At 50.2% G+C, this 115,343-nt stretch carries 101 protein-coding genes, 1 tRNA gene and 1 pseudogene (2 of these 103 cut by a window edge); 48 read left to right on the top strand and 55 right to left on the bottom strand.

What is annotated here, in order from left to right; all coding sequences use genetic code 11:
* The 5 genes from IE181_RS08380 to IE181_RS08360 all read right to left on the bottom strand — a co-directional run.
* Positions 1-646 carry the beginning of a carbohydrate binding family 9 domain-containing protein gene (locus IE181_RS08380; RefSeq protein ID WP_191251916.1) on the bottom strand. It extends 1,652 nt beyond the left edge of the window, so 646 of the gene's 2,298 nt are visible here — the first part of the coding sequence; it begins with the start codon at positions 644-646; its stop codon lies off the left edge, out of view.
* A 104-nt stretch (positions 647-750) separates the two neighbouring features.
* The gene (locus tag IE181_RS08375; protein ID WP_191251914.1) at positions 751-1,941 is read right to left on the bottom strand and encodes a hypothetical protein; all 1,191 of its coding nucleotides are present in this window, start codon (positions 1,939-1,941) and stop codon (positions 751-753) included.
* Between the two features lie 23 nt (positions 1,942-1,964).
* Complete coding sequence (locus IE181_RS08370; RefSeq protein WP_191251913.1) at positions 1,965-2,717, bottom strand: peptidoglycan recognition protein family protein; 753 nt, start codon at positions 2,715-2,717, stop codon at positions 1,965-1,967.
* Positions 2,717-3,625, bottom strand: a complete 909-nt coding sequence (locus tag IE181_RS08365; RefSeq protein WP_191251912.1) for a DMT family transporter — start codon at positions 3,623-3,625, stop codon at positions 2,717-2,719. The genes IE181_RS08370 and IE181_RS08365 overlap by 1 nt, the downstream gene beginning before the upstream one ends.
* The gene (locus tag IE181_RS08360) at positions 3,622-4,353 is read right to left on the bottom strand and encodes a TerB family tellurite resistance protein (protein ID WP_191251911.1); all 732 of its coding nucleotides are present in this window, start codon (positions 4,351-4,353) and stop codon (positions 3,622-3,624) included. Before IE181_RS08360 ends, IE181_RS08365 begins: the two co-directional genes overlap by 4 nt.
* Positions 4,354-4,549: 196 nt before the next feature.
* Here IE181_RS08360 and IE181_RS08355 point away from each other — a divergent pair, with 196 nt between their 5' ends.
* The 5 genes from IE181_RS08355 to IE181_RS08335 all read left to right on the top strand — a co-directional run bounded on the left by IE181_RS08355 (position 4,550) and on the right by IE181_RS08335 (position 9,969).
* On the top strand, positions 4,550-5,677 hold the full coding sequence (locus IE181_RS08355) for a beta-ketoacyl-ACP synthase III (protein ID WP_191251910.1): 1,128 nt from the start codon (positions 4,550-4,552) through the stop codon (positions 5,675-5,677).
* 22 nt (positions 5,678-5,699) lie between these two features.
* Entirely contained in the window at positions 5,700-6,830 is a 1,131-nt protein-coding gene (locus tag IE181_RS08350) for a beta-ketoacyl-ACP synthase III (RefSeq protein WP_191251909.1), read from the top strand.
* Positions 6,831-6,923: 93 nt separating this feature from the next.
* On the top strand, positions 6,924-7,301 hold the full coding sequence (locus tag IE181_RS08345) for a BlaI/MecI/CopY family transcriptional regulator (protein ID WP_191251908.1): 378 nt from the start codon (positions 6,924-6,926) through the stop codon (positions 7,299-7,301).
* Positions 7,298-9,802, top strand: a complete 2,505-nt coding sequence (locus IE181_RS08340; RefSeq protein WP_191251907.1) for a M56 family metallopeptidase — start codon at positions 7,298-7,300, stop codon at positions 9,800-9,802. Before IE181_RS08345 ends, IE181_RS08340 begins: the two co-directional genes overlap by 4 nt.
* Complete coding sequence (locus IE181_RS08335) at positions 9,787-9,969, top strand: hypothetical protein (protein ID WP_191251905.1); 183 nt, start codon at positions 9,787-9,789, stop codon at positions 9,967-9,969. Before IE181_RS08340 ends, IE181_RS08335 begins: the two co-directional genes overlap by 16 nt.
* A gap of 67 nt (positions 9,970-10,036) precedes the next feature.
* Here the strand turns inward: IE181_RS08335 and IE181_RS08330 are convergent, their stop codons facing one another.
* The gene (locus IE181_RS08330) at positions 10,037-10,690 is read right to left on the bottom strand and encodes a PAS domain-containing protein (RefSeq protein ID WP_268245747.1); all 654 of its coding nucleotides are present in this window, start codon (positions 10,688-10,690) and stop codon (positions 10,037-10,039) included.
* Positions 10,691-10,837: 147 nt separating this feature from the next.
* On the opposite strand from IE181_RS08330, the gene IE181_RS08325 reads away from it, so the two are divergent.
* The 6 genes from IE181_RS08325 (at position 10,838) to IE181_RS08300 (ending at position 15,838) form a co-directional block, all read left to right on the top strand.
* Positions 10,838-12,025 (top strand): dipeptidase, encoded by a 1,188-nt coding sequence (locus IE181_RS08325; protein ID WP_191251901.1) that lies wholly within the window; start codon positions 10,838-10,840, stop codon positions 12,023-12,025.
* Positions 12,026-12,066: 41 nt separating this feature from the next.
* Positions 12,067-13,149 (top strand): alanine racemase, encoded by a 1,083-nt coding sequence (locus IE181_RS08320; RefSeq protein WP_229819273.1) that lies wholly within the window; start codon positions 12,067-12,069, stop codon positions 13,147-13,149.
* Positions 13,150-13,216: 67 nt separating this feature from the next.
* On the top strand, positions 13,217-13,603 hold the full coding sequence (locus tag IE181_RS08315) for an MAPEG family protein (protein ID WP_191251896.1): 387 nt from the start codon (positions 13,217-13,219) through the stop codon (positions 13,601-13,603).
* Positions 13,604-13,879: 276 nt separating this feature from the next.
* On the top strand, positions 13,880-14,062 hold the full coding sequence (locus IE181_RS08310; protein WP_191251894.1) for a hypothetical protein: 183 nt from the start codon (positions 13,880-13,882) through the stop codon (positions 14,060-14,062).
* A 2-nt stretch (positions 14,063-14,064) separates the two neighbouring features.
* A complete protein-coding gene (locus tag IE181_RS08305; protein WP_191251892.1) occupies positions 14,065-14,289 on the top strand; it encodes a hypothetical protein in 225 nt (74 codons plus the stop codon).
* 175 nt (positions 14,290-14,464) lie between these two features.
* Complete coding sequence (locus IE181_RS08300) at positions 14,465-15,838, top strand: M24 family metallopeptidase (RefSeq protein WP_191251890.1); 1,374 nt, start codon at positions 14,465-14,467, stop codon at positions 15,836-15,838.
* Positions 15,839-15,902: 64 nt separating this feature from the next.
* On the opposite strand, the gene IE181_RS08295 is transcribed toward IE181_RS08300, so the two are convergent.
* Both IE181_RS08295 and IE181_RS08290 read right to left on the bottom strand, forming a co-directional pair.
* Positions 15,903-16,358, bottom strand: a complete 456-nt coding sequence (locus IE181_RS08295; protein ID WP_191251888.1) for a YaiI/YqxD family protein — start codon at positions 16,356-16,358, stop codon at positions 15,903-15,905.
* A 135-nt stretch (positions 16,359-16,493) separates the two neighbouring features.
* Positions 16,494-17,879 carry an amidohydrolase family protein gene (locus IE181_RS08290; protein WP_191251887.1) on the bottom strand — a complete coding sequence of 462 codons (1,386 nt, stop codon included), beginning with the start codon at positions 17,877-17,879 and terminating at the stop codon, positions 16,494-16,496.
* A gap of 175 nt (positions 17,880-18,054) precedes the next feature.
* Between IE181_RS08290 and IE181_RS08285 the strand changes: the two genes are divergently transcribed.
* A complete protein-coding gene (locus tag IE181_RS08285; RefSeq protein ID WP_191251884.1) occupies positions 18,055-18,594 on the top strand; it encodes a GNAT family N-acetyltransferase in 540 nt (179 codons plus the stop codon).
* On the top strand, positions 18,591-19,073 hold the full coding sequence (locus tag IE181_RS08280) for a GNAT family N-acetyltransferase (protein WP_191251882.1): 483 nt from the start codon (positions 18,591-18,593) through the stop codon (positions 19,071-19,073). Before IE181_RS08285 ends, IE181_RS08280 begins: the two co-directional genes overlap by 4 nt.
* Before the next feature lie 8 nt (positions 19,074-19,081).
* Here the strand turns inward: IE181_RS08280 and bioD are convergent, their stop codons facing one another.
* Together bioD and IE181_RS08270 are read right to left on the bottom strand one after the other, a co-directional pair.
* Entirely contained in the window at positions 19,082-19,759 is a 678-nt protein-coding gene (gene bioD, locus IE181_RS08275) for a dethiobiotin synthase (RefSeq protein ID WP_191251879.1), read from the bottom strand.
* Positions 19,759-20,946, bottom strand: coding sequence for an aminotransferase class I/II-fold pyridoxal phosphate-dependent enzyme (locus tag IE181_RS08270; protein WP_229819271.1), 1,188 nt, complete (start codon positions 20,944-20,946; stop codon positions 19,759-19,761). The genes bioD and IE181_RS08270 overlap by 1 nt, the downstream gene beginning before the upstream one ends.
* A 137-nt stretch (positions 20,947-21,083) precedes the next feature.
* Between IE181_RS08270 and bioB the strand changes: the two genes are divergently transcribed.
* Together bioB and IE181_RS08260 are read left to right on the top strand one after the other, a co-directional pair.
* Entirely contained in the window at positions 21,084-22,076 is a 993-nt protein-coding gene (bioB, locus tag IE181_RS08265; RefSeq protein ID WP_191251877.1) for a biotin synthase BioB, read from the top strand.
* 16 nt (positions 22,077-22,092) lie between these two features.
* On the top strand, positions 22,093-23,382 hold the full coding sequence (locus IE181_RS08260) for an adenosylmethionine--8-amino-7-oxononanoate transaminase (protein ID WP_191251875.1): 1,290 nt from the start codon (positions 22,093-22,095) through the stop codon (positions 23,380-23,382).
* 4 nt (positions 23,383-23,386) lie between these two features.
* Here IE181_RS08260 and IE181_RS08255 read toward each other — a convergent pair whose 3' ends face one another.
* The gene (locus IE181_RS08255) at positions 23,387-24,094 is read right to left on the bottom strand and encodes an aspartate/glutamate racemase family protein (protein ID WP_191251873.1); all 708 of its coding nucleotides are present in this window, start codon (positions 24,092-24,094) and stop codon (positions 23,387-23,389) included.
* A 238-nt stretch (positions 24,095-24,332) separates the two neighbouring features.
* Here IE181_RS08255 and IE181_RS08250 point away from each other — a divergent pair, with 238 nt between their 5' ends.
* Entirely contained in the window at positions 24,333-25,814 is a 1,482-nt protein-coding gene (locus IE181_RS08250; RefSeq protein ID WP_191251870.1) for an amidohydrolase family protein, read from the top strand.
* Between the two features lie 115 nt (positions 25,815-25,929).
* Here IE181_RS08250 and IE181_RS08245 read toward each other — a convergent pair whose 3' ends face one another.
* From IE181_RS08245 to IE181_RS14685, 3 genes are all read right to left on the bottom strand, one after another.
* Complete coding sequence (locus tag IE181_RS08245; RefSeq protein WP_191251860.1) at positions 25,930-29,505, bottom strand: cadherin-like domain-containing protein; 3,576 nt, start codon at positions 29,503-29,505, stop codon at positions 25,930-25,932.
* A gap of 388 nt (positions 29,506-29,893) precedes the next feature.
* Positions 29,894-31,948: a methyl-accepting chemotaxis protein gene (locus IE181_RS08240; RefSeq protein ID WP_191251858.1), complete on the bottom strand. Its 2,055-nt coding sequence runs from the start codon at positions 31,946-31,948 to the stop codon at positions 29,894-29,896.
* 112 nt (positions 31,949-32,060) lie between these two features.
* A complete protein-coding gene (locus IE181_RS14685; RefSeq protein ID WP_268245733.1) occupies positions 32,061-32,195 on the bottom strand; it encodes a hypothetical protein in 135 nt (44 codons plus the stop codon).
* Between the two features lie 594 nt (positions 32,196-32,789).
* Here IE181_RS14685 and IE181_RS14755 point away from each other — a divergent pair.
* Positions 32,790-32,888, top strand: a pseudogene (locus tag IE181_RS14755) (PEPxxWA-CTERM sorting domain-containing protein); the annotation flags it as partial.
* Between the two features lie 193 nt (positions 32,889-33,081).
* Positions 33,082-36,669 (top strand): hydantoinase B/oxoprolinase family protein, encoded by a 3,588-nt coding sequence (locus IE181_RS08230; RefSeq protein WP_191251854.1) that lies wholly within the window; start codon positions 33,082-33,084, stop codon positions 36,667-36,669.
* Here IE181_RS08230 and IE181_RS08225 read toward each other — a convergent pair whose 3' ends face one another.
* On the bottom strand, positions 36,670-37,317 hold the full coding sequence (locus tag IE181_RS08225; RefSeq protein WP_191251852.1) for a tetratricopeptide repeat protein: 648 nt from the start codon (positions 37,315-37,317) through the stop codon (positions 36,670-36,672). It lies immediately after the preceding gene.
* A gap of 83 nt (positions 37,318-37,400) precedes the next feature.
* Between IE181_RS08225 and IE181_RS08220 the strand changes: the two genes are divergently transcribed.
* From IE181_RS08220 to IE181_RS08200, 5 genes are all read left to right on the top strand, one after another.
* Positions 37,401-37,778 carry an antibiotic biosynthesis monooxygenase family protein gene (locus tag IE181_RS08220; RefSeq protein WP_191251850.1) on the top strand — a complete coding sequence of 126 codons (378 nt, stop codon included), beginning with the start codon at positions 37,401-37,403 and terminating at the stop codon, positions 37,776-37,778.
* Positions 37,779-37,787: 9 nt separating this feature from the next.
* Complete coding sequence (locus IE181_RS08215) at positions 37,788-38,654, top strand: TonB family protein (RefSeq protein WP_191251848.1); 867 nt, start codon at positions 37,788-37,790, stop codon at positions 38,652-38,654.
* Between the two features lie 105 nt (positions 38,655-38,759).
* Complete coding sequence (locus IE181_RS08210; protein WP_191251846.1) at positions 38,760-40,121, top strand: cytochrome P450; 1,362 nt, start codon at positions 38,760-38,762, stop codon at positions 40,119-40,121.
* Positions 40,122-40,124: 3 nt separating this feature from the next.
* The gene (locus IE181_RS08205; protein ID WP_191251844.1) at positions 40,125-41,732 is read left to right on the top strand and encodes a GMC family oxidoreductase; all 1,608 of its coding nucleotides are present in this window, start codon (positions 40,125-40,127) and stop codon (positions 41,730-41,732) included.
* A 246-nt stretch (positions 41,733-41,978) separates the two neighbouring features.
* On the top strand, positions 41,979-42,416 hold the full coding sequence (locus tag IE181_RS08200) for a universal stress protein (RefSeq protein WP_191251842.1): 438 nt from the start codon (positions 41,979-41,981) through the stop codon (positions 42,414-42,416).
* 145 nt (positions 42,417-42,561) lie between these two features.
* Here the strand turns inward: IE181_RS08200 and ggt are convergent, their stop codons facing one another.
* Complete coding sequence (gene ggt, locus IE181_RS08195; RefSeq protein ID WP_191254128.1) at positions 42,562-44,289, bottom strand: gamma-glutamyltransferase; 1,728 nt, start codon at positions 44,287-44,289, stop codon at positions 42,562-42,564.
* Positions 44,290-44,455: 166 nt separating this feature from the next.
* Between ggt and IE181_RS08190 the strand changes: the two genes are divergently transcribed.
* Positions 44,456-44,854 (top strand): DUF423 domain-containing protein, encoded by a 399-nt coding sequence (locus tag IE181_RS08190; RefSeq protein WP_191251840.1) that lies wholly within the window; start codon positions 44,456-44,458, stop codon positions 44,852-44,854.
* 50 nt (positions 44,855-44,904) lie between these two features.
* Here the strand turns inward: IE181_RS08190 and IE181_RS08185 are convergent, their stop codons facing one another.
* The 3 genes from IE181_RS08185 to IE181_RS08175 all read right to left on the bottom strand — a co-directional run bounded on the left by IE181_RS08185 (position 44,905) and on the right by IE181_RS08175 (position 47,341).
* Positions 44,905-46,284: a sensor histidine kinase gene (locus IE181_RS08185; RefSeq protein WP_191251838.1), complete on the bottom strand. Its 1,380-nt coding sequence runs from the start codon at positions 46,282-46,284 to the stop codon at positions 44,905-44,907.
* Positions 46,281-46,952: a response regulator transcription factor gene (locus tag IE181_RS08180; protein WP_191251837.1), complete on the bottom strand. Its 672-nt coding sequence runs from the start codon at positions 46,950-46,952 to the stop codon at positions 46,281-46,283. The genes IE181_RS08185 and IE181_RS08180 overlap by 4 nt, the downstream gene beginning before the upstream one ends.
* A 68-nt stretch (positions 46,953-47,020) precedes the next feature.
* Positions 47,021-47,341: a PepSY domain-containing protein gene (locus IE181_RS08175; RefSeq protein ID WP_191251834.1), complete on the bottom strand. Its 321-nt coding sequence runs from the start codon at positions 47,339-47,341 to the stop codon at positions 47,021-47,023.
* Between the two features lie 120 nt (positions 47,342-47,461).
* Here IE181_RS08175 and IE181_RS08170 point away from each other — a divergent pair, with 120 nt between their 5' ends.
* The gene (locus IE181_RS08170) at positions 47,462-48,322 is read left to right on the top strand and encodes a universal stress protein (RefSeq protein ID WP_191251832.1); all 861 of its coding nucleotides are present in this window, start codon (positions 47,462-47,464) and stop codon (positions 48,320-48,322) included.
* A gap of 1 nt (position 48,323) precedes the next feature.
* Here IE181_RS08170 and IE181_RS08165 read toward each other — a convergent pair whose 3' ends face one another.
* From IE181_RS08165 to IE181_RS08145, 5 genes are all read right to left on the bottom strand, one after another.
* Positions 48,324-49,382 (bottom strand): aminoglycoside phosphotransferase family protein, encoded by a 1,059-nt coding sequence (locus IE181_RS08165; RefSeq protein WP_191251830.1) that lies wholly within the window; start codon positions 49,380-49,382, stop codon positions 48,324-48,326.
* Between the two features lie 21 nt (positions 49,383-49,403).
* Complete coding sequence (locus IE181_RS08160) at positions 49,404-49,808, bottom strand: DUF6010 family protein (RefSeq protein ID WP_191251828.1); 405 nt, start codon at positions 49,806-49,808, stop codon at positions 49,404-49,406.
* Positions 49,808-50,572: an enoyl-CoA hydratase gene (locus IE181_RS08155; RefSeq protein ID WP_191251826.1), complete on the bottom strand. Its 765-nt coding sequence runs from the start codon at positions 50,570-50,572 to the stop codon at positions 49,808-49,810. The genes IE181_RS08160 and IE181_RS08155 overlap by 1 nt, the downstream gene beginning before the upstream one ends.
* 160 nt (positions 50,573-50,732) lie before the next feature.
* Positions 50,733-51,041 carry a hypothetical protein gene (locus IE181_RS08150; RefSeq protein WP_191251824.1) on the bottom strand — a complete coding sequence of 103 codons (309 nt, stop codon included), beginning with the start codon at positions 51,039-51,041 and terminating at the stop codon, positions 50,733-50,735.
* Between the two features lie 261 nt (positions 51,042-51,302).
* Positions 51,303-52,733: an NAD-dependent succinate-semialdehyde dehydrogenase gene (locus tag IE181_RS08145; protein WP_191251821.1), complete on the bottom strand. Its 1,431-nt coding sequence runs from the start codon at positions 52,731-52,733 to the stop codon at positions 51,303-51,305.
* Between the two features lie 179 nt (positions 52,734-52,912).
* Here IE181_RS08145 and IE181_RS08140 point away from each other — a divergent pair, with 179 nt between their 5' ends.
* Both IE181_RS08140 and IE181_RS08135 read left to right on the top strand, forming a co-directional pair.
* On the top strand, positions 52,913-53,374 hold the full coding sequence (locus tag IE181_RS08140) for a hypothetical protein (RefSeq protein ID WP_191251819.1): 462 nt from the start codon (positions 52,913-52,915) through the stop codon (positions 53,372-53,374).
* A gap of 11 nt (positions 53,375-53,385) precedes the next feature.
* Positions 53,386-55,206 carry a tetratricopeptide repeat protein gene (locus tag IE181_RS08135; protein ID WP_191251817.1) on the top strand — a complete coding sequence of 607 codons (1,821 nt, stop codon included), beginning with the start codon at positions 53,386-53,388 and terminating at the stop codon, positions 55,204-55,206.
* A gap of 146 nt (positions 55,207-55,352) precedes the next feature.
* Here the strand turns inward: IE181_RS08135 and IE181_RS08130 are convergent, their stop codons facing one another.
* The 4 genes from IE181_RS08130 to mnmA all read right to left on the bottom strand — a co-directional run bounded on the left by IE181_RS08130 (position 55,353) and on the right by mnmA (position 61,564).
* Positions 55,353-58,244, bottom strand: a complete 2,892-nt coding sequence (locus IE181_RS08130; protein ID WP_191251815.1) for a TonB-dependent receptor domain-containing protein — start codon at positions 58,242-58,244, stop codon at positions 55,353-55,355.
* A 560-nt stretch (positions 58,245-58,804) separates the two neighbouring features.
* Complete coding sequence (locus IE181_RS08125; RefSeq protein ID WP_191251813.1) at positions 58,805-60,013, bottom strand: M24 family metallopeptidase; 1,209 nt, start codon at positions 60,011-60,013, stop codon at positions 58,805-58,807.
* A gap of 186 nt (positions 60,014-60,199) precedes the next feature.
* Positions 60,200-60,276 (bottom strand) — tRNA-Met (locus IE181_RS08120).
* Between the two features lie 148 nt (positions 60,277-60,424).
* Positions 60,425-61,564, bottom strand: a complete 1,140-nt coding sequence (gene mnmA / locus IE181_RS08115) for a tRNA 2-thiouridine(34) synthase MnmA (protein WP_191251811.1) — start codon at positions 61,562-61,564, stop codon at positions 60,425-60,427.
* Positions 61,565-61,840: 276 nt separating this feature from the next.
* On the opposite strand from mnmA, the gene IE181_RS08110 reads away from it, so the two are divergent.
* From IE181_RS08110 to IE181_RS08040, 15 genes are all read left to right on the top strand, one after another.
* Complete coding sequence (locus IE181_RS08110) at positions 61,841-63,865, top strand: flagellar hook-length control protein FliK (RefSeq protein ID WP_191251809.1); 2,025 nt, start codon at positions 61,841-61,843, stop codon at positions 63,863-63,865.
* Positions 63,866-63,887: 22 nt separating this feature from the next.
* The gene (locus IE181_RS08105; RefSeq protein WP_191251807.1) at positions 63,888-64,649 is read left to right on the top strand and encodes a flagellar hook assembly protein FlgD; all 762 of its coding nucleotides are present in this window, start codon (positions 63,888-63,890) and stop codon (positions 64,647-64,649) included.
* A gap of 137 nt (positions 64,650-64,786) precedes the next feature.
* Entirely contained in the window at positions 64,787-66,184 is a 1,398-nt protein-coding gene (locus IE181_RS08100; RefSeq protein WP_191251805.1) for a flagellar hook protein FlgE, read from the top strand.
* Positions 66,185-66,431: 247 nt separating this feature from the next.
* The gene (gene sciP / locus IE181_RS08095; RefSeq protein ID WP_191251803.1) at positions 66,432-66,704 is read left to right on the top strand and encodes a CtrA inhibitor SciP; all 273 of its coding nucleotides are present in this window, start codon (positions 66,432-66,434) and stop codon (positions 66,702-66,704) included.
* Positions 66,705-66,864: 160 nt separating this feature from the next.
* Positions 66,865-68,577 carry a flagellar basal-body MS-ring/collar protein FliF gene (gene fliF, locus IE181_RS08090; RefSeq protein WP_191251801.1) on the top strand — a complete coding sequence of 571 codons (1,713 nt, stop codon included), beginning with the start codon at positions 66,865-66,867 and terminating at the stop codon, positions 68,575-68,577.
* Positions 68,578-68,593: 16 nt separating this feature from the next.
* Complete coding sequence (fliG, locus tag IE181_RS08085; RefSeq protein WP_191251799.1) at positions 68,594-69,616, top strand: flagellar motor switch protein FliG; 1,023 nt, start codon at positions 68,594-68,596, stop codon at positions 69,614-69,616.
* A gap of 27 nt (positions 69,617-69,643) precedes the next feature.
* The gene (locus IE181_RS08080; RefSeq protein ID WP_191251797.1) at positions 69,644-70,378 is read left to right on the top strand and encodes a FliH/SctL family protein; all 735 of its coding nucleotides are present in this window, start codon (positions 69,644-69,646) and stop codon (positions 70,376-70,378) included.
* Positions 70,379-70,411: 33 nt separating this feature from the next.
* Positions 70,412-70,768 carry a flagellar motor switch protein FliN gene (gene fliN / locus IE181_RS08075; RefSeq protein ID WP_191251795.1) on the top strand — a complete coding sequence of 119 codons (357 nt, stop codon included), beginning with the start codon at positions 70,412-70,414 and terminating at the stop codon, positions 70,766-70,768.
* 69 nt (positions 70,769-70,837) lie between these two features.
* The gene (locus IE181_RS08070; protein WP_191251794.1) at positions 70,838-71,605 is read left to right on the top strand and encodes a motility protein A; all 768 of its coding nucleotides are present in this window, start codon (positions 70,838-70,840) and stop codon (positions 71,603-71,605) included.
* A gap of 44 nt (positions 71,606-71,649) precedes the next feature.
* Positions 71,650-73,080 carry a sigma-54-dependent transcriptional regulator FlbD gene (gene flbD, locus IE181_RS08065; protein ID WP_191251786.1) on the top strand — a complete coding sequence of 477 codons (1,431 nt, stop codon included), beginning with the start codon at positions 71,650-71,652 and terminating at the stop codon, positions 73,078-73,080.
* Between the two features lie 34 nt (positions 73,081-73,114).
* Positions 73,115-75,229 carry a flagellar biosynthesis protein FlhA gene (gene flhA, locus IE181_RS08060; protein WP_191251785.1) on the top strand — a complete coding sequence of 705 codons (2,115 nt, stop codon included), beginning with the start codon at positions 73,115-73,117 and terminating at the stop codon, positions 75,227-75,229.
* Positions 75,230-75,280: 51 nt separating this feature from the next.
* Complete coding sequence (locus IE181_RS08055; protein WP_191251784.1) at positions 75,281-76,336, top strand: flagellar biosynthesis protein FlhF; 1,056 nt, start codon at positions 75,281-75,283, stop codon at positions 76,334-76,336.
* 1 nt (position 76,337) lies between these two features.
* Complete coding sequence (locus IE181_RS08050; protein ID WP_191251783.1) at positions 76,338-77,117, top strand: MinD/ParA family protein; 780 nt, start codon at positions 76,338-76,340, stop codon at positions 77,115-77,117.
* A 17-nt stretch (positions 77,118-77,134) separates the two neighbouring features.
* Entirely contained in the window at positions 77,135-80,821 is a 3,687-nt protein-coding gene (locus IE181_RS08045) for a hypothetical protein (RefSeq protein WP_191251782.1), read from the top strand.
* 64 nt (positions 80,822-80,885) lie between these two features.
* Complete coding sequence (locus IE181_RS08040) at positions 80,886-81,797, top strand: DMT family transporter (RefSeq protein WP_191251780.1); 912 nt, start codon at positions 80,886-80,888, stop codon at positions 81,795-81,797.
* Positions 81,798-81,843: 46 nt separating this feature from the next.
* Here the strand turns inward: IE181_RS08040 and IE181_RS08035 are convergent, their stop codons facing one another.
* Genes IE181_RS08035 through fliI form a run of 3 tightly spaced genes read right to left on the bottom strand, consistent with a single transcriptional unit; the run spans position 81,844 to position 85,077 of the window.
* Positions 81,844-83,223 carry an aminotransferase gene (locus IE181_RS08035; protein ID WP_191251779.1) on the bottom strand — a complete coding sequence of 460 codons (1,380 nt, stop codon included), beginning with the start codon at positions 83,221-83,223 and terminating at the stop codon, positions 81,844-81,846.
* A gap of 54 nt (positions 83,224-83,277) precedes the next feature.
* A complete protein-coding gene (locus IE181_RS08030) occupies positions 83,278-83,715 on the bottom strand; it encodes a flagellar FliJ family protein (protein WP_191251777.1) in 438 nt (145 codons plus the stop codon).
* A 3-nt stretch (positions 83,716-83,718) separates the two neighbouring features.
* On the bottom strand, positions 83,719-85,077 hold the full coding sequence (gene fliI / locus IE181_RS08025) for a flagellar protein export ATPase FliI (RefSeq protein ID WP_191251776.1): 1,359 nt from the start codon (positions 85,075-85,077) through the stop codon (positions 83,719-83,721).
* 392 nt (positions 85,078-85,469) lie between these two features.
* Here fliI and ctrA point away from each other — a divergent pair, with 392 nt between their 5' ends.
* A complete protein-coding gene (gene ctrA, locus IE181_RS08020; protein ID WP_191251775.1) occupies positions 85,470-86,171 on the top strand; it encodes a response regulator transcription factor CtrA in 702 nt (233 codons plus the stop codon).
* Positions 86,172-86,265: 94 nt separating this feature from the next.
* Here the strand turns inward: ctrA and IE181_RS08015 are convergent, their stop codons facing one another.
* The 6 genes from IE181_RS08015 to IE181_RS07985 all read right to left on the bottom strand — a co-directional run bounded on the left by IE181_RS08015 (position 86,266) and on the right by IE181_RS07985 (position 93,216).
* The gene (locus tag IE181_RS08015; RefSeq protein WP_191251774.1) at positions 86,266-87,102 is read right to left on the bottom strand and encodes a CheR family methyltransferase; all 837 of its coding nucleotides are present in this window, start codon (positions 87,100-87,102) and stop codon (positions 86,266-86,268) included.
* Positions 87,102-88,379, bottom strand: coding sequence for a protein-glutamate methylesterase/protein-glutamine glutaminase (locus tag IE181_RS08010; protein WP_229819267.1), 1,278 nt, complete (start codon positions 88,377-88,379; stop codon positions 87,102-87,104). The genes IE181_RS08015 and IE181_RS08010 overlap by 1 nt, the downstream gene beginning before the upstream one ends.
* A 16-nt stretch (positions 88,380-88,395) precedes the next feature.
* Positions 88,396-88,761 carry a response regulator gene (locus IE181_RS08005; RefSeq protein ID WP_191251771.1) on the bottom strand — a complete coding sequence of 122 codons (366 nt, stop codon included), beginning with the start codon at positions 88,759-88,761 and terminating at the stop codon, positions 88,396-88,398.
* A 74-nt stretch (positions 88,762-88,835) separates the two neighbouring features.
* Positions 88,836-89,324, bottom strand: a complete 489-nt coding sequence (locus tag IE181_RS08000) for a chemotaxis protein CheW (protein ID WP_191251770.1) — start codon at positions 89,322-89,324, stop codon at positions 88,836-88,838.
* Entirely contained in the window at positions 89,321-92,386 is a 3,066-nt protein-coding gene (locus tag IE181_RS07995; RefSeq protein ID WP_229819266.1) for a hybrid sensor histidine kinase/response regulator, read from the bottom strand. Before IE181_RS07995 ends, IE181_RS08000 begins: the two co-directional genes overlap by 4 nt.
* A 203-nt stretch (positions 92,387-92,589) precedes the next feature.
* Positions 92,590-93,216, bottom strand: coding sequence for a histidine phosphotransferase family protein (locus IE181_RS07985; RefSeq protein ID WP_191251768.1), 627 nt, complete (start codon positions 93,214-93,216; stop codon positions 92,590-92,592).
* A 134-nt stretch (positions 93,217-93,350) separates the two neighbouring features.
* Here IE181_RS07985 and cysQ point away from each other — a divergent pair, with 134 nt between their 5' ends.
* The gene (cysQ, locus tag IE181_RS07980) at positions 93,351-94,166 is read left to right on the top strand and encodes a 3'(2'),5'-bisphosphate nucleotidase CysQ (RefSeq protein ID WP_191251766.1); all 816 of its coding nucleotides are present in this window, start codon (positions 93,351-93,353) and stop codon (positions 94,164-94,166) included.
* Between the two features lie 36 nt (positions 94,167-94,202).
* Positions 94,203-94,796 carry an NnrU family protein gene (locus tag IE181_RS07975; RefSeq protein ID WP_191251765.1) on the top strand — a complete coding sequence of 198 codons (594 nt, stop codon included), beginning with the start codon at positions 94,203-94,205 and terminating at the stop codon, positions 94,794-94,796.
* Between the two features lie 81 nt (positions 94,797-94,877).
* Here IE181_RS07975 and tolB read toward each other — a convergent pair whose 3' ends face one another.
* The 13 genes from tolB to yaaA form a co-directional block, all read right to left on the bottom strand.
* Complete coding sequence (gene tolB, locus IE181_RS07970) at positions 94,878-96,230, bottom strand: Tol-Pal system beta propeller repeat protein TolB (protein WP_191251764.1); 1,353 nt, start codon at positions 96,228-96,230, stop codon at positions 94,878-94,880.
* A 36-nt stretch (positions 96,231-96,266) separates the two neighbouring features.
* The gene (gene tolA / locus IE181_RS07965; RefSeq protein WP_191251762.1) at positions 96,267-97,121 is read right to left on the bottom strand and encodes a cell envelope integrity protein TolA; all 855 of its coding nucleotides are present in this window, start codon (positions 97,119-97,121) and stop codon (positions 96,267-96,269) included.
* Positions 97,122-97,167: 46 nt separating this feature from the next.
* A complete protein-coding gene (tolR, locus tag IE181_RS07960; protein ID WP_191251761.1) occupies positions 97,168-97,602 on the bottom strand; it encodes a protein TolR in 435 nt (144 codons plus the stop codon).
* Positions 97,603-97,604: 2 nt separating this feature from the next.
* Positions 97,605-98,324 (bottom strand): protein TolQ, encoded by a 720-nt coding sequence (gene tolQ / locus IE181_RS07955; protein ID WP_191251760.1) that lies wholly within the window; start codon positions 98,322-98,324, stop codon positions 97,605-97,607.
* Positions 98,324-98,809: a thioesterase family protein gene (locus IE181_RS07950; RefSeq protein ID WP_191251759.1), complete on the bottom strand. Its 486-nt coding sequence runs from the start codon at positions 98,807-98,809 to the stop codon at positions 98,324-98,326. Before IE181_RS07950 ends, tolQ begins: the two co-directional genes overlap by 1 nt.
* Positions 98,806-99,852: a Holliday junction branch migration DNA helicase RuvB gene (gene ruvB, locus IE181_RS07945; RefSeq protein ID WP_191251758.1), complete on the bottom strand. Its 1,047-nt coding sequence runs from the start codon at positions 99,850-99,852 to the stop codon at positions 98,806-98,808. The genes IE181_RS07950 and ruvB overlap by 4 nt, the downstream gene beginning before the upstream one ends.
* Positions 99,849-100,478 carry a Holliday junction branch migration protein RuvA gene (ruvA, locus tag IE181_RS07940; protein WP_191251757.1) on the bottom strand — a complete coding sequence of 210 codons (630 nt, stop codon included), beginning with the start codon at positions 100,476-100,478 and terminating at the stop codon, positions 99,849-99,851. The genes ruvB and ruvA overlap by 4 nt, the downstream gene beginning before the upstream one ends.
* A gap of 30 nt (positions 100,479-100,508) precedes the next feature.
* Positions 100,509-101,003 (bottom strand): crossover junction endodeoxyribonuclease RuvC, encoded by a 495-nt coding sequence (gene ruvC / locus IE181_RS07935; RefSeq protein ID WP_191254123.1) that lies wholly within the window; start codon positions 101,001-101,003, stop codon positions 100,509-100,511.
* Positions 101,004-101,046: 43 nt separating this feature from the next.
* Positions 101,047-101,799, bottom strand: a complete 753-nt coding sequence (locus IE181_RS07930; protein WP_191251756.1) for a YebC/PmpR family DNA-binding transcriptional regulator — start codon at positions 101,797-101,799, stop codon at positions 101,047-101,049.
* Positions 101,800-102,006: 207 nt separating this feature from the next.
* Positions 102,007-103,818 (bottom strand): ATP-binding cassette domain-containing protein, encoded by a 1,812-nt coding sequence (locus IE181_RS07925; protein WP_191251753.1) that lies wholly within the window; start codon positions 103,816-103,818, stop codon positions 102,007-102,009.
* Between the two features lie 113 nt (positions 103,819-103,931).
* Complete coding sequence (locus tag IE181_RS07920) at positions 103,932-106,184, bottom strand: xanthine dehydrogenase family protein molybdopterin-binding subunit (RefSeq protein ID WP_191251752.1); 2,253 nt, start codon at positions 106,182-106,184, stop codon at positions 103,932-103,934.
* A complete protein-coding gene (locus IE181_RS07915; RefSeq protein WP_191251750.1) occupies positions 106,181-106,636 on the bottom strand; it encodes a (2Fe-2S)-binding protein in 456 nt (151 codons plus the stop codon). The genes IE181_RS07920 and IE181_RS07915 overlap by 4 nt, the downstream gene beginning before the upstream one ends.
* Positions 106,637-106,801: 165 nt before the next feature.
* Positions 106,802-107,569: a peroxide stress protein YaaA gene (yaaA, locus tag IE181_RS07910; RefSeq protein ID WP_191251748.1), complete on the bottom strand. Its 768-nt coding sequence runs from the start codon at positions 107,567-107,569 to the stop codon at positions 106,802-106,804.
* Between the two features lie 130 nt (positions 107,570-107,699).
* On the opposite strand from yaaA, the gene IE181_RS07905 reads away from it, so the two are divergent.
* The gene (locus IE181_RS07905; RefSeq protein ID WP_191251745.1) at positions 107,700-107,939 is read left to right on the top strand and encodes a SlyX family protein; all 240 of its coding nucleotides are present in this window, start codon (positions 107,700-107,702) and stop codon (positions 107,937-107,939) included.
* 61 nt (positions 107,940-108,000) lie between these two features.
* Here IE181_RS07905 and IE181_RS07900 read toward each other — a convergent pair whose 3' ends face one another.
* Positions 108,001-109,215: an MFS transporter gene (locus IE181_RS07900; RefSeq protein WP_191251743.1), complete on the bottom strand. Its 1,215-nt coding sequence runs from the start codon at positions 109,213-109,215 to the stop codon at positions 108,001-108,003.
* A gap of 151 nt (positions 109,216-109,366) precedes the next feature.
* On the opposite strand from IE181_RS07900, the gene IE181_RS07895 reads away from it, so the two are divergent.
* Positions 109,367-110,659 (top strand): cystathionine gamma-synthase family protein, encoded by a 1,293-nt coding sequence (locus tag IE181_RS07895; RefSeq protein ID WP_191251741.1) that lies wholly within the window; start codon positions 109,367-109,369, stop codon positions 110,657-110,659.
* 29 nt (positions 110,660-110,688) lie between these two features.
* Here the strand turns inward: IE181_RS07895 and IE181_RS07890 are convergent, their stop codons facing one another.
* Together IE181_RS07890 and IE181_RS07885 are read right to left on the bottom strand one after the other, a co-directional pair.
* On the bottom strand, positions 110,689-111,153 hold the full coding sequence (locus IE181_RS07890; protein ID WP_191251739.1) for a nuclear transport factor 2 family protein: 465 nt from the start codon (positions 111,151-111,153) through the stop codon (positions 110,689-110,691).
* Between the two features lie 36 nt (positions 111,154-111,189).
* On the bottom strand, positions 111,190-112,425 hold the full coding sequence (locus IE181_RS07885) for a polyhydroxyalkanoate depolymerase (protein WP_191251737.1): 1,236 nt from the start codon (positions 112,423-112,425) through the stop codon (positions 111,190-111,192).
* 192 nt (positions 112,426-112,617) lie between these two features.
* Here IE181_RS07885 and IE181_RS07880 point away from each other — a divergent pair, with 192 nt between their 5' ends.
* On the top strand, positions 112,618-113,409 hold the full coding sequence (locus tag IE181_RS07880; protein WP_191251735.1) for a 3-hydroxybutyrate dehydrogenase: 792 nt from the start codon (positions 112,618-112,620) through the stop codon (positions 113,407-113,409).
* A gap of 76 nt (positions 113,410-113,485) precedes the next feature.
* Here the strand turns inward: IE181_RS07880 and IE181_RS07875 are convergent, their stop codons facing one another.
* Both IE181_RS07875 and IE181_RS07870 read right to left on the bottom strand, forming a co-directional pair.
* Positions 113,486-115,057: a sensor histidine kinase gene (locus IE181_RS07875; RefSeq protein WP_191251733.1), complete on the bottom strand. Its 1,572-nt coding sequence runs from the start codon at positions 115,055-115,057 to the stop codon at positions 113,486-113,488.
* 106 nt (positions 115,058-115,163) lie between these two features.
* Positions 115,164-115,343: the final stretch of a VOC family protein gene (locus IE181_RS07870; protein WP_191251730.1), read on the bottom strand. The gene runs 240 nt beyond the window's last position; the window shows 180 of its 420 coding nt (coding positions 241-420); the start codon falls outside the window, past its right edge; its stop codon occupies positions 115,164-115,166.

Genomic DNA, 115,343 nt, shown 5'->3' with positions numbered 1-115,343 from the left:
CTTCGTCCGTATCTCCTGCTTTGGCATACCAGATAGTATCCCAATCAAAATTGAAATTTTCAAACCCGCCGGGTGCCTCGATCAAGGCATCATCACGAACACCGTTATAGTTTACCTTGAAGAAATATCCGGTTCGACGGTTATTAAAAGGACCTAAATAAAATTTAAAAGAGTCCTCAGAGCCAAGGAACTTACCCTGAATTAGTTCCCGTGCGATAATGTCTGCTTTGTTCGGCTCTGTCATTACGCCCGCGATATAGACAAAGTCCTTATCATAGCCGATGTAAGCAGTCGTCGGCTGTAAGGGTTTCCCATAATTAACCGGTGTTGTTGTATGCAGGTCGTCTGGTAAAATTATTGCAGCGCCTGCCCATTCCTCAGGCGAGAAATTACCATCGATCTTTGGCGCCTTTGCCAGTTTAACAGCGGGAACCGTTTTCCCCACACCGCCAACAATCGGAGTAACCTCTTCTGGTCTGGGCGCAGACAATGGCACAGGACTGGGCGCAGCTAAAGGACTGGGTGCAGCGACAGGGCTGGGCTCCAGCAGCGGAGATGGCTCTAATGCGCTGGCTGGGGCAATGCTAACACTTCCCCAAATCGCAGCCAGACAAACAGTACTAAATACAGATACCCCAAACTTCATATCTCGCCCCCCGAGAAATAATATTTTCTATAGACCAATGGCCAGCTCCACGATGGAAGCTGGCACTTTTTATGTATCTACCTACGCCCCTGCAGGCAGATACTTTATAAAATTCCTGCCGATACCGACAGGCCGTAAGCCTGATTATCGTCATCTTCCATGGTTGCGACGATATCCAGCGCCAGAGAACGCGCTTTATTAGCAATCGCATTCTCTAAAAGTATCAAACGGACTTGATCCCGGTCATATGCCCCATCAAGACCTGATAAGTCAGATAGTAACTCTTTGATATGCTCTGACGTTCCGTTCATGTGACCATTAAAGTCCAGTGACGCCAGATATTCTGCCTTCAGGCCAGGCTCGGAAAACAATCGCAAGCGTGAAAGGGCTGCTTCAGACTGTCCAAGTTTTGCCTCGAGCGGCCCCAACTGTAATGCGAGTTCTGCTGAACTGGTATTGCGTGCCAGACTGCTGGCACGTTCCAGCGCCTCATCAATATACTCCTGCGGCATACCGCCTTCTACATATGCCTTCAGTTGCATAGTAGCGGCAAACGCCTGTTGTTCCCCACCATACACAGAACCAAAAGCATCTGCTGCTTCGTCCGAATACTGTGTAAAGGCATCCATGTTGCCTTGCTTATAGGCAAGCACAGCAAGACTGACCAAACCACGATACCGATAATCAGCCCGCGCGATGGCTTTCACCTCATCATGCAGGGCATTCAGGTCCACACCCGCCAAAGCCGTGGAGCCAACGCGCACATACATGTTTAGGCGCTGCCAGAATGCGCGGGACTTGTTGGATATCTGATTAATTGCAACACGGGCTGCAGCCGGGTCTTGTTGCAGGATTGCCTCTTCTGAAATGGCAATCATTGTCCTGTCTTTCAGCATCGGAATTGTAATTTCCTCGGCAAGTGCAATTGCTGAAGAGAAATCGCCGGAGCGTGCAAATAAAGGCGCAATGGACTTTAAACGGTCCTGTGTCACCAGATCGAGTCTTGCCGACCGCGCCTCTGCCATTGCTAGCTCCAGGGTATCTTTACCCTTTTGAATGTCCCCAGCTTCAATCATGGCACGTGCGACACCGACCAGAACCTTGGACCGCTCTAACGGCAAGCTCTCTTCAATCACGGTCTGAAGCGCAGCGCTTATCGCACAGTCCCAGTCGGGACTAACCAGGCAAGCCTGTGTGTATTCATTTGGCTGGTGGTCGCTGGACACACCTACATCTTGTGCGGATATTCCTGTCGTTGCAATCAGGAGAACGCCCGCAAAAACACCAGATTTCATAAATTTACCCTCCTGACACACTCTTACTGTTGATGATTTGTATAATATTGTGCAATTTTTACAAGTACTTCGTAGGTTCCATAGTCGATATTTCCATTGACCACCGACTGACGCCACCGACGCTGAAACGCGGTGACTATACTACGCATATACGGAGAATATAGTCCGTCTGGATCAAGGGGGTAGCCTATCGCGGTGAATTGTTTCTGCACTGCGGTTATCTGTGCAGCATCCGACGCCTCTGTTACATACGGCTCTGTTGCATGCTCAGTCTCCGGCGGCAATTCCCCTTCTGACAGCGCAATACCTACGCCGTTAGCAGCAAGCCACTGCCAGGGAAACTTCTCCCCTGGGTCATCCTTGCGGTCTGGCGCTATATCACTGTGCCCAACAATCCCGGTATCCGGGATCACATGCCTGCGCCTAATATCATGTACTAAGTCAAGAACACGTTTCATTTGCTTGTCAGTAAAGTCTTGATATCCAAACTCATGCCCCGGGTTCACAATCTCTATGCCGATAGAATATTGGTTTATGCCAACACGGTCACCCCAACGCGAGATCCCTGCATGCCATGCCCGTTTGTCTTCATCGACCAGTGCATATAGCTGACCATCTTCATCAACCAGATAATGGGCAGAAACCTCGAAGGCAGGATCACATAACCGCTCAAGCGCTGCTTGTGCGCTTTCCATGCCAGTGTAATGCAACACCAACATATCGGGCGAAACACCGTCAGGGCGATCATCAAAGTTTGGCGATACCCACTGCGCCATTATTGCTCCCCAAACTTTTTGCCAACACGCTGCACGGTTTTCAGTTCCTTGCTGCCACGGCGTGAGTTTCGCAGTGTTACAATCGCCACTCCTACGATCGTCAGAGTTCCGCCAATCATCATACGGTCTGTCAACACTTCATCCAGAATGAATATCCCACCACCAATCGCGAAAAGAGGCGTTAAAACAAAGTAGGGGGCAATGTGGCTGACTTCATATTTTCTGAGTAAATAATTCAATCCACCATGCCCTACAATTGACGACATGATCGCACTATAAACAACCGCGCCCCACGCAAGCGATCCCGCAGTTGAAATGGCTTCAACCTGCCCCACCTCGAAAATCAGTGATAAAAACACAGAACCTACGCAACCAAACAGGCCAACCCATGCCTGCGTTGTCACTGCTTTCACATCTTTTAGCTGCCGCATCAAAATGGTCGACAAGGCATAGACGAAGGCCGCAGCAGCCATGAATACTACAGCGTCCACATATTCAAAAACGGCTGGGTCAAATCCCAGCACCAACACACCCAGGAAACTGACCGCAATGCCGGATACCCGTTTCCAGCCAACCTGCTCTTTCAAAATGACAATCGCCAGTATCGTGGCAAAGGGTACATTGAGCTGACTGACAATGGCCATCGCACTAACCCCCTCGGCAAAGCTCATGGCGATAAAAATCAAGCCAAAGTGCAGAACACCCAGAACAAAGGCAGCAATGAACAAGTCCTTCATCCGACCCCGAACAGGCTTCAGAAAGGGCAACAGTAAAACCGTGACAATCGCAAAACGGATAGCATTAACGACCATCGGCGGGAAATCAGCCACCGCCCATTTCGCAGCCAGAAAATTCATTCCCCAGACAAAGTTCACGATCACAAGGAATATTGTATCAATCAGGGTCATTGGCCCATTCCTCTTTGCTGGACAATCTGGTCATACGCTACATTTATTTCTGCAGCACGTCTTGTCGCCACCGCAATCAGATCACTTGGCACCCCTTGTGCCATCAGGCGGTCTGGATGATGCTCCCTCACAAGCGCCCGGTAATGCGCCTTAAGAGCCGTATTGCTAATATTTGGCTCTACGCCCAGCACGGTATAAGGGCTATTAACATCAGGCCCTGCCCTACGGTGTATCATGGTCTCAATATCTGCTGATGAAAATCCGAATATTGCGCCCACCGTACGAATGTAATCCAGCTCAGCCGGATGCAGGTGGCCGTCAGACTCTGCGATATAAAAAAGTGCATCGATGATGTCTGTTAAAATGGCGCGATTGTCAGCCATGATGCCCGCGATCTGGCGAGCGTAGGCTTCAAATCCTGCTGCCGACTGGCGCGCCATATCAAACACACGCCCAACATTTTTCATTTCTTCAGCGGGGACGCGGTACAATTGCTTGAATGCATCCACCTCTTCACGCGTAACCCGGCCGTCTACTTTGGCCATTTTGGCGGCAAGCGCTATAACACCGATTGTAAAGGTAATTTGCTTGGTTTGCGCAGGGTCGCCCGTAGCTTTATTGATACCAACATCAACCGCCGCACCGATCGAAACCCCAAGCAAAGCGCCAATCGGCCCGCCGATAGCGAAACCTGCTGTACCACCGATTATTTTACCCCAAATAGACATAGCCAGACCTCTAACACAGGTCGTGGTTTGCGCCTATCTAAAATAGTGCTGATACCATGTTCATCACCATTTTTTGGAAGTGGAGGATTCCGTAGGGTAACAAAGACCTTGGCGCACGCCTAATTAATGACTATATGTGAGCCCTTGTTTTACCGGTCTGGCGACTAGGTCACTGGACATAAACTAGGAATACTGCATGTTTGACGTCGTACTAACTGGAACGGGTCTTTTTGTTCCACCAGCCCGTGTCACCAATGAACAACTGGTCGAAGCCTTTAACGCCTATGCGGACAAGTTTAACGCAGAAAACAAGGCAGACATTGATGCCGGCCTCACACCTGCAATGCAGCATTCCTCAGCAGAATTTATTGAAAAAGCATCCGGCATCAAAGCCCGTCACCTGATCGAAGCCGAGGGTGTTTTAAACCCAGACACACTGCGTCAAGGCTTGCCGGAAGATGCACACGGCGATGATGACAAGCCCTGCATTCAGGCGCAGATGGCGATAAATGCCGCAAAGCAGGCGATTGATCAGGCTGGCATAAAGCCTGAAGATATTGATCTTGTTATCTGCGGCACTGCGGCGCTACAGCGCTCTTTCCCGGCAATTGCCATCGAAGTCCAGCACCACTTGGGAACCAAGGGTTCTGCCTACGATATGGTCATGGCCTGTTCGTCTGCAACATTTGCCCTGATCGCCGGCATCAATGCCATTAAAACAGGTGCTGCAAAACGTGTCCTGATGATCAACCCGGAAATATTCTCCACAATGGTTAATTTCCGTGACAGAGACAGCCACTTTATTTTTGGCGATGTAGCAACGGCCGTGGTGCTCGAACGCTCTGATCTTGCCACTGCACCTGACCAGTGGAAGGTTCTCGACTGTAAGTCAGAGACCTACTATTCAAATAACATCCGTTCCCAGCTTGGCCCCTTAACCCGTAACGAAGGGTCAGAACACCGCGACGATATGTATTTCGTTCAATATGGCCGCAAGGTGTTTAAGGAACTCTTGCCTTTGGTAACCAAGTTCATTTCTACACAACTGAAAGATGCTGGTATCACGGTGAATGATCTGAACCGCATGTGGCTACATCAGGCAAATATCAATATGAACATGTACGCCGCGAAGAAGCTTCTGGGTCGTGATCCAACGTTTGAAGAAGCCCCCACAGTGCTTGAGGAATATGGTAATACGGCCGCTGCTGGTTCCATCATTGCGTTCCACGAACATCGGGAAAATTTAAAGAGTGGCAGCAAAGGCTTGATTTGCTCCTTCGGTGCAGGCTATTCCATTGGAAGTTTACTTGTAGAAAAATTGTAACAAATCATAATTAGGTCCAGACATGAGCAATATAGTAATCAGCGGCACCGGCCTCTACACACCTCCCGATGCAGTCTCTAACGAAAAACTGGTTCAAAGCTATAACGCTCATGTAGACCAATATAATGCGCTCCATGCTGACGAAATTGAAGCTGGCAACATGGAAGCGAAACAACCTTCTACTGTAGAATTTATTGAAAAAGCTTCCGGCATTAAAAACCGGTACCTTATGGAAGGCGAAGGCCCAACAGACGTGAATAGAATGCGTCCAGGCCTTTCCAAACTGGCTGACGAAACAGCCATGGGAACGCCGGTTCAGGTTAAAATGGCGCTAGAAGCAGCCAAGGATGCCCTCAACGAAGCAGGCTTGACCGGCGAAGATATTGATCTTGTGATCATATCATCGTCACTTTGGGAACGTTTTGTTCCCAGCATGGCATGCGAACTGCAACAAATTCTTGGTGCAGGTGGTTTTGCATTCGACATGGCCATGGGCTGTTCGTCCGCAACGTTTGGCATGTCTACTGCCATGGACACTATTAATTCCGGCATGGCAAATAAAGCGCTGGTGATAACGGCTGAATATATCTCCCCTGCAATGAACTATGTAGAACGGGACAGCCACTTTATCTTTGGTGACGCTGCTGTGGCCATGGTGCTGGAGCGAGAGGAAGAAACCAAATCCCAAAACGCTTTCCGCATTAATAGCCGGAAACTATTCACCCAGTATTCCACAAATATTCGTGCCGCATTTGGTGCAAGAACACTTGTTGAAGATCACAAAATCACTGATGCTGACCAGCGTTTCCAACAGGAAGGCCGCGTGGTGTTCCGGGAATTATTGCCAATGGTGATCAATCTTGTGCAAGGCCATCTAGCCGAGGTTGGCAAGCAGGTGTCAGACTTTAAACGTTTCTGGCTGCACCAGGCGAACATTAATATGAATATGTTCGCAACCAAAAAGCTGTTGAATGAAGATCCAACCCAGGACAAAGCTCCTATCGTTCTTGACGAATATGCAAATACGGCTGGTGCTGGCTGCATGATTGCATTCCATAAATATAAAAATGACTTCCAGTCCGGTGATGAAGGCGTGATCTGTTCTTTTGGCGCAAGTTACTCCATCGGCTGTATGTGCGTAGAAAAAGTCTAGCCTCCTAAACCTGCGTTTACAGAACCAACTTATTTCTTGACTCGATCTACTACACATGTAGATATTCTACTACACCTGTAGTGGAGAAAGAGTGTGAGCGAAAAAGTTAAGCTAAGCGATCAGCAATATCAGATTGTAGAAACCCTGTGCCACCTTCAAGGAGGCTCAGCACGTGATGTTCTGAATAATCTGCCAGATCAGTCACTTGCATACACTACAGTTGCGACGATTCTGACCCGGTTAGAGAAGAAAGGCGTGCTGTCCTCTGAAACTGTGGGCAGAGAGCGTGTTTACACCCCTGAAATCAGCGTTTCAGAAATTAAAAGATCTATGGTTGGTGGCTTGATATCAACCTTATTCAAAGGCGATTCAAAAGCACTGCTGGCACATCTTGTACGGGAAGGAGATGTAGATCCAAACGAACTGGAGGATCTGCGGCAGCTTCTTGACAAAAAGGAGGAACAGGAATGATCGATTTCATCCTTGACACCCCTCTTATTGCAGGACTTTTTCGGTTCCTGATTGGTAGCACGATCTTTCTGGGCGGGGTTTACTTGCTGGAAAGAGCATCCATTCTAAAAACAGTAGAAACACGGGAGACGTGCTGGCGCGCTGCGGTGCTGGCTTCTTTACTAACGCTGACCCCAACGACCGTTCTGGCGCCGCTTTGGACGATTACCAATCCGGACGTTACCGGCTTCATCCAGTCACTCGAACAGGACCGGCCACTTGGTCGTTTCATGCCTGTATCAGAGCAACAGCGTACCTGGACGACCGCAGCCTATGAAACCGCAACACAATCAATATCAGACCCTCTTGAAAACACCGAGGGCACCCCGGGTCCAACCAGCGAGGAACCCACCATACAAAACAGAGGCACGACAGCTACCCTGCCAGCAGAATACAAGGGGGCACAGCGACCTTCTCAGGAAACTCAACTGATGACAGCCTACCCTCCAGGGCTGAAGACTAGTTCAGAGTTTTCAACCTCCGTACTCTTCAGCCATGGCTGGGTACATGACATCAGTAGCGCCGTGTTGATTACAGCAGCTTGGTGCCTGATCGGGGCAGCCAGTCTTCTCTTACTGGCTTTTGGATATCGGCGTGCAATACGGTCGCTTGGTACCCGCACTAACATTGAGACCAATCATCAGGCCTACCAAACACTTACAGCAATCTGTCAGAAGGGACGCATCAGAAGTATTCCCAATCTAAGCACGTCGGACCGGATTAAAAGCCCGGTGTGCTTGCCCGCGCGTGAAATCTGCCTGCCTGAATGGGCACTGAACCCATTACCCGAACGGGAAATGCAAAGCCTTCTGGCGCATGAAGTTGCGCACATGATACGCCGCGATCCGGTCATGCTTATCTGTATGCAGTTTTTATCAAGTCTCTGTTTCTTTCAACCGCTGTTCAAAGTAGCGCAGCAGCGGTTGGTTGATCTGGCAGAATTATCCGCTGATGCATGGGCAGCCAAGCATGTCTCTGACGCCCATGCTGTTGCTTCGGCACTTTATACATGCGCTTCAAAAATAACAAAACACGACAACCAGCAGTGGGGATTAGCAATGAGTGGACATAAATCCATCCTTAAATACCGAATAGAAAGCTTGCTTGCCAAAAACAAAACCAGACCGGCCAGCAAAATCACACGAACCGGCATCGCAACAGGCGTTGTTGTTGCGGCCTTTGCCGTCCCGAACATACAGTTCGCAAACGCACTATCCGCACCCTTTACAGACAAAGACAAAGAATGGGAAGTAGTCGTCGCCCCTACCCCGCCAGAAGTTGTCACACCGGTAGCGCCGACAGGGGCTGCCCTTGAAGCAATTGTCGAAGCACCAATGGTTCCTGAGTTTCCTGCCGTTTCAACATCATCACCGCGTTTCGTCGTCTCGAATGCTGTCGTTTCAGGCAATAAAATCAGTGTTAGCGCATCAGAGAGCAACGCATCCTCCTATGCTTATGCAATCTCAGAAGGTGACGAAACCATAGAAACCAACATTACCTTTAATGGCAATAACGGTGCACTGAACTGGGTAACCGGCAATGAAAGCAAAAAGGCTGCGTGGAAAGGGTCCTGGTCACTAAACGCTGATGAAACCATGATCGTTTTCCTTGAAGAAGGCGGAGCATTTGGCCTTGAAACAGAAGATGGTGACAGCAAACAGGAAATCGAGTTCATTACAAATAATGGGACGATTATCAAAGAGTTTCGCATTGACGGAAAACCGCACGGCTTTGACGCAAAAGCACAAGAATGGTTCCACAGCAATATAGTCTTTATCCTGCGCGAAACTGGCTACAACGCCAAGGAACGTGTCAGTCGGTTTCTAAAGAAAGGAGGCGCTGACGCTGTTCTTCATGAAATGGAATTTATCGAAGGTGGCTGGGCGATAAAAACGTACGCGGAGGCACTGACAGCACAGACTTCCCTGTCCAACAAACAAGTAGACCGATTGATTGACAAGCTTTCTACCCTGGATAGCGACTATGAAATGCGCACTGCCTTTACTAACCTTCTGACAAAGGCAGACATTCCTGCAAAATCCCGGCAAAAAGTATGGAAAGCAGCAGAGAATATCGACAGTGATTATGAACTCAGAATGCTGCTGACCCCGTTTGCACAGTCTTTTGACATGCAGAATAAGGATGCCCAGAATTTCTTAAGCCTGGCACAGAGTATCGACAGCGACTATGAGCTAAGACAGCTGCTCGAAGAAGGGCTGGCATCCGCGGAACTTAGTGATCGCAGCTTGACAGAACTTGCCAAAGTCGCATCGGAAATCGAAAGTGACTATGAATACCGCAAGCTTCTTCAGGCTTTTGCAACAAAGCTAACCAGCCATAAATCAGCGATGCAGATCGTACTGGCGGGTATCGATGATATGGACAGCGATTTCGAACGTCGGCAGTTAATCGAGGCTCTTGAGTGCCGAACACGCTGGACACTGAAATGTATACGGCACTGATATCTGCTGCGACCAAAATGGATAGCGACTTTGAAATGGTCTCTACCCTTCTTGCGATCTACGACAGCATGCCACAGGATGACACCTCGAAAAATCTGATGAAAGATGCGGCTGATAGCATTTCAAGTGACTTTGAACGTCAAAAACTGCTTCGCAAACTGCAGTAGAGACTAAGTCAGTCCAATTACAATCAAGAAAAGTGGGCCAAAACATGGTCCACTTTTTTAACCTACCTTAGACATAGGCCCGCGCCGGAATGCCAGCTCCAAGATCAACATAGTGAACCCGTCTGAAATCCATAGAAGACAGGTCAAACCGGTTGCGCGGCGCCATTAGATCGGCGGACCGGCCCACAGGATCATCCGTATCCAGTGCTGACAGATAATAGCGAACAGTCCCATCATTGTCCGCAAGCGGCAAGCAGAGCCCTTGAAAAATTGCCTCTTTACCATGACCGCAACAAACACTGCGTTCCATCATCACACCACACGGAAAGCTCGCTACATTTTCATGCACTGACAGAAGAAGCTTATTGTGATTTTCAGAGCCAAGATAATTACACACATCGACTTTTCTACCGGTAAAATCTGCACCAAAAAAATTCACGATGTGTGTTCCTACCAAACGGTACTGGATACTTTCTTTATTCAAGCGTTCAGTGATCATTATATGTGGCAATATAGATTTAAGCTGAGTGTGCCTAAGGTCAGACTTTCTGGGAACCATTTGCCCGCTTGATGCTGCCAGGTCCTGCCATACATCATACAACGTTTGAAAAGTCCTGGCACACTTATCGCTGACCCGCGGTATTTTCAACGGAGACCGCAGTGATGATGGCTCAATTAAAGAATCTGGCTGGTTCTGTTCGATCGTACGGGGTTCGGTCATCACGCTGGACATTGGACATGCCTTTAAACAAGTTACAAACATGACCCCCGTCACGTATCATCACCCTAAAACACAATCATTAATATTTAGTTTTAATTTTACCGGGAAGTATGCTTTGTTACTGTCTCAATCCAAGGGGTATAGATTATGAAGTTAGTTAAGTGGATTTTGGGCCTTGTTGTTCTCGCCGGTGTTTTTGCCGTGACATATGGCCACCACCTTATGGACCGACGCCTGAATGCGTCTATTGATCATGAAGATTTTGTTATCCTAGATAAAGCCCGGTCCCTGCACCAGGGCCTGACAATAATGGACTGGCATTCAGATACCCTTCTGTGGGAACGCGATTTCCTTGATGAAAACAGCTACGGCCATGTTGATCTGCCTCGCATGCAGCAAGGCAATATCGGCCTGATGATGCTTACAACCGTGACAAAGTCCCCTGATGGCCAAAACTATGTGGAAAATGAGGGTGACAGTGACCGCCTGACGTCCTTGCACATGATGCAAATGTGGCCAATGCGCACATGGAACAGCCTTTTTGAACGTGCCATCTATCAGGCAGAGAAGCTTGACCGCTATGTGGACAAGTCTAACGGTCAGATGATCTGGATCAAAACACAGGAAGACCTGCTCCGCGTACTTGCTGAACGGGAAGTCGCTCGTGCGTCTGGCAAAACTCCGCCAACTGGTTTTCTTCTGGGCGCAGAAGGTGCACACCCTCTTGAAGGCAAAATTGAAAATCTCGACAAGATGATCGACGCTGGCTACAGCATGATTGGTCTGACACACTTTTTCGACAATGAACTGGGCGGCTCTCTGCACGGCACCTCCAAAGCAGGTCTGACAGACTTTGGGCGCGAGGTTGTTCAGGCATTGAATGAAAAGGAAATCATCATTGATATGGCCCATGCATCTGAAAAAGTCGCATGGGAAGTTCTGGCCAACACCGATCGTCCATTTGTCGTCTCCCATACTGGTATTAAAGGTGCGTGTGATTCACCGCGCAACTACCCGGATGACCTGATGAAAGCTATCGCTGATCGGGGTGGTCTGATCGCAATTGGATACTGGGATGCAGCCATTTGTGAGCCTACCCCCACAGGAATTGCAAAAACCGTTAAGTATGCTGTTGAACTTCTCGGCGAAGACCATGTTGCCCTGGGCTCAGACTGGGACGGTTCTATCCAGACAACTGTTTCATCAAATGAAATGGTTGCGATCACCAGTGCCCTGATGGAAGCAGGTCTGACAGACACCCAAATCCGCAAAGTAATGGGCGGCAACAGTGTTGAATTCCTGAGAAAATGGCTACCGAGTAAAACACCATCATGATAAACCTGATTACACCCAGTCTTATTTTAGATGAAAATAAAATGCGGGCGAATATCGCCCGGATGGATACACATCTTGGTACACTGGGTGTAAACCTTCGCCCCCATGTTAAAACCAATAAGTCGGCTGAAATATCCAGCCTGATGACGGAGAAACATAGCGGCGGTATAACGGTTTCTACCTTGCGGGAAGCGCGCTTCTTTGCCGCCAGCGGATTCCGCGACATATTGTATGCCGTTGGCATAACACCGGGCAAGCTACCCGAGGTTGCGGCGCTGCGCTCTCAGGGGACAGACCTGAAAATCATATTGGACAGCGCCGAAGCAGCTAGCCTTGTGGCAACCTGGGCTACAAACACCAAAAGTTCTTTCGACATTCTTCTTGAGATTAACACAGACGACCACCGGGCGGGACTTGAACCCGGTGGTGACGAACTGCTGGAAGCAGGCAAAATATTGCTGAATTGTGACTATACGGATCTTTTAGGTGTTATGACCCATGCAGGGGCATCCTATGACTGCCACACAGTCAGCGCCATCCGTGACATTGCCCGTCAGGAACGGGATCTATCCCTGCTTGCGGCTGACCGCCTGCGCGCGATAGGGGCGGACATTCGGTGTGTCAGTATTGGGTCTACACCAACTGCGATGATGGCTGAAAACCTGGACGGCATCACAGAAATCCGGGCCGGGGTATATGTTTTCTCTGATCTGTTTCAGGTTGGCCTTGGCATCGCCAAAACTGAAGACATCGCCATTTCCGTTTTGACCACTGTCATCGGCAAAAAGAAGGATCAAAACAGGCTTATAACCGATGCGGGGGCCCTTGCCCTATCGAAGGATAACGGCACAGCACGCCAGACTTTTGACTGCGGCTACGGCCTTGTGCTGGATGCGGAAAGCGGCGTCCAAATCCCCAACCTATTTGTGAAGGGGGTTAATCAGGAACACGGCCTGATCAGTAGCATTGACGGCAGCCCTCTCGACTTTGATGCTTTTCCGATTGGACGACAACTGAGAATTTTACCAAACCATGCCTGTATGACCGCCGCAGCCTACGACACCTATGCTGTCTTCAATGACGGCGAATTCAGTCACCTTTGGGGCCGCTGTAACGGCTGGTAACGTCGGCCTTTCCTCTATTGCTAAAATGACATAAGCTCTCTTTGTTCACAAACAGGGGGAGGAAACTATGTCTGTTGAACTTACCATGCTCTTATGGAGCGTTATCCTGTATTTTATACTGATCATGATTGCGGCACGACTTGCACTGAAAGAGAACGGTGTACAGGCTCAAGCTGGTCCCAGAGATAATCTACCGGAACCCAGCGATACATTGAAACGCTACCGCCGTCTGGCCTCTAACATGCAGGAAAATCTGTTAATGTTTGGCCTGCTGGTTGGTATTGCGAGCGCTGCTGATATCTCAACATCACTTACAGTACTTGGCGCACAACTATTCTTTTATGCACGCTGCGCCCATGCGGTCATTTACATTGCCGGCTGGCCAATGGTTCGACCGCTTGCCTGGATTAGCGGTGTTGTTGGCATGGGCATGATCGCCTACGCCTTGTTTTAAACCTGCATCAGCGCAACCAAAGCGCACTGCTGGCGAGTCGTCATTTCAAGTCTTAATGGCTGTTAACAATCAAACACCTAAAGCCACCTGGCAACCGCCCGGTGGCTTTTCTTTTTCCCGCAGAAATCCGGCATTGATTCCCCGTATTTTCCTAAATTTTTATCCATCTATAGCGCAGATACGGCCGTCTGACGGAAAATCAGCGGGCAGGTAATCAAGAAGTAAATTCCGTGCCTGCAGTAGAATAGTGCCACCATGTGTATGGAGTAATTCTTTATGGCAACCATTGGTCCTAGCGGATCACAGTCAGTTCATATTGATCTGGCTGCGAGGATTAACAAGCTGAATGTCGATAATTCCAAGGATGTAAATATCGACACCAAGGGAGTGAAAACAGCGGCGCATATCGTTCCTTCTGCCGGTCAGACAAAAGGAGTGAAAATCGACATAAAGGTGTAACCATGACGAAAGCTTCAGATCATAAAAAGTCGGCACATACTATCACCAGCGCCCATTTCGAGCTGGGCAAACGGTATTTAATGACGAAAAATCGCCCAAGCAGTCTGGCAAAGGCGCGTCATTATCTCGAGCTTGCTCAGTCAGCCGGTGTACCCGAAGCAGGCCCTGCCCTGAAAGCCGTACAGCATCTGGAGCTTCTTCGCACTCGTTCAGTTTTCGCCAAATAATTTGGCAGTGTTTGCCTGATGTCCCCCCATCGAAGCCAACCGGCTTCCTCTTGACACATCACCCCCCTTGATTACCATACCGCGCGGTGGGGGAAGATACATACCATCTTCACCGGGTCAACAAACAATAAGTCGTCACCTTGTGTGGCCGACCGAGTAATCATGAGGATGTTTTATGAAAGCACTATTTCTGTCTACCGCACTTGGGCTAAGCCTTTCTTTTGGGGTCGTGGCGTTAGACAACACGGACCACGCAAAAGAACAGATAAACCCCGCTATTCCTGACATTCTATCTATGAAGGAAAGAGCAGAGGTGCGCGACAGCTGGCTGCGTAGTCGCCTTGATACCGTTGTCCCGGAAATGATGCGCCGCGAAGGTATCGACATGTGGATTATGGTTGCCCGTGAATATAACGAAGACCCCGTTGTTAAAACCATGCTGCCTGCAACCTGGCTGAATGCACGTCGTCGCACGGTTCTTGTATTTCATGATACCGGTGAAAAAGTGGAACGGTTTGCCGTCGCACGGTATGCCGTGTCCGACATATTCCCGGCAGCATGGAACCCGGAAGAACAGCCAGATCAGTGGCAGCGCCTGGCTGACCTGATTACCGAGCGCAATCCACAAAAAATTGGTCTGAATATCTCCGACACATATGCTCTCGCCTCAGGCTTGTCATACAGCCAGCACAAAGGCTTGCTGTCCGCACTACCTGATGAATATAGCAAACGGATCGTATCTGCTGAAAAACTTGCAGTAGGATGGCTCGAAACACGCATTCCAGCAGAAATGGAGACATATCCGGAGATCGTACGCATTGCCCATGGTATTATCGCAGAAGGGTTTTCCAACAAAGTCATTACACCGGGCGAGACCACAACAGAGGATGTGGTGTGGTGGTTCCGCGACCGTATTAGAAGTTTGGGTCTAACCACCTGGTTCCATCCGTCTGTCAATCTGCAACGTCCGGACGAAGAAACCAAGAAGATGACCGAACTATTCTCAAAACGGCAAGGACCGAATGTCATCATGCCGGGCGATTTACTGCATGTTGACTTTGGCATTACCTACTTGGGATTAAACACTGATACCCAGCATCATGCCTATGTTTTAAAACCGGGCGAGACAGAGGCCCCAGCAGGTCTAAAACAGGGATTGAAAAATGCAAACCGCCTGCAGGATATTCTGACATCGCACTTCAAGGTTGGTCGTTCAGGCAACGAAACAGTTGCACTGACGCGGGCGCAGGCGATCAAAGAGGGCCTTAACCCTACTGTATATAGCCATCCAATTGGCTATCACGGTCATGCTGCCGGTGCAGCCATCGGCATGTGGGATAATCAGGGTCGAGTTATCGGGACAGGCGATTTCCCAGTAAACGGTAACACAGCCTGGTCAATTGAGCTGAACAATGTCACGAAAATCCCGGAATGGGGCGGGCAGGAAGTGAAGTTCATGCTTGAAGAAGATGCCTATTTTGACGGCACATCCGTTCAGTATATTGATGGGCGACAGGACCAGTTCCACCTGATTGCCTCGGACAAATAGGTCCGTTACAGCCATCATGGCCGGGGTAGCACAGTCGCCCCGGCTTCCCGTCCTTCTATAGAGATCAAAGGCGCAGTGTTGCCTGCACCATTCTCTCCAGTTCATTCAAGAAGGTAGACCGGTCTTTTTTACTAAACGCTGGTCCGGCACCTGATATCTCGCCCATATCCCGCAAATCACTTTTCAGCGACCGCATCGCCATTGCGGCGCCGATATTCGCCTGCGTGAAGGGCCGCCCATTATGCCCCAGCACCATCGCACCATTCTTCAAACAACGATCGGCAAGGGGGATATCCCCTGTCACAACGATTGCACCCTTCTCCGCACGTTCTGCGATCCAGTCATCTGCTGCGTCAAACCCGTCGGATACAACAATTTTCTCCACAAGATCAGACACAGGCATACGAAGCCACTGGTTAGATACAAGATATGTCTTCATATTATGCCTGTATGCCACTTTCAGGGCTTCTTCCTTCACAGGACAGGCATCTGCATCAATATATAAAACGGGCGTAGTCATTCAGGCATCCATTAGAAGGGGTTGGGCACACAGTCTATATACCGACACAAACCTTCCTACAACCGAGCAGGATAAATAAGGGGCTGATTCCGCATATCCAGAATCAGCCCCACATTAAAGACTATAGTGGCAAAATCAGTCCGCCGCCGGACCAACCGCCCGACCGTCTTGCTTGTAAACGGTGCCACTTTTCATCACAAAATCTACATGGGATACCAAGTTGATGTGCCGCAGCACATCGCCCTTGATTGCGATGATATCAGCATATTTTCCTTTGGACACGGTACCAAGGTCCTTATCAACCCCCATCATTACCGCAGGCCAATATGTTGCAGCCCGAATGGTGTCCATCACAGAAATTCCCATCACATTCGCCCAGACATCCATTTCATTCCATGTGCTTTGGCAGTGAAACTTCATCGGGATACCGCTATCGGTGCCCACAAGGAACACGACACCCGTTTCCTTCAGCTGTGCGATCTTTCTCTTCAGCGTTGGTCTGCGCAGCGGTGTAAGCTGAGTATAGGAAAGCTGGCCCGGATGCGCGATTGACTGTTTGATATCTGCAATCGTATCTTCCTTTAAGCCCCGCTTCCAGCAGCCACTATCCAGTTTTTCCGGGTTATCTACGGTGTACTGAAAGTTATAAAGCCCCTCCACAGTAGGCGTCCAGTAAAGCGGACCACCGGCAACACGGCCTGTAGCAGTGCGTTCTTTCAGCTTTTCAATAATATCCGCCGGGTATTCGGGAGCTGTGGTCAAACCGGTATGCTCGAAATTATCAACGCCGATTTGAAGACCGACCCGAATTTCATCCGGACGGTGCGAGTGCGCCACAACTTTCATACCGTGTTTGTGGGCTTCATCGACAATTGCCTGCGCTTCTTCCAGGGTCATTTTATCATGATCAATAAGCTTCAGGATTTCCATGCCTGCATCTGCCAGTTTTTTTACCTTTGCCCGTGCGTCTTCGACACCATCAATGCCCCAACGAAAAGCTTCGGTTCCGGGGTAGGCTTCATGCTGGATGAAAGGACCGGACGCAAACAAACGCGGCCCCGGTATGCGCCCCTCTGCGATGGCTTTTTTCACGGCAACCGTTGCTTCGAGCGGCGCACCCAAATCGCGGGTCGACGTAATGCCAGCCAGCAAAAGCTGAACCGCAGATGCGGGCATAATCTCGTCCGCCAGCCGGTCCAGATATGTTTTATCCCAGTGCGGATAATCAGAGTGCCCGGCAAGCATCAAGTGTGCATGATTTTCCCAAAGACCGGGCAAAACATCCATCCCCTCCGTGGAAATCACTTCATACCCTTCAGGCACTGAAAGTGTGTCTACCGTACCGACTTTCTCAATCCGCTCCCCATCAATAAGAATTACACTATTTGCAATGGGCCGGTGCCCAAACCCGTCAATCAGACGACCACCTACCAATGCCTTTTTATCTGCAGACACCCCTGCCCCAGAAACCGTAAGCAACGCAATCGCAGATATCAGATAAACAAAAACTGCCCGTATCATTACATATCCCCCTAAATACTAAGATGCAGAAAACAAGACAGGCGAAACAAGTGATGTCAATAGGCTTGTTCCCCAGGCGTTTCCATCTAAGCAGAAACAGCTTGAAGAATTGCGCCGCTCTGTCTTATCCCATAGGGTACACACACCGACACTCTATGATACCAAAGGTGATACCTTGCAGGACGAAACACCAACCCTTAGACGCGCAACAGTACAAGATGCAGCCCCGCTTGCTGCGTTTGCCCTGCGCTCTTTTTCCGATACCTATGCCGTCCATAATGACGCTGCCCTGATGGCTGCCTACACTGACAAGGCGTTTTCAGTAGAAACACTGCAACAGGAACTTGATGACCCTGCCAATATCTTTATTCTGGCCTGCATTGGAGACCAGATCGCTGGCTATACCAAGCTTCGGGTCGGAAAAAACCCAGACTGCCTGAAAGCGAATAGATCAATTGAGGTTGAACGCCTTTATGCTGACAAAAAATGGCATGGTCGCGGTGTAGGCAAAATCCTGATGGATGCCAACATCGAATATGCCGCAGAACATGACTACGGCAGCTTGTGGCTTGGTGTCTGGAGACAAAACCACCGCGCCGTTCGCTTTTACGAAAAATCCGGCTTTTCTGCTGTTGGAACCCATATTTTCATGATGGCCGACGACCCGCAGGAAGACTGGGTAATGGAAAAACTAATAGAAAGCCCCAAAGTATGACCAACTTAATCATTCGCCCCGCAACCATTGATGATACTGGCCTTATTTTTCAGTTCATTATGGATCTGGCAACGTATGAAAATCTGGAAAAAGAGGTCGTCGCAACAGAAGCCACCCTGCGGGAAAGTCTGTTCGGGGATACCCCGCAAGCAGAAGTACTGATCGCAGAGCATCAGGGAAAGCCTGTTGGTTTTGCCCTATTTTTCCATAACTTCTCAACCTTTCTCGGGCGCAGAGGGCTCTATCTTGAGGATCTGTTTGTTATCCCTGAGGCACGCGGCATTGGTGCGGGCAAAGCACTTTTGTCAGCACTTGCCAAAATCGCCCGTGAACGTGGTTGTGGCCGCATGGAGTGGTGGGTGCTTGACTGGAACAAACCGTCAATCGACTTTTATAAAAGCCTGGGTGCCGTTCCAATGGACGAATGGACCGTTTTTCGCCTGACAGGGGACGATCTGAACCGCTTGGCAGACGGATAAACTCAGTCCTATACCAGCAACGAAGTCAAATCAGGTGCGGATGCCCATAAAGGCTGTTTGGTCAGGCGCGGCAGGGCCACAGTCTTTAACCCGGTCAGGCCTGCCAGTGCCAATACCGTTTCTTCAAAGTCTGGGCTGTCTTCACCGCCTAGACTTTCGCTAACAACCAACCCTGCCACCGAAAGCCCTCGCGCCTGCATTGCCTCAAGGGTGGCAAGGGTATGGGAAATCGTGCCCAGGTAACTGCCTGCCACGAGAATGGACGCCAGCCCCATATCCGCGATCCAGTCCGCAACAAGCTTATCGCCTACCAGGGGCACAAAAGAGCCACCAACGCCTTCGACAAGGGTAAAACCATCTGCGGCCAGCGCCGAGCGGCAAAATGCCAGAAAAGCATCATAATCCAGCGTTTTACCCTCAGCCGCTGCGGCCATTGTCGGGGCCAAGGGAGCCCTGTACCGAAAAGGAGATATTTTGTCCCAACTTTCAGCAATTTGGGGCAGGCCAAGCGCATCTGCGAGGATCGCCGTGTCTGACCCTGCCATTGTCTGATCTGTCACACCACTAATTACCGGCTTGATCGCTGTAACCTGCTGCCCCTGTTGCCGCAACTGGGCGACTAGACTGGCTGTCACCAGTGTTTTGCCAATTTCTGTCCCTGTGGATGATATGAACATACCCTGCATTAACTGTCTCCTATCCCCAAATCGCGACATGCGGTTATCAAGTCATCAACCATTTGATCCGTATGTGTTGCGGAAAAACAAAATCGTAACCTACTGGTGCCGACCGGCACAGTCGGTGGCCTGAAGGCCCATGCCAGAAACCCGCGCTTGGCAAGTGCCTCTGACGCTGCCAGCGCATCTTTTTCATCCCCAATAACCACTGGCACAATTGGTGTTTGCGCTGCGGGCAACCCCAGTGCACGGCAAAAATACTGTGCCAGACGCACAGGACGTGCACAAAGGTCCGTATCTGTTTTGATTATATTCAGGGCTTTCAAAGCCCCTGCAACCACCCCGGGCGGTAACGCCGTGGTATAGATCAACGACCGCGCACGGGTACGCACCAAATCACAAACATCTTTGCTCGCTGCCAAATACCCCCCATATCCGCCAACCGCCTTCGAAAGGGTACCCATCTGCAAAGGCACAAGCCCTTGTGCGTCACAGGCATGAGCAGAGCCCCGCCCGCCACCAATGACACCCACACCGTGGGCATCATCGCTCATGAGCCAGCAATCATACTTCTCCGCAACCAATCCCAGCGCATGCAAAGGTGCAATATCGCCGTCCATAGAATACACACCGTCCACAACAATTAAAACACGCTCATAACTATGGCGTTCAGCTTTCAATATTGCTTCCAGATCCGCAGTATCATTGTGCCTGAATGTTTTAAAGGCCGCACGGGACAGTGTAACACCCGCATGAATACTGGTATGAATAAGCGCGTCAGCAACTATCAGGTCCCGGGGTCCGACAAAGGTGGGAATAATACCAACATTTGCCAGATACCCAGACCCGAAAACAACGGCGTCTTCTGTGTCCTTGAGCGATGCAAGGGCTGCCTCCAGCTCGGCATATAAGGGATGATTGCCTGTAACGAGACGGGACGCACCAGCACCGGCACCGTACATAGCCGTTGCAGCATTGGCAGCACCAATAACGGCCGGATGAGTACTTAACCCCAAATAATCATTATCTGTAAAACTAACAATGGTGCCTACCCCTTCGCGCACAGCTTGCATGCCGTCTGATCGGGTATGGTCAAACAAGGCACGGCGCTGATTTCTCGCTTCGATGGAAGAAAGCTTTTGCCGAACAAAGCCTAACAGGCTGGTGTGATTTTGATTATTGGAATCGCTGCTCATGGCAATCGCTAATACGCTTGGATTTCCAGTGGGTCAAGCATTGTTCCCAAATGCCGGGAATTTGAAGAATCCAGCAAAATACCTTGACATTGAACGGCACAGACAACACTTATTCAGTCAATTCAGGGAGTATACATATGACCGCTCATGCACAGGTTGCAACCGCTTCTACCTCAGATAATTCTCCGCTTCGCCACGACTGGCAACAGGACGAAATTCTGGCCCTTTTTGACATGCCTTTTATGGATCTGGTCTTTAAAGCTGCAGAAGTGCACAGATTGTATCACGATCCCAACAAGGTACAATTAAGCCAGCTCATATCTATTAAAACAGGCGGCTGCGCTGAGGACTGTGGTTACTGTAGTCAAAGTGCCAAATACAAAAACGGAACCGGACTGGATGCCACGAAGCTGATGGAAGTGGAACGGGTACTGGAAGGTGCCCGCCGTGCAAAGGCTGGCGGTGCATCCCGCTACTGTATGGGTGCTGCATGGACCAGCCCAAAAGATCGCGACATGGACACCATTATTGCGATGGTCAAAGGCGTCAAGGAACTGGGCATGGAAAGCTGCATGACACTGGGCATGCTGGATGATTGCCAAACCCAAAAGCTCGCGGATGCTGGGCTTGATTATTATAATCACAACATTGATACATCCGAAGAATATTACGGTGAAATTATCACCACCCGTACATATCAGGACCGTCTGGACACGTTGGAGCGCGTCCGCAATAACGGTATTAATGTATGCTCTGGCGGTATTGTAGGCATGGGCGAAAAACGGCAAGACCGCGCAGGCATGCTGAAAACGCTCGCAAACCTGCCGAAGCACCCAGAAAGTGTTCCGATTAACATGCTGGTTGCCATTCCCGGCACCCCTCTAGAGCATGTCGATAAACTTGATCCATTTGAATTTGTACGCACCATCGCCGTTGCGCGCATTATGATGCCCATGTCCGAAGTGCGGTTGTCCGCTGGTCGTCAGGAAATGTCCGAAGAAACACAAGCGCTATGTTTTATGGCTGGCGCATCCAGTATTTTCTACGGCGAGCAACTTCTGACAACACCAAATCCGGAGAACAACAAGGATTTGAAACTGTTCGACAAGCTTGGATTAAAACCCGCATAAGCGGAGACAGGCCCCGATGTCAGAGACTAGAAAAACCATCCAGCCATCAGATACCCCTGACTGGTTTGAAAAGGGCCTTGATCATATCTGGCTTCCTTATACCCAAATGAAGACGATGGTGCCTCCGGTTGGTGTGGCAGGCACCAGCGGCACCCGTATTCAGCTAGAAGACGGTCGGGAGCTAATCGACGGCATTGCAAGTTGGTGGGCTGCGGTACACGGCTATAATCATCCAGTAATCCTGGAAGCCATGCGGGCGCAACTAGACACAATGCCCCATGTCATGCTGGGCGGTCTGGTTCATGAACCTGTTATGCGTTTATCTACCCGGTTAGCATCCCTGTTACCCGGTGACCTGAACCGCTGCTTCATTGCGGAATCAGGATCTGTATCTGTCGAAGTCGCCATGAAAATGTGCGCCCAGTATTTCCTAAACCGGGGTGAGCCGCGAACAAAATTTGTCCATTTTCGTGGCGGGTATCACGGTGACACCCTCGGCACGATGGGGATTTGTGACCCTGAAGAAGGCATGCACCATATCTTTGGCGGCATGATCCCGCAGAATTTGCTGGCAGACCTGCCGCGCACAGCGGAAGAGGCAGAAAAGTTCGCTGACTTTCTGATTGCTAATAAATCTGATATCGCTGCGGTGATTACCGAACCCCTAGTTCAGGGGGCGGGCGGTATGCTGTTCCATAGCCCCGACACACTCCGCTGGATACGCAAGGCCTGCGACGATGCAGGCGTTCTTTTAATCTTGGATGAAATATTCACGGGGCTTGGCCGCACAGGCACCATGTTCGCGCTGGACCAGGCTGGTATCATTCCTGATGTCGTGACGCTGTCCAAAGCCCTGTCCGGCGGCGTAACCCCCTTGTCCGTTGCCATTGCAAGGGATGAAATATTCGCAGGTTTTTACAGCGACAACCCGGAACATGCCCTAATGCACGGCCCCACTTATATGGGACACGCGCTTGGCTGTGCCGCGGCCAATGCATCGCTTGACCTGTTTGAGAAAGAAGACAGGCTCGGTGCCGCACGCTGGATCGGCGAGCAAATGGCAGTCGAGCTGGCTCCTTGTAGTAACCTGCCGTGCGTGGCTGACATTCGTACGCTTGGGGCGATTGGTGTCGTTGAAATCAAAGATCCGTCTATCATTCCCCACCTGAAAAAACGGTTTATTGAAAAAGGTGTATGGATCAGACCGTTCCGAAACATCGTATATCTGACACCCGCCCTGACAATCCAGCGCACAGACCTAAGCAAATTAACCCACACCATTTTCAGTTGCCTGAAAGAAATTTAAGGCCCTACTCTACCGTGCCGGATGCCAGCATGAAGTCTGTGCCCATCCGGGCATGGAGGAAACAGGTATCAAAAGATGGCACCGAAATATCGTCCGGATTTAGCAAGAGACCAATTTCTGTGCATCCAAAAATCACGCTGTCACAGCCGCGGGCGATCATTTTGTCGATAATCTCCATATACACTGCCCTTGATGTATCAAGCACGGCCCCCTTGCATAGCTCCTCATAAATAATTTGGTAAACCAGCGCCCGGTCTGTTTCATCTGGCACCTGTACATCCAATCCAAACCCGTCTTTCATACGCCCCTTATAGAAATCCATTTCCATGGTAAAGCGGGTCGCAAGTAATAGCGGTTTGCGGCAGCCTGCACTATGAATGGCCTGCCCCGCGGCATCCGCAATATGCAACACAGGAGCCGACACCGCCGCAGCGACACTATCGAACATTAAATGCATGGTGTTTGTACAGACCATGACCGCATCCGCGCCGGCACTCTCAAGCCGTTTTGCCGCCGTTACCATCTCCTGCGTGGCCGTATCCCAGTCCCCTTGTGCCTGTAGTGCCTCGATCTCTGCGAAGTCAAAAGACCACAACAACAGTTTTGCTGAGTGCAGTCCACCAAGCTCCTCCCTGACAAGGCGATTCAATGTCTGATAATAGGGAACGGTGCTTTCCCAGCTCATACCGCCGATCAATCCAAGAGTTTTCATCATTATTCCTTAGCCATATGCATTTTGGTATAGTTTTACCCCGCCCTACACCAAAGGAAAGAACAAATACACCCATGCAGGGTTTCAGGCACTTTTACTCGCAAATCGTGTGTTTTCTTTTAAAAAATCCCACACTAGAGTTCCTGTGAAGTTGCGCGATGTTGGTCCGGCCTATTCTCTGGTCCGAACGCCATTTCACCATAAGTGCATTAGCACATATAACTAAAGGGAAGTATCAGTGTTTAAAGTATCACATCCTCTATGGCGCACACCTGTGTCACTGCTATTTAGATTAATTCTGTCAATCAACGCCCTTCTTCTGGCCACTGTGGCAATGGGCACGCAAGCTGCAGCCTTTGATCTGTTGATTGAAAATGCAACGGTGATTGATGTTCGCACCGGCAAAGCCATACCAAACAGTATGGTGGCAGTAGAAGGCAGTAAAATCACCTATGTTGGCCCGAACGATCCAGATACCGTGGTTAAAGCAGGAACTGTAATCGACGGCACAGGCAAATATATCATTCCCGGCATATGGGACATGCATGTGCATCTGGAAGGTACCGACCTGATTGAAGACAATGAGCTCTTATTCCCTGTCTTTCTGGCGCACGGCATCACGACTGTACGTGATGCAGCCAGCGACCTGGGCGAACAAGTACTTATCTGGCGTGATGAAATTAATGAAGGCAAGCGTCAGGGCCCAACCATATATACGGCTGGCCGTAAACTCGAAGGCATTGATTCCCTGTGGAAAGGCGATCTGGAGATCGGCACAGAGAAAGAGCTTGCGTCTATGCTCGATTATCTCGAAGCCAAAAAGGTTGATTTCGTTAAAATCACTGAAAACACCCTAAAAGGTCCATTGTTCCTGAAAAGCATTCAGGAAGCAAAAGCCCGTGGGTTTAAAGTTTCAACGCACATTCCGCAGGGGCTGACCATCCCAGAAATGGTTGATTCAGGCCTGTCCAGCATCGAACATGCAAGCTACATGCTGCGGCTTGGCGCAGACCATGCCGGTATCGTAGCCAAGGTCAAATCGGGCCAGCTAACTTCGGCTGAAGCCAATGCCCTGTATAGAGAGACTTTTTCACAGGAAGTGGCAAACAAAGCCTACGCAAAACTTGGACAAACAGACCTTGCCGTTACCCCAACACTTATTGGTGGTGGGAAACTGGCCTACCTGGCGGAAACCGATCATTCTGATGATGCGTTATTGCAGTATCTGACCAAGCGCTTCACATCAAAATACCAGTGGCGTATCGACCGCATGAAAAACGATACCGCAGCAGACAAACAAGCACGTAAGGACCGCTACGCCCTGATCAAAGCGCAACTGGTTCCAATGCACGAAGCGGGTATCACCCTGCTTGCAGGCAGTGACTCTGCAGCAATCAACACGTATGTCTATCCTGCACAGGGCCTGCATGAAGAACTGGAAATATTTGAAGATGCTGGCCTAATCCCTGCCGATATTCTGCGCATGGCCACACTGAACGGGGCCGACTTTATGGGCGATACCATGCGTGGTGAACTTCTGGCCGGCAAACAAGCCGATATTGTAATCCTGAACAGTAATCCACTTGAAACTATCAGGGCGACACAGGATATCGAAGCAGTTATCAAAGGTGGTCAATATTTCAGCCGTGCACGTCTTGATACGATGCTCCATGATGCAGCCAGCAGGAAACAAGCACTGGATGCAGCGCGACAGGAATAGATAGACCTGTACGTCAGTCGACCGGGGGCAAGCTGCTTGCCTCTGGCTTCTATTCTCAAAAAAATGGCCCCTCATATCGCTATGAGGAGCCTTTCCCGAGCAGGAAACAGAAAGCCTATCCGAAAATCATCTGGTCAACTTCATTGACGTAAATGCTGACACTATTATCAAAGAAATAGTGGAATTCCGAATATTCAATACCGTTCATCTCTATGGTATTTCCAGTCGAAAGCCAGTGACTTTCTCGAACTTCAAGTGTGTTACTTTCACCAAGCTGAATAAAGATATCCGTGTCTGTTGTTCCGGGGTCTCTGCTATTGTCGATGAAGGCGTTAAATGTCATTTCAACATTCGCTTCTTCAATGACAAAATGCTCAAAGCCAGTGAAGTTATCCCCCAGATACGCAGATGTTAAATTGACCGTAGAGGACGACGTCAAGATCAGTGTGTCAAACCCCTCACCGCCATTGAGAAAAATATTATCCCCATAATCCCAATGCGTATAGACAGGAGCCATATATTCACTGCTGATCTGCATGGTGTCATCACCGGACCCGCCTTCCATGATATAGAGTGCATGATTAGTTGATCCGATATCTGGGTTATCGGCGATCAATGTATCATTGCCTGCACCACCATATGCAGCATACTGTGCGTCCGCATAAGCCGTTGAAGTGCCTGAGGCTCCTAGCTTGATCTCATCATTACCATCACCACCCCAAATCGTGTAGTAAGAAGAACCTGCAGTACCATCCGCATAGAGTGCGACCGAACCAGCATCGCCACCATCACCACCAACAATGCGGTCATTTCCTGCACCGCCCGCAATGGTGTAATACGCACCGCCAGCCGATGGGTCTTCCAGTCTCTGTGTACCGGACAATACGTCACCGCCATCACCGCCGTCGCCACCAACGATGACATCGTCACCCGCAAGGCCATCAATGGTATATTCAGCAAAACCACCGCTGTTACCCATACCACCGGTACCGCCAGCACCGCCTTCCGCATAAGACAACCCGAAAATACCACCTTCGGCATCTGCGCCGGCCTGGCCGTCTGGACCATCAATGCCTGTGTTACCACCATTGCCGCCATCACTGCCCTGGATCACATCATCTTCATTTGATCCAATTACATTATAATAGACATCCGACCCCGGTGCACCGTTACCACCATTAGCGCCGTCCTTACCATCAAAAGACAGGGAAAAAGGTACTGTGCTGTTTACATTCAGAATATAACCATCAACACCGTCCGTTGCCTCGCCGCCATCGCCGCCATCGCCGCCATCTGGACTGATGCCTGCAATTATGATCGACGACGTTGCCGGGGCACCAATATCCATTATAACGGTACCTTGATTAGTCCCATGCTGCCCATTGTACACATGAAATTCAGGCGTTGTATCAATAGGGAAAAATTCAGCAAGTGTACCATTGAACGTCTGTGTCTGACCGTCAAAATACTGCGTGAAGGCAAAAGGTGGAATGTTGGATATCGCGTATATTTCACCGTTCGCGCCGTCTCCTCCGTCTGTATCAAGAACTTCTACAGGTGGTCCACCCACCCAAATATCAGGAGCAAGCTGGCCAATGATATTAACCTCGGGTGTCAAGGTCACAGCACCGGAAACCTCTGGCGCCTCATTGTAGTCGCCAATAATAATTGAGTCAGAAGGCGTCAGATCAACACTTCCCTGAACTTCATCAAGATTATCATAAGCATAATATAAGGTAATCTGCGGCAATTTATTGTCTGCATCTAACAGGTCAGCTGCCATGGTTAGTACAATATTTTCGCCGACAATTGTCGCGTTTACAGACGAACCGTTACTGACGGAATTGCTTGGCTGATTATTCACGAACAAGATGCCACCGCCCTCGACACCAACACCTGTCAGGCCAAGGTCCATAAGATCGGACAAGTCACCCGTTGCAAAGGCAGCTACATCACTGATCGGGATGGTAAACTGCAGTGTTTGCAAACCGGTATAATCACCTTCTGCATTATAATTTGCCACAACGTTGGAAGGCTTTATGCTGCCCAGGTCTCCATCACCTGCTACCTCGTCAAATTCATCACTTTCCGGTCTAGGAATTTCAATTGTAACAACACCTGTACTCGTATTACCAAGCGGCCCTGTTACCGTGTAGGCAAACTGGTCAGTACCGTGCACGCCGTCTTCCGCCAGTGTGTATGTAAAGGTTCCGTCATCATTAATTGTCACGTTACCAAGGGTTGGCCCCGCATCAACAACACCTGTTGTTGCATCATACTGATAATCATACACCTCTTGGCCGAGCCAGTTTTTAACCTTTCCGTCATTCTGGCTGACATTTCCACTGACAGTACCGTCCTCGCCGAGCATAAATGCATCGTCATTGGCAATTGGTGCAGGGTCTTTAATAATGAAAGTCCGCTCAAATGTGGCAGACGCACCATAAGGGTCAGACGCAGTGACTGTAACAACAGTATTCCCGTGCGGCGCCGCAGCATCCAGTGCACCACTGATAAGACCGGTTTCTGAATCTATCGTAAACCCTGCAGGCAAACCGTCCGCTGTGTAGGACAGCGTATCGCCGTTTGCGTCAGAGAACAGCCCAGCAGTATTCCAGGTAAGATCATACCCGTAAAACATATCGGAATTGATATAGATAACATCGCTTGCAGCAACCGGAGCCTCATTGGCGCCTGTAAGCGTAATTGAAATTGTCTCAACAACCGTGCTGCCATTACCGTCACTGATCTCAACATCATACGTCTGAACGATTTCTTCTCCTTCAAACATATCATTCAAATCACCGTCGCTGACCGTAAACTCCCACCCGACAAGACCAGATGTAGTCGCGCTTGTGGTTGTTGGGGCTGTCAGCGTTAAAGTACCCCGGTATTCACCTGTAGCCGATACAATAGTAGCCGTATGCGTATCACTGATATCCACGTCAGAGAAATTGATCTGGCCCGTCGCGGACAGCACTGCGGTTCCAACTCCCTCGGTACCATCAACCAGTTCCGTGACCCCGCCTGCTTTTACAGATGCATCAACATCAACGACAACAGCATCATTCACGCCGGTTACTGTCACGGTTACGCCAGTTGCTGTTGTCTCACCGTGGCCATCACCAACATGATAGACAAAGCTGTCGTCTACTGTCTCGCCCACGGCCAGCCAGTCGAACGCACCTGCCGGGTCATAATCCACACTGCCATCTGTGTTCAGTACGGCACTGCCTGCTGATAGGGACAGATCAAGATGGCTAATAGACAGTGTATCACCGTCAAAATCCATATCGTTATCAAGGAGTGTTGTCAGAGACAGAACAGTATCTTCATCTGTTGCCGCAACCTCGCCCCGTGTGAAGGGGTTATTGTTCCGCCCGTCCAGATATACAGCATAATCCGCAAAATCGATCACCGATATCTGCAACAATTTGTCGGAGCCGTCTTCGGTCGTCAGATAAACTTTGCCTGAACTGACATCAAGCATGGCATCAAAGATGGAGCTATCATATCGAACGACATTAAAACCGCCACTGCCGCTTATCTTATCATCACCAGCAGACCCGACAAAAAGATCATCCGCGCCTGATCCTTTCAGTTTATCTTCGCCAGATGTTCCTGCAAAATAGTCCAGCGCGCCCAGATCGACAATTGTGCCATCCAGTTTCGTAATAATCATCTCAGACATAAGACCCCCTCCAGCATGTGTACCAGTGCGGGTACACGAATAGTTAACATTGTGTTAATTATGCCGGAATTGATATTCGCTGACCTGATGGAAACCTTATGGATTTTTACTTTTCTGTACAAAAGGCGGCGCCACAGCGCCTACATTTATATTTTTCTTATACTTTTCAACAAACTAAGAACTTTACACGAAACCTAAAACTGTCACGCCGCGGCAAAGGGCGTCCTAAAAGCTGCATCATTTTGAAACAAATGCTACTAAAACGGCTCTTGCGATCGCAATAACCCCTGCTAGTCCGACCATATTTCATCAGAATCAGAACCGCCACCGGCAATCAAAACCAAGGCTTTTGGTCATCTCTGAATTTCGTGTCTATTGTTCTAGCACATTAGCCCTTGCGAATATCGTCAAGGAATTTATCCACTTCCTGCTGCAGCTGCTGTGCTTGTGCAGCCAGGTCATTCGAAGCAGCCAAGACGTCCTCTGCCGACCGACCATTATCATGCGACAGACCGGTGACCGTCTCAATATTTGCCACGACGGCATCTGTTCCAGAAGCGGTACGCTGTGTGCTTTGACTAATCTCTTGCGTCGCAGCTGCCTGCTCTTCTGCAGCACCGGCAATTGCAGAAGAAATGCTGTTGATCTCCTCAATCGTTTTACCAATCAGGTTCACTGCCTCTACGGTTTCATCAGTAACCGCCTGCATATCGCTGATCTGACCGGAAATCTCATCAATTGCCCTTGCCGTCTGCGCCGCGAGCGCCTTGACTTCACTTGCAACGACCGTAAAGCCCTTACCCGCTTCACCTGCCCGCGCGGCTTCAATAGTAGCATTCAGCGCAAGTAAGTTCGTCTGATCTGCTATGTCATTGATCAGCTTGATCACATCGGTAATTTTTTCGCCTGTTTCTTTCAACCGCACAACGTTGGCACCTGCCATACGTGACTGCTCAACTGCATTGTTGCTGACGCCGTTTGCCTGCGCTAATTGAGAACTGACTTCCTGAACGGATGCATACAGCTCTTCCGCCGCACTGGCGACAGATTGAACATTCTCCCCAGCCGTACGGGTTTCTCCAAGCGCTTCTGTTGCTTTATGGGACGTTTCCGTTGCAACCTCGCTCATATTCTTGGCAGTTGTTGCCATGATGGCAGAAGAGCCGCTAACTTTGCGGATAATCTCGCCGATATGAGCTTCAAAATTATCAGCCATGGCCTTACGGTCCAGCAGTCGCTGCTTCTCCGCTTCCTCTGCCCTGCGTACTTTTTCCTCAGCCGCCTTGCGCTCTGCTGCTTGCGCGGCCTGCTGCCGTGCTTCCTTTTCTTCCGCTTCTTTTAGGCGCGCCTGCTCGGCAGCTTTTTCAAGCTCGATCTTCTCGATCCCTGCCTGCCTGAAAATTTCCACAGTTTCAGCCATGGCGCCGATTTCATCCTTACGCCCCCGCGCAGGTACATCAATATCCAGCGATCCATCTGCCATATTCTGCATAACATGCGTCATCGTAACAATAGGGGACGCGATTGATTTATTAATAAAATAGGAAAGCACCAGAACAACACCTAGTGATAGCAGGACAATAATCAGTGTACGCTGCATTGCGCTCTGCTTCTGCTTGACGAAATATTCACGGTCAATGGCAATAACCAGCGCACCGATCGTCTTACCGCTAAAATCAGCTACTGGGGCAATCATGCGTGCATAGGATTTATCACCATCGGTAAAGCCTTCATCTACAAAGGCTCCTGATATGCCGCGTGTAATCTCATCACTGCTAGGGTCAATTGCCCCCTCTCCAAACGTAGACGCGAAAAGCTGCCTCTTGCCACTATTGGTCGTCACCAATGCTACATCAGCACCTGTCTTTTCCTTGAATGAGTTAAAGAACGGCTGGCCAAACGACAGCCCAATCTCCACCGTCCCCTGATGCTGGCCCTGATGACTGACTGTTGCAATGCCGCGCATACCAAGGCCCGCAACCCCGACTTCAAGACCGCTTTTATTTTGCCGGCTGGTGTTCGCCTCTACCACTGCATGCCGGAATGACGATAGATCATCGCCAAATTTCTCTGGTCGGTGCACCCGCAAAAATGACGTAGCTGGTGGCAGATGAAACTGGAACTGGCGCACATCAAACTGTTCACGCATCAAACTAAAGGACGGCACAAACATCTCTGACAGTCTTTCCCTGTCCTGATCAAACATGGCCTTTTGTACATCCGGGATATTGGCAATCTGGCTTGCAAGTGCCACTGCAGTTTCAGCCTGTTTATCCAGCATTGCCATCAGCTGCTTGTTATAAGCGCTTAATTCTCTCTCTTCCGCCTGCGAGATAATGGACCCAGTTACATTCGCGTTTGAGATGGCAATCATTGCCGCTGTCAGTACTGAAATGGCAACAAGTGCTAATAGAATTTTTTTACCGATTGATAGTGAGGTCATAGCCGAGCATCCTGCCCTGATAATGTGATTAGTCTTGTGTCCTGCTGCTTGCATCAAGCACGCCATAGCGCGCGCAACATAAGATAAGTACCATGACAGGTTTAATCACAAGTTAACCACCAGCAGATCTACCCTTCAAAAACTTTTTAGACCGATTGTTTGCCCTCTCGCCCCCATCACTAGTCGGCATAGAGCCTATCGCCATATCTGGCATGAATTCATCGGCATCACAGATTGTATCAACCATATTTACCTTATCCCATATCCGGGATTGCACCGTTACCTGACATCATTACCCTCAACGATACTGGTAAATCTGCGCCCAAAAAATCCAATAAAAGTTAACAAAGAGTTAACTAAAGCTTGACGTAAGTCATACTATATGGTGTTTTTCACCCCTATAATTTTGTAACTGGGGTTTAAAATGAAAAAACTGTTTTTAATTGCAGCGATGCTATTTGGCTTCAGCTTCACTGCAACCGCATCAAATACATTTATCTTTGATGAAGCGTCTACAGGTATCGACTTCAACGGCCTTACCTTTAGCTCAGGGTACTGGGACCTTGTGAATGGGTCCGATTTTGATAATGGTGATACGCTCAACTATGCTTTCGGCACTTCAGCTGGTGGCAGCGACCTTGGGTCGGCGCAATATACGAATACCTTTGGCTTCAACATCACCAATGTGTCTGGCCTTATTTTCGGAAAAGATTTTTCACTAGCGCTGCCAGACATTGACACATTTTATGTCACTCTGACACCACAAACATCTACCAACTTTGAGGTAAATAGACTGACTATATATGGTACTGGCCTAACTTCAATCAGAGGCGCGGAGTTCACCAGCGCAGTTCCAGAACCTGCGACCTGGCTCATGATGATCCTTGGATTTGGGCTAATTGGGGTTGCTTCCCGTCGCCGCAAGATGCTAGCCGCATAAATAAAAGCATATATACAATCTTTTCAAAAGGGTGCTTTCTGGCACCCTTTTTTATTGCCGCCATGACAGAAGCCTCATTCATCGGCTATAGACAAACTATATTCTGCATCCTTATAGTTTGGGATAGTAAAAACCTTATAAGATTTATAGCCCTAACTCTCATGTTCCGGAAGAATAGTGTGTTGACTTTACTATGAGTTTAAAAACTAAATGGCAGTTCTGGATTGATCGGGGTGGAACGTTTACCGACATTGTCGCACTGCACCCATCCGGCGAGTTGACCAGCCATAAATATCTGTCAGAAAATCCTGGCAAGTATCAGGATGCGGCGGTATTTGCCATGCGCGAAATCATGCAGGTTGCCCCTGATGCCCCTTTCCCTGCCTCCGATGTCGCGGCCATTAAAATGGGTACGACCGTTGCTACCAACGCCTTGTTGGAACGGGACGGAACCCCTACCCTGTTTTTAACTAACGAGGGCATGCGGGATGTGCTGCTGATTGGTCAACAGCACCGAACCGGCCTGTTTGACATGAAGCCTGAGCGGCCCACGCCTCTATATACCAATGTTGCGACCATATCTGCCCGTATTGATGCCGTTGGTGCCGAAGTCACACCTTTTGACGAGGACGCCTGCCAGGCAGTGCTGGAAAAAGCCTACAAGGCGGGTATTCGCAGTGTCGCCATTGCCCTGATGCACAGTTATAAATACCCGGAGCATGAGCAAAAAGCTGGTGCAATTGCCAAGAACATCGGCTTCACCCAAATCTCCCTTAGCCATAAGACCAGCCCCCTGATGAAGCTGGTCCCGCGCGGGGATACAACAGTTGCCGATGCGTACCTCTCCCCTGTACTGCGCAAATATGTTGATCAGGTTCAGAATAGCGTCGGTGATACCCGGCTGTATTTCATGCAATCGAACGGTGGGCTTGCTTCTGCTAACGCCTTTGAAGGGAAGGACGCTGTCCTGTCCGGCCCTGCAGGCGGTATTGTAGGCGCGGTTGGCACCGCGTCACGGGAACAGGAAGATAAAATCATCGGTTTTGACATGGGCGGCACATCCACAGATGTATCGCACTATGCCGGTGCTACTGAACGGGTGGCAGACACCGTTGTCGCCGGTGTGCGCATGACTGTCCCCATGATGGATATTCATACGGTGGCCGCGGGTGGCGGCTCGGTGTGTCAGTTTGATCAGGGCCGCTATCTGGTTGGTCCAGCATCTGCCGGGGCATTTCCCGGACCCGCTGCATATGGCCGAGGTGGGCCCGTTACCGTCACAGACTGTAATGTCATACTGGGTAAATTACAGCCCGACCTTTTCCCCAGTGTGTTTGGAGACTGCGGGACAAAGCCACTAAGCCTGAAGGCAGCACAAGATGCCTTTGATGACATTGCCGATACAATCGAAACAGAGACCGGATACCGCCCTACCCACTTCGAAATGGCAGAGGGCTTCTTGGCCGTTGCCGTGGAACATATGGCCCGGGCAATCAAAAAAATTTCTGTTGAACGCGGGCACGATGTTACCCGGTACGCCCTGCTGACATTTGGCGGCGCGGGGGGGCAGCATGCCTGTCTTGTCGCAGACGCGCTTGGCATGACACGCAGTATTGTACCGCCCTTTTCCGGAGTTCTATCTGCCCTTGGCATGGGACTGGCGGACCAAAGTGTCATCCGGGAACAGGCGCTTGAATGTCCGCTTGAAAACATCGACACCCGACAGGCGGATACTGACACCCTTACCAACGATACCGTTGAGGCCCTTGTAGCCCAAGGGGGCACACAAAGCGAAATCATCACTGATATTTCATTACGTATCCGATATGGTGGTAGCGATACCGCAATTGCGGTCCCTTTTGGGACTGTTAAAGAAATCCGCACGGCTTTTGAAGAAGCCCACAAGAAACAGTTTGGCTTTACAGAGGCGGACAAGCCCATTTTGATCGAAGCCGTTGAAGTGGAAGCACGCCAGGAGCAACCAGACAAAGCCCTGCACCTGTCGGCTGATGGCACCAAGACAGACCCGCTGGAATATCGACCCGTCCACATGAACGGCACAGAGGTCAATGCAGCCGTTTACCAAAGAGAGACTTTGCCACCTGACCACACGGTAACCGGGCCTGCGATTATTCTCGAAGAAGGCGGCACCACAATACTGGAGCCAGGGTGGTCTGCTGTGCGTACGGTTCGCGACACACTGGTTCTAGAGCGTACCGAAAAGAAGGCACAAGACCAGATTGATGCCCGCACGGTTGATCCGGTTCTTCTTGAGGTGTTCAATAACCTCTTCATGTCTGTGGCAGAAGAAATGGGCGGCGTCTTGATGAAAACCGCCCACAGTGTGAATGTAAAAGAACGGCTGGACTTCTCCTGTGCCGTGTTTGACCACACAGGAAGCCTGATCGCGAATGCCCCGCACATGCCTGTCCACCTTGGCAGCATGGGGGATAGTGTCGCGGCGATCATCAAGGCTCGGGGCAACGATATCCGACCGGGGAATGCCTATATGGTCAATGATCCTTACGCGGGCGGCACCCACCTGCCGGACATTACAATCATTTCTCCCGTCTTCATCGGGGACGCGCCAGCACCGGAATATTTTGTGGCGTCCCGCGGGCACCACGCTGACATTGGCGGCATCAGCCCCGGCTCCATGTCTGCCTTTAGCAAAACAATTGCAGAGGAAGGTATCCGGTTTGAGAATACCCTGCTGGTGGATGGCGGGCAATTCTGCGAAACCGATGTCAGACAAGCCCTTGAAAGCGGGCCTTACCCCGCACGGAATCCTGACCAGAATATCGCCGATCTGAAGGCACAGATCGCAGCCAACGAACGGGGCATTCAGCTGGTCCGGTCCCTTGTTACCAGTTTCGGGCAGGATGTAGTAACCGCCTATATGGGGCATGTTCAAAATAATGCCGAAGAAGCCGTAAGACGGGTGATTGACCGACTGCGCGACGGTCACATTCGCTACGACATGGATTGTGGCGGTACTGTGGAAGTACACCTGACCGTAGACCGTGCTGCACGCAGTATTGATGTTGACTTCACCGGCACATCAGACCAGATGGAAAACAACTTCAACGCCCCGCTTGCCGTAACAAAGGCGGCTGTGTTGTATGTTTTCCGACTGCTGACCCAAGCGGATATACCGCTGAACGCCGGCTGTATGAAGCCGATTAACCTGACAGTGCCGAAAGGCTCGATGCTCAATCCCATAGAACCCGCGGCGGTTGTCGCCGGCAATGTGGAGACTAGTCAGGCCGTGACAAATGCTTTGTTGCTTGCAACCGGTGCCACAGCGGCCAGTCAGGGCACGATGAACAATCTGACTTTCGGCAATGCCAGACATCAATATTATGAAACGCTTGCTGGCGGTACGGGCGCAGGTCCGGGTTTCGACGGTACGGATGCGATCCAAAGCCATATGACCAACAGTCGCCTGACTGATCCAGAAATACTGGAATGGCGGTTCCCGGTTCGGGTGAAGCGATTTGAAGTCAGGGAAAACAGTGGCGGTAGCGGCAAACACAGGGGCGGCAATGGCGCAGTGCGGGAAATCGAATTTCTCGAAGCCATGGAACTGTCAATCCTGTCCAGCAGCAGACGTATTCCGCCATCAGGCCTTGCAGGCGGCAGTCCTGGCAAGACAGGAGAAAACCTTGTCTTACGGGCAAATGGGCAACTGGATAAATTAGAGAGTGCAGACAGCACCGCCGTGGCACCGCATGATGTTTTGATAATCAAAACCCCCGGGGGTGGTGGTTACGGCAGTTGATTACTCGCTCTTCGCCTGATCAGACACCTGACAAAGAGACATATCGTAAGACTGGCGTTTAATTTTGTCAGGCAGAACAGCTTCCATTTGTTCGACCATCTTTTTGGCGCGGATTAGTTGGGCATCTGTGCCAATGCCGTTTGCGGCACAGCGAAACCATGCAAATGAAACTGCATGATCAACATCCACACCGTCACCGCGCATATAAATATCCCCCATGTAATACGCGGCTTTCGAATAGCCTTCTGTAGCTGCCTTTTTATATAAACTAAGCGTATCCCCGGAGATTTCAGCATCCCCCCGCATGCCAGTCAACTCCAGCATCGCCATGGTATGTCCTGCGTTTGCAGCTAGTGTATAGTAATGGCGGGCTTTCTCCATATCAACCGGCCCACCCTTCCCCAGAGCGTAAAGACCAGCAAGACGGTACTGCGCTTCTGTATGTCCCTGATCCGCATAAACGGTCCAGATTTCTCTGGCTCTGTCGAACTTTTGCAGGCTGTAGGCGGCAACTCCATCACCATACTCTGTGCCGAACTCATCTGCCGAAAGCATAGCCGGAAACAAACTGCCGTTTATCAGCATTACAGCTGCCAGCGTACCAGTGCGTGCCGTAAAGATTTTCCCAAGGCTGCTTACTATATCCATCAGCGAATTTTACCCTTCCAAATAGAGATATTTTTTCTCATAGTAACCAAGTCTTCCTCTTCATTCAATAAGGCTCCAGCTTCATGACTGTATTTACCAAAACGCCAGATCAGACTTTCTTCGACAAGCACCCTTATGCCCAGACGCCCGAGCCACCCTATTATGCCGTGATATTTTCCAATCAAAATTCCGGCCTAGACCCAGATGATTACGGCGTAACCGCAACCGCGATGGAAGAACTGGCCGCTACGCAGGATGGCTACCTTGGAATTGAAAGCACGCGCAATAGTGAAGGATATGCAATTACTGTCAGTTATTGGCGTGACCTTGACGCCATTAAAAACTGGAAGCAGAATGTCGACCATACAGTTGCACGCAACAAAGGACGCGACACATGGTATCAAAGCTATTATCTGCGCGTAGCAAAAGTAGAAAAAGCCTACTGTTTTGAACAAGACTGAAGGATATGGATGCGACCCACAAGGCATAATGGAAAGACGCTAGCACGTATATTACGTGCTACACTTGCAACCGTAATCGCAATGCTGCCCACGACTGGCACATGGGCACAGGAAGGCGATCCGCATGATGCCCTGTATCAGGTTGAAATATGCCGAAACCCCTCCATGCCCTATTCTGCAAAACGTAAAATGATTGGCGGAACCGCTGTCATTTCCTTTGATATTGATGCGTCGGGCCGCACGGAAAACATCCAAGTTCTGGAAACGTCTACTGACAGCACAGAAGAAATGCCCTATCTGGCAGAAGCTTTTGGGCTTGCAGGCGTTCGCGCTATCAGGCACTGGCAGTATTTTGCCTATTTCGAGGATGGTGTCGAAGCACCGCGTAAAGACGTCAAAGCAACCTTTCTTTTTCAGAACCCTGCAGATACCCTATCTATGTCAAACGACAGAATGCATGAATGTTTACTATCTTTCCTGCCTGAACCACCGTCCACCGCAGGTGATCCGATGGACCCTTTCAATTCGCTGAAAGTGTGCACGATCCCGAACCTTTCCACGGAACAGGATACGCCTGATCTCAGAGAAATTGTAGAGCTTCAATATTCTATCACCGCTGACGGTGATACGGTTAATGTAACGTCGCTATCGGGCCCGGAACAGCTACAGCAAAAAGCCGTGAAATACCTGCAGCAGTGGAAATATAATGCATTCATCAAGGCTGGCACCCCTGCAGCGAGAAACGATCTGAAAGTGCAGTTTTATTTTGGCCAGCCACCCGAAGGTATTTCGCCCCACAACTGTGCATTTGCCGCAGAAGGGTCCAGCTCAAAATTATTTGATCTAAAATGGCGGCGCTCGGTTCTGAATGACTAATGAGACGAGCACGTGTCGACCTTTCCCTTTAAGCGCGAAACATATTTACTGGACTGACCAGTTCCGATATATTAATCTTCCTGTCTCAAGTGGAGGGGAGACCATATGAGCGATCATGCTGAACAGAACAATCACAATGGACCAGCGCGCCTGAAAGACATTCCGGGTACGTCTGGCTGGCCTATTCTCGGAAATACCTTACAGGTTCTGAACAATCCGGAAAAATTCAACAAGGAAATGGTAGCAACGTACGGCCAGATATTCCGGTCAAACAGCTTTTTCCAAAACAGTGTTAACCTGCAAGGCCCGGACGCAAATGAATTCGTCCTGATGGATAAAGGTAAAAACTTTTCCAGCGAAAAGGGATGGGGCCCATGGCTGGAAAAACTGTTTCCGCGCGGATTAATGCTGATGGATTTTGATCATCATAAAGCCCACCGACACATTATGGCCGCAGCGTTCAAAACAGGCCCGATGAAAGGGTACATGGAACGCCTGAACGACGAAATTCCCTTGCGGATACAGGCATGGGGCGAAAAGAAAAACTTCGAATTTTATCCAGCCATCAAACAGCTTTCCCTTGAACTGGCTACCAGCGTATTTCTTGGCCTTGAAAATGGACCAGAAACAAACAAAGTCAACACTGCCCTGACCGACATGGTACAGGCTGCCATCGGCATTGTGCGCGTCCCTATTCCCGGATCGATGATGTATAAGGGCGTAAAAGGCCGGCAATTTATGGTCGATTTCCTCGCACGCCTGATACCAGAACGCCGAAACAAACCGGGTGATGATATTTTCACACAGCTTTGTCAGGCGCAGGATGAAGAAGGCAACTGCTTCACCGATCAGGAAATCATTGATCATATGATTTTTCTATGGATGGCGGCGCATGACACGATCACCAGTTCCGTTACGACAATGGTCTATGAACTGGGACGGCACACGGATTGGCAGGACAAGCTGGTTGCGGAGATTGCGTCCCTTAGCCTGAATGATGACCGTCTGCCGTACGAAAAAATGAACGATCTGGTTCTGACCGAATATTGCTTTAAGGAAGCCCTGCGGATGAATCCGCCCGTGCCCGGCATGCCGCGAAGAACTGTGCGCGAGGTAGAGTTTGGTGGCTACCGTATACCGGCAAACACCATCGTCAGCATCAACCCGGTTGCAACACACCGCGACCCTTCTATCTGGGACAGCCCGGAAAAGTTTGATCCGATGCGCTTCTCCCCAGAAGGCGGGGTCAAACAGCGTCACCGCTATGCCTGGATACCATTTGGTGGCGGTGCACATATGTGCCTTGGCCTTCATTTTGCCTATATGCAGGCAAAAGTCATCATGGCACACCTCCTGCCACATTACCGGATTGAGTTGCCCGAAGGCTATTCAACAAAATTCCAGATAATGCCGCTGATCAAACCGTTGGACGGCCTTCCTGTAACTCTTACCTCACGAAACGGATAAACGGTGCAAAATACATTTGATTATATTGTAGTGGGCGCAGGCTCTGCAGGCTGTGTGGTTGCAAGCCGCCTAAGTGAAAACCCGTCAACATCCGTGCTTCTGATTGAGGCAGGCAAAAAAGATACAAACCCTGCCATATCCATACCTGGCGGCGTTGGTAGCCTCGTTAAGCCGGGGCCATTGAACTGGAACTATTATACCGAACCCCAAGCCGCGCTGAACGGGCGGTCGTTATTGTGGCCCCGCGGCAAGGTGCTTGGTGGCTCATCAGCAATCAACGCCATGGTCTATATTCGCGGGAACGCGCGCGACTATGACGAATGGGCGCAACTGGGCTGTAAAGGCTGGTCTTACGATGATGTATTACCCTTCTTTAAAAAGTCTGAACACAGTGAACGTGGCAATACCGACTATCACGGCGGGGACGGCTTCCTGGGCACGACCAAAGGCACCTCCAAAAACCCTATTAATGACGCATTTCTGAAGGCTGGCACTGAAATGGGGCTACCCTTCACTGAGGACTTTAATGGGGCGCAACAGGAAGGCTTGGGGAAATACGACCAAACGGTATGGAGCGGTCGCAGGCAGTCAACGGCAAAGACTTTTTTGAAAGCTACGAAAAACCGTCCCAATATAACAGTTCTTACCGAAGCACAGGCACGCCGGGTACTTCTTGACGGAAAGCGCGCAACGGGCGTGGAAGTAAGCCGCGGGGAAACCATTCAAACATATACAGCGACACGGGAAATCATTCTTAGCGGTGGTGCGATTAACAGCCCGCAGCTGCTGCAGTTATCCGGCATTGGTGACCCTGCCGATTTGCAGGCTGTGGGCATAGACGTGCAACACGCGCTCATGGGGGTTGGTAAAAATCTGCAGGATCATCTGGATATAAATATCTATGCCCACCTGAAAGATCCTATATCTCTGCTGCGTTATAAAGCACCGCACAGAGCCATCGCAGAAATGCTTAAATGGGCTTTCAAAAAACCGGGCGTTTTGTCCGATATCATTACGCCTGTTGGAGGCTTTCTGAAAACAGACCCAGCCCTTGAACGCCCTGACCTCCAACTGCATACAATTCTCGGCATGTCAAACCTGCCACACGGGCTGGAAGACCCGGTTGAACACGGCTTTGGCATTCATGTTTGCCAGCTGCGCCCTCATAGCCGCGGGACAATCTCGCTACACAGCAATGACCCGCTGGCACCGGCAAAAATTGACCCCAATTATCTTAGCGCACAGGAAGACCTGCAGGTCATGATCCGCGGTGTTAAGATCACGCGGGAAATCCTGCGCCAACCTTCTATCAAAGCCATTATAACAGACGAAAAATCGCCATGGCCTACCGTTGGGATGGATGATGACACTGCAATAGAAGCAACAATTCGTCAGGAAGCGGAGACAATCTATCATCCGGTTGGCACATGTGCGATGGGCCCAGAGGACCAGCAGACATCGGTTGTTAATCCCCGACTAAAAGTCATTGGCATTGATGGGCTTAGGGTCGCAGATGCATCGATTATGCCGCGTCTTGTTGGGGGCAACACCAATGCCCCGTCCATCATGATTGGCGAAAAATGTGCCGCGATGATCGCCGCTGACAGCTAAATATGTCTCTAGCGGTCTTGAACTCTCCTGATAGAAAGCGGCTTCACCGCCAACTTCTATCAGGCAGCAACGCCATATCATGACAAGGCGTTGTAAACATTCCTATTCTTAATGACTTTCCAGCCGGTGCCTGTATACTTCGAATGTGACAAACTGTCCCATTGAAAGTTTCCGGGACAAACACAATATCTGACGCAGCGTATGGAACGCTGTATCGCATAAACCATTTTTTAGGGGAGCATCTAAATGTCTAAGTATCGGTATGTTGTTGCAGTTGATGGGAGTGAGTGGGGTGAACGCGCAACACAACAAGCCGTTAATCTGGCCAAAAAGTCTGGCGCAACTGTTAAGCTAATCACTGTTATTCCGTGGTCTGGGTATGCACCTCTGACTCAACAGGAAATTGCTATGCGCCCCCTGGAAAAGCATGAGGAAGAGCGTGTTGCACGCGAAGAAATTCTTGGTCAGTTGGTTGAAAAACACAAAGACAGCGGCGTAGAATTTGAAACTGCATTCTACTGGGGTCAGCCAGTGGAAGTGATCCGCGATGTTGTAAAAAGAGACCGTGCACATATGATCTTTGTGGGTCGTCGTGGTCGTTCACGGGTTGCTGACCTGCTGATGGGTAGTGTTGCGAACTCACTTGCACACTGCGTTGGTATTCCGATTGTTCTGGTTCCTTAACCAAGACAATCATTGCATTCAGTACCAGAGTAAAAAGGCGACCTGAACGCCTGGTTCAGAATCGCCTTTCCAAATACCTGCGGAGGAAAACCTCTGTTTTGGCCCTTATCCCCAAAACAGACTGTGTTTTCCTCCCTTTTCTTTTTTAGTAGCCAATTGCCGCGCCGTCTTTACGCATCTCAGTCGCTCCAGACAATACGCCGGACACCGGATTACGCCATATCGCCTGATAGCCACCAAACGGCCCTGTGGTAATTTTCACCGTATGACCACGACGACGCAGTTCTTCGACCACCTCGGCTCTGACACCAGACTCCAGTTCCAGACGACCACCATCCTGCATGCGGCCACGCCATGTTGGCTCGGTTGATCCGATATGGTGGAAACGTGCAGCGTCCCCTGCTTCCTGCAGATTCATGCCAAAATCAACTATATTCACCACCATCTGAACATGGCCTTGTGGCTGCATGGCGCCGCCCATCAGGCCAAAGCTCATCAATGGCACATCATCCTTGGTCATAAAGGCCGGAATAATCGTGTGGAACGGACGTTTGCCCGGCGCATATACATTGGGATGCCCTTCCGTCAGCGAGAATTGTGCACCACGATCCTGGAAGATAAAGCCAAGACCATCAGCAACAAGGCCGGAGCCCATACCCCGGTAATTAGACTGAATAAGCGAAACCATCATACCGTCCTTATCCGCGACGGTCATATAAATGGTATCCCCCTGCAACAGTTTCGGGTCACCGTGATCCACTTCAAGCGCCGCTTTTTGCATATCAATCAGCTTTCTGCGCTCTGCTGCATAGTCTTTGGACAAAAGACCGTCCACCGGGATATCAACGAAATCAGGGTCCGCATAGAACCGTGCACGGTCCTCAAAGGCCAATTTCTTGGCTTCGGTCATAACATGCAAATAATCCGCACTATTGTGCCCCATGGATTTCAGGTCATAGGCTTCCAGAATATTCAGCATCTGGAGTGCTGCGATACCCTGTCCGTTCGGCGGTAGTTCCCAAACATCGTACCCACGATAGTTAACCGACACTGGCTCTACCCATGTGCTTGTATGTTCAGCGAAATCACGTTTGCGAAGGGGGCCACCAATACGCTTGAAATAGGCATCAATCGTATCCGCGATCTCTCCTTTATAAAAGGCATCACGCCCACCCTTGGCAATTTTCTCCAAAGTATTCGCCAGATCAGGGTTTTTAAAGACCTGTCCTTCAACAGGGGCTTTACCGTCAATCAGGTACGTAGCGCGGTAGTTATCAATTTCTTCAATCACCCCCGCAGCATGCTGCTTTTCATACCGAGCACGGTATATTTCCATATATTCCGCAATAACCTGCGTGACCGGAAAACCTTCCCGCGCATACTTGATTGCAGGTGCAAGGTTATCAGCCATCGACTGACGGCCAAATTTATCATGCATCTCAAACCAGCCATCAACCGTGCCAGGCACTGTGATGGGCAGGCTACCCCATGACGGGATACCGTCTGCACCGTCCAGACGCGCTTTCAAGTCTGCCAGGGTTTGACCCTTAGCTGACCTGCCAGAACCGTTCAACCCATATAATTTCTGTGTTTTCGGGTCCCAGATAATAACAAACAGATCACCGCCGATACCGTTTCCTGTTGGTTCCATCAGTCCAATCGCCGCATTGGCTGCAATCGCGGCATCAACCGCGTTACCGCCGGCCTTCAGGACATCAATGGCAACCATGCTTGATAGCGGATGTGACGTAGCAGCCATACCATTGACAGCATGAACTACACTACGCCCTGCCCAGTCTGCGCCAAATATTCTTGTGCCGCGGTTATCCCCGCGAAGGTTTTCCTCGTCTGCCACAGATACGCCTCCGGTCATTCCTGCAAACATTGAAAGCGCCAGCAGGGCAATCCCTGTCCGCGCTGATTTCATAAATTTAGCTTTCATCCCATGTCCCTATAGTCATCTATACTTTTACTTTGACGCACACTAAGCTACTGTCCCCGCCAGAACAAATATATTTTATATCAAAAAGGTATAGTCTATGCGGTCTTCATACTGGGTTATAGTGTCCGGCCTGAATGGTTTTATTGCAACCTTGCTTGCGGCCCTTGGCTCCCATGGGTTGAAATCACGTCTGGGCGCTGATGGTCTGGAGATATATAGCCTTGGCACCCAGTTCCATTTGCTGCATGCGGTTATGATTTTGGGAGCTGCGCTGCTTGTACGCCACGGTGCACGCGCTGGCGGCTGGGCGGCCGTCTTCTTCCTGCTTGGCATCCTGGGATTCAGCGTCAGCCTGTATTATCGAGCACTGATGGGAGCCGGTAGTCTTGGCATATTCCACTGGATCACGCCCCTTGGCGGCATTTGCCTGATGATAGGCTGGGCCTTCATCGCCTATGCTGGCCTACAAATTAAAACGCCGGCCAAAGCTCCTTAAACTCATATCCAGTTATTAGAGCACCAAGCCTTTAATCAGATAATCTGATTTTATCGTTTTTCAGGTAAAATCAGAACAACGGACAACCCGCCAAGCGGCGAATGTTCCAGACGGGACTGGCCCCCATACATATCTACGATGTCGCGCACGATCGCTAAGCCAAGCCCAGTCCCAGGCACATGTTCGTCCAGACGTTTTCCGCGCTCGAACAGGGTCTCAAGCGCATCGTCTGGTACCCCTTTACCGTCATCATCAACCCGTAATTCGAAAAACGCCCGATTTCTTTTTTCCGGCAAGGGTGTTACCCGAACCTCAATCCGCGACACAGCGAACTTACCGGCATTTTCCATAATGTTACCGACTATTTCGTCAAAATCTTCTTTCTCGCCATCAAACTTCAGTGGTGACGGGCATGTCATATCTATTATCAGGTTTTTATCTTTATACATGATCGCGATAGCGCGTTCTAGTTTCTGTAGTCGGTCATAAACAGCCAGCCCTTTTCCTGAACCGCCACCCGCAATCCGCGCCCGTTTCAGATGGTGATTGATATGGTCTTCCATGGCACGAAGCTGTTTCTCATAGAGCCGCTGATCCCCGGTGGGGTTTTGAATTTCATTACGTAAAACACTCAGCGGTGTTTTCAGCGCGTGTGCCAAATTACCAACATGGGTGCGGGCACGGTCGACTAGCTTCTCATTCTGCTCCAAAAGTCCGTCAATTTCCTCTGCAAGGGGTTTCAGGTCTTCTGGCCAGTCCTCTCCCAAACGAGCCTCCTTGCCAGACCGAATAGCAGATAATTTTCGCCCAATACTCCGCAGAGGACGCAATCCGTACCGAACCTGAGTAATCAACGCCAAAGAAAACATGACAAAAATTGTTGTCAGCGCGACGAGGAGTAAACCATCAAACCGTTTGATGGCGTCTGTAATCTCTGCAGTATCCTCCGCGACCATATAGCGGAATATTCTATCCGCTTCGGGCAGGATCACATCCTGTTCCAGCACCCGGAGCACCTGCCCTTCCGGTCCTTCTTTTTCAGTAAATGTCAGGGCGAAACGGCGCGATGACAAATCCGCTTCCAGTTCATGATCCCAAAGTGACCTGGACCGAAAAGCTGGCTGGCCTTCTTCTGATACCTGCCAATACATACCGGAATACGGGGTAACAAAACGCTGATCAAATAGCGGACGGGAGAAACGTAAAACTCCGTCGGTTGAAATCTCGCTGGCACCAACCATGGTATCCATCAAAACGCCCATGCGCTCGTCCATATCCATCTGGATATAGGACCGAAATGCAAAAGAAAGAACATATCCGCCAATCAACAGCGATGCCGAAGACCAAATAGCCGCAGCCAACAGCAAACGACCTGTCAGGCTTTTAAAAAAGCGCCTGCCTGTTTCCGGAGCTGTGGCGGTTTCTGTCACGCGTTCTCCTCTACCCATTCAAGACGGTACCCAAGGCCGCGCACCGTAGCGATCAGTGGTACCCCAAGCTTCTTTCGGATTCGATTGACAAACACTTCAATCGTATTTGAATCCCGATCAAAATCCTGATCGTAAATATGCTCTGTCAGCTCGGTTCTCGACACTACTTTACCTTCATGATGCATCATGTAGGACAAAAGCTTGAATTCCTGCGCCGTTAATTTGATCGCCGTACCATTCACGCTGACTTTCCCGTTCCGTGTATCCAGAAGAACAGGACCACAGGTCAGCGTAGAACTTGTTTGCCCAGCCGAACGACGGATCAAGGCACGCAAGCGCGCCAGCAATTCCTCCATGATGAAGGGCTTGGTCAAATAATCGTCGGCGCCAGCATCCAGTCCTTCTACCTTATCAGTCCAGCTATCCCGTGCTGTCAGGATTAGGACAGGCATGGATTTTCCTGCTGCCCGCCATTTCTTGAGCACACTTGCGCCGTCCATCACGGGAAGCCCCAGATCAAGGATAACAGCATCGTAAGGCTCCGTATCACCAAGAAAGTGACCATCTTCACCATCTTCTGATACATCTACAGCATATCCTGCATCGGTCAGACCGCCTGCCATCTGCTGCGCCAGATCCTGATCATCTTCTACAATCAATATTCTCATATCCTGCCTCGTTACTTCCTTGCCCCCCATGGGCATGCTACTGGCCAAATTGATTGGCGCATCACGCTTTACCGATTTAGAATTTTACCCGTTCTCGCATCAACGATGGCAAACAGGATCTTCCCCTTGTCGCCGCGAATGCGCAGTTCGTAAACCCAGCCACGGTTCGTACGCCGCAGCCGTTCACCAATAATCTTGCCGCCCATTTTCTTTTGAACAATACGGCGAATTTTAGAATAGGGAAGAATTTCACCACGTTTGATCGCAGCCAGCGCATCATTATGGTCATCTGATGCCTGCACAGCAGTAAACACGCCTCCCCGCAAAACATCGGGTTGCGCTACAACAGCAATCAAAACCAGGCCAAATATGGACAAAACTTTCAACATACCTGTTCTTTTATCCGTTTTCTTCTGAACGACTGATGAATGAAATTGATCCCAATCAATGTTTGAAGCATGCTAGTCTATACACTTATTCATAGCAATTAGTCACACAAGGGGTTCAACATGTTAAAGTCAATTCTTCTACCATTAAGTGCCATGGTGTCGTCTCCGGGCCTTGTCAAAGCGGGTGTTGAGATTGCCCGCCGGTCAAATGGAACCCTGAATGCACTGTTCTTTCGTGCTGACCCTCGTACCAGCATTCCGTATCTTGGGGAAGGCCTGACCGCTGATATGATCCAGCAAATTTGCGATTCAGCAGAGGTTGAAAGCAAAACCGCCGCAGAAAAAGCAAAAGCACAGTTCCTGCAATTGCTTGATGCGTCCGCTGTGCCGTATCTGGACGGTTATTCCCACGATAAAGCAACCGCGCAGTGGACCGAACAGGTTGGAACCCTGACAGGCAATGTTGGGCGTCAGGCACGCACTGCTGATTTATCATTATGTCTGCAACCAGACCCCGACAACCCTGACCGGGAAGATATATTTTCCGAGCTGTTATTCCGCTCAGGCAGGCCCGTATTAATGATGCCTGACGACTGGGAGGCAACCACACTCGGTAAACATGCGCTGATCTGCTGGAATGGTCGGGTAGAAGGGGCGCGTGCTGTTGCCGCTGCCCTGCCAATTCTAAAGGATGCCGAAAAAGTTACCCTGCTGCAAATTGGTGATGTGGAGCCGGACAGACCCGGTCTTGACCAGCTAGAAGACTATTTGGCACAGCACGGTATCAATGTTCAGAAACGCTCTGACGACCAAACAAAGGCAAGTGTGGCCGAACAAATTCACGCAACAGCTGAAAGCGTTGGGGCAGACATGCTGGTCATTGGCGCTTACAGTCATGCACGCTGGCGTGAACTGATATTGGGCGGCGTTACCAATTGGCTGTCAACGGAAAGTAAAATTCCGGTATTTATGAGCCACTAGATCACCCTTCGTAAGAAGTAAATGTAGCAGTGCGCCAGTCTGGCACTATGTCGTCAGTAGCTTTGCGCACTTTCTTAAGTGATGGGTGCTCCAGTGCAGCCGATAATTGCTGTTGCACCCGCGGAATATAGGGAAGATATCCATGCTTCCCTTTCTCCACACTCATGCGCACAAAAATACCAAGAATTTTTGTATGCCGCTGCGCCCCCAAAATAGCCATATCACGCTTCAGTGCCGCTGAATTCTGCACCCTAACCCTGTCCAGATAACGCTGGATGACATTAGTTTTTATGGTAGGTGAAACATCCCTGCGGGCATCCTCAAGCAAGGAAACAAGGTCATAGACGGGGCTTCCTAACACGGCATCCTGAAAATCCAGAAGACCGCAGCGCTTAACCCCTGCCTCTCCGTCGATCAGCATTAAATTATCCACATGAAAATCCCGGTGCACCAAAACTGTTGTTTCATCATCAAGTACATCAAGGGTTTCTGACCATGCATCCAGGAAGATCTTGGTCTCATCCTCGGAGACCTCTGCCCCCCTGACAGCAGGCACAAACCACTTTAGAAAACGGCTTACTTCTTCGAGGAGCTTATCAAGACTATAATCAGGCACCTGAAGCGTAGCTGGGACCGGTGTCTCACGAAGCTTCAGTAGCACGTCAAGTGCCAGGTCATAAAGAGTTGCCTCATCATCACCAGCCGCGCTGCCAAGTTCATTGGAGAAAGTTTTGTCGCCAAAATCCTCGATCAGCGCCAATCCGTTAGATAAATCCTGTGCATAAATTGCCGGTACACGAAACCCCATGCCCGACAACCCTTCTGCAACAGAGACATAAGCACCCAGGTTTTGCCCTGGCGTTGATGCGTCCATCAGCAACGCCGTTGCATCAGATTTTATCAACCGCGTGTATGTTCTTCCGGATGCATCAGCCTGCAGGGGGAAAAGATCAGCCTCTGACCAGCCACAGTCTGCAATAAACTGATACTGGGCTTCCATACGGTCCTGATGCCCCATACTGTCAATGTGACGATGGTCGGGAAGAAATGAAAACTGCACTCATACTCTCCTGCAGCGGGGTCATGCACGTCTTGTGGACAAACGGTGATAATGCCATAGCATCCCGGCAACATATAAATCAAACCCAAGGCACAGATACCCGTACCAAAGGGGCGCGATATCAATGGTACCAGTATCAATAAAGATATCCCACATGCCGTGACCAAACCAGCCAAGCGCCAGCAACAGCACATGCTGCTTGATCCCTGCATAGGCCAAAAGCGTAAAAACAACCACTCCAATGGCTTCCCGTCGCAGGGCGTCAATATCCCCCGACAATATAGCAAGGGCACCATATACAAGTGCTGCGATAATCAGAATGATAGCCCATACCTCAACCAAGCGCTGCGGCATGGTCCGCAGAATAATCATCTGCAATATTTTTGCCCCGCTAAGCCCTATGGCAATGAAAAGAAGGCTAGCCATCAATCAAAAACCGGTGCGCGCTTTTCCATGAACGCCATCGCCGCTTCCATAAACTCAGGGGAACGTAACCGCTTACCAAACAGTATATTTTCCTCATTAATTCGGGTTTCCAGTTCTTCTGTGTAACTTTTGCGCACAAGCTCCCGCGTCAACCGAACCGATTCAGGTGCTTTCGCGGCGATGATTTGCGCCACTTTCATTGCTTCATCAAAAATCGAATTGTCATCACATACGCGCGATACAAGGCCGCACTCACATGCCTCGCTTGCTGTCAGGCGCCGTCCTGTCAGGAAAATATCAGATGTCATGGCGTGCCCAATCTGACGCGGCAACAAAATACTGGAACCAAATTCAGGGACAAGAGCAAGATCCACAAAAGGTGCTGACAAAAAGGCAGACCGGGCCATTAACACAACATCCGCATGGGGCAACATTGTCAGGCCAATACCAACTCCCATACCGTTCACTGCGACGATCAGGGGTTTTGTCAGATTCAGAATAGCCTGCATAAACTGGAAAACGGGCGCATCTGGCCCCGCAGGAGGATTTTGCTGGAAATCAATTAGATCATTACCTGCGGTGAAGGCCCCGTCCGCGCCAGTTAACAACACCGCCCGTACCTGCGCATTCTCCGACGCTGACCGCAATGCCTCAGCCATCGCAGCATACATGGCAACGGTCAGGGCGTTTTTCTTATCAGGACGGTTGATAGTGATAATAAGAATACGGCCTTCTATCTCGGCCTTGATCAATTGCTCAGACATAATACACCCACTTCTTTTAGATTTGATACACCACCATACAGCGACTATGTTTGAAAACCATATAGAATTTTACATAACCAAGCTGGGCTATCACCGCCGCAACAAACAAAAATGCCGCCAACTGATGTGACGGCACTCCTGCATAGAATATCAGCAGATATTAAGTCTCAGACTCTTCCTCTGTCTTCTTCTTCATTTTTTCAGCTTTTTTCTTCGCCATTTTTTCTTTTTTGTAAGCGGCTTTTTCTTCAGCAGACATTTTAGCCCACTTTTCTTTCTTCGCTTTCATTTTAGCTTTGTATGCAGCTTTTTCTTCGTCGGACATCTTGGCCCATTTTGCCTTCATCTCCTCGGACATTTCTTTCTTGTCTTTGTCCTTACCGTGGTGATCAAAGGCGGATACGGACGCACTTCCAACAAAGGCAAGTGCCGCAACAGCTGTAACAACGGATCTAACTGAGTTTCTCATTTTTTCCTCCAATTGGCCTCTGTTTCAGAGAACCCCCTCTGACACCCGTATACCATAGAGGGATGCAGAAATCACAACAAACTTTAGATTATGATAATGACAACAACTACGGATAACACAGTATACACGTATGAATTTAGGCCATCTGACACTGCACGTAATACGCCGCGCCTATACAGCAAGTCTCACACTGTCCCGGTTATGAAAAAGGAAGTAGTGACCTACTCCCTTGTCTGTTAGCAAAAAGTTTTTACTTGGCAGTTACTTACCAATACCGCCCATCAAGCAATATTTAATTTCAACATAGTCATCAATGCCGTAGCGGGACCCTTCACGCCCGAGACCAGATTCTTTGACACCACCGAACGGTGCAAGTTCGGTAGAGATGATACCCTCATTGATGCCAACCATGCCGTATTCCAGCCCTTCTGCAACACGCCACACGCGCCCAAGGTTGTGCGAGTAAAAATACGCACATAGCCCATAAGGCGTATCATTAGCCTGCCGGACAACATCATCTTCGTCCTTAAATTTGAAGATAGGTGCAATCGGACCAAAAATCTCTGATGACGCAATTTCCATGTCTGAGGTAACGCCCGTCAGTACCGTTGGCTCAAAGAAGTTAGGCCCCGCATCGTGGCGATTACCGCCAAGTGTAACAGTTGCACCCTCTTTTTTTGCACTGTCTACAAGGCCAGCCACTTTATCCACCGCTGCTTCGTTAATCAGTGGGCCAACTGTTGTGCCGTCAACCGCACCGTCGCCGACTTTCAGCCCTTTAATCGCCGCGGTGAATTTTTCAACAAACTCGTCATAGACGCCTTCCTGTACGAAGAAGCGGTTCGCACACACGCACGTCTGGCCAGCATTCCGGTATTTGGAAACCATGGCGCCTGCTACAGCCGCATCAATGTCAGCGTCATCAAACACGATGAACGGTGCGTTACCACCAAGCTCCATGCTGGCTTTTTTCACTGTGCCTGCACCCTGCGCCAAAAGAAGCTTTCCAACTGCAGTTGAACCTGTGAAAGAAATTTTGCGAATAGTCGGATGCGTTGTCAGAATTTTACCAATGCCCGCCGGGTCTGTGGTCGAGACAACAGTGAATACACCCTTTGGCATTCCCGCTTCGATCGCCAGCTTCTCTAGCGCATAAGCAGATAAAGGAGTCGCCTCAGCTGGCTTAATCAACGCTGTACAGCCAGCCGCAATCGCGGGAGCAACCTTACGGGTAATCATCGCAACCGGGAAATTCCACGGTGTGATAGCAGATACAACACCAATGGCCTGCTTCATGACAATAATACGCTTGTCTGTTGCATGGGTTGGAACAATATCACCGTAAATGCGCTTGCCTTCTTCGGCAAACCATTCGACGAAGGAAGCACCATACGCCACCTCGCCCCGTGCTTCTGCAAGAGGTTTACCACATTCCGCTGTGATGATATGCGCCAGCGCCTCTGCATTCTCATTGATCAAATTGAACCAGCGGCGAAGAACAGCAGCACGGTCTTTTGCCGTACGCTGTGACCATTCTTTGAAGGTTTCAGCGGCATCCGCAATCGCCGAAGTCACTTCTTCTTCCGACCAATCCTTAACCGTCCCCAGAGAAGCGCCAGTCGCAGGATTTGAAACGTCTAGCCCTTTTTCAAATCCTGTATATCCCGCCAACAATGCACTATAATCAGTCATGTAAAATCCTAATATCTAAATAAAATGTGTGGTGCCCATACGGTAACTTTGCATACTCTATAATACTGTGTAAATCCATTATTTTAGAGCCGACTATAATTATATATTATTTGATGACTTGAAGTTTCCAAATGTTCCATGCTCTATATACATTTAGTTTAATAATGAGATATTTTTTAATGCTGTCACTGAATAAAATCTTGATGCTTTCATTGTCCCTAACCGCTGGTATTTCAGGACTTAGTGCCGATGATCAAGACGACTATAAGACTTTTAAAGACTGTCTGCGCATTGATGATTCTGCCCTGCGGGTAGTCTGCTATGATGCTTTCGCTCGCGGTACGGTTTTCAGCGAAAAAAAAGTTGAAGAAGAACAATTCAAGGCATTTGGCGAGGTTAGCCGCCCAACCCTGGACACCAAAGAAACTATTCTGGTTACGATTGTAGAAGTCCGTACCAATGCGGAAGGGATGAAACGCTTCTGGACAGAGTCCGGGCAAGTCTGGACACAAAAGGGCAGAGGTCGCCTCAGACACGGGAAAACACCCTTTGAAGCCACCATCAAAAAGGGTGAGATGAAAAGCTTCAAATTATCCCCAACAGATAATAAATCTTCTGTTGGCGTTAGCCGCGTTAGGTAACACCGGACATCATGACCGGGACTTCAGTACAGCACTATCTCCAGCAAGCATATGCCCTACTATCGCAGGGTCAGGCGCCCAAGGCTCTTGAAGTCCTTAGTCAGACCCTGCAAGCTTACCCAAGGAACGCCGATGCATTTCATCTGGCAGCATTGTGTTACAAGTCATTGGGCAACAATGATCAAACAGAGAAAAGCTTCAAAACAGCCCTCGCCTATTCCCCAAATAACGTGCAGATACACTGCAATTATGCAAATTATCTATCGACGATGGGTAGTCTCGACGGGGCCATCCAAAAATATCAGTATGCCTTGCGTCTTGATAATAAGTTTACACCTTGCTGGTCTGGTCTTGGCAGCACTGCCTTAAATGCTGGCTTGTTTTCCGTTGCAGAAGATGCATACCTTAACATCACCAAACTGCAACCAAACAATTCACTTGGCTGGCACGGTTTAGGGTCCAGTTTGCGAGCTCAGGACAAATTATTCGATGCAGAAAAAGCCTTTAAACAGGCAGTCTCCTGCGATCCTAACAATGCCGCTGCATGGATAAACCTGGCAGTCGTCCAGCGCTTTCTTGGCAATCTGGCAGGCGCTACATCATGCTTAAACCACGCCAAACAAGCAGGCTTTAACGGGCCAGAGTTACTGGATGCACAGGCGTCCGTCGCCCTTGACGCTGGCGATACAGAAGAATGTCTGGAACTTTATAAAACCATCATACGCAACACACCACAATATTTACCGGCCTATGATGCGCTTGCCCGCATTACTTATGAGCACCAGCCAGAGGAAGATGCCGCAGAAATCCTGCAGCAGGCCTTAATAAAGAATCCTAATAACACCAAGCTGACATATGACCTTATCCGCCTGTTATTTGAAATGAACAGGCATGATGAAGCACTTGCACTACTCGACAAAGAAATGCACAAATCGCCCAGCCCATCGCTTCAAGCGGCCAAAGCATCTGCCCTTGAAAAAATGGGTAATCTGGAGGAGGCGATTACACTTTTTGAAGCAGCTATATCTCAGCTGCCGGAAAACGGAAAAGTCAGACTGGATTTTGTCAGAACTCTAATTAGGGCCGGGCATCTCGACCACGCGGATCAGCACGTCAAGAAAGCCATCGATCTTGACCCTAATCACCAATTAGCATGGGCATACCAAGGTGATGTCTGGCGCCTAATGGGCAATTCAGAACGCGAAGAATGGCTGCACGGATATGACGGGGTATTGGTTAAACAACTGGAGATACACCCGCCCAGCGGATATGCATCTATTTCTGACTTCCTGAAAGCCCTCAAGGAGGCTTTACTACCCCTACACAAAGCGGACAAAGAACCCGTTAATCAATCCCTACAAAAAGGCAGCCAGACCAGTGGTAATCTATTTGGTTTTGACAACAGGATTATCCAAGACCTGAAGTCCTCTATTCAACATGCAACACTCAAATATATTGAAGACCTACCAGAAGATCCGTCACATCCCCTTCTGAGCAGAAAGTCAGACATGATCCGGTTTGCAGGTGCGTGGTCAGTAAAACTGGGCTCACAAGGACATCACATTAATCACGTACACTCAAGAGGCTGGCTAAGCTCGGCTTTTTATGTAGACCTTCCCCCCATCGTCAACGAAGACCACCATGGACATCAAGGCTGGATACAGTTCGGGCAACCACCAAGCGAGATAGAACTGCCACTTTCTCCCAGAAAACTAATCATGCCCAAAGAAGGAACGTTTGCCCTTTTCCCTTCTTATACCTGGCACGGAACCATCCCGTTTAACAGCACCGATGACCGATTGACTGTCGCGTACGATATCGTACCAGGCTAATTTCCCCCTATCCCACAAAAAAAGCAGCCTGGAGAGGCTGCCAAAGTAAAAATTTCATATGCTTCGAGTGCTTAGAAGATATGAAGAGGAAACTGGAATAGCCCCACAGGGCTATTCCAATGTTTGTTGAATTCTAAACCAGCGGCTTAGAAGTCAACGGATGCTCCGATAAACAGACGGCGACCACGGGTATCATATGTGTTCGCGTACCCTGTAGAAGACAGGGATGGGAAGATCGGAGGTTCTTTATCAAACAGGTTGGAAATACCACCTGTGATATCGATGTTCTCAGTCAGGTTATGATTGAATGAGAAGTCGAAGTAGCTCTGTGCGCTGATGCGATCAACACCATTTGGAGCCCAACGATTTTCAACTGCTGTTGGTGAGCCAAGATCTTCGTCCGGGCTAGCATCATCAATCTTAACCGCACCCATGTAACGCCATGAAACAGAGAAAGACGTGTCAAACGTTGTGTCCCAAGTGACACGCAGCTTGTGAGTCCACTCAGCGTTTGGTGTACCACACTGTGGTCCAAAGTAGCCAACGCAGTCATAGTCAGTCAGAGGGTTAGAGAAGTAGTTCTTAAGGGTATAAGAACCAACCAGGCTTGCGCGCAGTGTACCCATGTCACCAATGTCAGTGCTATACTGAGCAGTAACGTCGATACCTTCTGCTTTCAGTGTACCAATGTTGTTTTGGAATGTCTCTGTGTAACCTTCATCAGTCAACCAAAGAGTACCAAATGCATCACGGTGAATCATAGAACAAAGACCGGCATCACCAGTGTTCGCACATGTCTGGATTACATCATCCGCAGCAAGTGCGTCGATAACTTTGTCGATCTTAATCTTGTACCAGTCAACAGTCGCTGTGAATCCAGGCAGGAAGTCAGGTGTTACAACAGCACCGATAGTGAATGTATCCGCAATCTCAGGAGAGAGGTCAGGGTTACCACCACCAAATGTGTTGTACTGCTCTGCTGGGTTCAACAGGATATTACCATACTGTGCTTCGGTAACACCAGTACGCTTACACTGTTCGAGTGTTGCACTTGGAGTTTCGCCACCACAGATATCGTCATCGCCGCCCAGGCCATAACCCTGTGGATCAAACAGCTCAACAACGTTTGGCGCACGAACGGCACGGTTATAACCCGCACGAACTTTTACGTCAGCAGTTGGTTGCCAAGTCAGACCTACTTTGTAAGTGCTTTCACCGCCTGAAAGGTTGTACTCAGAATAGCGGTAAGCAAGCTCCGCAGAAAGATCTTCTGCAAACTCAGCGCCTTGAACGATTGGAATCAGTGCCTCTGCAAAGATTTCTGTTACGTTAAAGCCACCTGCAATTGGAGGAGACGCACCACCAGAACCTGCACGCAGACCATTTGCATATACTTCGTCTGGCTCATACTTCAGAGCCTCTTCACGGTATTCAACACCAAGTGCCAGACCAATACCGTCCTCAGCACCAGGTAGTGTCAAACCATAGCTTCCCAAGTCACCAGATACAGAACCAGAAAGAACTTGTGATTTAGTCTGACCTTTTGCAACCGCTACAGTAGAGATGTAATCAACAGCCGCCTGTGTAACACCGTCTTTCTGGAAGATATTCCAAGGCACACAACCTTCGTTACCAGAACGACATACCATATTGCCTTCATCATCCAGAACTACGTCCAGTGCATCTTTAATACGATTAGTGTTCAGGTCATTGATGTACTGCTCACTAAATGTATTTTCAGCGTACAGACCGTATACGTCGTATGACCAAACATCATCCAACTGACCACGCAGACCAGCTACCATCCGGTAGTTAGTGTGACGCAGGCTGTTGGTACGTGGGCCACCCTCTACGTTACGACGACCGATCAATAGTGTCGCGCGCTCATCATCAGCATAACCAGCACAGATGATTGCTTTCTGCTCTGCAGACATCATAGGGTTATCACAGTTGATAGAATCTGTACGGTAGAAGTTACCAGACGGCGCAATTTGTGCGTCTGTTTTGTCATCCATGAACATGAATTCCATGTATGCTTCTACAGAATCAGACAATTCATAATTGATGAAACCACCAGCAGTCCATGTAGTGTTTGGCCGCTGAATGTGGTTGAACGGACCATAGTTAAACACTTCACCGTTACGAGGACGGAATGCACCAGTTTCTGGATCTACAAGGTAAGTGCCATTTTCAGTGATGAATGTACCCCAAGGCGTTGTAGATGACCCACCGCAACGTGGTCCGTCTGAACCAGTATTCACTGTACAGTTCGTGAAATCATACTCTGCTTTAGTCAGAGAAGAAATATCACGGTATGTCATGTACATAGACGCATGACCTTTACCATCAGCGAATTCGCCGCCTAGACCAAGGTTGTATGTCCAGGTACCACCGCCCCACATGTTACCTTTAGGAACGTCAAAACCAACCGCTTCGTTGATTTCCTGCATATATTTGTTGTCGTTATTGTGCTGGTAAGTGCTGTACTGTGCACTAGCGCGGATACCTTCGAAATCTTTATCAAGAACGAAGTTTACCACACCCGCAACCGCATCGGCACCATATACAGATGATGCACCACCCGTCAGAACGTCAACGCGCTTGATCAGGAATGATGGGATAAAGTTCAAGTCAGCAGCTGGCTCCTGAGGGTCACCTGGCATCAGGCGACGACCATCGATCAGAACAAGTGTACGCTCTGAGCCTAGGTTACGCAGGTCAACAGTCGCTGTACCAGAAGAACCATTTGCAACGGTAGAGTTCTGAGCAGCAAATGCCTGTGGCAAGCTTTGAACCAAATCTTCAATACGCGTATCACCCGACAGAGAAATTTCTTCTGAGCCAATAACTGTAACCGGGCTAGCCGAATCAAGGTCCTTACGGATGATGCGGGAACCAGTTACAACAACTTCTTCAAACTCTGCGTCGCTATCAGCGTCCTGAGCAGATGCGTTAGCACCTAGAACAAGGCTTGCTGCAATAGCAGCCGTACTACCAAGAAGAGCAGCACGGTAAGAACGTGACTTAGTAAAAGACATCGTCTTCCTTCCTATTTCTGTTTTTATAGTTGGGAGGCACCCCGGATAAAACACACCCGAAGAGCAAAACGGCAGATTAGGTAATCGACCCCGCTTACCCCCATCGCATTAAGTACAAGCAAGCTGCCTTCACTCAATGCCGGGGCATTAATTCATGAAACGTCTAAACTTATAAGCCCTAGAAGTATGCTGTTAGTTTATATCTGGTAAGTTTTTCGAGAAATGTTGCTATTGTGCAACAATAATATTCTAACTTATTAATTTTTATAATGAAGATTTTCCATTTAGGAATATTTCAAAATCCAAACATCAATAAAAATGATTATTCAACACACTTTTATTTTTATTCAGATGAAAGTAGTTAGAATTAATAAATATCTATATTAATTATTACTTTGACGAATTAGGATTTATTATTGAAAAATGTGAGGAAACATTGATTTTCGGAGAGTGATGTGTCGCAAGCTAGCCGAATTTTCTCAAGAAAAAAGGCAGCCAGGCTGGCTGCCTTTATGGGCATATAACTTTTGATTATAATCAGACCGATAGTTTACCGGCACTCAACCGAAAGGATTATCAATAGAATGGGACGGCTGCGTGAACCACTTGGGACCCTGCTCTGTTAAATAGAAATGATCCTCAAGGCGAATACCAAACTCGCCCGGAATACAGAGCATAGGCTCGTTGGAGAAACACATGCCTGCATCAAGAATTTCATCCTCACCGGAGTTCAGGTAAGGCCCTTCATGAATATCCATACCGATACCGTGCCCGGTTCTGTGCGGCACGCCTGGCAGCGCATAATCAGGCCCGAAACCGAGCTCCTTCAACCGTGCACGGACCGCAAGGTCAACATTGCCTGCACGAATACCAACTTTTGCGGCCTCAAATGCGGTAGCCTGCAGATCTTTTTCTGCATTCCACACTTCACGCTGCTTGTCAGTCGGCTCCCCATACACATAGGTACGGGTGATATCAGAAATATAGTTATGCAGCATGCAGCCCGTATCGATCAGCACCATGTCACCCTCTTTCAAAGTTTGAGGGTCTTTAACACCGTGCGGGTACTGGGTTGCTTCACCAAACAATACAATCACAAAATAATTACCCGCAGGCGCACCAACGCGCTTGTGCGCTGTATGGATAAACTCTTCGACCTCTGTTGTCGTAATGCCTGGCTTAAGAATACGTGCTGCCGCCTTATGAACTTCCAGTGTCATTTCCATCACACGAGTCATAATAGCAATTTCTGCATCTGACTTTTTAGCACGGCATGTCTGTGTCAGAAACTGACCGTTTACAAATTCAAACGCTGACTTCTGCTCCACAAGGCCGGACGTCAAAAACATCGGGCAAGACGGATCCAGGGCAACCCGACCGTCAGAAATTCCCATTTCTGAAAGTGTTGCAACGAATAGCGCGTATGGGTCTTCATGTTCATCCCAGCTGGCAACATCCCCCTTGATGATCATATACTGCTCAAGCGTACCGATTTCAAAGTCAGGTGCGATATATTTCACATCGCCGGACGCAGGGATGATTGCACCTACCATACGTTCACTGGCGCCCCAGCGCGTACCGGTAAAATACCGCATATTGGTACCTGCGTTCACATATAGTGCAGCAACATCCTGCGCCTGCATCATCCCCTGAACCTTCTGGATACGCGCCTGATATTCATCAAGTGAAATCGGCGCAACGCCTGCTGTCATATCCTTCAGGTTTGCAAGTTCTGCTTCGATGGTAGAGCCACCAACGCCAATGGTCATGGATAGTCCCCTTATATATTATTACTAATTACACATATGTACGAACCAGCCTTATAGTATTCAGGCGCTTTCTTGTCACGTTCAGTGTGTAAAAATCGGCAGAAATGAACGCAAACAGCACGAACCGCCCCAAAGAGGCAGGCACAAAGAAAGATGGGTATACTTAAGAAGGAAAATGGCGGGAAATGGTGGCTCCTCCCAGATTCGAACTGGGGACACATGGATTATGATTCCACCGCTCTAACCAACTGAGCTAAGGAGCCAAACCAATTCCGCAAGAGCACAGACTTTTCTGACAAGAATCAGCCTGTGCGCTGAAATCTGCGCCGGTATACAGGGGTGATACGGGATCGTCAAGGCTATTTCTGCATCGGTCAAACAGAAATTTCACTCCCTTGTTTTTCCTGCGAATTAGAGGAGGCGCGCATCCGTACTGTGTGCCTTGGCGATCCAGCCGCCACCAAGAACACGGTCGTCATCATAGAAGACCGCGGCCTGACCAGGCGCCACACCTGCCTCTGCGTCTGCAAGCTTTAATGTTACGACATTATCCTGCAGGAAAAGACGTGCTGCAACAGGTGGCCGGGTTGATCTAACCTTTGCCAAAACATCAAGCCCGTCATCACCAACGGCTTCACCAAGCCAATTAACATCCTTGACGGTGATTTCTCCGATCGTCAGGGCTTCGCGCGGGCCGACAATCACTTGTTTCTTTACGGGATCAAGCTTGACCACATAAATCGGTTCCTCGCTGCCCCCAACACCGAGACCGCGCCGCTGGCCAATTGTATATTTAACAATACCGTCATGCGTACCCAGAACATTTCCGTCCAGATCAACAATCTCTCCGGGCTCCATCGCCCCCGGCCGCAAGCGCTCAATCACGCTGACGTAATTGCCTTCTGGTACAAAACAAATGTCCTGACTGTCTGGTTTATCGGCAACGATCAGACCAAAACGTTCTGCATGAGCACGGGTTTCATCCTTGTCCATATGACCAAGCGGAAAGCGCAGAAAATCAAGCTGTTCCTGCGTTGTTGCAAACAGGAAATAGCTTTGATCCTTGCCGTCATTCACGCCGCGCACAAGGCGGGACTTTCCGTCATCGCCAACTATACGCTGCACATAATGTCCGGTCGCCATACAGTCCGCGCCCAGATCACGGGCAGTATCCAAAAGGTCTTTAAACTTTACCGTCTGGTTACAGCGAACACAGGGGATTGGTGTTTCGCCCTTTATATAACTGTCGGCGAACTCTTCCATGACCTGTTCCTTGAACCGGCTTTCATAGTCCAGAACATAATGCGGAATCCCAAGCGCATCACTTACCCGGCGTGCATCATGAATATCCTGCCCGGCACAGCAGGCACCTTTCTTCTGAATAGCCACACCGTGATCATACAGCTGCAGGGTTATGCCAATAACATCATACCCTTCTTCTTTCAAAAGGGCCGCCGTGACACTACTATCCACACCGCCTGACATAGCAACCACGACCCGCGTATCTGCAGGGGCACGGTCAAATCCAAGGCTGTTAAGTGTTTGTGTCATGATCTTTTCTCAGTCGTTTGTTACCCGCCATATAAGGAGTCTTCTGTATCTAGGCAAGGGTTTCCCGGCAAATAGGCAAGTCTTCCCCTTGATATCCCTGCACCGCAGCGCTGAAATGCCCACCTAATATCAAGAAGCCTTGTAAATGCGGACATTTTCAGCATGCCCGAAAAACTGGCCCACCTCCTGCATAGTATGTTGCCGAGTTAATAGATACGCAGGTCGTCGCGGCAAAAGTTGCCGTAACAGCCTGCAATATTAAAGAAGCAAGTGAGTATGACAACGCTAAACACAGTATTACAGATGTTAGCAAGCAGCGGGAAACCAGCTGCTGCATCACAGCATACTGCAACAGCCGCCGGGTCAAATGCAGAGAATGGCAAGAACTTTGCCTCTATTCTCTATGCAGCGAGTGACCCGTCGCTTGTCAGAACTCAGCACGGCCAAACCACTGAAGATGCTATCGCAGCAGCAAATGCAGGACGGCAGAGCTTTGATATTTTGAAAGGCTCTAACTTCCTGCCTACTGCAGACGCAAATCTGGATACACCCGGCGTTGATACGGACAATCTTCCAGTCTTTATAGATAAAAAGTCCGTGTTTATTGGCCCCTTCACCGTAGGCGATCTGAATACTCTGAACGCATCTCAGGAAAATATTGATCCGGATGTGCAGGCTGTACTGTCTGTTATTCAGCAGGCAATGGCCACTGCAAACAGTGACACACCATCAGACTATCAGCCAGAAGAAGGGGACAGTGTCGACCTTGCCCAGATTTATACTATCCTGAGTGTGGACTATACATCATCGCAAGACGCAGCTGGATCGGGGTCTTCAAATGCCGCAATAACAGCCGGCACATACGGCAAAGAATGGAGCATCTCATCACCTGAGACTGGCCCATTAAGCCGTGATGCTCTTAAAATGCTGGGCATTGATGTAGCTGGTGTCACTTCCGCAAACGACGCCGATGCACTATTACAGCAACCAGTTGGTCAGATTAAACCATTAGGCCCGCCGCAGGATTACCAGGAACTGCTTGCAGGCAGACCACCCCTGCCAGAGACAGCATCCGCAACAGCACAAACCATGCGCGGACATGCTGGCACCGTAAGCAGTGACACGATCAGACCTGAGCAAGCACAAAGCGGCCAGCACACAGGCAACATACCGCCTACATCTGAGGCTGGAGCAGACGGCACCGTTCCAGACGGAGACGCCTTTGCCGATGAAGTTCAGTCAGATGACCTGGCCCATCTTAAAGGCATGAACAGCAATCGCGGCGCTGCACCGCATGACTTTAACAGCGACGCGATAGATGACGATATGGCTATGACGCCCGCACCGTCACTGCAGGCCGCTGCACGCGCCAACACAGCCAGACAAGGTACCCAGATTGAGAGCGGCGATACCAGCGCTTCTTCTGCGGATGATGCATCTGCAGATATGGTGCAAACTGCCGCAGCCAGCCATAATGCTGGCGGAAAAAATGCTGGCCAAAACAGTGCTGGTGGTTCTTTCGCGCAGACTGCCAGTAACAGTAATAATGCAGGCGCCCAGACAACAACCTCTCAGAACAGCGCATTCACTGTTCCCGCGGGTGACACAGGGGTGCACACTTCAAACGCGCCGGCAACACCGGTCGCCAATACTGCCGGACCGGACGCAACACCAGCCCAGATGCCAGACCGCGGCACCAGCCAGCCTGACTCTAATAGTCCATTCGCTCCAACAGGTGCTGGGATAGACACAGCCAAAGCCGCACAGGAACATGCCGCGACACGAACAATGATGGGCAACCGGGCAACACCGGAATTTGCACAAAAGATCGCGAATGACTTTGGGCTTCAGGTTACAAAGGCCGTTCAGGATGGCAAACAGGAATTTACTATGCGCATGGACCCTGCTGAACTGGGGCGCGTGACAGTAAAAATGCAATTTGAAAACGGCAAAATGACAGCCAAGGTCATGGCTGAGCGCCCAGAAACACTGGAAATTTTGCAGCGCGATGTTCGCGGCCTTGAGCGAGCGATAGAATCCGGCGGCCAAAAGGCTGAAAATATCAGCATAGATTTCAGTCTGGATCACGGCAATGGTGAAAGTGCTGGCAAAGCAATGGCAGAGGCAGCGCAGGCTGAAAAGTTCGATGAACAGCTTGCCAAAAATGCAGCCATGAACTCAGACGACATGAACCCGGCGACATCGCCTGAAAGCCTGGAAGACTTTGTAGCACAGGACATTCCACTTGAAGAAATTCTTGCCGCCGTTTCGGTAGAAACCGGCATTGATGTTCGAGTGTAGGGAACAGGATCAGGATTAGAAAATGGATATTTCAGGTATTACATCAGCCGGTCAGTCAAAAGCAGGTAACTCTGCGCAGACCCTTGCAGGTAATTTTGACACATTCCTGACGCTGCTGACCAGCCAGCTTCAGAACCAGGACCCAATGGATCCTATGAAAAGCAATGAGTTCACCCAGCAACTTGTTCAGTTCGCCGGCGTTGAACAGCAAATCCAGCAAAATCAGAATCTGGAATCCATTTCCAAGCTTCTTGCGCAGCAACACGTCACCAATGTTTCCAATTATCTGGGACACAAGGCAGTTATCCCTGCCGACCGGATTGAAACAGACGGTAAAGGCGGCACATGGGAATATGACCTGCCGCTGGCGGCTGACGATGTCAAACTGGAGATCTTGGATTCAGACGGCAACGTTGTCTACGAGGGCTTTGGTTCTGGTAAATACGGCACCAACACTTTCAATTGGGACGGCACCAATTCCAATACCGGTGAAAAAGTCGAGAGCGGCCAATATAGCCTGAAAGTTACTGCATCAACTACGGATGATCAGAACAAGGAAGTGCCGATTTATGCAGACGTCTTCGTCCATGGCACGATTGAAGAATTGAGGCTGATCGGAACAGAGCCGGTCTTTAAAGTCGGCGGTCACGAAGTCACTCAGGCAGGAATTGTTCGCCTGATCAGCAGTGGTCTTGGCGTAACCGACGCGGCACCGGCGGATACAGCGAACACTGAAACAGATCCGGTTGAAGACCTGGTAAACGAAGACCCAGCTAACAACTAGGATACTAAAAAATACCGGGGCTGATCCGTCAGCATCGGGAAATAACCACCGGAACGAAGGACCGGTTTTTCGCCCACAAGATGGGCAGTGCAGAACGCAGAGCGAGTGCAAACGCAAAAGAGTTTAGGAGAAGTACAATGGCATTCACAGCTCTGGCAGCTGGCGTATCGGGACTACAGGCCTTTTCGGATTCTGTAGGCGTGATCGCAGACAATATTACAAACGTAAACACTGTTGGATATAAAGAAACCCGGTCACGCTTTTCGACACTGGTGACTGAAACATCATCAAAGTCCAGCTATTCCCCTGGTGGTGTGAAAGCAGCATCAGAATCCCTGATCTCACGTCAGGGTCTTTTGCAGCCGACATCCAGTGCTACCGATGTAGCCGTAGACGGTGCAGGCTTCTTCGTCGTAAAAAAAGCCGCTGACGGTGAAGCCGATGGTGAGTTTCAGTTCACACGGGCTGGTGCCTTCTCAAAGGATGACGAAGGTTTCTACAAAAATACAGCTGGTCTGTATCTTATGGGCTGGCCACTGGATAGTACGGGCGATATCGTTGGCAACCCGGACGATATTAATTCACTGGTTCCCATTAATATCGATCAGCTGAACGGTATTGGTGAAGCCACCTCAGAAGTCTCCATTCGTGCGAACTTCCAGTCGACAACGCCTATTAACCCGGCTGCTGCTGGTTACACAGTTGGTGATATTTCTGCGGACATAACGGCTGGCACACAGCTGATCTCTCCAGACTTTGTCACAAACGTAGAGATTTTTGATAGCCAAGGCGCTCCCCATACGCTGGTACTGTCCGCAATTAAGACCGGCGCGAACACCTGGGCATATGAAATCACTTTCGACGAAGCCACTGAACTGGACCCTGCGGACCATACGGACGGTTTGATCGCATCAGGTGAACTCATCTTTAACCCGGATGGTTCAATTGACCTTGAGTCCATTGACGATGCTGAAATCACCACAATGAACGATGCTGCGGGCAACCCGGTGTCACTGCCCGGCGGTGCTTTAACCTTCAACTATGCTGACGGCACAACTAGCAGCACAGATGTATCAGACGGTGCAATCGTCTTTGACTTTGGCACAGACGGCGCAGCTGATGGCTTCTCTCAATTTGAAAGTATCTCCACCAAGATTTCCTCAAGTGTGGACGGCGCTGCCTTTGGTAACGTTATTGGTATTTCAATCGAAGAAGCAGGCGAAGTATCTGCCCTCTTCAGCAACGGTCTGACCAAATCGATCTTCAAGCTGCCAGTTGCAACATTCCCGAACCCCGATGGGCTGGCTCGTCGTCAGGGGAATGCCTACGGCGTTTCTGATCTATCGGGTGAGTTTGCCCTTCAGCAAGCTGGCTTCGGTGGTTCCGGTACCATTGCGTCCAACGCTTTGGAATTGTCTACCGTTGATTTGGCAAACGAGTTCTCGGAACTGATTAAGGTTCAGCGTGCTTTCTCTGCCTCTACACGGATTATCACAACATCTGATGAAATCCTTGAGGAACTGACCAGAATCTAACATCATGAGGTGAAGGGCCTCCCTTCACCTCCGTTAATACTACTCTTTTGCACACGGAGCCTGCCCCTTATCCTTAGGGACAGGCTCTTTGCTTACCTAATTCTCGCGTAAATGTGATGAAAAACTGTACTGGTTAATAGGCTGTTTACTTTAGAAATTAGCCGTTTGTTAAACCCTGGCTGCTATCTTCTGACAAAGATGACTGAATTCGTCAAAACAGTTTTTAGTAGTGCAGGAATAAATAACAATGGCAGAAAATACCAAGCAGGTGATTGGCCCACTCGGCCAGCCCATCTCTTTGTCTGATCTCCCCTCTCCAACAACCAAACGATGGGTTGCTCGCCGCAAGGCAGAAGTTGTCGCCGCAGTTACTGGTGGCCTTTTGACACTTGAAGAAGCGTGCACGCGTTATTCTTTATCTGTTGAAGAGTTCCTCTCTTGGCAGAGCGCGGTAGAAAAAAACGGCATGGCAGGCCTTCGCGTAACCCGCTTACAAGCCTACCGTTCTGTGGACGCGTAAACCGCGTCTCCTCTTTAAAATCCCTAACTGTACTTAAATTTAATTGCTTTTTTTGTTAAATCTAGGCAATATTTGCCTAGATTTAACTATCTGTTTACATTACCACGATAATTTGGGATCAATGGGCTAGGCTCAGTGGTACATCAGGCAGAGGTGCAGCGTGGAAACTCTTTCGCAGTTAATCAGGAATCTGGGTACAGGTCGTATCATTATGATCGGCCTTGTTGGACTTGCTACGTTCGCGATGTTTGCGTTCATGATCGGTCGTATCCAAACGGCCCCTATGGCAGTCCTCTATTCTGATCTTGAGCCTGCCAATGCTTCCACCATTATCCAAAGCCTGGAGGCACAAGGCGTTCCCAATGAACTGGGCCCGGGTGGCCGTATTATCAGTGTGCCGCGCGATCAGGTAGAACGCTTACGTCTACAATTTGCTGGCGAAGGTCTGGGCGGCAGCATTATCGGTAAAGAAATCTTTGACCGTGACGCAAGTTTCGGGCGCACCAGTTTCGAGCTGAATGTCAATTATGTACGTGCCGTTGAAGGCGAATTACAGCGTACTATTAAGTTTATACAATCCGTAAGCGAAGCCCGTGTTCACATCGTTATGCCAGAACGACGTCCGTTTGAACGCGAAGCGTCCGAGCCATCAGCCTCAATTCTGGTGCGTACATCCGGTGGCGGCCTGGGCGCCCGGCAGGCACAGGCCATTCAGTCCCTTGTTGCCTCTGCCATTCCTGGGCTTTCCCCTGACAGAGTTACCATTTCTGACACAAGCGGCCGCCTTCTAACGGATGGTGCTACTGAATCTGGCCGCCTGGGGGACTTCACAGACCTTGAAGAAGCGCGCCTGGCCAAAGAACAACTATACCGCCAGAAAATCGAAAACCTGCTGGCGCAGCGGGTTGGCCGCGGTAATGTACGTGCGGAAATCTCCATCCAGATGGACATGGAGCGCACAACAACAAGCCAGACGATTTTTGACCCTGATGGACAGGTTATTGTTTCTCAGACCCTCGATGAAGAATCTTCAAATGAATCTGAAACTCCCGGGCAGGTGTCAGTTGCCAACAATATTCCAGATGCAGATGCACAAAACGCTGGCGCAGCAGGTGGCCCCGTCAGCACTGCACAAAAAACCTCAGAGAATACTAACTTTGAAAACTCCAAAACCGAAACTGTGACCATAAAGGAACCCGGACAAGTCCAGCAAATTCGTGTTTCTGTTATCGTGGATGGTATTCGCGGGATTTCTGATGACGGTACCACACCAACATACAGCGACCGCGACCCCAATGAAATAGAAGCACTGCGGCAGTTGGTCTTGACTGCCATCCCATTCGACGAAACTCGTGGGGATGCCGTCACTGTTCAAAGTATGCGATTTGCTGATCCACCAGCGTTTGAGCCAGAGCCAGAAGGACTAAATATTCTTGGTTACGGCGGTGAAGAACTGTGGCGCGCCGCAGAAGTAGGTGGTCTGTTCATTCTGGGTATCCTATTTATCCTTCTGGTGGTCCGTCCTGTTATTGTGAAAACATTGGATGCAATTCCTGAACCTGCGCCCTTGCCTGACCCCAATGCCCAATTGGCTGCTCCAAATGGTCAGTCCATGGCAGCAATTTCGGGTCCAGTAACGGCCGATATCGTCGCCGCCGCCGCCGCGGGTGATGAAGCAGCAGCAGCGGCTGTTCGTGCCGCAAAGGAATCCGGCGAATTGCAAGCCGCGAACCTAAAGATTGATTCACAAATTGACGTAGCACAGGTCGAAGGCCGTGTGCAGGACAGTGCCATCAAGAAAGTGGCTTCAATCATTAAGTCCAACCCTGACGACAGCACCGCTATCGTTCGGCAATGGCTGTATGCTGATTAGAGAAGGTTTTTAGAGTATGTCGGAAGCAAGTAGTGACGAACTGAAACGCATGACAGGGCCACAAAAGGCCGCTGCGTTCATGTTGGCTGTCGGCGATGAGTTCGGCAAAGACATCTGGAATGCACTTTCTGATGACGAAGTGAAAGAACTGTCACAGCATATGTCAAAACTCGGCTCTGTCTCAGCCGGGGCTGTGGAATCCTTATTTATCGAATTTGCATCCTCCGTTTCATCCGTTGGTAACCTTAACGGCTCGTTTGATACGACAGAACGCCTGCTAGCCAAGATGCTGCCCGGCGACCGTGTTTCCCAGATCATGGATGAAATTCGTGGCCCGGCAGGTCGCACCATGTGGGATAAACTAGGCAACGTGAACGAAGTCGTTCTCGCCAGTTACCTGAAAAATGAATATCCGCAAACTGTCGCTGTGGTTCTGCAGAAGATTAAATCTGAACATGCCGCTCGGGTGCTAGGCGTTTTGCCAGAAGATTTCTCAATGGAAGTTATTATGCGAATGCTGCGGATGGAGTCTGTTCAAAAGGACATCCTGGACAAGGTGGAACAAACACTTCGCATTGAATTTATGAGCAATCTGGCACGCACCAGCAGTAAAGACAGTCATGAGACTATTGCAGAGATTTTCAATTTTCTGGACCGCAGTGCAGAGGCCCGTTTCCTTGCTGCCCTCGAAGACCGGAACCGTGACTCTGCTGAACGTATCCGTGCATTGATGTTCACCTTCGAAGATCTGGCCAAACTTGATCCAAGCGGTGTGCAGACTCTTCTTAGAAATATTGACAAGGATAAACTGGCGCTTGCAATGAAAGGTGCCAGCGATACTTTGCGAGATCTGTTCTTTTCTAACATGTCCGAGCGTGCTGCAAAAATTTTGCGCGAAGACATGGAAGCAATGGGACCCGTGCGCCTGCGTGATGTGGACGAAGCGCAAATGGAAATGGTCACCAAAGCAAAAGATCTTGCTGAAGCAGGTGAAATTGTTCTTTCTGACAATAAAGGGGAGGATGAGCTGGTTTACTAGCGCTTGTAAACTGGCCATCATATACACATGGCAGAACCGGTAAAATTCACCTTTGACAGAGCCTTCGATGGCGGCGCTAAAAGCCGCTATGACGAAGATGTAGCGCGGCTGCAGGACGAACTGGCCCAGACCAAGGAAGCCGCTTATGCAGAAGGCCATGCAGCAGGTCATGCACAAGCACTTGGAGAAATTGAAGCCGCAACACTCGAAGCCACAAACGCCATTGCCGCCAGTGCGCAGGCCTTGATCACCCAGCAAAAAAGCCTGGAAGACCGCCTGAAACAGGAAATGGTTCAGCTTTCTTATGCTATTGCCAGCAAACTTGCCCCTACCCTCATCCGGGAACGCCCGCTGGCTGAGATCGAGGGCTTGATTGAAGAATGTCTGAACATGGCACGCAAGGAACCCCGCATTGTCATCCGCGTGGCCCCTGCCCTGCTAGACAGTCTGTCTGAAAGAATTAACACCATCAAAAATGCAAGTGCGTTTGACGGCGAAATCATCTTAATCGACGATGCCAGCCTGAAGTTTCAGGATTGTTGCGTCGAATGGCCAGATGGTGGGCTGGAGCGTAAATTTATGGATATTCAGGTACAGGTTCAAGACGCTGTACAGCGCTATGTCATCGCTCGTTTCGAGCAGGAAGGTGACTGGTCTACGGGACATGTAGAAACTGACAATGCCGCCGGACAAGAGGACATGCCCAAGAGCGACGCATACCTGGAAACAGACATATCAGAATTTGAGCCACCCCAAGGATAACGGGCGCAGCAGGAACGAACGAAAGGACAGTTAATGTCAGACGAACAAGATACTGGAGATGTAGGTTTGCAAGACCTGTCGTCCAACTCTAATGAAGGCCCAGAGCTGGCAAAAAAAGCTGATGGTGTTGTGCGTTCTTCTGCAGATTTGGAGCCCGTGTATGATGTGCCGGTCCGGGTACAGGCCGTTCTTGGCAAATCTACACTGGAAATATCCCAGCTTCTAAAGCTCGCACCGGGGGCCGTAATTGAACTGGACCGCAAAGTTGGCGAGGCCATTGATATTTATGTCAATAACCGGCTGGTTGCACGGGGCGAAGTTGTTCTGGTCGAAGACCACCTTGGCGTAACCATGACCGAAATTATTAAGATGGATGGTGCAGCGGGCTAATAGCCGCAGCATTTTTTGGGGGTACAGGCGCGAGCCCTGAACCGATAAAAGGCAAAGGAAAGTGACAGTATGAGCACTATTATCGGCATGTTGGCAGCCTTTGCGCTGGTGATAGGTGCCATTATTCTTGGCGGCACGCCCCTGCGCTATGTAAACATGGAAGGCATCATGATTGTGGTGCTTGGCACATTCGCTGTCACTTCCATTAGTTTCACTTTTCGGGAAATGGCCGATATTCCCTCACAAATTTTCCGGCTGCTGAGACAAGGGCAAAAAGACCCGTCCGAAGAAGCTATCAAGGTACTGCGAATTGCCAACGATGTGCGCAAGAAAAATGACTTGATGTCGCTTGAAAAGGTCATACCTAAATTGAAAGATACGCCAATTTTTCAAAATGCCCTGCAATTGGTCGTCGATGGTTCTTCTGCAGAAGATGTCGAACAGATGGCACGGCGGGAAGCGAGTACCTTATCCCAAAAACACATGCGTGCTGTTGACTTTTTGCGCCGTGCAGGTGATGTCGCGCCTGCAATGGGCCTGATTGGGACCTTGATCGGGCTTGTGAAAATGCTGGGCAGCCTGGACAGCCCTGATCAGATTGGCCCGGCAATGGCTGTTGCATTGCTGACCACATTTTACGGCGCAATTTTAGCACATCTGGTGTTTATCCCCCTTGCTGCAAAGGCAGAGAACTGTACCAGCGAAGAAGCTCTGGTAAATACCCTTTACGGCATGGCGGCGACATCAATTCGCCGTCAGGAAAACCCACGACGTCTGGAATTACTACTGAATACTGTCTTACCCCCGGCTAAACGAGTTACGTTTTTCGGTAAATAATATAAAGGCTTACGACCAGAACGGTCCTAAGACGGAGAGAAATAATGCGATTGCTGATAGTTGGAACCCTCGAAGGTCAATTAGGCACAGCCAGTAAAATGGCGATGGAGCGCGGCGCAAGCGTGACACATGTTGCTGATATTGACGGTGCACTTGCTGCCCTGCGTAGCAAGGGGGCCGACCTGTTGATGGTGGAGGTGATGCTGGACATCCCCAAAATGATCCCGAAGCTACGGGCCGAGCATTTTTCAATCCCGGTTATTGCATGCGGTATCGGCACTGACCCTAAGATTGCAGCCGCTGCGATCAGGGGCGGAGCAAAAGAATATATTCCCCTGCCCCCCGATGCAGAATTGATCGCTGCTGTTCTTGAGGCCGTATCTGAAGACAATCAGGAATTTATCTTCAACGACCCTGTCATGAAGCAAACAGCGGCTCTGGCCGAACAGGTAGCACCGTCAGAAGCCAGCATTATGATCACCGGTGAATCTGGTACCGGTAAGGAAGTGATGTCACGCTTTCTGCATTCAAAAAGCAAGCGTGCGAACAAGGCTTTTGTCGCTGTCAACTGTGCTGCAATTCCAGAAAACCTTTTGGAATCAGAGCTTTTCGGTCACGAAAAAGGTGCCTTCACCGGCGCCGTGGCCCGCCGGATCGGTAAATTTGAAGAAGCTGACGGCGGCACCCTGTTGCTTGACGAGATTTCAGAAATGGACGTACGGCTTCAAGCAAAGCTGTTGCGGGCGATCCAGGAACGCAAGATTGACCGGGTTGGCGGCACCAAACCTGTTGATGTGGACATCCGCATTATCGCCACGTCTAACCGCAATCTGGAAAAAGAAGTCAAGGAAGGCAATTTCCGCGAAGATTTGTTTTTCCGCCTGAATGTTGTCAACCTGCGTGTACCGCCCTTGCGGGAACGCCCTGGCGACATCAAGGCACTGGCTGAATTTTTCGCAGAAAAATATGCCGACGTGAACAAGATTAAAGCTCGGAAATTGTCCCCGGAGGCAATCCGCATTCTGACGGCCCACACATGGCCTGGTAACGTTCGGGAACTGGAGAATGCCTTACACCGCGCTGTATTGCTGGCCAGTGGCGATGAAATCGGCCCCGAAGCCATCATGCTGCCTGACGGTAGCGGTAATCTGGCAACAGGCGGCGCTCTGCCGGCCGCTACACCAAGCGCGGCAAGCTCTGAACCACATGCCGGCGACAACGGTTCTGTATCTGATGCCGCAGGGGCAGCGACGCAGAACGCAGGCGGTGCAACCATGGTTGGACGTACCGTTGCCGAAGTTGAACGGGATCTGATTATTGACACATTGAAACACTGCCTTGGCAACCGGACGCATGCTGCGAATATTCTCGGCATTTCAATCCGTACGCTTCGCAACAAGCTTAATCAATATCAGTCAGACGGCGTGTCTGTACCGCAACCAGGAAGTGATGGCGGTTCCAGTGCTTCTCTTTGATGCGTGCTAGCATATAGCCAGTAAGGGTACATGAATGAGCGATTCAGCGTCCGGCAATAAGCAGAATCCGCAGGGTGGCTTTAACTTTAATAGCTTTCTTGCAGGAATGAAGAACAGCGACATTGCCTTCGCAATTGGCATTGTCGCTATTCTGCTGATGCTTATTATGCCCATGCCAAGCTGGCTTCTGGACATTATGCTGGCGCTTAGCATCACCTTTTCTGTGATGATCCTGATGACCAGTTTGTTCATCCAGAAACCTTTGCAGTTTAGCAGTTTTCCCACGGTTCTCCTGATTGCAACGATGCTGCGATTATCCCTGAACCTGGCTTCAACTCGGCTAATATTGGCGGAAGGTCACACGGGGTCCGATGCCGCTGGTAAGGTTATTGAAGCCTTTGGCGGTTTCCTGATGAGTGGTCAGGTTGTTATCGGGATTATTGTATTCTCTATTCTGGTGATCGTAAATTTTGTCGTTATTACAAAGGGATCAGGCCGAATAGCCGAAGTCGCAGCCCGTTTTAGCCTTGATGCCATGCCCGGTAAACAGATGGCCATCGACGCAGATATGTCTGCAGGCCTTATCGACGAAACAGAGGCCCGAACACGACGGAAAGAACTGGAAGATGAAAGCAGTTTCTTCGGCTCCATGGACGGTGCAGCAAAATTTGTTCGCGGTGATGCCATTGCCGGCCTCCTGATCACTTTCATCAATATTATCGGCGGTATTATTATTGGTGTCGCCATTGAAGATATGTCTGTTGGTGACGCAATGAACCGCTACACCATTTTGACCATTGGTGACGGGCTGGTGTCCCAGATACCGGCGCTGATCGTCTCTACCGCAGCCGGCCTTCTGGTCACAAAAGCAGGGCTGACTGGCCAGACAGACAAGGCGCTCTTTGGGCAAATGACAAATTACCCGCGGGCACTGGGTGTTACATCAGCCCTTTTATTCGCCATGAGCTTTATGCCTGGGATACCCTTTTTCCCGTTCGCGCTGATGGGCAGTACCCTTGGATATATTGCCTTTGCCCTAAGCCAGCGGAATATTAAACAAGCCGAACAGGTTCAAGTAGCAAAAGCCGCAGAAAAACAAAAAGCCGTACCGGTTGAAGAGCCAATCACCAGTGCCCTTGCAATCGACCAATTACGTCTGGAATTGGGGTATGGGTTGCTGACGCTCATCAATGATGATAACGGCTTCCGCCTGACCGATCAGATCAAAGCCTTAAGACGGCAAATGGCATCTGAACTGGGCTTCGTAATGCCGTCGGTACGCATTCTTGATAATATGCAATTACCGTCAAACGGCTATGTCATTCGGGTCAAGGAAACCGAGGTAGGCGCAGGCGAAGTCCGGCCCGGCATGCTTCTGGTGATGGACCCACAAGGACAGCCTGTGCAAATTCCGGGCGAAGCAACAACAGAGCCAGCCTTTGGCCTGCCTGCCACTTGGGTTGATGCAGGCGCGAAGGAAGAAGCCTCTTTCCGCGGGTACACGGTTGTTGACGCAGCAACCGTTATTGTGACGCATCTGACAGAAGTTCTGAAAGAAAACATGTCTGAATTGTTGTCGTATGCAGAAACACAAAAACTTCTGGACGACCTGCCGACCGATAATCAGAAACTGATCGCAGATCTTATCCCGAACCAGATTACTGTATCCGGTATTCAGCGTATTTTGCAGTCCCTTCTGGTGGAACGGGTCTCCATTCGTGATTTGCCAACTATTCTTGAGGGCATCGCCGAAGGTGCAGGCCTGTCTAAGAATATCGTGATTATTACTGAACATGTCAGAACACGCCTGGCGCGGCAGCTATGCGCTGCAAACGCAACACCTGATGGATTTGTACCCCTGGTAACCTTGTCCGCAGAATGGGAACAGGCGTTCGCAGAAAGTCTTGTGGGCGGCGGCGAAGAACGCCAACTGGCGATGGCACCAACACGCCTGCAGGAGTTTATTAACTCCGTTCGCCTTGTATTTGATCAACAGGCAGAGCGCGGGGAAGCCCCAGTGCTACTTACAAGTCCCCTTGCCCGGCCGTATGTCAGATCCATTGTTGAACGTTTCCGACCAGCCACAGTGGTCATGAGCCAGAATGAAATACATCCGCTGGCTAAAATCCGGACACTGGGTCAGGTATGATAGTATTATGTCCCCGTATCGTGACAGATATTCAAAGGTTATTATTAAATCATGAGGCTTAAAACCTTTCACGCCAAAAATATGAAAGAGGTCATGGAACTGGTCCGTAATGAAATGGGACCGGATGCCATCATCATTTCAACAGAAGAAAGCAGCAAGATTGGTGGTGCACGGGTTACTGCGGCGCTGGAAGCGGGGGCAACACCTCCGCCTCCTGCGAAGACACCCCAAACGCAGCAAACACCGCTGCAAGCATCAGAAATAGCGCGCGCTAATGCAGAAGCATCCCCGTCTATTATCCCCAGTCCTGAATTTGATGCCGCAGACATCAATGCCGTCCTGAACCATCACGGCCTGCCATTCGAAACTGCTGGCCACCTAGGAGCGGCGGCAAGGAGTGTTGACTGCGCAAGCTTGCCCGAAGCATTTTCCACGGCCCTGGAGACCAGCATCAGTTTCAGCCCATTGACCGACTATACCAGTCGGCCCATCATATTGGTTGGTCCACCCGGTGCTGGTAAGACGGTCTGTGCTGCAAAACTGGCAGCAGACGCAGTTCTGCACCAGCGGTCCCTGAAACTAATATCCACGGACACTGTCAAGGCTGCGGGCATCGCGCAGCTTGACCATTATGCCCAGCTTATGAAGAAAACCGTGCAGACCGCTGCCAATGCAAAGGAACTGCAAAGCCTTGTCCAGTCTGCAGACACCACAAATGCGCTGACAGTTATTGATGCGCCGGGAACAAACCCGTTTGATATGGCAGAACTCGAAAGCCTTCTGAAGCTTATTAAATCCGTAGACGCCGAACCTGTGCTTGTCATGCCCGCAGGTCTTGATCCACTTGATGCCCAGGAAATCGCGGGCATTTTTGCAAAAATGGGATGCCAGCGCTTTATCGCGACACGACTGGATGCAGCACGCCGCTATGCCAGCATTATCATGGCTGCCCGTCCCGGATATTTATCGGTTGCCGCTATCAGCCGCAGCCCATTCGTTGCAGAAGGACTGGAGCCGGCAAGCCCCCTTGCCCTGGCACGCCTTTTGACAACACTTCCAAAATCTCAGGCCCGGTCCCAATCGTCCGACCGGAAGAATGGACAGTAAAATGACCGCAAATACTCTCGCAAATTCCTTGAATGAACATAAACTGATCACCATTGCATCTGGCAAAGGTGGTGTGGGAAAAACATGGTGCAGTGTTACCCTGGCCCACACACTCGCCAGAAGTGGACGCAAGGTGTTATTGTTTGATGGTGATCTCGGTCTTGCAAATATTGATATTCAACTGGGGCTGATGCCGAAAAAAGATATCGGGGACTTTATATCCGGGGATGCCAGTCTGGCTGAGATCGTCACACGCTATGATGACAAGGGAGGCAGTTTCGATGTTCTCCCCGGAAAATCAGGGTCTGGTGCCCTCGGGTCTCTATCAAAAGACACACTGCTTGCCATCCGGAATGGCCTGATTAATCTTGCAGAAAATTACGACCATGTTCTCCTTGATCTATCCGCAGGGATTGATTCAAGTGTGATCACACTGTCCCGGCACAAGGGGAAGCTCCTGGTTATCATGACCGCAGATCCCACGTCACTGACAGATGCCTATGCATTCGTAAAGGTTATTAACATGCGGGATAAAAATGCCGACATGTCGATAATCGTTAACAATGTGGGTAGCAAGCGCGAAGGTGAAAAAGCTTACGAAGCAATTAAACGTGCGTGTGAAGGATTTTTGAAGATTTCACCACCCTTAGCAGGTATTATTAAGTCTGATACGCGAGTTGTGGATGCAATCAGGGCACAAGTACCGCTGATGTCCCGTCATCCCCAAGCTGACGCGGCACAGGATATGACCAAAATAGCAGCAGGAATTATTGGTCGGTAATCTAGAAGGAACACTGAATGAGCGACATCTACGGCCCATCGGGACCAAAGCCGACCCCGGCTGTCGCTCGTGCTCCGGACAAGTCGGAACAGGTCACTCGCGACAATAGTAAAAACACAGACACACAGGCTCGTAATCAATCCTCAAAAGGTCAGACGAGCGACACGAGTGAAGCGTTCCACGGCAGGGATGTTGCTGTCTCCATATCTGCATCAGCAGCCCACCTCCAGTACGGCGACAAAATCAATAATAAAATCGCCAGAATGGACGCGGACGGCCGACCCATCATTGAAACCGAACGCGCGACATATGCCCTGCGGCCTGATGCTGGTCTGCGGCCCGGAGATAATGTTGAACTGGAAGTCAGAGAAGCAGGCAAAGCAGTCAAAGCGGATTTACTGGTTAAAAACGGAAAAGATATCGACCCTCCGGTTCGGTTAAATCTGGATGTTATCGCCATTCACGGGAACGCCACTCAAGCGGCCACGCCTGGTTATGGCAAACAAGCTAGTCAGCAAGCGACGGGTGCGACCTATGCCCCGACACGGCAAACAGATACCGTCACTGTACAGCAAAATATAGGGGTTTCGTCCACGCAGGCGCCCCCCACTCCAGAACAGGCTTTTGCCAAAACGTCGATCGGACAGGTGTTTTCGGCATCAGTCGAAAGAACGAGTGACCCTGCAGCAAAAATTCTGGCGGCTGTTACAACGCCTTTTGGCAGCTTTGCGGTTAATCCGGCACCAACCGCAGCGCAGAATAGTCGTCTTACCCTGCGTCTGACATCGGTGAAAGGTCCGGTGACCGCAGATATTCTGGCTGTAAACGGCAAGCCACTGGAAACGCGGGAGACGATGACGCTTCTGTCGGCTGAAAATGCAGACACGGTATCCCCTGCAAGCGCGGCGGCAGGCCCGGGAACAGTCAGCCAAGTGGCCACTAATCAGCCAGAAAAGCCGCAGGAAAGACCAATCATGGTCCGCGTAGAAGAAAGTGCTGATCAACGCCCGGTTATCCGGACGGCCTTTGCGACCTACCTTGTCTCGCCTGCGGACAAATTCAGCCCCCATGATGATGTGCAGATGCAGATTGATTTCAAAGCAGCCCGGGAACAAATGCACAGGCAGGGGCATTTTGAAAATATTTCCGCAGACGTTATCCGCATTAACAACACGGTGTATGACCCGCCAATCAAAGCGCAGTTAACAGAAATTCAGGAAGAAAGTCCCCGGACAAGGTCGCAGATCCGTGAATATGATCGCCCTGACATGCGGACACCGAGAACTGCATACGCGACTACTCAGCAATCTTCCCCTGCGGAAGAACAAGCGCAAGCGGCCACTGATCGGCCGGCGACGACGGAAACAGCACCCCAAGCTGCTAACCCGTCACGGGAAAGCACTGTATCTGATACATCTCGCGGTACTGAAGCTGTTCCAACCGACTCCTGGCAGACACGGGAAACTACAGCCGCAAGGGACAGTAACGATAGTGCCCCGCGCCCAGACTTGCTGCCGCGGCGTTTCGAAGCCTATGTCACCGCCAGGGAGGACGGACAACAGGTCGCCTTGCAAACACCTGCAGGCACATATGCCTTGCCCGCGGATATTCCGTTCAAGCCAGGAGATAAACTACAAGTCACACTTGCTGACCAAGCGACAGACACGGCGCAAAAAGAGCTGTCCAAGCTGAATGTCACCGTCACCGCAGTGAATGACAAACCTCTGCCGGAGCCAGTGCAGCTTGCACTAACCCACGGCGACAAAGCCGCGATACAGCAGGAAAGTCCCAGACAGCCTGTAGGGATCAGTCCTGACCGGCTACAGCAAACAAACGCGGCAATACCAACACCGTCGCAGGTTTCGCAGCAAATACATTCCCCTTATCAGGGGACAGTGGCAGATAAAGATCTCGCCACCCTGATTTCCTCGCAGCAAAAAACAGGCGCCCACCAAACAGTTACCTTTGATGAACAAGGCCCCTTGTCTGCCGCCAGCAGCGGACAGTCACTGGCACAAACAGGTACCCCCTTTGACCCGCTATATAGATCGCACTCTTTATTTGCCGGAAAAAGACGTGCCGATCCCTCCGGTGCACTCCTCCCGCCCGTGCAGCAAAGACCCGCGCCCATTTCCAGCACACTGTCCCTGCTGGGATCGGCTGCCAAGCTTGGGCCAGTAGTCGGTAATCCGACAAATGTTCAGGACACAGTCAGCGCGCAATCAACCGCGCGTCAGGTTGCCGCCTCACTTGCTGGTACAAATGTAACGCAATCAGTATCTGCCCCCACCCTGCCTGAGGGGGCTGTCGGACCGTTCGTCACTGCACTCTCACTGGCAGGAGGTGGTGGGTCTCAGGCAGCGCCCCAGCCCTACCAGATAGTTGCCGTAGATGTTGCGGAAAGCAGTGTAAACCCGGCCCAGCTTGCGACGGTAACAAATGTCCAGTCTTTTACAGGCGCAGAGGCAAAAAATCTGGACATTCCTCTGGCATCGCTTTTGCCCGACGGAAAAGGCACACAAACATCTTTCGCAAAAGTGGAAACTGACAAAGGGTCCTTTTTAGTTGCAGCAGAGGCCGCAGAAAAACTAACCGGACAAATAGTTGCTGTCTTTAGGGATGACGCAGCAAATTCTGCACCGTCTGTCACATCTTCGCAAGCCTCTGCGTCCGGGACACCATCACACCTTCCGGACGGTGTTTACACGGGCAAGGTAATAGGAAATGACGGAACAAACGCCGTCCATTTCACGGCAAGCAGGGCTGCCGCCACTGAGGGCATTGCAGCGACCACACCGTCGGCACAGACGATGGAAACATCTGTAACGGCGGTTCATGTCAATCGCGCGTTTCTCTCCCCGCAGGGCCCTATGAATGACCTCCGGCTTGAAACATCTGCGGGTGATTTTGTTGCAACATTACCCGGCCGAAACCGACCACAGGTTGGGGAAAGTTTATTTTACTGGCCTGTGACCGCTGGCCTGGGAGCCGAGGGCACACCCACAACTTCTCAGTCCTTACCCGTCACCGACCCTGTCCAGCAGATGGTGTCGACCCGTTCATGGCCTTCCCTTCAAATGAGCTACAGCATTCTTGGTGACAATCAGCCGTCTTTGACCGCCATGCACCAAAGAACAGCAATGGGCGGGAAGAATTTCACCGCGGCCGTTCTGCATGCAACAGCCCAAGCTGCCCAAGGTGATGCCGACAGCTACCTTGGTAGCGTCCTGTCCAAAGCACTGGAGGATACGGCCCCTGAACTGCTGGAAAGGTTACGGGCAGAATTGGGTCAGATTTTAGGTCAGACAAATGACACAAGCGGTGAATGGCGTCCAATCCTGATACCACAGGATATTCAACGAGACGGCACCATTCCCCTGATCACCATGCTTTTATCGAACGATCCAGAGGAACAGTCCTCAAAGAACCAACAGGACGATACGCCAGAGGAAGACGCCAAACAGCGTTTTTTAATCGAAACTGACTTCAGTGAAATCGGCCCTGTCCAAGTGGAAGGCAGAGTAGGAAAGGATACGATGAATATCATTATCCGTTCAACCGGCATGTTGCCGACCGACTTAAAGGCAGGCATACCTACCTTGTATGAAACAGCCCTGAAGGAAAGCGGGTTTTCAGGACATATAGCCATCATTGATGGGCGCCCATTCCCCATTGATGCCAAAGACCTTTTATCTGGCAGCTGATTTAACTGCTTGACCAAACTCAAAGACCTGTTATGCGTGATCCACACATATTTCAGAGGTCACTATGGGTACTTTTCCAGCATTCCTTTCCTGCGTTCTTATCTGGGGTTCAACCTGGTATGCGATTGAATGGCAACTTGGAACTGTACCGCCCAGCTGGTCGGTAACATACCGCTTTGGTTTGGCCGCAATATTGTTAGGGCTTTGGTGCCTGAAACGTGGCGTCCCGCTGGTAATGACCCGGCGCCAGCATATCATTACAGCTGGCATTGGCCTGTTTATGTTTTCGTCCAACTATATCATCGTATATTATGGGACACAGTATCTGACGTCGGGACTTGTAGCAGTCTGTTTTTCCTTACTATCATTCCTAAACATTCTTGGCGCACGGATTGTGTTGAAAACACCGATAAAACCATCCCTGCTATTTGCCGCCCTGCTTGGCATGTCCGGCCTGGCCCTTATTTTCCTGCCAGAGGTACAGTCAGTATCCCTGGAAGACACAACAATGCTGGGCATTATTATATGCATCGTCAGCACGGTCTTTGCCGCAGCGGGCAACACCATCAGCGCAACAGAATCTGCGCGTAACATAAACCTGCTCGCACTGAATTTCTGGGGCATGACATACGGTACATCCTTTAACATCGTACTGTCCCTGCTGACGGTGGGCCTACCTGTATTTGACCCCCGCCCGGAATACTGGATTGCGCTGGTCTACTTATCCCTGTTTGGCAGTATATTTGCCTTTGTGCTGTATCTATCGCTTATCGGTAAAATCGGCGTAGGCCAGTCTGGCTACATCATGGTTCTTACCCCCATCGTCGCACTGATCATTTCAACCCTTTTTGAAGGATTTGAATGGTCCCTGCCTGCCATTAGCGGACTTTCGCTGGTTATCGTCGGCAACATCATGATGATCCGTAGCCGCAAACCAACTCCAAGACGAGAGAAAATCCCCGTGCAGGCAATATGACCTGATCTGCGAACCGGGTCTCAGTTGCTGGGTTTACTCACACATATCAGACATTCTGAAGTGCAGCGTATGTTTGATCCAGTGCAGAAGATAGGCCGTTAACCAACTGGTCAATCTCGCTTGAGCTAATAGTGAAAGGGGGACACATCACCAGAACATTGCCTGCCGGACGCACGATTAACCGCTGCATCAGGGCTGCATTGGCGACATGCTGACATACACCCCATTCGTACGGATACTGTTCTCGCGTGACCTTGTTCTTTGTCAATTCAACGGCCGCGATTAAACCTTCAACACGTACTTCCCCGACCAGCGGGTGGTCCAGAAGCGTTTCCAGTGCCTGTTTGAAATACGGACCAATCTCTGACTTAATTCGACCGATCAGGTTTTCACGTTCCAGAATTTCAATATTTTTCAGGGCTACTGCGGCCGCTACAGGGTGGCCCGATGTTGTAAAGCCGTGTTGCAAAACCGCAGATTCTGCTTCTACAACTTCGGCAAAACTGTCAGACAGCATCAGTGCTGAAATCGGTTGGTACCCTGACGACAAGCCCTTGGCCAACGACATCAGGTCTGCTTCGAAACCGTAAGTTTCCTGTGCAAACCAATTACCCGTCCGTCCCATTCCGGTGACTACCTCATCCACCAAGAGTAACACATCATATTTACGGCAGATCTCCGCAACTTTTGGCCAGTAGCCTTTGGGCGGCATAATGGCACCCAGGGTGCCCTGAATAGGCTCCCCCACGAAGGCAGCTATGCGGCCCGGACCAATCTCCAGTATTTTGTCTTCAATCGCTTTTGCTGCATGCTCGGCAAATGCCTCCTCAGTCATATCGCCACCGAAACGGTACCAAAACGGCGACATAACATGTTCTACATGCCCCTTGGTTTTAATGCCAAAAGGTTCGTGCATTGCGGTTAGTCCATTCAATGCACTGGTTGCGAGTGTGGAGCCGTGATAGGAAAAGTCACGGGATAGAATGATCGTCTTGTTGGGCTTGCCTTTACGCAGCCAATAATACTGTATCAGCTTCAAGGCGGTTTCATTCGCCTCTGACCCTGAATTTGCAAAAAATACTTTGTTCAGATTGCCCGGTGCCAAGGCAGCCAGCTTGTCAGCCAGTTTGGCAGCAGCCGGATGCGTGATCGCGGCAAAGCTATGATAGAAACTCAACTCTTCCATCGCTTTGGCTGCGGTCTGCGCCATCTCGGTACGGCCATAACCGATATTTACACAACCAAGACCAGCCATAGCGTCCAGCAAGGACATGCCCTGCCCCTGGATCATACAGCCCTCTGCGCTTTCAACTACAAATGGCGGAGCAGTCTTTAGTGCCTGTGGGTCCGTGAAAGGGTGCAAATGATGCGCCCTGTCAATATCCTGAAGCATGTGAATATTGTTATTGTCATCCGTAGGTGCCACGGTTGCCTCCCTCCCTAATCACACATAAAAATAGATCTCAATGCCGATTAGTCTTTACCTTTTACGTTGAGGATGCTGGCTTGCATCCCGCTGGCTACTGCGCCGCAGTCCCTGTTCATCAAACTCAGCCTGCTCGACCTTCGCGACTTTGGCGACCTGACGGGCCTTTTCCTTGTCACGTGCGATTTCGTAGGTTTTTAACTCACTGAAAGCTTCGGATACACGTTCCTGCTGTTTTGCAACGGCTTCTTCACGCTTGCGTAATTCAGAACGCAGCATCTGCTCCCGCTTGCGCACTCCTTCAAGATATGCGCCCATTGTTGTTAAACCAGCTTCCGTTGCAGCGTGCTGTTTCTGGTCTTCAACTTCCTGATGCAGCATTTCTATTTGCTCCTGAACCCTGTCCACTTGCTCCTGCAAGTCAACAAGCTCTCGGCGCTTCTCGTCCAGCTCCCATTTATACAGACGAATAATCCCGTCAAGGCGACTCATTCTTTAGCCCTGCCCCAATCCGGACGACCGGATAACATCGCCCGCAGGCCCCAGATTCAGAATTTTTTCAAGACGGGCATACCCTTCCTCAAGCGAGGTGGCGTCATCTTTCCACTGTCCTAAATATTCCTCCATATAAGGGTGATACTGGATAGCAGCGTCAACATCCGCGTTACTACCCGCCTTGTAGGCTCCGAGACGGATCATTTCCTCCATATCAGAATAGGTAGACATGTACCGTTTTGCTTCGCGCACCAACAGGTTTTCAAAGTCGGTATTACAGCGCGGCATGGTCCTGGAAATGGACTTCAACACATTGATCGCAGGGAACCTTCCCCGTTCGGCTATTGCCCGTTCCATAACAATGTGCCCATCCAGAATACCTCGCACGGCATCCGCGACAGGTTCATTATGGTCATCCCCTTCAACGAGAACGGTAAAGAGGCCCGTGATATTCCCCTTACCCTTTGGCCCGGGCCCTGCCCGTTCGAGCAGACGCGGAAGTTCAGTAAATACGGTTGGTGTGTACCCTTTTGTCGTCGGCGGCTCGCCCCCTGCAAGGCCAACTTCGCGCTGCGCCATCGCAAAACGGGTCACACTGTCCATCAGACACATGACATTGGCCCCGTTGTCCCGAAAATATTCAGCAACCGTTAGCGTTGTATATGCTGCCTGGCGGCGCATCAGCGCGCTTTCATCAGAGGTGGCAACAATAACAACAGACCGTGCCAACCCTTCGGGCCCCAGATCATCTTCGAGAAACTCCTGAACCTCTCTGCCCCTCTCGCCGATCAGGCCGATAACGTTAATGTCAGCGCCGCTGTATCGAGCAATCATCGACATAAGAACAGATTTACCAACCCCGGAACCGGCAAAAATACCCATCCGCTGCCCGAGGCAACAACTGATAAAGCTATTCAGTGCCCGCACACCCAGATCCAGCTTCTCACCGACACGTTGACGTGCATGTGCAGGCGGCGGATTGGCCCGCAACATTCTGGGGGCATTACCGGACGCAATGGGCCCTTTATCGTCAATCGGTTCACCGAATGCATTGATCACCCGGCCAAGCCACTCCCGCCCGGGGAAAATAACCGGCTCTGATTGCACCAAAATGGCTTTGCAGCCTACGCCGACCCCCTCCAGTGCACCGTACGGCATCGCCAATATGGCCCCTTGACGAAATCCGACGACCTCAATGGGCACAGTGCGCATATCGCGCGTCTGCACCTCCATACGCGACCCGATGGAAACATACTGCTCAATACCCGAGACTTCGACAAGCAATCCCCTGACACCGGACACCCTTCCGTATCGGCACTCTGACTGAATTCGTTCAATTTCCTGAATAAGTGTTTCCAAGGGGCATTCCTTTGCCAGCTTGAGTGGCAGATTTTCTTGCAGTCTGGTAGTTACCGCATATTCGGCAAAAATACTTTATTTTAGATTCGTACCGTACCCGCCATAAACAGTCAATTTCCGAAGCATCTGTCTTGTATAGCTAAACCAGACACGAAATCAGCATTATTGTATCAAAAAAAGACACTTAATACATTGAAATCATGGACTTAAGGCCAGAATTCACTTTTCCTTGGACAGCCGCGTTAACCTTCGTTAATATTAGTTAAAATTGAAGGTATTTTGTCCCGGCCAACACTATGGACAAGTGCCATTTATTCCCCCGAAAAATGAGGGAATTCCAGAGTAAACGCGGGGTTAAAATATCTCGCAAGTATGGAAGGAGGGTTACGCCAATGCGTGTTTTGCTTATCGAAGATGATCCAACGATCACGCGCAGTATTGAATTAATGCTTAATGCAGAAGGTTTTAATGTCTACAGCACAGACCTTGGCGAAGAAGGTCTGGATTTGGGCAAACTGTATGATTACGACATTATTCTCCTGGACCTTAACCTGCCTGACATGCATGGTTATGACGTCCTGAAACGTCTGCGTACGGCCAAGGTAAATACGCCTATTTTGATCCTGTCCGGCCTTGCGGAAATGGAAGCAAAGGTTAAAGGGCTGGGCTTCGGCGCAGATGATTATCTAACCAAGCCATTCCACAAAGAAGAACTGGTTGCCCGCATTCATGCGATTGTGCGCCGCTCTAAGGGACATTCTCAGTCTATCATCAAAACAGGCCGTCTTGCCGTAAACCTTGACACCAAGACCGTTGAGGTAGAAGGCCAGCGCGTACATCTGACAGGCAAGGAATACGCCATGTTAGAACTTCTGTCCCTGCGCAAAGGAACAACGCTGACCAAGGAAATGTTCCTTAATCACCTTTACGGCGGCATTGATGAACCAGAACTGAAAATCATTGACGTGTTTATCTGTAAACTCCGCAAAAAGCTTGCGAACGCTACTGATGGACAAAACTACATCGAGACCGTTTGGGGACGTGGCTATGTCCTGCGTGACCCATCAGGCGATGACGTGGCGGCTGCTGAATAAATGTCACTGTTAGTGACCAGTTTAAAGACAAAAAGCACCCGGTCCGGGTGCTTTTTTATTATTACTTATTGGGCCGTTTGTATGCACGCTTCAATCAGAAGCCCATCAACTGTTCCACATTCCCTGCACTTGGTACATACAAGCCACGCTGGCCGCGCACCGGTTTAAAGGCATCAGTGATACCCAGAACTGTCTCGGCCGCCCCTAGGAACAACACACCCTGATCTGACAGATTGCGACGCATCCGCTCTAAAACGTCTGACTTTGTTTTCTGATCAAAATAAATCAACACATTCCGACAGAAAATCACATCGAAACTGCCCAGCGTCGAATATGAATCAAGCAGATTAAAAGGACGGTATTTGACCATACTCTTAATTTCGTCATTCAGCTTCCAGACGTCACCATCCTGGGTGAAATATTTGATCAGCATCTGGATCGGCAGGCCGCGCTGTACCTCGAACTGGCTATAGTGGCCTTTCTTGGCCTTTTCCAGTACCTGCGTACAAATATCAGTACCTACAATTTCAATATTCCAGTCTTTCCACTTGAACCAGTTTTCTTTCAGGATCATGGCCAGGGAATATGGCTCTTGCCCGGTTGAAGCAGCCGCACACCAGATCCGAAGCCGTTTTGTGGTGTTTGTTTTTTCCACCATAGGCAGGACGTGCTTTTTAAACAGATCAAAAGGTGTGTTATCCCGGAAAAAGAATGACTCATTCGTAGTCATTGCTTCTGTCACTTCTACAGCAAGCGCCTCGCTGCGTGATACACGTAATTTCTGGACCAGTGCCTCTAACGACTCCAGACCATGGTTACGAGCAAGCGGTGTTAACCGGCTTTCAAGAAGATACACTTTATCCTTGGTCAGCATTAACCCTGAGCGCCTTTTCAGCATATCAGCAAGGAATTCGAAATCTTCTGAACGCATTATGCGCCTCCTTGAAGTCGGTTAAATGTTTTAGCCCCCAACTGGTCAAGTGGCAGCACCTGAGTGCATAACCCTGCAGTAGCAACAGCCCCTGGCATGCCCCACACAACGCTTGATGCCTCATCCTGGGCGTAAACTGTTCCACCCTTTTGCGTCAAATCACGCGCGCCCTTCAAACCGTCGTGTCCCATTCCTGTTAACACAACAGCCAATGCTGCATCACCGTATATATCGCTCAAACTGCGAAACAACGGGTCCACAGCAGGTTTACAAAAGTTCTCTGGTGCATCGTCGGTAAGAATAGTGAGAATCTTGTTGTCTTCTTTTTTCAAAATCAAATGCTTACCACCTGGCGCGACATAGATATGTCCGGCCTGCACTTCTTCTCCGTGCACAGCTTCCTTTGACGGCCAACCAGTAGCCTGCCCCAAATGGTTTGCCAGTATTGCAGTAAAATTAGCCGGCATATGCTGGGTTATGACAACAGGAACCTTTGGTGGTTTTTGAAACTGGCCAAAAAATTTCATCAATGCCTGTGGGCCCCCTGTTGAGGATCCCACAGCCAGGATTTTCGGTGTCTTTAAAGACCCTTTCCTAAGCGAGATAGCAGTAGCGCCACTTTCCTGAACACCTGTTGCCGTCCGATCATTTCCGCCAGCACGTCCCACAACAGTGGCTGCTGGACGCGATGGCCTTGCCGCTGTCACAAAACCAGATGCCGCGGGACGCCCTGACGAGCGCTCAGCAGCAGGCTTTATGAAGGACACACCATGAGACTTTTTGGAAGGGTCGATCACGACCGGCATTTCTTCGCCGCGTTTATCGCGTGATCTTCTTGCCCACGCTTTTACTTTTTCAACCAGCTCGCGGCGAAAGTCGATATTAGCATTTACAGACCGTGCAGTCTCAGGCTTCGGCACATAATCCACCGCCCCCATCTGCAAGGCACGCAAACTAATCTCTGCATTTTTCAAAGTAAGCGTCGATGCCATGACAACCTGCAAGCCAGGTTGTTTTTCCAGCATTTTTGGCAGCGCCGTCATGCCGTCCATCACCGGCATTTCAATGTCCAGAACAACAACTTCAATTTTATGGACACCGAGTTGCCGGATAGCAATCTCGCCATTATTGGCCGTTGTTACTACATCAACTTCTGGATCTTCAGAGAGGTATCTGGAAAGAAAACCGCGAATAATCGCACTATCATCCACCACCATAACCCGGAAAGGATTCTGAGTAGACACGTCACTTGCGCGGTTTGGTAAAGTCGTAGTCACAGATGAGGAAATCCCTTTACATCAAGCCAACTTGGCTAAATTTCGCTTCAATGATTTCCCGGTCAAACGGTTTCATAATATATTCATTGGCACCCGCCTCAATCGCAACGCGGATGTGAGACATATCATTTTCCGTTGTACAGAACACTACGATGGGCTGCTCAACACCCTGCATAGATCTCAGCTTTTTCAGAAACTCAAGGCCGTTCATGACAGGCATGTTCCAATCTAGCAAGACCACGTCGGGCATCATGCGATTGCATACATCCAGAGCATCCTGTCCGTCAACAGCTTCTTCAACGTTGAAACTAAGCTCTTCCAGAATACGCCGGGCAACCTTACGGATGACTTTAGAGTCATCGACAACCAAGCAGGTTTTCATGTTTGACTATCTCCCCTGGGTCGCTGCAGCGATCCCTCTGCAATGCACTCACAACCACATTTACCTATGAGTGCCTATGCTGCCTTAGCAGCACCCTCAAAGTCCAGCAACTTTTCAACATCCAATATTGGAAGCAGCTGTTTTTCCAGTCGGTAAATGCCTGTACTTACATTCCGCCAACGCTGTTCAAGCGTGACAGGATTACGTTCAAACATAGATCCGTCCAGTCTCAGAACTTCACCAACAGAATCAATTTGTAGACTGTAAGGCTCGTCATTGTATTCCACAACAACAGACATGCTTTTCTCGCCATCTTCCCGTGGAGGAAGACCAAGACGGGCACGCAGGTCAATCGCCGTTACAATCCGACCACGGAGATTAAGTACACCAGACACCCATTCCGGAGACAAAGGAATTTTTGTAATTTGCTGCGCATTCAGGACATCATGTACCTCAAGCACTGGAATACCCAAGACCTGTCCTGCCAGATTAACAGTGACAACTTCTTGCGCTTCCTCGACAGCAACAAGACTGCTGTTTTGCTTAACTACAAGATCGTTCATGCTGCATCTCCCTGAATTTTAAGCTGCTGGGAAATACTTCTCAGCAAAGTTTCCTTATCAAATTTGGCTACATAGTCATTAAACCCTGCATCTCTGCCGCGTTTGATGTCCTTCTCTGTCGCCAGCGATGACAAAGCAATCATGGGAGTATTTTCCCATGCACCGCCTGAGCGAACTTCCTTGGCAAACTCATACCCATTCATTTCTGGCATTTCGATATCAGAAATAATCAGATCAAAATCAAAGCCTTCGTCTCTTAGGCCAAGCGCAGCCGCTGGTGTAGACACCGTACGAACACTAAATCCAGCAACAGAAAGCACAGGACGCAGCATATTGCGGAAGAAATCACTGTCATCAACCAGCAGTACGGAGCCACCAGCTGTCGGCGCAGTAGCATCGTTCATATCTTTACTTTTCAGCCAGTCGTCAAACGCCTGATTAAGATAGAAAGAAACATCAATAACCTCGGTAGCCTTACCGTCGATAACAGCCGACCCCATGACACCTTGTTTGTTTGATGCCAACTCAATCTTGAGAGATTCATCAACAATATCGAGGATTTCACTAACGACCAGCCCCATAGTATACTCGCGGTCAGTAAAGACCAGAACTGGCTGGCGACCATCTTCACTTAGCTCAATATCAGGATGAGCTTTAACAAGTGGCATCAAATTACCACGATACTGGACCATCAGCTTGTCATCAGACTGTTCAATATCTTTCACCTCAATATCTTCGAGGCGCGCAACTAGTGCAAGCGGCACCGCTTTCGGGTTTTTACCGCCCGCACGGAATACAAGCATTGCTTCCTGATCTTCAGATTTCATGCGCTGAGATGCCTCTTCCTGTGCTTGTTCACTGCTGTGTGCAGTTTCCACGCCACCAGAGTTTGCAATATTCGCAATACCGTTAGGATCAAGGATCATAATGACACTACCGTCACCCAGAATGGTATTACCAGAATAGACAGACAAATCCTTCAAGATTGGCGCCACGGGCTTAACCACGATTTCTTCTGTGTCAAAGACCTGATCGACGACTATACCAAATGTGAAGGCACCAACCTGCACAACCACGATAAAGTCATCAGATTCTTTCCCTTCCAGATTTTCCCGCGTTTCAAAACCAAGTACCTCATTCAAATATACAAGAGGCAGCAACCGGTTTCTTAGCCGCAGAACTGGTGTATCCTTGATCTTTTCAATACGGTGTTCTGAATTCTGTGACGCACGCACCAACTCAACAACACTGATTTGCGGAATTGCATACCGTTCACCAGAGGCTTCAACGATCAACCCGGCAACGATCGCCAGTGTCAGCGGGATTTTGATCTGGAAAACAGACCCTTTACCCTCGGTCGACTTCATATCAATGGTGCCGCCAATTTTTTCGATATTGGTCCGCACAACATCCATACCAACACCGCGACCAGATACAGACGTGATCTTTGCAGCTGTTGAGAAACCCGGATGGAAGATAAACTTCTGAATCTGGTTGTCGCTCATCTCAGCTAATTCAGCCTCGGTAGCCAACCCTTTCTCCAGAATTTTTTCTGAGAGTTTAGATACAGAAATACCCGCACCATCATCCCGGATTTCCATAATGATGTGCCCACCCTCATGGTATGCATCTAGTGTGATAGTACCTGTTTCAGGCTTACCGCTGGCAATACGAACCGCTGGCAGTTCAATGCCGTGGTCGGCAGAATTACGCACCATATGCGTTAGCGGGTCTTTGATCAATTCCAGAACCTGACGATCCAGTTCTGTGTCTGCACCCAACATTTCCAGATTGATTTTCTTGTCCAGTTCAACTGTCAGATCACGCACAATCCGCGGCAGCTTCGCCCATGCATTACCAATCGGCTGCATGCGCGTTTTCATCACATTTTCCTGCAATTCAGTAGTACACTGCGACAGTCGCTGTAGAGGCACAGAAAGCTCACTACTCTCCATATTACGAACAATTTGAAGAAGCTGGTTACGCGTAAGAACCAGTTCTGACACCATTGTCATCAGTTCTTCAAGCAGGTCTACACTAACCCGAATGGACTGGCTTGTGCGTTTGGATTCTGTGCCGGCAGCAGTCGCCTTTTCTTTGCCAGGTTCCTGTTTAGTTGGAGCAATCGCTTTAGACGAGCCAATCACGCCGTCTCTAATCAACTCAAAGCTCATCGTGGCTTCATCTGCAGCATCACCGTCGACACCGCACTCCACAAGTACCGCCTTCACCATTTCCAAGAGGGCTGAGAAGTTTGCATCCGCAAGCCCAGACGCTGTGACCAGTGTCTGGCTAACAGCTTCTGCAGAATCAATATCGTCCTTGAAAAGCGACAGCATCAGGCCAGTGAATTTATCCTTAAGTTGCTCATCTGATGTACCTGCAAAAAACTTCGAGAGCGACTTGTCGTTACCAAGGCGCTGCGCCAGCAAGTGCGCAACAACAGCAACGGTATCTTCACCACCCAAACGGTCAAACAGCGAACTATCAGCACCAGCAGAAGCACTTGTGTCCGCGCTGGCGCCTTCCTCTTCTGGTCCAGGAGTGTTCTGAAACACTGCTTCCAATTCCTCAAGCGATACTTCACCGGGCTTAAGTGCGCGACCAAGGCCGGGATCAATGATTTCCCCGTCCTCTACTTCTGGCTCCTGCACCTCTGCAGCGGCTGGTGTTGCGGCAGCGGCCTTTCCTTCAGCAATTGCATCAAGCCTGGAAATCAGATCAGAATCATCGCCTTCCGGCTCTTCTTCTGTTGCTTCAAGCCCCGCTAGAATTTCTTTAATGCGGTCAAGACTTTCCAGAATGACCGTCACGGCATGTTCATTTACCTGCAACTCGCCATCACGGAACTTACCAAGAACATTCTCGGACGCGTGGGCAACAGACTCCAGCCGAGGTAAACCAAGAAACCCGCATGTACCTTTGATCGTGTGAACCAGACGGAAAATGTTATCAAGCACTTCCTTGTTGTTCGGATCCTGCTCAAGCTTCACCAATTCGACGTCTACTACGTCAATGCTTTCTCCGGTTTCAGTTAGGAATTCGTTTAATAAGTCGTCCATACCTGCGGCTTTCACTATTTGAAAATTAGCTACAATTGGGAGATGGGGAACCTTCTCCTGCTTTCATATATATTTACAATCACCAAAAAGGGTTAAGAACGTGTAAAAAACTGTCAGTATTTCTTATTGTTACTGGATAAATAAAAGCCCGCACACTTTCGTCTGCGGGCTGTCATCTATTCTTGATTATGCTTGAACGTACCCTACAAGCCTGTTGCTCGGATAACCAGGCTGTTATCCCCGTCTTCAATATTGATGGCACCGCCCATCTCTTTTGCAACGGATGCTGCCAGATACGCAGGTGCTGAACGCGGCTCCAGGTCCGCTTCCGCGACTTTGCCCAAAAGGGTTTTACGCACAATATCCTGCAAAATGATTCGTTCAGCCGTTACAGACAAAACAATTTCCGTAGAACCGTCATTGTTATCCATTTCGACTTTCATCGTGCCCCCGCGAATAAGTGTTTCCGCCCCCATAAGGCACAGGTTTAAAAGCAATTTAACTTTTTGCTTGGATGCCGAAGTCAGGGCCACCTGCCAATCAAGATCTACGCGTGTGCCGCTAAGAAAGGAAACAAGAGCAGACTGAGCTTCCCGAATATCCAACTCCGCAGAGAAACCACCTGCCGCACCAAATGCGAGACGGAAAAATTGTAGCTTGTTACTGGTTTGCTGCGCGGATTTTTGCAACAGATCAATAACCTGTACCCGCATTTCTTCGTCATGTTCATCCTGCAGGATTTCAATCCCGTTTGCAATTGCTCCAACAGGGCTAACCAGATCGTGGCATAGCCGTGAACACAGCAATGCTGCAAAATCCATGTCTGACATTATGATTCACTCCGAATAAGACACTTGATAGCCGCACCGTTCAGCATTAGGGTCCGACCTTCCCCTCGTCGGTGATCATACTCAAGGAAACCAAGAGGGCAAAGAAAAAACACCCTAGCCACAGGAAAACACCCATGACACTGAATCTGCAAACCATTATGGCCGAGCTTGTACCCACCATCCTTAAAGCTGGCGCGGTGGTGATGGAAGTATATGAGACTGACTTTGAAGTATACGGCAAAGCAGATGCATCCCCTGTAACCGAAGCTGACAGGCGCGGCGAAGAAGTGATTGCGGCTGATCTGGCGCGCATTGCACCGTCCATTCCAATGGTGGGGGAAGAAGCGAAGTCCGAAGGTCAATGCCCGGATATTTCTGGCGGCACTTTTTGGCTGGTTGACCCATTGGACGGCACCAAAGAGTTCATCAAAAAAGGCGGCGACTTTACTGTTAATATTGGTCTGATCGTAGATAACAAGCCTGTCCTGGGCCTTGTATACGCACCTGCATCCAATACGCTTTACGCCGGCATTGTTGGCGAAGGCGCTTGGTCTGCAACGATCGAAGACGGCGCTGTGACAGACAAACACGCTATTGCCTGCCGCGCGGCGAATGCAGATAACCTCACGATTGTTGCCAGTAAGTCGCACCGGTCTCCAGAACTAGAAGCCTGGCTTGCGCATTTCCCGTCCGCTAACAATGTATCCATTGGGTCATCGCTGAAACTATGCCTGCTGGCGACCGGGGAAGCCGATATATACCCGCGTCTTGGCCCTACGTGCGAGTGGGATACCGCTGCCGCACATGCTGTGTTACTCGCGGCTGGCGGCAAGGTGTTAACCCCGGAGGGAACCCCGCTCGAATACGGTAAAGATACAACAACTTTTCTCAACCCCTGGTTCCTGTGCATCGCGGATGATACGCTGGATGTACCGCCGCTGACGGCATAAATCCTCAACCGTGCTAACCATGAAAGGTGAACTGGCATGACGTCCCCACTGCTGATCCTCGGTGTTAGCATTTTCATACTAGCCCACCTTATCCCTGTGTATGCGCCTGACTTTCGTACAAAAACGATGGACAGAATGGGTGCGCTTCCGTACCGACTTTTATTTGGCAGCATTGCTGCGGCATGTCTGTACGCCATTACACTTGGATGGCAAACGTCTGACCCCCTGTTCATCTATGAGCCTGGGCAAGCCGTCTTTCACTTCATGCCTCTGGTGACCGCAACTGGTTTTATATTTCTAGCTTCTGCATTTTTGCCAACAAAACTACGGAATGTTTTCCCTGATGCTCGCATGATTGGGATTGGGCTGTGGGCTGCTGCGCATCTTTTGGTAAATGGTGATACCCGCTCCCTATGGCTCTTTGGCGGCTTTTTACTGTGGAGCTTGCTGGCAATTGTGGGCAACCATACGCACGCCGCACAAAAAAGGCAGGCATCTGCCCCGCAAACCCATAAACCCCAAATAAAATATGATGCTATTGCGGTCTGCATTGGACTTGCTCTCGCAGCGGGTGCAACGGCACTGCACACGACAATCATCGGGGTTAGCCCATTGCCTTACGCCGGGTAATTTAAGGCCAACCAGAGCCGTTCTTCAAAAGGAAAAGGCCCCGAAAAACGGGGCCTTTTATCTGAGGTTTGGATGATTTTCTTACCGCTGATTGGAAATCGGCAAGGGCGGTGACCACGCCGGATCACTCGCGTCAAACGGTGTCGGTACCTGGCGTTCATTCCGACCTGTCAAATCGACTGACCACAAGCTGGTGTCCCCACCCCGGCCACGACGATCATACTCTTTGGTGCGGAAGAACATCAAAACCCGACCATTAGGCGACCAAGTAGGCCCTTCATCCTGATACGCATTGGTCAACAGTCTTTCACCGGACCCATCCGGACGCATCACGCCGATACGGAACTTGCTGTCACCAATCTTTGTAAAGGCAAGCAGATCACCGCGCGGTGACCAGACCGGCGTCGCATATCTACCGCGGCCAAAGGAGATACGGCGTACACCGGTACCATCCGCATTCATGACATAGAGCTGCTGGCTGCCACCCCGGTCAGAGTTGAAAACGATAGACTGTCCATCTGGCGAATAAGACGCAGATGTATCAATGCCGGGATGACTGGTAAGGCGCTTCACACGGCGCGTGCGCAAATCCATTACATAAATATCCGAATTCCCGTCCTCTGCCAGTGTCATAATAACCTTGTTACCGTCCGGCGAGAACCGCGGCGCAAATGTCATACCGGGAAAGTCACCCAACACTTCCATTTTGTTACTAAGCACATTGAACAGATACACACGCGGCTTATCCCGGTAATAGCTCAGGAACGTAATTTCCTGACGGTTTGGCGAGAAACGCGGTGTCAGAACAAGATAACTGCCATCTGTAAGGAACTGCTGGTTTGCACCGTCCTGATCCATAATAGCCAAACGTTTTACCCGGTTCAGTTTGTCACCGGATTCCGCGATATAGACGATCCGCGTGTCAAAATATCCTTTGTCGCCCGTGATCCGCTCGTAAATACGGTCAGATATCACATGGGCAATACGCCGCCAGTTCGACACAGGGGTGTTATACCCAACCCCTTCCATCTGACGACCGGACAAAACATCCCATAGACGAAATTCAACGCGCAAATTTCCATTTGGCAGCAGACGCACAGTACCTGTTACCAGCCCCTGTGCCCCCAGTGGACGCCAGGACGCAAACTTGGGGCGCCCGCTTGCAGCAGGCTGTTTTTCAATGAAAGCGTTCGGAGACAACGGCCGGAACAAGCCTGTTGTTTCAAGATTACTGGTTATCACATGCGAAATGCTAAGACCTATATCGGACAACCGGCCCGTGGATGTTTCCTGATCCTGCGCAGCATAAAATTCCGGTATTGCAATCGGAATAGGATTACTGGTTGCATCTGTCACATCCACCGTTATTTGTGCCTGTGCGTGACTGGCCAGCATCACAATGAATAAGAATGCCCCAACCAAGTTTTTAATCATGCTACTTCCCGCCTCCTGAACGCGTTCTATTTACTGCTAACCGCCACCAAACTCGCGGCCATCAAACTTAAAGTCTATATAATTCCTGCCCGACTTAACATACTCGATCGTTTCGGTATAGGGCGCACAAAGCTGTACTGCGCGCTGTGCACTTTCCGCGAATGACCGGTAGAAACCGTCCGACATGTCCCCTGTTTTAACAAACTGAGGCGGCCGGGACAGGTCACCGTCAGGTCGTAACCAGATGCGAACTGTTACCTGCATTTCCGCAACACCTTTGGCACCACTTGGGAAAGTCCAGCACCGGGCAAGCTTCTGACTTAGGGCATCAACCAGCCGCGCCGTCGCGATCCGGCCACGCAGACCAGCGAACGGGTCTACTTTTGCAGGCTCCGCTTTCGGTGTTTTCGCGGCCTCCGTCTTCGGTGTTGGTTTCGTTTCTTCCTTCTTCGACCGGTCAATCAAATCAGCAATTGATTTGGTTTGAAAGCGTGACGGCGGTTTTGGCTTAGCTTGCGGCGTCACCGCTGCGACCAGTCGCTGACGTTCAACAACCTTTGGATCGGGCTTTGGCTCTGGTTTCGGCTCCGGTTTTGGGGCTTTCACCTCTGGCTTCGGCGTAGGCAGCGGGACAGACTCTGCCGGTGCAGGGGCCGTATATTCTTCCCTAGCATACTTTGGCTGCACTTCTTCCTGTACGGTTTCAGTCTCAACTTCCGGCTCTGGCGCGACAATCTGTGTCTGTTCAGCGATACGAACAAAATCAACTGCGATCGGTGGCGGAGGGGCTGGTCTATCTTTCCGGAAAGACGGCAACCCGACCATAGCCACGGTAACAACCCCGACATGCAGGGCGACCGACAATATCCAACCTACCTTTTGCACTTTCACGCGTGTACCCTATCCTTTGCGCATGGTTTGTATGAATGTCGTTTGCCTAAGGTGCCTGATCGGCGATCAACGCAACCTTGGTAAAGCCTGCTGCATTCATGGTACCGATTATCTGCATTACCCGCCCATAATCCAGACGCCGGTCTCCGCGAACATAAATCCGCATGTCTTTGCGGTTTTCTGAAATCGCGGTTAAACGTGCCACCAGCTCATTCAGCTCGATGGCAGTGTCTGCAATAAATATGGCACCTTCATGATTGATTGATATCTCAAGCGGCTTCGTATCCTGCGGCAAAGGCTTCGCCTGCGCTTTTGGCAGGTCAACCTGAATACCCGCGGTCAACAGCGGCGCCGTAACCATAAAGACAACCAGCAAAACCAACATCACATCAACAAATGGTGTTACGTTAATTTCTGCTAGTGGCCGATACTTATTGCGGCCCCGGCCCCGCTGCCCTGAACCTGTAACAGACGCGCCCATGTCTAGCGCTCCCGCTCGTCAAGCTGGCGAGACAGGATAGCGGCAAATTCATCAGAAAAACCTTCAACCCGACTGGCATACCGGCCAAGATCCGTTGACAATTTGTTGTAGGCAATCACGGCCGGGATCGCTGCGACCAGCCCCAGTGCCGTTGCAAGAAGCGCCTCTGCGATACCGGGGGCCACGGTTGCAAGCGATGTATCACTGGCCATCGCAATGGAAGTAAAACTGTTCATGATCCCCCAGACGGTACCAAAAAGCCCGACAAACGGTGACGCAGAGCCAATAGTTGCCAAATAGCCCACCTGGCCTTCCAGCTTGTCCATCTCGCGACCCGTGGTAACATGCATAACCTTGTTGATACGGTCCTGAACTGTCACTTTATCCAAACCACTGGTTCGGCCGGTCAGGGAACGCTGCCATTCCCGCATGGCTGCAACAAATACCGCAGCCAGCGGATGATCCGGCGCTGCCTTGATACGACTATAAAGGTCATCAAGTGAATTGCCTGACCAGAAGATATCCTCAAATTCGTCTGACTTGGCCCGAGCCATTTTCAGCCGATTCCACGTATTAAAAATAATCGACCAGCCCCAGACACTGGCAACTATCAACAAAATCATAACACTTTGAACGATAAAATCTGCCTGTGCAAACATGCCCAAGATCGAAAAATCGACAGCATTTCCACCCAGCTCAGTTGCCTGCAACGTTTCGTCCATTACTCTCTCCTGCCTAAAGTATTCGCAGCGTCTGCTTCTTCTAGCCACTGCTGCCAGCACGCCCGTGCATCTGGCGTCCAGCGCCGTGGCCGCCCATCTTCACCAATCACCGCAGCAAGCACCTCTGCCTCTGCGATAACCTCATCCCCGCGGCTGATCCACTGCTTCACTTCAATGCCCGCAGCACGCACTTTTGTAACCATGCTTTGCCCCATCAGAATGTCGCCGATCTTTGCCTGCCTTTTATAGGTAATATTGATCTTACTAACCACATAGGTCAGCGGCCCACCCTCTTCTTCGCTTAGATCAAAGAGATGGTTTACATCTGCAGCCGTACCGCGAATGCTCTCGGTTCTGACCCGCTCAAAATAACTGACATATCGGCCGTGGTACACCATGCCGCCCACATCTGTGTCTTCGTAATAAACACGGATCGGAAAATGGAATACACCGTCTATCCACTGCCCTTCTGAAAGCGATGTCATGCTCCGTTACCTCCAAGTAAATCCATCTGGTCTGCCCCCTGCCCCTTTGGCGGAGTCAGTCCAATGTGTTTCCAGCCGTTAGAGGACAAAGTCCTGCCGCGCGGCGTGCGCATCACCAGTCCAGCCTGCATCAGATAGGGCTCGATCACATCTTCGATCGCATCCCGCGGCTCGCTTAACGCAGCGGCCAGGGTTTCTATACCCACAGGGCCACCCCCGTACGTATCACCAATACAGCGCAAGTACCGGCGGTCATTGCTGTCCAGCCCCAAAGCGTCCACCTGTAGCCGGGTCAGTGCAGCGTCTGCTGCAACCGCATCCACTGTGTGCCGTTCGGCGACCAGTGCGAAATCGCGAACCCGTCGTAAAAGCCTGCCCGCCACCCGCGGGGTACCCCGTGACCGCGCGGCAACTTCCCGCGCGCCATCATCCGTCATTGACAGATTCAGCAAGCGGGCGCCTCGACCGACCACTTCGGTCAATTCTTCCGTAGTATAAAACTCAAGTCTGGTCGGAATACCAAACCTGTCTCGCAGGGGTTTGGTAATCATCCCGGACCGGGTCGTCGCACCAATAAGGGTAAAAGGCGGCAGATCAATCCGCACAGACCGTGCCGCAGGACCTTCGCCGATGATCAAGTCAAGCTGGAAATCTTCCATCGCCGGATACAGAACTTCTTCCACCATCGGATTCAATCGGTGAATTTCGTCAATGAACAGAACATCTTTTTCCTGCAGGTTGGTCAACAGGGCAGCTAGGTCACCTGCCTTTGCGATAACAGGGCCACTGGTTGCCCGGAAATTCACGCCGAGTTCCTTGGCAACAATTTGGGCAAGCGTGGTTTTTCCAAGCCCTGGCGGGCCGTAGAACAACACATGATCCATAGCCTCACCACGGGTCCGCGCAGCCTCGATAAAAATACGGAGGTTATCACGCGCCTGTTCCTGCCCGATAAAGTCGTCAAGCGTTTGCGGTCTTAGCCCCACATCCACTGTGTCAGTTGCCTGATGCTCGCGGTCTACCATTCTGTCTGCATCGGTCATAAGACAGAAAGCTCCTTCAAGGCTGCGGGAATAACCTTGGAAACATCAGCGTCAGCCCCCAAGTCAGCAAGCACCCGCGCTACGGCACCGTGCGCCTCTACCGGTTTGTAACCAAGATTGACAAGAGCGCTAACTGCGTCTTCGATAACACCGCCCTGCGGCGCGGCTCCAACAGGGGCACCTGCGCCAGACGGCATCTGCACCCCTTGAGGTTTCGTGACAAAGGCAGTCACTTTATCCTTGAGCTCATTCACAATTCGTCCAGCCAGTTTAGGCCCCACACCATTGGCGCGTGAAACAGCCGTTTTGTCCTGCGCTGCAATGGCGGTTTTAATCTCGTCCGGGCTAAGGGCTGACTGAATGGCAAGGCCAACCTTGGCCCCCACCCCCTGCACAGAGGTTAACAACAGAAATAAATCCTGGTCTTCCTTCGACGTGAAACCAAAAAGCGTAATCGCATCTTCGCGTACAACAGTTTCGATAAACAGGCTGATTGCTTCACCGGCGGCAGGTAACTGTGACAAGGACCGGGATGAAGCATGGACCAGATACCCAACGCCGCCGACGTCAATGATCAGCCAATCATCGCCAACACTATCCAGCAAGCCTTTTAACTTTGCGATCATATGGTACAGAGCCCCTTATAAACGATCACGCTACAGCATTCCTTTCATACGAGCAGACGTGCCGACATGATGCGCATGGCACACTGAAACTGCAAGCGCATCCGCAGCATCCGCACCATTAATTTTTACGCCGGGCAACAGCACCCTGATCATTGCATCCACCTGATCTTTGGCCGCATGGCCAACACCAACTACCGATTTTTTGATATGATTAGGGGTATATTCGGCAACAATAAGGCCAGCCCGTGCCGGAACCAATAAACAAATACCCCGCGCCTGCCCTAATTTCAGGGTCGACGCGGGGTTTTTATTAACGAAAGTTTCTTCGACGGCACAGGTATGAGGCTGCCATTCAGCAATCACACACTCTAAGCCTTCATATAACTCGAGAAGACGATCAGACAGGGCCTTCTTCGGGTCGGATTTCACGGTGCCATTAGCAACATGGCTCAGGCGCGTGCCGTCACTGTCGACGATGCCCCAGCCTGTTTTCTGTAGTCCCGGATCCAGTCCAAGTACTCTCATCACCCTGTCTTGTCCCCCGTCTGGCAATAGCCAGAGCTACATTTTAGTCGTCGCCAAGCTCCGCCATAACGTCTTCAGGGATGTCATACCCGCCGAACACGGTCTGAACATCATCGTTATCTTCAAGGGCGTCAATCAACCGCAGCAGCTTTTCAGCACCGTCTTTGTCCAGCACTGTTGGCTCTTTTGCCTTAAAGATCAGGTTTGCGCTTTCCGGCTCTGCATTCAGGGCCGTGCCAAGTGCCGATAGCACAGCATGCATGTCAGCAGCATCGGTATAAATTGCATGACTGTCTGCGTCGGATTCTACTTCATCTGCACCGGCTTCGAGCGCCGCTTCAAAAACGGTATCAGCGTCAGCAACATCCGCGGCGAAAATAATCTCACCCACGCGGTCAAACATAAAACCAACAGAACCACTTTCGCCCAAATTGCCGCCAGCCTTGTTAAAGATGGCACGAACATCTGACGCTGTCCGGTTACGGTTATCCGTCAGCGCCTCTACAATAACGCCGATACCGCCGGGGCCGTATCCCTCATAGCGCATTTCATCATAATTTTCGGTATCCCCGCCAACGGCTTTTTGAATAGCACGTTCGATATTATCTTTCGGCATGGACTGAGATTTAGCGTTCTGAACCGCCAGACGTAGCCGCGGATTTTTCTCTGGATCAGGGTCGCCCATCTTTGCAGCGACGGTGATTTCTTTGCTGAGTTTAGAGAAAATCTTCGAACGTTTTTTGTCCTGCGCACCTTTACGGTGCATAATATTCTTAAATTTACTATGGCCTGCCATGGTATCCTCTGATCAGATTTCTGATTTTACAATGGGTAGCATCGCCGATAGCGGCGAAACCAGTTGTCTCTTATTAGCAAATTTTCCTGCCTTGAACAGGGGAAAGTCGCAAAAACTGGTAAAACGCCCCCATTAATCTTAGTGGGTGAGGATATCGGCACCATTATTGGTTAAATAGCCCGATATTGCGACCAGAATACCGACCTTCTATTTTGCCAGATTTTCTTTTTGTTCCTCCAGTTCGAGCCAGCGCATTTCTTTTGCGTCCAGCGTCTCCTGCAGGGTTACAAGGTGCTTGGACTTTTTATCAAATCCGACAGGATCCCGACCATAAAAGTCCGGGTCTGCCAGTTCGGCTTCTGTCTGACTTATTTGCATCGAAAGTGCCTCAACTTCGGCGGGGAGAGTATCCAACTCCCGCTGATCCTTATAGGATAGTTTGGTCGCTTTCTTCTGCGGCGCATCCTTGATTGATGTAACCTTTGCTGATTGACGCACTGGCTCTGGCGCTGCTGCTTTATCCGAAAGCGCCTTCTGGACACGATAATCAGAATACCCGCCTGCATATTCAGTCGCCGTACCGTCCCCTTCAAGCACGATGGAAGATGTCACCAGTCGGTCCAGAAAGTCACGATCATGGCTGACCAGCAGAATAGTACCGTCATAATCCGACAATACTTCCTGCAACAAATCAAGCGTATCCATATCAAGATCGTTTGTTGGCTCATCCAAAACCAGCAGATTGGAAGGCTTTGCAAAGTTCGCAGCCAGCAGAAGGCGATTACGCTCCCCTCCGGATAAGGCAGACACAGGCGTATTGGCAACAGACGGATCGAAAAGAAACTCTTTCATATAGGTCATGACATGCTTTGTTTCGCCGCCGATATGAACCCAGTCGCCTGCATTACCCGCCATTGCTTCTTTCACCGTCATATCGTCTTTCAGATCAGACCGTTTCTGATCAATGAAAAGCGGCTGCAAGTTAGACCCCAGGCGAACAGAACCGGCATCAGGCTCGGTTCGACCGGTCAAAATATTCAACAACGTTGATTTACCAACGCCGTTAGGACCGATAAAGCCAACCCGGTCTCCCCGATTGATTTTTACGGAGAAGTCAGAAAACAGCTGCCGCCCATCATAAGCCTTGGAAATGCCTTTTGCCTCAATAACGCGTGCCCCGGATTTTTCGCCGCCAGACATGCTGATTGAAACACTGCCTTTGTCTTTCACCTGTGAAGCACGATCTTCGCGCAGGGCATACAGCCGACGAAGCCTGCCCTGATTCCTGGTCCGTCGGGCGGAAATACCCTCAACCGACCACCGGGTTTCTTCCTTGATTAATTTATCAAGTTTTTTTGCTTCCAAAGCTTCATTCTCTAGCACTTTTTCCTGCCAGCCTTCGAACTTGTCAAAGCTGTCATCCATGCGCCGGATAATACCGCGATCCAGCCAGATACAAGCGGACGACAGTGTGTTTAGAAACTTTCGGTCGTGCGATATCAGCACCATCGCGCCTTGCCAGTTTTTCAGATACCCTTCCAGCCATTCAATTGTTGCTACGTCCAGATGGTTCGTAGGCTCATCAAGCAGCAGCAGATCAGGTTCCCCGATCAAGGTGCGTGCGAGCGCCGCACGGCGCAATTCCCCGCCCGACGCAGTTGACGGGTCTGCGTCCCCAACCACCTGCAAATCTTCGATCAGAATATCTGCGCGGTATGTCTGGTCCTGTTCATCACCGGGCAGGCCGCCAACAATATAGTCTTTAAGCGTGGCATAACCCGAGGCATCTGGCTCCTGCGGCAAATAAGCGACGGATGTACCCGGCTGGACCCAGCGCTCCCCACCGTCCGCTTGTATAATACCCGCGACAACCTTCAATAAGGTAGATTTTCCTGCACCGTTTCGCCCAATCAGACATAGTCGGTCCGTGGCACCAATATGCATTTCAAGATTATCCAGCACGGGATTACTACCCCAATGCAGCATAATTGATCGCAGACTTAAAATCGGTGGCGCCATGACTAATCCTTTTACTCTTTCTGCTGCTTATAGGCGGGCCGCTGAACGCACGCAACAGGATAAAAAAAGAGGCCGCATCAGCGGCCTCTCCTTTTCGAAAGATCGTGGGTTGCCTATGCCGACAACTGATCGCCAATGGGCAGCCTGCGAATACGCTTCCCTGTGGCATCAAATATCGCATTGGCCAGCGCAGCCGCGACCGGCGGAACTCCCGGTTCGCCTACACCGCCCGGCGGTGCGTCTGAAGCAATGATAGACACTTCGACATCCGGCGCTTCATCAATGCGGCAAACTGGGTACCCATCAAAGTTACTCTGTTCAATGCGGCCATTCTTGGCGGTGATTTCGCCATGAAGTGCGATTGACATACCGAAAATCACAGCCCCTTCCATCTGGGCTTTCACACGGTCTGGGTTAACGGCAAGACCGCAATCAATCGCCATCCAGCCTTTAACCACTTTCAGGGCACCGTCTATGACCTGCACCTCAAGCGCGCAGGCGACATAGCTGACAAAACTGCGGTGTACACTAATGCCAATACCGTGTCCTTCGGGCAACGTACGCTTGCCGTAACCAGACATTTCCACTACGTGGTCAAGGGCGCCCTTCAGCCGCTTGGTGTCCACAGGATGACGATCCAGACTTTCACCATAATTGCTATATTGTGCACCATCATCAGCAGGATTGATCTTACGGTCACTACCAATCAATTCATGCCACATGGCATCAGTTTTGACGCCCTGTTTACGCGCCAGTTCGTCCACAAACGATCCGACCGCAAAAGCCTGTTGAATGTTGGCAACGGACCGTAACCAGCCAATGCGCACGTGCGCTTTTGCATCCCCTGATTCAATGGACAGGTTTTCTGCGGCAAACGGTATGTCCAAAAGTCCCAGACCTGTCTGGAAGCCAGCATGTCCGGCACCGTTCTGGAATGTTGCCGCAATCGGCGGGTACGCAACGATATGCTGATACGCGGTCATCTTGCCATCAGCATTCAGTCCTGCACGCACCTTCTGGGTTGAGATGTCATGGTAAAAACCATGCTGCACATCATCTTCACGGGTCCAGACCATTTTAACAGGCTTACCGACCTTTTTAGAGACAATCGCGGCTTCCACGGCAAAATCTGGCTTGGATTTCCGGCCAAACGCGCCCCCAAGAAGGGTTGTAACAGCCTTGATATCCTCTGGCTTCTTGCCAACAAACGGCGCCACAGCATTTTGGACGGTTTGCGGATCCTGTACACAGGCCCAGATCGTCAAATCATCACCATCCCATTTTGCCGTCGCAGCGGGTGGTTCCATTGGAATATGATGCTGGTGCGGGACAAAATAGCTCGCCTCATAGACATCTGCGGCTTCCGCCAGGGCCTTTGCAGCATCTCCCCGCGTCAGATATTTTTCTGTCGGCCCATCAAGCGCCTTCCACAAGCCTTTTTCATACTCTGTAGTATCATAGTCTGCGTTTGGTCCATCATCCCACACAGGGTTTAATGCTTCACGCCCCTTGATCGCAGCCCAGGTATTCTCCGCAACCACGGCTACACCGCCGAGCGGCTTGAATGCAGCTGGCAATTCCATCGCGGGCAATTCAACCACGTCTATGACCCCGCGCACGGCCCGTGCAGCTGCTTCGTCATAAGATTTCAGAACACCCCCAACAACGGGCGGACGAGCTGCAACGGCATAGACCATGCCTTCAATGCGCACATCCTGGCCAAATTCGCTGCTACCCGTTACAAAATCCTTCATATAGACATTCTGTTTGGGCTTACCGATGTAAGAATGCTCACTTCTGGATTTCAGGCGCACATCCGCTTCTGCCGGGACAGGCATCTCCGCCGCATCAGCAACCAGATCTTTATAGTCGAGCGTGTCGCCGGTCAGACTATTCTTGACCTTGTGGCTTTCGGCAGCAACATCACCCATAGAAACGCCCCAGCGCTTGGCCGCCGCCGCCTCAAGCATATGACGGGCCGTCGCACCCGCCACACGGTAGGTATCGTAAAATTTGCGAATAGACGTAGAACCGTCTGTGTTCTGATCACCAAACTTTTTGTCACCGTACGCAGCGTGCAGTTTAATTCGGTCCCAATCAGCACACAGTTCATCTGCAATCACCTGCGGCAAGCCAGTGCGGCTACCCTGCCCCATTTCAACCCGGTGCACATACAAATGCGCAGTACCGTCCAGATCAATGGCCAGATACACACTGTTAGACAGCATATCCTTACCCATTAATTCCGCCTGAACCGCATTGGAGAAAATCGGCGCAGTCAGTAGCAGACCACCCGTCGCCCCCATACCCATCAGAACAGAACGGCGCGACACGTCAGATTTAGAGACTTTTGAGATTACTGTCATGACGCATCTCCCGCTACGGAACGAATAGCCTTTTTGATCCGTTCATAGGTACCACAACGACATATGTTGCCGTACATGGCGTCTTCGATCTCCCGGTCTGTCGGGTTCGGGTTCTGAGCGAGCAGATTAGCTGCCTGCATTATCTGACCAGACTGGCAGTAACCACACTGTGGTACATTATTGTCTGCCCAAGCCTGCTGAAGTTCCGTTAGCTTATCCCCGTCAGCCAATCCTTCGATAGTTGTGACAGACGTACCCTCCAGATCACCCACTGGTGTCTGGCAGGACCGCACAGCCATACCATCTACATGAACGGTGCATGACCCGCAAAGCCCTTGACCACAGCCATATTTGGTGCCAGTCAGACCCTGCACATCGCGCAACATCCACAAAAGTGGCATTTCTTCATCACCGTCAAAAGTGACAGACTGTCCATTGATCGAAAATTTCATTGTGTTCCCCGTATCCCGTTTGATCGGCGCAGGTCGTGCCAGAAACACCGATCACATTCTTGTTAGAATAGCGAGTATAGAGAAAATTATGGCGGAGTCTATTGTAGCTCCGCACATTTCACATTCATGTGATCAGACAGTCCAGCGGAATAACTTTCGCTTATTTTAAGGCTTTGGACGCGTGAAAATCCAGGAATCATCCGTGGACTGATCAGGGTCAAAACGGTACCCAGCGACGTCAAAGTCTTTCAACTTGTCCACGTCGGTAATGCGATTATCCACCGCATACCGGGCCATCATGCCCCGTGCCTTTTTGGCAAAGAAAGAGACAATCTTGGCCTGCCCATTGGAGATTTCCTTGAAGTTAGGCGTAATAATCCGTGCATTCAGGGACTTTTTATCAACAGCCTTGAAATACTCCCCTGACGCAAGGTTAACCAGAACACGGTCTGGGCCTACTGCCTCATTCAGCACACTTGAAATCCGGGCACCCCAAAAATCATAGAGGTTTTTGCCGCGGTCCGTTGCGAACTTCGTTCCCATTTCCAAACGATATGCCTGCATCAGATCAAGTGGCCTCAAGACCCCATATAGGCCAGAAAGTATTCTGATATGCTCATTGGCAAAACTGCGGTCGTCTTCCGACATGCTGTCCGCATCCAGGCCAACATAAACATCCCCCTGGAATGCATCCAGTGCAGGACGCGCATTGGCGTCTGTGAAGGGAGTTTTGAATGCATGAAAACGCTGCATATTGAGTTCAGCCAACGCATCTGAAATGCCCATCATGGCTTTCAGATTCTCAGGTTTCAGCGTTTGCGCCTTTTTCACCAATTCTTTGGCATCTTCCATCAGCACAGGTTCAGTGCCCCCAGCACGCAGGTTCTCGCTCTCAAAATCAAGTTTCTTCGCAGGGCTCAGGACAATCAGCATTCACTTCCTCCACATTTTCGGTTATGTCCGGGATAAAGCAGTCATACACCAATGGCAACCGCCAATGAAAATTGAAATCTTTTGTCACACTAAACGACAAAAAAGATAACCAAGGATCAGGAAACCGATCATGTCCCCATCATCTCCAACAATAGACGACCTGCAGGACCGTATCGCAGACATAGAGCAAAAACTAATGTTTCAGGAAGAAACCATAGAGTCCCTGAGCGATGTTGTGACCAAACAGTGGGCTGCTATCGACAAGCTACAGGCGAAACTGAAAATAATGGATGACCAACTCTACGAAATGGAAGTCCAGTCGGGAGCAGGTGCCAAGCCGGGGTCAGAGCCGCCACCGCCTCATTATTAAGACTGGATACAAAGCAAGCCCCAGAAACAACGCCGGGCTACCATACTGAACCTTTGGGGAATTACAGGCTCTCGACCGTGTTGCGTGTTTTCAGAACATGTATGACCGTAACAGCCGCAGCCACAGCCAGGATGGCAAAGGTAACCTGATTAACAACAGTCCAGCCAAATTCATTCAGTATAAAGCCCGAAGCCAGTGACCCAGCGGCAGACACTGCAAAGACAATAAATTCGTTCAGTCCCTGCACCCTGCCTTTTTCTGCCTCAGTATGCACCGTAGTCAGCAAGTGCGACCCGCCTACGAAACAGAAGTTCCAACCAACACCAAGTAGTACGAGGGCAATTGAAAACTGCTGAACTTCTATCCCGGACAGGGCCGTGATAAAGGCAAGAGCGAAACAAGCCTGCCCCACCAACAGGATTTTCATAACACCAAAGCGGGCAATCAACTGGCCAGTAAACAGGCTGGGCAAAAACATCGCGATCACATGCCCCTGGATAACATGGCTGGAAGTCAGGGATCCAAAACCACATGCCTCCATCGCAAGCGGTGTGGCTGTCATGACAAATGTCATCATGGCATATCCGGCAATACCGTTTGTAACCGCAACCAAAAAGGTCCTGTCTTTGACAATTTCAGAGAGAGGTCGACCCTTTTTCTGCCCTTCTTCGCCGGAGGCATCCTCTGGCGTGTAATGTGCAGGCGAACCAATGGGGGCCATCAACAATATGGGGACAATACTGAGAGCCGCCATGATGCCGACAAAAATATACACCCCCATGAATGTATAAGGCATGAAATGCTCATTAAACCAGGCGTTGGCCGTAGGCACCATCAAAGCCGCAATTAATCCGCCCAGCAACACAAGGGAAATGGCCCTTGCAGCGTGGGTCTTCGGCACACTTTCACTGGCTGCAAATCTATAATATTGCGCACTGGCAAAATATGGCCCCATCAAAAATGTCCCGACGCAGAACAAATCGAAACTGCCGATACGCACGGCATAGGCACAGACTGCGGCTGATAAAATACCCAGCATACTACCAAGCATAAAACCAAATCGGCGGGATTTATGCTGCATCAACATGGAGAATGGCCCGGTGGTCAATGCAGTTGAAACAATAACCAGCGATAGCGGTACCGTAGCCAGCTTGGGGTCAGCCGCCAGCATTTTCCCAGCAAGACCTGCAAATGACACATTGGTCATCGACGACGACAGAAAAAACGCCTGCGCCACAATTAGATACCATACATTTTTAGACTTTTCTTCACGCATGACGCCGTACACCTTTGGAAACTCTTTTCCCTTAGACAGGGTTTGCCTCAGAAAAACAACCCCAAACACCAGTTTATGCCTTCACAAAAAATACTAGTTGCAAATGTAACCAAATATGGCATCAAAGACATACCAGTAGGGAGGAACAAGAATGCCAACTCAGAAGAAAAACTATCATAAGCGTTACATCGGCGACCACAAACTCCACGCAGAGAGCCAAATGATGGGGTACGGGTACGACCCCGCACTGTCCGAAGGCGCGTTAAAGCCGCCCGTTTTCATGACCAGCACGTTCGTTTTCGATAACGCGCAAGATGGGAAGGAATTTTTCGAACTTGCCTACGGCAAACGCACCGCCAATGAGGGCGAGGAAAGCGGCCTGATATACAGCCGGATCAATAACCCTGATCTCGAAGTACTGGAAGACAGACTTGCCATTTGGGAAGACGCAGAGAAGGGTCTTTCATTTTCAAGCGGCATGGCAGCAATCTCAACCTGTCTGTGGGCATACCTGCGTCCGGGAGATGTGATTGTTCACTCTGCCCCTATTTACGGCGGGTCAGAATATCTCATTCGTAACATCCTGCCTGAATTTGGCGTGGAGAGTGTCGAGTTTGAGTCCGGCTTGCTGGATTATACACTTGCCGATGCGCTTGAAGAAGGCCTGACCAAGGGGCGTATTTCGGTCGTGTACATCGAAACACCAGCCAACCCAACCAACGGACTGGTTGACCTGCAGCGGTGCCGTAAACTCGTTGATGCCATTGCGGAAAGACAGGGCGGCCACAAACCCATTATCATGGTCGACAATACTTTTCTTGGCCCCGTTTGGCAGCAAGCCCTGAAGCACGGTGCTGATATCTCTATCTACAGCCTGACAAAATATGTGGCGGGGCACTCTGACGTAGTGGCGGGTGCTGCCCTTGGCTCTGCAGAGGTTATGGCCCCTGTGATGGGGTTCCGTACTATCCTTGGCACCATGTGCGATCCGCACACTTGCTGGCTTGTTATGCGTAGCCTTGAAACACTGAAATTACGGATGGAACGATCTGCCGAAAATGCCGCGCACATTGCGTCATACCTCAGAGACCATCCAAAAGTTGAACGGGTTCATTATCTTGGTTTTCTTGAAGAAGGCTCAGAAGCGCGCAAAGTGTATGATCAGCAGTGTTTATCCGCAGGGTCTACTTTCTCTTTCGATGTTAAAGGCGGCGAAAAAGAAGCCTTCCGCGTTCTCGATACCCTGTCGTTCATTAAATTGGCTGTCAGCCTTGGCGGTACAGAAAGCCTTATTGAACATCCTTTCAGCATGACGCACGCTGATGTACCTGACGATGTAAAAACCCGTCTGGGCATCACAGAAAGCATGATCAGAATCTCTGTTGGTGTCGAACATGTCGACGATCTGATCGCTGACCTGCGACAGGCACTAGATTCTATTTAAACAACCAAACCATACGTACCGACTTCATCTTAAGGATTGAAGTCGGTGCAGTCTCCGTCATGATGGCGGTCAATACCGTGAATGATTTTCCAGTCAGTATCGATTTTTGTAAGCGTGAATGTGTTCACGCCGCAACTGACAAGGTCGCCTTTATACCATAATTTGAACGGCGCCCATACGGTGGCAAGGGAACCAAATTCCTGTACTTTTAGACCAAAAATCCGTTCATCCGCATCGCCAGCCTGCTGCGTATCCACCCAGTCAGCCCAGCCTGAAAATCCACTACGACGCAAGCCACCTTCCTTGGTCGCCCGGTCAAGGGTCGCATCTTCGACAAAGGCCGAGCGCACAGCAGCCCCGTTCCCGGCATACATTGCCTTAAACAAATTTTCGATTGTTGATTGGGGCGTATCACCTGCCTGTGCCTGCACGCTACATAAAGCAAGCCCTGAAACAAGCGCGCCCCTAAGCGCAGAAGAAATATAGTTCACCACCTGATGCCTCCCACCATCTGCGAGGCAGATACTGCGTTACTTCCCTTTGGTCGTATGGTCATGCTTTCTGATGAAAGCTTTCACCTCTGGCGCGATGCGTTCCCGCCATTTACGGCCATTGAAAATACCGTAGTGCCCTACCCCTTCGGCCACATAATAGTTTTTCTTATCTTCTGCCAGATTTACCGAGATATCAAGCGCAGCTTTCGTTTGGCCAAGACCAGAAATATCGTCCAGCTCACCCTCAACTGCCATAATGGCCGTTGTTTTAATATTGGCTGGGTCAACGCGCTGACCATTTGAAATCCATTCACCTTTAGGCAGCAAATGATCCTGAAACACTACGCGAATTGTCTGCAGATAAAATTCTGCTGTCATATCTGCAACCGACCGGTATTCCTCGTAAAAAGCCTTGGTTTTGTCTGCGCTTTCACCATCACCAACGATCAGATGTTCAAACAATTCCTGATGTTTATCAACATGATCACCGAGGTTCATGGTCATAAAACCTGCCAGCTGCAAAAAGCCAGGATACACACGGCGCATAAAGCCGGCATTGGGAAGCGGCACCGTGGTTATGACATTTTCTTCAAACCAGGACAGGGGACGGGTGGTCGCCAGTGTATTTACCTCGGTTGGGCTGTTCCGTGTATCAACAGGCCCGCCCATCAACGTCATCGTCGGCGGTGTGCAGGGGTGCTCCTCGGCCTCCATCAGACTTACCGCCGCGTACACCGGCACAGAAGGCTGGCAGACGGCCAGTATATGCGTATTGGGCCCCAGATCAGCAAGCCAGTCGATAATATAGGCCACATAATCATCCAGGGTGAAACTACCGTCTACAACTGGGATGTCCCGCGCATCGCGCCAATCGGTAATATAGACATTATGATCAGGCAATAAGGCTTCAACAGTGCCGCGCAGCAGGGTCGCAAAATGGCCAGACATGGGCGCCACCACCAAAATCCGGGGATCTGCAGGGCTCCCTTGTCGCTTGAAGTGCTTCAACTGACCAAATGGCTTGCGGGAGACAATTTCCTCCGTAACCGGAACGGTTTTCCCAGCCACAACAGTTTCATCAAGACCAAATTTCGGCTTACCATATCGCCGTGTTAGTTGCTCCACCATATCAAAGCTGGCGGCCGCAACCTTACCGTACGGCGTATTCGCCAGCGGGTTATAGGGATTACGAAACCAGTTTTGTCCTTGATCAGCCCAGAAGCGGACAGGTGCAAAGGCAGCATGCTGCATTTCATAAATGGTATATAACATAAATCGGCACTCTACTGCTGTGGCACTGAAAATGTTGCAGTGCATTAAAATAACCCTACATCGGGATAAACAATACCGCAATGGGGTAAATAAATTATGTTTAAACCAGCATCTTCAACATATACCACTGGCATTGCCCAGATCCTGACCCTATAGTGCAGCGCAAAACATTCACTAGTCAGGAGGAATTTTATGGCTTCACTTCAGGGAAAGAATGCTCTCGTTACCGGCTCCACAAGCGGAATAGGCCTTGGCATTGCCAGATCCCTTGCCGCAGAGGGTGCGAACGTCATTCTAAACGGGTTTGGTGATCTGGATGAAATCAATAAGCTGTGCGCTGAAATTGCATCCGAGACTGGTGTTAAAGTCCATTACATCCCTGCCGACCTGTCCAGTGGTGACGAAGCGACCAAACTGGTCGAAGACAGTATCAAGACGCTGGGCAGTGTCGATATTCTCGTCAACAATGCTGGCATTCAGCATGTCTCTGCGGTGGAAGAGTTCCCGGCCGACAAATGGGAGAAGATCATCGCGATCAACCTTTCGTCCTGTTTTTATACCTCACAAGCCGCTTTACCTGCTATGCGCTCTGCAGGGTACGGCCGGATAGTAAACATCGCCTCCGTACACGGCCTTGTTGCCTCCCCCTTCAAATCAGCCTATGTCGCTGCCAAGCACGGGGTTATCGGGTTCACTAAAACCCTGGGTCTGGAAACAGCAGAGGACGAGAATGTGACCGTCAATGCCATTTGTCCGGGATACGTTAAAACCCCACTGGTGGAAGGCCAGATCAAAGATCAGGCAAAAGTGCACGGCATGTCTGAAGAAGATGTAATCCGGAACGTGATGTTGGCAGCACAGCCCAATAAAAGATTTGTCGAAGTTTCTGAACTGGCAAGCATGTGCGTGCTGTTATGCTCTGATCAGGGTAAATCCTTTAACGGTACATCGGTTGCGATTGATGGCGGGTGGACCGCCCGGTAACATTCCATACCCCTTGGGCCTGAATTGCAAAAGCCGGGAAAATTCCCGGCTTTTTTTACTGCAGAATACCCTGATGCTACGCCGCGTTTGCCACTATTCGTGCTGGCGGGAATACAACGAAGAAAGTTGTTCCAACCTCTGGCGTGCTTTCAAGCCTGATGCTTCCGCCATGCTCCTCAATGAAGGATTTCACCAGCGCAAGACCAAGACCGGTCCCTTCGTGAGAACGACTAAGCGCGGAGGCTGAGCGCATGAAGGGCGAGAAGACAAGCTCCTGCTCATCTTCCGGGATTCCAATACCGTGGTCCTGCACTTCAATCTGCAGACTGCCATCCTCCAGCATACCAGCCCGCAAAATTACGCCTTCCGAACCACTAGGTGTAAATTTCACCGCATTCGACAATAAATTCAAAATGGACTGTTTGATACGCAGACGATCACCATTGACATGAGGCAGCTCATCAGCAATTTGCATTGTTATGCCAAAACCTTTGGTACTGGCTTGTGCCGACACGAGAGAGACGCTTTCAGAGCACAGGTTCTTAATATCCACGGGCTCTTCTTCCAGCTTCATCTGACCGGCCTCAATTTTCGCCAAGTCTAACACTTCACCGAGAACATCGGATAGATGTTCCGAAGAAGACCGAATATCCTGCAAGTATTCCTGATACTTCCGCTGCCCGACCGGCCCAAACATTTCGTCTGCCATGATACTGGAAAATCCAATAATAGCATTAAGAGGTGTCCGAAGTTCATGCGATACGTTGGCAAGGAAAACACTTTTCGCGCGGTTAGCGGCTTCTGCTTCTTCCTTGGTGGCGATTAATTGACGGGCTGTCTCTTTTGTACGCTCAACTTCTTTTTCCAACTCCCACGACCGACGGCGGAGTGCCTCCTCAGAGGAAGACAGAGCGCGGTTGGTGGACCGAAGGTTATCCAGCAGCACCTGCACTGCATCAAAAGCCATATTAATTTGTGACACCAAAAGACCAAGTTCGTCATTTTTATGGGACGCAGGCTTTTCGATCCGCTGCTCGCCAGGTTGTTCAGGGCTGATTCGGGCGACCTTCTCAACAATATCGGTCAGCGGTTTTGTCACGATCCGGTAGAATGCAAAATAAAGTAGCATAACCAGAACAAAGTTCCTGACAAACCCGGACAAAAATGTTGTCACAGCACGGGAGAAAAATGGCTGCATCCCAACAGCCCGGTCAACGACTACATGCAGGCTACCTGGATCTTCCGCCATGGTTTCCGGCAGCGTAAGGCCAAAACTGTAAGGTACCAGATCATCAATGAACATACGAACCCAACCGAACCGGACAGGGTTTGCTTCTGTTTCCCGCTTCCGACCAGCCAAGACCGTTCCGTGATCATCCAGGATAGAGGCCTCACTAATATAATCATATTCCATCAGGCCGGACACAACTTCCTGCGCCAGCTCAGTATCCAGAATAAGAACAGCTCGTGTCGCGGCTTTATCAGCCACAGACAGGCTTTTGATGACTTTCTGTTCAAGCAAATCACCTTCATCCAGATAATCCAGATAAACCTGAACAGCGGACAAAACCAAACCTAAAGCGAATGCAATAATCACTGCGGTGGTTGCAAGCCTGAATGAAAGTCTATTCGACCAGTGTAGTGTCACCCCGTTACCCTCTTAACCCTCGGCCCTAAAAATCGCGCCTAATTTAACCGTCTCTAGTTTTAAGACTAAGTTAACGCAGGCACATTTTCCAAACAAAAGTATTTTTTTACCATTCTCCAGTGTTTGGCATCGAAGCCCAAGGTTCTGCTGGCGGCAATCTTTCGCCCTTTTGCAGAAGCTCGATAGAAATTCCGTCCGGGCTACGGACAAATGCCATATAACCGTCCCGAGGAGGTCGATTAATAGTAACCCCAGCATCCATCAATTTCTGGCAGTGGGCATAAAT

It is taken from the genome of Kordiimonas sediminis, from assembly GCF_014656395.1.
GTDB classification, from domain to species: Bacteria; Pseudomonadota; Alphaproteobacteria; order Sphingomonadales; family Kordiimonadaceae; genus Kordiimonas_A; species Kordiimonas_A sediminis.
The sequence above is the reverse complement of the archived record's forward strand: the minus strand, read 5'-3'. Positions and strand labels throughout refer to the sequence as shown.

Excerpts from the sequence above, each read along its gene's own strand:
- IE181_RS08375 (WP_191251914.1), bottom strand. The coding sequence starts at position 1,941 with ATGAAATCTGGTGTTTTTGCGGGCGTTCTCCTGATTGCAACGACAGGA.
- IE181_RS08370 (WP_191251913.1), bottom strand. The coding sequence starts at position 2,717 with ATGGCGCAGTGGGTATCGCCAAACTTTGATGATCGCCCTGACGGTGTT.
- IE181_RS08365 (WP_191251912.1), bottom strand. The coding sequence starts at position 3,625 with ATGACCCTGATTGATACAATATTCCTTGTGATCGTGAACTTTGTCTGG.
- IE181_RS08360 (WP_191251911.1), bottom strand. The coding sequence starts at position 4,353 with ATGTCTATTTGGGGTAAAATAATCGGTGGTACAGCAGGTTTCGCTATC.
- IE181_RS08355 (WP_191251910.1), top strand. The coding sequence starts at position 4,550 with ATGTTTGACGTCGTACTAACTGGAACGGGTCTTTTTGTTCCACCAGCC.
- IE181_RS08350 (WP_191251909.1), top strand. The coding sequence starts at position 5,700 with ATGAGCAATATAGTAATCAGCGGCACCGGCCTCTACACACCTCCCGAT.
- IE181_RS08340 (WP_191251907.1), top strand. The coding sequence starts at position 7,298 with ATGATCGATTTCATCCTTGACACCCCTCTTATTGCAGGACTTTTTCGG.
- IE181_RS08335 (WP_191251905.1), top strand. The coding sequence starts at position 9,787 with ATGTATACGGCACTGATATCTGCTGCGACCAAAATGGATAGCGACTTT.
- IE181_RS08330 (WP_268245747.1), bottom strand. The coding sequence starts at position 10,690 with ATGACCGAACCCCGTACGATCGAACAGAACCAGCCAGATTCTTTAATT.
- IE181_RS08325 (WP_191251901.1), top strand. The coding sequence starts at position 10,838 with ATGAAGTTAGTTAAGTGGATTTTGGGCCTTGTTGTTCTCGCCGGTGTT.
- IE181_RS08320 (WP_229819273.1), top strand. The coding sequence starts at position 12,067 with ATGCGGGCGAATATCGCCCGGATGGATACACATCTTGGTACACTGGGT.
- IE181_RS08315 (WP_191251896.1), top strand. The coding sequence starts at position 13,217 with ATGTCTGTTGAACTTACCATGCTCTTATGGAGCGTTATCCTGTATTTT.
- IE181_RS08310 (WP_191251894.1), top strand. The coding sequence starts at position 13,880 with ATGGCAACCATTGGTCCTAGCGGATCACAGTCAGTTCATATTGATCTG.
- IE181_RS08305 (WP_191251892.1), top strand. The coding sequence starts at position 14,065 with ATGACGAAAGCTTCAGATCATAAAAAGTCGGCACATACTATCACCAGC.
- IE181_RS08300 (WP_191251890.1), top strand. The coding sequence starts at position 14,465 with ATGAAAGCACTATTTCTGTCTACCGCACTTGGGCTAAGCCTTTCTTTT.
- IE181_RS08295 (WP_191251888.1), bottom strand. The coding sequence starts at position 16,358 with ATGACTACGCCCGTTTTATATATTGATGCAGATGCCTGTCCTGTGAAG.
- IE181_RS08290 (WP_191251887.1), bottom strand. The coding sequence starts at position 17,879 with ATGATACGGGCAGTTTTTGTTTATCTGATATCTGCGATTGCGTTGCTT.
- IE181_RS08280 (WP_191251882.1), top strand. The coding sequence starts at position 18,591 with ATGACCAACTTAATCATTCGCCCCGCAACCATTGATGATACTGGCCTT.
- bioD (WP_191251879.1), bottom strand. The coding sequence starts at position 19,759 with ATGCAGGGTATGTTCATATCATCCACAGGGACAGAAATTGGCAAAACA.
- IE181_RS08270 (WP_229819271.1), bottom strand. The coding sequence starts at position 20,946 with ATGAGCAGCGATTCCAATAATCAAAATCACACCAGCCTGTTAGGCTTT.
- bioB (WP_191251877.1), top strand. The coding sequence starts at position 21,084 with ATGACCGCTCATGCACAGGTTGCAACCGCTTCTACCTCAGATAATTCT.
- IE181_RS08260 (WP_191251875.1), top strand. The coding sequence starts at position 22,093 with ATGTCAGAGACTAGAAAAACCATCCAGCCATCAGATACCCCTGACTGG.
- IE181_RS08255 (WP_191251873.1), bottom strand. The coding sequence starts at position 24,094 with ATGAAAACTCTTGGATTGATCGGCGGTATGAGCTGGGAAAGCACCGTT.
- IE181_RS08245 (WP_191251860.1), bottom strand. The coding sequence starts at position 29,505 with ATGTCTGAGATGATTATTACGAAACTGGATGGCACAATTGTCGATCTG.
- IE181_RS08240 (WP_191251858.1), bottom strand. The coding sequence starts at position 31,948 with ATGACCTCACTATCAATCGGTAAAAAAATTCTATTAGCACTTGTTGCC.
- IE181_RS14685 (WP_268245733.1), bottom strand. The coding sequence starts at position 32,195 with ATGGTTGATACAATCTGTGATGCCGATGAATTCATGCCAGATATGGCG.
- IE181_RS08230 (WP_191251854.1), top strand. The coding sequence starts at position 33,082 with ATGAGTTTAAAAACTAAATGGCAGTTCTGGATTGATCGGGGTGGAACG.
- IE181_RS08225 (WP_191251852.1), bottom strand. The coding sequence starts at position 37,317 with ATGGATATAGTAAGCAGCCTTGGGAAAATCTTTACGGCACGCACTGGT.
- IE181_RS08220 (WP_191251850.1), top strand. The coding sequence starts at position 37,401 with ATGACTGTATTTACCAAAACGCCAGATCAGACTTTCTTCGACAAGCAC.
- IE181_RS08215 (WP_191251848.1), top strand. The coding sequence starts at position 37,788 with ATGCGACCCACAAGGCATAATGGAAAGACGCTAGCACGTATATTACGT.
- IE181_RS08210 (WP_191251846.1), top strand. The coding sequence starts at position 38,760 with ATGAGCGATCATGCTGAACAGAACAATCACAATGGACCAGCGCGCCTG.
- IE181_RS08200 (WP_191251842.1), top strand. The coding sequence starts at position 41,979 with ATGTCTAAGTATCGGTATGTTGTTGCAGTTGATGGGAGTGAGTGGGGT.
- ggt (WP_191254128.1), bottom strand. The coding sequence starts at position 44,289 with ATGACCGGAGGCGTATCTGTGGCAGACGAGGAAAACCTTCGCGGGGAT.
- IE181_RS08190 (WP_191251840.1), top strand. The coding sequence starts at position 44,456 with ATGCGGTCTTCATACTGGGTTATAGTGTCCGGCCTGAATGGTTTTATT.
- IE181_RS08180 (WP_191251837.1), bottom strand. The coding sequence starts at position 46,952 with ATGAGAATATTGATTGTAGAAGATGATCAGGATCTGGCGCAGCAGATG.
- IE181_RS08175 (WP_191251834.1), bottom strand. The coding sequence starts at position 47,341 with ATGTTGAAAGTTTTGTCCATATTTGGCCTGGTTTTGATTGCTGTTGTA.
- IE181_RS08170 (WP_191251832.1), top strand. The coding sequence starts at position 47,462 with ATGTTAAAGTCAATTCTTCTACCATTAAGTGCCATGGTGTCGTCTCCG.
- IE181_RS08160 (WP_191251828.1), bottom strand. The coding sequence starts at position 49,808 with ATGGCTAGCCTTCTTTTCATTGCCATAGGGCTTAGCGGGGCAAAAATA.
- IE181_RS08155 (WP_191251826.1), bottom strand. The coding sequence starts at position 50,572 with ATGTCTGAGCAATTGATCAAGGCCGAGATAGAAGGCCGTATTCTTATT.
- IE181_RS08150 (WP_191251824.1), bottom strand. The coding sequence starts at position 51,041 with ATGAGAAACTCAGTTAGATCCGTTGTTACAGCTGTTGCGGCACTTGCC.
- IE181_RS08145 (WP_191251821.1), bottom strand. The coding sequence starts at position 52,733 with ATGACTGATTATAGTGCATTGTTGGCGGGATATACAGGATTTGAAAAA.
- IE181_RS08140 (WP_191251819.1), top strand. The coding sequence starts at position 52,913 with ATGCTGTCACTGAATAAAATCTTGATGCTTTCATTGTCCCTAACCGCT.
- IE181_RS08135 (WP_191251817.1), top strand. The coding sequence starts at position 53,386 with ATGACCGGGACTTCAGTACAGCACTATCTCCAGCAAGCATATGCCCTA.
- IE181_RS08130 (WP_191251815.1), bottom strand. The coding sequence starts at position 58,244 with ATGTCTTTTACTAAGTCACGTTCTTACCGTGCTGCTCTTCTTGGTAGT.
- IE181_RS08125 (WP_191251813.1), bottom strand. The coding sequence starts at position 60,013 with ATGACCATTGGCGTTGGTGGCTCTACCATCGAAGCAGAACTTGCAAAC.
- mnmA (WP_191251811.1), bottom strand. The coding sequence starts at position 61,564 with ATGACACAAACACTTAACAGCCTTGGATTTGACCGTGCCCCTGCAGAT.
- IE181_RS08110 (WP_191251809.1), top strand. The coding sequence starts at position 61,841 with ATGACAACGCTAAACACAGTATTACAGATGTTAGCAAGCAGCGGGAAA.
- IE181_RS08105 (WP_191251807.1), top strand. The coding sequence starts at position 63,888 with ATGGATATTTCAGGTATTACATCAGCCGGTCAGTCAAAAGCAGGTAAC.
- IE181_RS08100 (WP_191251805.1), top strand. The coding sequence starts at position 64,787 with ATGGCATTCACAGCTCTGGCAGCTGGCGTATCGGGACTACAGGCCTTT.
- sciP (WP_191251803.1), top strand. The coding sequence starts at position 66,432 with ATGGCAGAAAATACCAAGCAGGTGATTGGCCCACTCGGCCAGCCCATC.
- fliG (WP_191251799.1), top strand. The coding sequence starts at position 68,594 with ATGTCGGAAGCAAGTAGTGACGAACTGAAACGCATGACAGGGCCACAA.
- IE181_RS08080 (WP_191251797.1), top strand. The coding sequence starts at position 69,644 with ATGGCAGAACCGGTAAAATTCACCTTTGACAGAGCCTTCGATGGCGGC.
- fliN (WP_191251795.1), top strand. The coding sequence starts at position 70,412 with ATGTCAGACGAACAAGATACTGGAGATGTAGGTTTGCAAGACCTGTCG.
- IE181_RS08070 (WP_191251794.1), top strand. The coding sequence starts at position 70,838 with ATGAGCACTATTATCGGCATGTTGGCAGCCTTTGCGCTGGTGATAGGT.
- flbD (WP_191251786.1), top strand. The coding sequence starts at position 71,650 with ATGCGATTGCTGATAGTTGGAACCCTCGAAGGTCAATTAGGCACAGCC.
- flhA (WP_191251785.1), top strand. The coding sequence starts at position 73,115 with ATGAGCGATTCAGCGTCCGGCAATAAGCAGAATCCGCAGGGTGGCTTT.
- IE181_RS08055 (WP_191251784.1), top strand. The coding sequence starts at position 75,281 with ATGAGGCTTAAAACCTTTCACGCCAAAAATATGAAAGAGGTCATGGAA.
- IE181_RS08050 (WP_191251783.1), top strand. The coding sequence starts at position 76,338 with ATGACCGCAAATACTCTCGCAAATTCCTTGAATGAACATAAACTGATC.
- IE181_RS08045 (WP_191251782.1), top strand. The coding sequence starts at position 77,135 with ATGAGCGACATCTACGGCCCATCGGGACCAAAGCCGACCCCGGCTGTC.
- IE181_RS08040 (WP_191251780.1), top strand. The coding sequence starts at position 80,886 with ATGGGTACTTTTCCAGCATTCCTTTCCTGCGTTCTTATCTGGGGTTCA.
- IE181_RS08030 (WP_191251777.1), bottom strand. The coding sequence starts at position 83,715 with ATGAGTCGCCTTGACGGGATTATTCGTCTGTATAAATGGGAGCTGGAC.
- ctrA (WP_191251775.1), top strand. The coding sequence starts at position 85,470 with ATGCGTGTTTTGCTTATCGAAGATGATCCAACGATCACGCGCAGTATT.
- IE181_RS08015 (WP_191251774.1), bottom strand. The coding sequence starts at position 87,102 with ATGCGTTCAGAAGATTTCGAATTCCTTGCTGATATGCTGAAAAGGCGC.
- IE181_RS08005 (WP_191251771.1), bottom strand. The coding sequence starts at position 88,761 with ATGAAAACCTGCTTGGTTGTCGATGACTCTAAAGTCATCCGTAAGGTT.
- IE181_RS08000 (WP_191251770.1), bottom strand. The coding sequence starts at position 89,324 with ATGAACGATCTTGTAGTTAAGCAAAACAGCAGTCTTGTTGCTGTCGAG.
- IE181_RS07995 (WP_229819266.1), bottom strand. The coding sequence starts at position 92,386 with ATGGACGACTTATTAAACGAATTCCTAACTGAAACCGGAGAAAGCATT.
- IE181_RS07985 (WP_191251768.1), bottom strand. The coding sequence starts at position 93,216 with ATGTCAGACATGGATTTTGCAGCATTGCTGTGTTCACGGCTATGCCAC.
- cysQ (WP_191251766.1), top strand. The coding sequence starts at position 93,351 with ATGACACTGAATCTGCAAACCATTATGGCCGAGCTTGTACCCACCATC.
- IE181_RS07975 (WP_191251765.1), top strand. The coding sequence starts at position 94,203 with ATGACGTCCCCACTGCTGATCCTCGGTGTTAGCATTTTCATACTAGCC.
- tolB (WP_191251764.1), bottom strand. The coding sequence starts at position 96,230 with ATGATTAAAAACTTGGTTGGGGCATTCTTATTCATTGTGATGCTGGCC.
- tolR (WP_191251761.1), bottom strand. The coding sequence starts at position 97,602 with ATGGGCGCGTCTGTTACAGGTTCAGGGCAGCGGGGCCGGGGCCGCAAT.
- tolQ (WP_191251760.1), bottom strand. The coding sequence starts at position 98,324 with ATGGACGAAACGTTGCAGGCAACTGAGCTGGGTGGAAATGCTGTCGAT.
- IE181_RS07950 (WP_191251759.1), bottom strand. The coding sequence starts at position 98,809 with ATGACATCGCTTTCAGAAGGGCAGTGGATAGACGGTGTATTCCATTTT.
- ruvB (WP_191251758.1), bottom strand. The coding sequence starts at position 99,852 with ATGACCGATGCAGACAGAATGGTAGACCGCGAGCATCAGGCAACTGAC.
- ruvA (WP_191251757.1), bottom strand. The coding sequence starts at position 100,478 with ATGATCGCAAAGTTAAAAGGCTTGCTGGATAGTGTTGGCGATGATTGG.
- ruvC (WP_191254123.1), bottom strand. The coding sequence starts at position 101,003 with ATGAGAGTACTTGGACTGGATCCGGGACTACAGAAAACAGGCTGGGGC.
- IE181_RS07930 (WP_191251756.1), bottom strand. The coding sequence starts at position 101,799 with ATGGCAGGCCATAGTAAATTTAAGAATATTATGCACCGTAAAGGTGCG.
- IE181_RS07925 (WP_191251753.1), bottom strand. The coding sequence starts at position 103,818 with ATGGCGCCACCGATTTTAAGTCTGCGATCAATTATGCTGCATTGGGGT.
- IE181_RS07920 (WP_191251752.1), bottom strand. The coding sequence starts at position 106,184 with ATGACAGTAATCTCAAAAGTCTCTAAATCTGACGTGTCGCGCCGTTCT.
- IE181_RS07915 (WP_191251750.1), bottom strand. The coding sequence starts at position 106,636 with ATGAAATTTTCGATCAATGGACAGTCTGTCACTTTTGACGGTGATGAA.
- yaaA (WP_191251748.1), bottom strand. The coding sequence starts at position 107,569 with ATGCTGATTGTCCTGAGCCCTGCGAAGAAACTTGATTTTGAGAGCGAG.
- IE181_RS07905 (WP_191251745.1), top strand. The coding sequence starts at position 107,700 with ATGTCCCCATCATCTCCAACAATAGACGACCTGCAGGACCGTATCGCA.
- IE181_RS07900 (WP_191251743.1), bottom strand. The coding sequence starts at position 109,215 with ATGCGTGAAGAAAAGTCTAAAAATGTATGGTATCTAATTGTGGCGCAG.
- IE181_RS07895 (WP_191251741.1), top strand. The coding sequence starts at position 109,367 with ATGCCAACTCAGAAGAAAAACTATCATAAGCGTTACATCGGCGACCAC.
- IE181_RS07885 (WP_191251737.1), bottom strand. The coding sequence starts at position 112,425 with ATGTTATATACCATTTATGAAATGCAGCATGCTGCCTTTGCACCTGTC.
- IE181_RS07880 (WP_191251735.1), top strand. The coding sequence starts at position 112,618 with ATGGCTTCACTTCAGGGAAAGAATGCTCTCGTTACCGGCTCCACAAGC.